Annotated in this window: 95 protein-coding genes, 1 tRNA gene and 4 pseudogenes; 46 read left to right on the top strand and 54 right to left on the bottom strand. The window is 62.9% G+C overall.

Features of this window, described 5'->3' with window-relative positions; genetic code table 11:
- Positions 1–43: 43 nt before the first annotated feature.
- The 4 genes from ASH00_RS11995 to ASH00_RS16455 form a co-directional block, all read right to left on the bottom strand.
- Complete coding sequence (locus ASH00_RS11995) at positions 44–1288, bottom strand: glycosyltransferase (RefSeq protein ID WP_082566085.1); 1245 nt, start codon at positions 1286–1288, stop codon at positions 44–46.
- 1212 nt (positions 1289–2500) lie between these two features.
- A complete protein-coding gene (locus ASH00_RS12005) occupies positions 2501–3577 on the bottom strand; it encodes a hypothetical protein (RefSeq protein WP_157359104.1) in 1077 nt (358 codons plus the stop codon).
- 102 nt (positions 3578–3679) lie between these two features.
- Positions 3680–4795 (bottom strand): glycosyltransferase, encoded by a 1116-nt coding sequence (locus ASH00_RS12010; RefSeq protein WP_056549249.1) that lies wholly within the window; start codon positions 4793–4795, stop codon positions 3680–3682.
- Positions 4792–5349: a WcaF family extracellular polysaccharide biosynthesis acetyltransferase gene (locus ASH00_RS16455; RefSeq protein ID WP_327019692.1), complete on the bottom strand. Its 558-nt coding sequence runs from the start codon at positions 5347–5349 to the stop codon at positions 4792–4794. Before ASH00_RS16455 ends, ASH00_RS12010 begins: the two co-directional genes overlap by 4 nt.
- Positions 5350–5951: 602 nt before the next feature.
- On the opposite strand from ASH00_RS16455, the gene ASH00_RS12015 reads away from it, so the two are divergent.
- The 8 genes from ASH00_RS12015 (at position 5952) to ASH00_RS12050 (ending at position 16542) form a co-directional block, all read left to right on the top strand.
- The gene (locus ASH00_RS12015) at positions 5952–7235 is read left to right on the top strand and encodes a glycosyltransferase family 4 protein (RefSeq protein ID WP_082566086.1); all 1284 of its coding nucleotides are present in this window, start codon (positions 5952–5954) and stop codon (positions 7233–7235) included.
- A 27-nt stretch (positions 7236–7262) separates the two neighbouring features.
- Positions 7263–8291, top strand: coding sequence for a GDP-mannose 4,6-dehydratase (gene gmd, locus ASH00_RS12020; protein WP_056548773.1), 1029 nt, complete (start codon positions 7263–7265; stop codon positions 8289–8291).
- Complete coding sequence (locus tag ASH00_RS12025) at positions 8292–9296, top strand: GDP-L-fucose synthase family protein (protein ID WP_056548775.1); 1005 nt, start codon at positions 8292–8294, stop codon at positions 9294–9296.
- A 103-nt stretch (positions 9297–9399) separates the two neighbouring features.
- Positions 9400–10863 (top strand): polysaccharide biosynthesis tyrosine autokinase, encoded by a 1464-nt coding sequence (locus ASH00_RS12030; RefSeq protein WP_056548777.1) that lies wholly within the window; start codon positions 9400–9402, stop codon positions 10861–10863.
- A gap of 20 nt (positions 10864–10883) precedes the next feature.
- Positions 10884–12356 (top strand): sugar transferase, encoded by a 1473-nt coding sequence (locus ASH00_RS12035; RefSeq protein WP_327019693.1) that lies wholly within the window; start codon positions 10884–10886, stop codon positions 12354–12356.
- 14 nt (positions 12357–12370) lie between these two features.
- Complete coding sequence (locus ASH00_RS17020; protein WP_235563282.1) at positions 12371–14272, top strand: DUF4012 domain-containing protein; 1902 nt, start codon at positions 12371–12373, stop codon at positions 14270–14272.
- Between the two features lie 243 nt (positions 14273–14515).
- Positions 14516–15136, top strand: coding sequence for an LPXTG cell wall anchor domain-containing protein (locus tag ASH00_RS12045; RefSeq protein WP_056548779.1), 621 nt, complete (start codon positions 14516–14518; stop codon positions 15134–15136).
- 185 nt (positions 15137–15321) lie between these two features.
- Entirely contained in the window at positions 15322–16542 is a 1221-nt protein-coding gene (locus tag ASH00_RS12050; protein ID WP_235563283.1) for a transposase, read from the top strand.
- Positions 16543–16715: 173 nt separating this feature from the next.
- Here the strand turns inward: ASH00_RS12050 and ASH00_RS12055 are convergent, their stop codons facing one another.
- The 3 genes from ASH00_RS12055 to ASH00_RS12065 form a co-directional block, all read right to left on the bottom strand.
- The gene (locus tag ASH00_RS12055; protein WP_056548781.1) at positions 16716–17696 is read right to left on the bottom strand and encodes a ribose-phosphate diphosphokinase; all 981 of its coding nucleotides are present in this window, start codon (positions 17694–17696) and stop codon (positions 16716–16718) included.
- Complete coding sequence (gene glmU, locus ASH00_RS12060; protein ID WP_082566087.1) at positions 17693–19183, bottom strand: bifunctional UDP-N-acetylglucosamine diphosphorylase/glucosamine-1-phosphate N-acetyltransferase GlmU; 1491 nt, start codon at positions 19181–19183, stop codon at positions 17693–17695. Before glmU ends, ASH00_RS12055 begins: the two co-directional genes overlap by 4 nt.
- Before the next feature lie 45 nt (positions 19184–19228).
- Positions 19229–19300, bottom strand: a tRNA-Gln gene (locus ASH00_RS12065).
- 201 nt (positions 19301–19501) lie between these two features.
- Here ASH00_RS12065 and ASH00_RS16705 point away from each other — a divergent pair.
- Positions 19502–19666 carry a hypothetical protein gene (locus tag ASH00_RS16705; RefSeq protein ID WP_162252853.1) on the top strand — a complete coding sequence of 55 codons (165 nt, stop codon included), beginning with the start codon at positions 19502–19504 and terminating at the stop codon, positions 19664–19666.
- Between the two features lie 76 nt (positions 19667–19742).
- Here ASH00_RS16705 and ASH00_RS16815 read toward each other — a convergent pair.
- Positions 19743–20486, bottom strand: a pseudogene (locus tag ASH00_RS16815) (ATP-binding cassette domain-containing protein); the annotation flags it as partial.
- 301 nt (positions 20487–20787) lie between these two features.
- Between ASH00_RS16815 and ASH00_RS12075 the strand changes: the two are divergent.
- Positions 20788–21342, top strand: a complete 555-nt coding sequence (locus tag ASH00_RS12075) for a GDSL-type esterase/lipase family protein (protein ID WP_082566088.1) — start codon at positions 20788–20790, stop codon at positions 21340–21342.
- A gap of 10 nt (positions 21343–21352) precedes the next feature.
- Complete coding sequence (locus ASH00_RS12080) at positions 21353–21808, top strand: hypothetical protein (protein WP_056548786.1); 456 nt, start codon at positions 21353–21355, stop codon at positions 21806–21808.
- On the opposite strand, the gene ASH00_RS12085 is transcribed toward ASH00_RS12080, so the two are convergent.
- From ASH00_RS12085 to ASH00_RS12105, 4 genes and pseudogenes are all read right to left on the bottom strand, one after another.
- Positions 21786–23201 (bottom strand): O-antigen ligase family protein, encoded by a 1416-nt coding sequence (locus ASH00_RS12085; protein ID WP_056548788.1) that lies wholly within the window; start codon positions 23199–23201, stop codon positions 21786–21788. The genes ASH00_RS12080 and ASH00_RS12085 overlap by 23 nt on opposite strands.
- 452 nt (positions 23202–23653) lie before the next feature.
- Positions 23654–24437, bottom strand: a pseudogene (locus ASH00_RS16460) (ATP-binding cassette domain-containing protein); the annotation flags it as partial.
- Between the two features lie 108 nt (positions 24438–24545).
- The gene (locus ASH00_RS12100; protein WP_157359106.1) at positions 24546–25490 is read right to left on the bottom strand and encodes an SGNH hydrolase domain-containing protein; all 945 of its coding nucleotides are present in this window, start codon (positions 25488–25490) and stop codon (positions 24546–24548) included.
- Between the two features lie 183 nt (positions 25491–25673).
- Positions 25674–26132: an acyltransferase family protein gene (locus tag ASH00_RS12105; RefSeq protein ID WP_056548797.1), complete on the bottom strand. Its 459-nt coding sequence runs from the start codon at positions 26130–26132 to the stop codon at positions 25674–25676.
- Positions 26133–26262: 130 nt separating this feature from the next.
- Here ASH00_RS12105 and ASH00_RS16715 point away from each other — a divergent pair, with 130 nt between their 5' ends.
- Entirely contained in the window at positions 26263–26430 is a 168-nt protein-coding gene (locus tag ASH00_RS16715) for a hypothetical protein (RefSeq protein WP_157359107.1), read from the top strand.
- 59 nt (positions 26431–26489) lie between these two features.
- Here the strand turns inward: ASH00_RS16715 and ASH00_RS12110 are convergent, their stop codons facing one another.
- Positions 26490–27626 (bottom strand): VanZ family protein, encoded by a 1137-nt coding sequence (locus tag ASH00_RS12110; protein ID WP_056548799.1) that lies wholly within the window; start codon positions 27624–27626, stop codon positions 26490–26492.
- 46 nt (positions 27627–27672) lie between these two features.
- Positions 27673–29499, bottom strand: coding sequence for an ABC-F family ATP-binding cassette domain-containing protein (locus tag ASH00_RS12115; RefSeq protein ID WP_056548800.1), 1827 nt, complete (start codon positions 29497–29499; stop codon positions 27673–27675).
- Positions 29500–29909: 410 nt separating this feature from the next.
- Here ASH00_RS12115 and ASH00_RS12120 point away from each other — a divergent pair, with 410 nt between their 5' ends.
- Complete coding sequence (locus ASH00_RS12120; protein ID WP_056548801.1) at positions 29910–30149, top strand: hypothetical protein; 240 nt, start codon at positions 29910–29912, stop codon at positions 30147–30149.
- Between the two features lie 60 nt (positions 30150–30209).
- Here ASH00_RS12120 and ASH00_RS12125 read toward each other — a convergent pair whose 3' ends face one another.
- From ASH00_RS12125 to ASH00_RS12145, 6 genes are all read right to left on the bottom strand, one after another.
- The gene (locus ASH00_RS12125) at positions 30210–31160 is read right to left on the bottom strand and encodes a 4-(cytidine 5'-diphospho)-2-C-methyl-D-erythritol kinase (RefSeq protein WP_235563284.1); all 951 of its coding nucleotides are present in this window, start codon (positions 31158–31160) and stop codon (positions 30210–30212) included.
- Between the two features lie 85 nt (positions 31161–31245).
- A complete protein-coding gene (locus tag ASH00_RS17115) occupies positions 31246–31374 on the bottom strand; it encodes a hypothetical protein (protein ID WP_268760512.1) in 129 nt (42 codons plus the stop codon).
- A 169-nt stretch (positions 31375–31543) separates the two neighbouring features.
- Complete coding sequence (locus ASH00_RS12130; RefSeq protein WP_056548806.1) at positions 31544–34438, bottom strand: putative bifunctional diguanylate cyclase/phosphodiesterase; 2895 nt, start codon at positions 34436–34438, stop codon at positions 31544–31546.
- Between the two features lie 250 nt (positions 34439–34688).
- Complete coding sequence (locus tag ASH00_RS12135; protein WP_056548807.1) at positions 34689–35399, bottom strand: hypothetical protein; 711 nt, start codon at positions 35397–35399, stop codon at positions 34689–34691.
- 166 nt (positions 35400–35565) lie between these two features.
- On the bottom strand, positions 35566–36306 hold the full coding sequence (locus tag ASH00_RS12140; protein WP_082566089.1) for a GAF and ANTAR domain-containing protein: 741 nt from the start codon (positions 36304–36306) through the stop codon (positions 35566–35568).
- Between the two features lie 164 nt (positions 36307–36470).
- Positions 36471–36938: a hypothetical protein gene (locus ASH00_RS12145; protein ID WP_056548809.1), complete on the bottom strand. Its 468-nt coding sequence runs from the start codon at positions 36936–36938 to the stop codon at positions 36471–36473.
- 411 nt (positions 36939–37349) lie between these two features.
- On the opposite strand from ASH00_RS12145, the gene ASH00_RS12150 reads away from it, so the two are divergent.
- Positions 37350–38243, top strand: coding sequence for an SRPBCC family protein (locus ASH00_RS12150; RefSeq protein ID WP_056548812.1), 894 nt, complete (start codon positions 37350–37352; stop codon positions 38241–38243).
- Between the two features lie 49 nt (positions 38244–38292).
- Here ASH00_RS12150 and ASH00_RS12155 read toward each other — a convergent pair whose 3' ends face one another.
- The 4 genes from ASH00_RS12155 to ASH00_RS17165 all read right to left on the bottom strand — a co-directional run bounded on the left by ASH00_RS12155 (position 38293) and on the right by ASH00_RS17165 (position 41306).
- Positions 38293–38733 (bottom strand): DUF2975 domain-containing protein, encoded by a 441-nt coding sequence (locus ASH00_RS12155; RefSeq protein ID WP_162252855.1) that lies wholly within the window; start codon positions 38731–38733, stop codon positions 38293–38295.
- A gap of 25 nt (positions 38734–38758) precedes the next feature.
- Positions 38759–38968, bottom strand: coding sequence for a hypothetical protein (locus tag ASH00_RS12160; protein ID WP_235563285.1), 210 nt, complete (start codon positions 38966–38968; stop codon positions 38759–38761).
- Between the two features lie 93 nt (positions 38969–39061).
- Positions 39062–39940 (bottom strand): 16S rRNA (adenine(1518)-N(6)/adenine(1519)-N(6))-dimethyltransferase RsmA, encoded by an 879-nt coding sequence (gene rsmA / locus ASH00_RS12165; protein ID WP_082566090.1) that lies wholly within the window; start codon positions 39938–39940, stop codon positions 39062–39064.
- Between the two features lie 109 nt (positions 39941–40049).
- Positions 40050–41306 (bottom strand): transglycosylase family protein, encoded by a 1257-nt coding sequence (locus ASH00_RS17165; protein ID WP_082566091.1) that lies wholly within the window; start codon positions 41304–41306, stop codon positions 40050–40052.
- A gap of 333 nt (positions 41307–41639) precedes the next feature.
- On the opposite strand from ASH00_RS17165, the gene ASH00_RS12175 reads away from it, so the two are divergent.
- Positions 41640–42137 carry a helix-turn-helix domain-containing protein gene (locus ASH00_RS12175; protein ID WP_056548816.1) on the top strand — a complete coding sequence of 166 codons (498 nt, stop codon included), beginning with the start codon at positions 41640–41642 and terminating at the stop codon, positions 42135–42137.
- Positions 42137–42568, top strand: a pseudogene (locus ASH00_RS17245) (RES family NAD+ phosphorylase); the annotation flags it as partial. The gene ASH00_RS12175 and the pseudogene ASH00_RS17245, both read left to right, overlap by 1 nt.
- Positions 42569–42616: 48 nt before the next feature.
- On the opposite strand, the gene ASH00_RS12185 reads toward ASH00_RS17245, so the two are convergent.
- Both ASH00_RS12185 and ASH00_RS12190 read right to left on the bottom strand, forming a co-directional pair.
- A complete protein-coding gene (locus tag ASH00_RS12185) occupies positions 42617–44221 on the bottom strand; it encodes a peptide chain release factor 3 (protein WP_056548821.1) in 1605 nt (534 codons plus the stop codon).
- Between the two features lie 155 nt (positions 44222–44376).
- Positions 44377–45321 (bottom strand): TatD family hydrolase, encoded by a 945-nt coding sequence (locus ASH00_RS12190; protein WP_056548822.1) that lies wholly within the window; start codon positions 45319–45321, stop codon positions 44377–44379.
- 200 nt (positions 45322–45521) lie between these two features.
- Between ASH00_RS12190 and ASH00_RS12195 the strand changes: the two genes are divergently transcribed.
- The 3 genes from ASH00_RS12195 to ASH00_RS12205 are packed head-to-tail and all read left to right on the top strand — an operon-like array spanning position 45522 to position 50456.
- The gene (locus ASH00_RS12195) at positions 45522–46580 is read left to right on the top strand and encodes an AAA family ATPase (RefSeq protein WP_056548824.1); all 1059 of its coding nucleotides are present in this window, start codon (positions 45522–45524) and stop codon (positions 46578–46580) included.
- 4 nt (positions 46581–46584) lie between these two features.
- A complete protein-coding gene (locus tag ASH00_RS12200) occupies positions 46585–48078 on the top strand; it encodes a DUF58 domain-containing protein (RefSeq protein WP_056549264.1) in 1494 nt (497 codons plus the stop codon).
- Positions 48075–50456, top strand: a complete 2382-nt coding sequence (locus ASH00_RS12205; RefSeq protein ID WP_056548826.1) for a transglutaminase family protein — start codon at positions 48075–48077, stop codon at positions 50454–50456. Before ASH00_RS12200 ends, ASH00_RS12205 begins: the two co-directional genes overlap by 4 nt.
- A 208-nt stretch (positions 50457–50664) precedes the next feature.
- On the opposite strand, the gene ASH00_RS12210 is transcribed toward ASH00_RS12205, so the two are convergent.
- Positions 50665–52146 carry an NAD-dependent succinate-semialdehyde dehydrogenase gene (locus tag ASH00_RS12210; RefSeq protein ID WP_056548827.1) on the bottom strand — a complete coding sequence of 494 codons (1482 nt, stop codon included), beginning with the start codon at positions 52144–52146 and terminating at the stop codon, positions 50665–50667.
- A gap of 182 nt (positions 52147–52328) precedes the next feature.
- Positions 52329–53174 (bottom strand): 16S rRNA (cytidine(1402)-2'-O)-methyltransferase, encoded by an 846-nt coding sequence (rsmI, locus tag ASH00_RS12215; RefSeq protein ID WP_056549266.1) that lies wholly within the window; start codon positions 53172–53174, stop codon positions 52329–52331.
- 146 nt (positions 53175–53320) lie between these two features.
- Between rsmI and ASH00_RS12220 the strand changes: the two genes are divergently transcribed.
- Both ASH00_RS12220 and ASH00_RS12225 read left to right on the top strand, forming a co-directional pair.
- Positions 53321–54946 carry a dolichyl-phosphate-mannose--protein mannosyltransferase gene (locus ASH00_RS12220; protein ID WP_442854355.1) on the top strand — a complete coding sequence of 542 codons (1626 nt, stop codon included), beginning with the start codon at positions 53321–53323 and terminating at the stop codon, positions 54944–54946.
- Positions 54947–55020: 74 nt separating this feature from the next.
- On the top strand, positions 55021–56844 hold the full coding sequence (locus ASH00_RS12225; protein WP_056549268.1) for an AMP-dependent synthetase/ligase: 1824 nt from the start codon (positions 55021–55023) through the stop codon (positions 56842–56844).
- A gap of 45 nt (positions 56845–56889) precedes the next feature.
- On the opposite strand, the gene ASH00_RS12230 is transcribed toward ASH00_RS12225, so the two are convergent.
- Positions 56890–58248 carry a TIGR01906 family membrane protein gene (locus ASH00_RS12230; RefSeq protein WP_056548831.1) on the bottom strand — a complete coding sequence of 453 codons (1359 nt, stop codon included), beginning with the start codon at positions 58246–58248 and terminating at the stop codon, positions 56890–56892.
- A gap of 186 nt (positions 58249–58434) precedes the next feature.
- Between ASH00_RS12230 and ASH00_RS12235 the strand changes: the two genes are divergently transcribed.
- Complete coding sequence (locus ASH00_RS12235; protein ID WP_056548833.1) at positions 58435–60186, top strand: HNH endonuclease signature motif containing protein; 1752 nt, start codon at positions 58435–58437, stop codon at positions 60184–60186.
- 143 nt (positions 60187–60329) lie between these two features.
- Here the strand turns inward: ASH00_RS12235 and ASH00_RS12240 are convergent, their stop codons facing one another.
- The gene (locus ASH00_RS12240) at positions 60330–61322 is read right to left on the bottom strand and encodes a stage II sporulation protein M (RefSeq protein ID WP_200954803.1); all 993 of its coding nucleotides are present in this window, start codon (positions 61320–61322) and stop codon (positions 60330–60332) included.
- A gap of 73 nt (positions 61323–61395) precedes the next feature.
- Here ASH00_RS12240 and ASH00_RS12245 point away from each other — a divergent pair, with 73 nt between their 5' ends.
- Positions 61396–62199: an RDD family protein gene (locus tag ASH00_RS12245; RefSeq protein ID WP_056548834.1), complete on the top strand. Its 804-nt coding sequence runs from the start codon at positions 61396–61398 to the stop codon at positions 62197–62199.
- A 45-nt stretch (positions 62200–62244) separates the two neighbouring features.
- Here ASH00_RS12245 and ASH00_RS12250 read toward each other — a convergent pair whose 3' ends face one another.
- The 4 genes from ASH00_RS12250 to ASH00_RS16470 all read right to left on the bottom strand — a co-directional run bounded on the left by ASH00_RS12250 (position 62245) and on the right by ASH00_RS16470 (position 65988).
- A complete protein-coding gene (locus tag ASH00_RS12250; protein ID WP_056548836.1) occupies positions 62245–63528 on the bottom strand; it encodes a L,D-transpeptidase in 1284 nt (427 codons plus the stop codon).
- A 192-nt stretch (positions 63529–63720) separates the two neighbouring features.
- Positions 63721–65199: an adenosylhomocysteinase gene (gene ahcY, locus ASH00_RS12255; RefSeq protein ID WP_056548838.1), complete on the bottom strand. Its 1479-nt coding sequence runs from the start codon at positions 65197–65199 to the stop codon at positions 63721–63723.
- Entirely contained in the window at positions 65196–65390 is a 195-nt protein-coding gene (locus ASH00_RS12260) for a hypothetical protein (protein WP_327019694.1), read from the bottom strand. Before ASH00_RS12260 ends, ahcY begins: the two co-directional genes overlap by 4 nt.
- Before the next feature lie 217 nt (positions 65391–65607).
- A complete protein-coding gene (locus tag ASH00_RS16470) occupies positions 65608–65988 on the bottom strand; it encodes a DUF3499 domain-containing protein (RefSeq protein ID WP_082566093.1) in 381 nt (126 codons plus the stop codon).
- Between the two features lie 67 nt (positions 65989–66055).
- Here ASH00_RS16470 and ASH00_RS12265 point away from each other — a divergent pair, with 67 nt between their 5' ends.
- Positions 66056–66544 (top strand): metallopeptidase family protein, encoded by a 489-nt coding sequence (locus tag ASH00_RS12265; protein WP_082566094.1) that lies wholly within the window; start codon positions 66056–66058, stop codon positions 66542–66544.
- A gap of 37 nt (positions 66545–66581) precedes the next feature.
- On the opposite strand, the gene ASH00_RS12270 is transcribed toward ASH00_RS12265, so the two are convergent.
- Genes ASH00_RS12270 through ASH00_RS17170 form a run of 3 tightly spaced genes read right to left on the bottom strand, consistent with a single transcriptional unit; the run spans position 66582 to position 72306 of the window.
- Complete coding sequence (locus ASH00_RS12270; RefSeq protein WP_056548843.1) at positions 66582–68222, bottom strand: DUF5719 family protein; 1641 nt, start codon at positions 68220–68222, stop codon at positions 66582–66584.
- Positions 68223–68224: 2 nt separating this feature from the next.
- Positions 68225–71761, bottom strand: a complete 3537-nt coding sequence (locus tag ASH00_RS12275) for a glycosyltransferase family 2 protein (RefSeq protein ID WP_327019699.1) — start codon at positions 71759–71761, stop codon at positions 68225–68227.
- On the bottom strand, positions 71758–72306 hold the full coding sequence (locus tag ASH00_RS17170) for a WhiB family transcriptional regulator (RefSeq protein WP_056548845.1): 549 nt from the start codon (positions 72304–72306) through the stop codon (positions 71758–71760). The genes ASH00_RS12275 and ASH00_RS17170 overlap by 4 nt, the downstream gene beginning before the upstream one ends.
- A 266-nt stretch (positions 72307–72572) precedes the next feature.
- On the opposite strand from ASH00_RS17170, the gene ASH00_RS12285 reads away from it, so the two are divergent.
- Complete coding sequence (locus ASH00_RS12285) at positions 72573–73331, top strand: TIGR03089 family protein (protein ID WP_056548847.1); 759 nt, start codon at positions 72573–72575, stop codon at positions 73329–73331.
- 130 nt (positions 73332–73461) lie between these two features.
- Here the strand turns inward: ASH00_RS12285 and ASH00_RS12290 are convergent.
- Positions 73462–74013 (bottom strand): annotated as a pseudogene (locus ASH00_RS12290) (GtrA family protein); the annotation flags it as partial.
- A gap of 276 nt (positions 74014–74289) precedes the next feature.
- Between ASH00_RS12290 and ASH00_RS12295 the strand changes: the two are divergent.
- Genes ASH00_RS12295 through manA form a run of 4 tightly spaced genes read left to right on the top strand, consistent with a single transcriptional unit; the run spans position 74290 to position 78991 of the window.
- On the top strand, positions 74290–75462 hold the full coding sequence (locus ASH00_RS12295) for a 5-(carboxyamino)imidazole ribonucleotide synthase (protein WP_082566099.1): 1173 nt from the start codon (positions 74290–74292) through the stop codon (positions 75460–75462).
- Positions 75463–75497: 35 nt separating this feature from the next.
- Positions 75498–76010 (top strand): 5-(carboxyamino)imidazole ribonucleotide mutase, encoded by a 513-nt coding sequence (gene purE, locus ASH00_RS12300; RefSeq protein WP_056549275.1) that lies wholly within the window; start codon positions 75498–75500, stop codon positions 76008–76010.
- Positions 76007–77617, top strand: coding sequence for an LCP family protein (locus ASH00_RS12305; RefSeq protein ID WP_056548849.1), 1611 nt, complete (start codon positions 76007–76009; stop codon positions 77615–77617). Before purE ends, ASH00_RS12305 begins: the two co-directional genes overlap by 4 nt.
- A 15-nt stretch (positions 77618–77632) precedes the next feature.
- Positions 77633–78991, top strand: a complete 1359-nt coding sequence (gene manA, locus ASH00_RS12310) for a mannose-6-phosphate isomerase, class I (RefSeq protein ID WP_082566100.1) — start codon at positions 77633–77635, stop codon at positions 78989–78991.
- Here the strand turns inward: manA and ASH00_RS12315 are convergent.
- The 3 genes from ASH00_RS12315 to glpX form a co-directional block, all read right to left on the bottom strand.
- Positions 78936–80048: a lipid II:glycine glycyltransferase FemX gene (locus tag ASH00_RS12315; RefSeq protein WP_082566141.1), complete on the bottom strand. Its 1113-nt coding sequence runs from the start codon at positions 80046–80048 to the stop codon at positions 78936–78938. The two genes, manA and ASH00_RS12315, sit on opposite strands and share 56 nt — an antisense overlap.
- 136 nt (positions 80049–80184) lie before the next feature.
- The gene (locus ASH00_RS12320) at positions 80185–81141 is read right to left on the bottom strand and encodes a hypothetical protein (protein WP_056548851.1); all 957 of its coding nucleotides are present in this window, start codon (positions 81139–81141) and stop codon (positions 80185–80187) included.
- Between the two features lie 299 nt (positions 81142–81440).
- Positions 81441–82478, bottom strand: a complete 1038-nt coding sequence (gene glpX / locus ASH00_RS12325) for a class II fructose-bisphosphatase (RefSeq protein ID WP_056548853.1) — start codon at positions 82476–82478, stop codon at positions 81441–81443.
- Between the two features lie 103 nt (positions 82479–82581).
- Between glpX and ASH00_RS12330 the strand changes: the two genes are divergently transcribed.
- Genes ASH00_RS12330 through ASH00_RS12340 form a run of 3 tightly spaced genes read left to right on the top strand, consistent with a single transcriptional unit; the run spans position 82582 to position 85305 of the window.
- Positions 82582–83169 (top strand): DUF4245 domain-containing protein, encoded by a 588-nt coding sequence (locus ASH00_RS12330; protein ID WP_056548855.1) that lies wholly within the window; start codon positions 82582–82584, stop codon positions 83167–83169.
- A gap of 57 nt (positions 83170–83226) precedes the next feature.
- Positions 83227–83841 (top strand): carbonic anhydrase, encoded by a 615-nt coding sequence (locus ASH00_RS12335; protein WP_056548856.1) that lies wholly within the window; start codon positions 83227–83229, stop codon positions 83839–83841.
- Between the two features lie 36 nt (positions 83842–83877).
- Entirely contained in the window at positions 83878–85305 is a 1428-nt protein-coding gene (locus ASH00_RS12340; RefSeq protein WP_082566142.1) for a class II fumarate hydratase, read from the top strand.
- 104 nt (positions 85306–85409) lie between these two features.
- Here ASH00_RS12340 and ASH00_RS17175 read toward each other — a convergent pair whose 3' ends face one another.
- Positions 85410–90884, bottom strand: a complete 5475-nt coding sequence (locus ASH00_RS17175) for a rhamnogalacturonan lyase family protein (protein ID WP_056548858.1) — start codon at positions 90882–90884, stop codon at positions 85410–85412.
- A gap of 236 nt (positions 90885–91120) precedes the next feature.
- Between ASH00_RS17175 and ASH00_RS12350 the strand changes: the two genes are divergently transcribed.
- Together ASH00_RS12350 and ASH00_RS12355 are read left to right on the top strand one after the other, a co-directional pair.
- Positions 91121–91732, top strand: a complete 612-nt coding sequence (locus tag ASH00_RS12350; protein WP_056548860.1) for a TetR/AcrR family transcriptional regulator — start codon at positions 91121–91123, stop codon at positions 91730–91732.
- Between the two features lie 63 nt (positions 91733–91795).
- Positions 91796–93436: an MDR family MFS transporter gene (locus ASH00_RS12355; protein WP_056548861.1), complete on the top strand. Its 1641-nt coding sequence runs from the start codon at positions 91796–91798 to the stop codon at positions 93434–93436.
- 7 nt (positions 93437–93443) lie between these two features.
- Here ASH00_RS12355 and ASH00_RS12360 read toward each other — a convergent pair whose 3' ends face one another.
- Together ASH00_RS12360 and ASH00_RS12365 are read right to left on the bottom strand one after the other, a co-directional pair.
- On the bottom strand, positions 93444–93914 hold the full coding sequence (locus ASH00_RS12360; RefSeq protein ID WP_056548863.1) for an NUDIX hydrolase: 471 nt from the start codon (positions 93912–93914) through the stop codon (positions 93444–93446).
- A 5-nt stretch (positions 93915–93919) separates the two neighbouring features.
- The gene (locus ASH00_RS12365) at positions 93920–94423 is read right to left on the bottom strand and encodes a prepilin peptidase (RefSeq protein ID WP_056548864.1); all 504 of its coding nucleotides are present in this window, start codon (positions 94421–94423) and stop codon (positions 93920–93922) included.
- A 59-nt stretch (positions 94424–94482) separates the two neighbouring features.
- Between ASH00_RS12365 and ASH00_RS12370 the strand changes: the two genes are divergently transcribed.
- Positions 94483–95226: a hypothetical protein gene (locus tag ASH00_RS12370; RefSeq protein WP_056548865.1), complete on the top strand. Its 744-nt coding sequence runs from the start codon at positions 94483–94485 to the stop codon at positions 95224–95226.
- 20 nt (positions 95227–95246) lie between these two features.
- Here ASH00_RS12370 and ASH00_RS12375 read toward each other — a convergent pair whose 3' ends face one another.
- Positions 95247–96659, bottom strand: coding sequence for a PhoH family protein (locus ASH00_RS12375; RefSeq protein ID WP_442854356.1), 1413 nt, complete (start codon positions 96657–96659; stop codon positions 95247–95249).
- A gap of 257 nt (positions 96660–96916) precedes the next feature.
- The gene (locus ASH00_RS12380) at positions 96917–97678 is read right to left on the bottom strand and encodes an isoprenyl transferase (protein ID WP_327019700.1); all 762 of its coding nucleotides are present in this window, start codon (positions 97676–97678) and stop codon (positions 96917–96919) included.
- 133 nt (positions 97679–97811) lie between these two features.
- Here ASH00_RS12380 and trhA point away from each other — a divergent pair, with 133 nt between their 5' ends.
- Positions 97812–98564: a PAQR family membrane homeostasis protein TrhA gene (gene trhA, locus ASH00_RS12385; RefSeq protein ID WP_157359108.1), complete on the top strand. Its 753-nt coding sequence runs from the start codon at positions 97812–97814 to the stop codon at positions 98562–98564.
- Positions 98565–98586: 22 nt separating this feature from the next.
- Here trhA and ASH00_RS16720 read toward each other — a convergent pair whose 3' ends face one another.
- The 3 genes from ASH00_RS16720 to mca form a co-directional block, all read right to left on the bottom strand.
- Positions 98587–98751 carry a hypothetical protein gene (locus ASH00_RS16720; RefSeq protein WP_157359109.1) on the bottom strand — a complete coding sequence of 55 codons (165 nt, stop codon included), beginning with the start codon at positions 98749–98751 and terminating at the stop codon, positions 98587–98589.
- 5 nt (positions 98752–98756) lie between these two features.
- Complete coding sequence (locus ASH00_RS12390) at positions 98757–99110, bottom strand: hypothetical protein (protein WP_056548867.1); 354 nt, start codon at positions 99108–99110, stop codon at positions 98757–98759.
- A gap of 63 nt (positions 99111–99173) precedes the next feature.
- A complete protein-coding gene (gene mca / locus ASH00_RS12395; RefSeq protein WP_056548869.1) occupies positions 99174–100064 on the bottom strand; it encodes a mycothiol conjugate amidase Mca in 891 nt (296 codons plus the stop codon).
- Positions 100065–100219: 155 nt separating this feature from the next.
- Here mca and ASH00_RS12400 point away from each other — a divergent pair, with 155 nt between their 5' ends.
- Both ASH00_RS12400 and greA read left to right on the top strand, forming a co-directional pair.
- Positions 100220–100666: a DUF4307 domain-containing protein gene (locus ASH00_RS12400; protein ID WP_082566103.1), complete on the top strand. Its 447-nt coding sequence runs from the start codon at positions 100220–100222 to the stop codon at positions 100664–100666.
- 216 nt (positions 100667–100882) lie between these two features.
- Positions 100883–101377: a transcription elongation factor GreA gene (gene greA, locus ASH00_RS12405; RefSeq protein ID WP_056548871.1), complete on the top strand. Its 495-nt coding sequence runs from the start codon at positions 100883–100885 to the stop codon at positions 101375–101377.
- A 9-nt stretch (positions 101378–101386) separates the two neighbouring features.
- On the opposite strand, the gene ASH00_RS12410 is transcribed toward greA, so the two are convergent.
- The 3 genes from ASH00_RS12410 to ASH00_RS12420 are packed head-to-tail and all read right to left on the bottom strand — an operon-like array spanning position 101387 to position 104461.
- Positions 101387–101974, bottom strand: coding sequence for a rhomboid family intramembrane serine protease (locus ASH00_RS12410; protein WP_056548873.1), 588 nt, complete (start codon positions 101972–101974; stop codon positions 101387–101389).
- Position 101975: 1 nt separating this feature from the next.
- The gene (gene ilvA / locus ASH00_RS12415; protein WP_056549288.1) at positions 101976–103172 is read right to left on the bottom strand and encodes a threonine ammonia-lyase; all 1197 of its coding nucleotides are present in this window, start codon (positions 103170–103172) and stop codon (positions 101976–101978) included.
- Between the two features lie 56 nt (positions 103173–103228).
- Positions 103229–104461 carry an AI-2E family transporter gene (locus ASH00_RS12420; RefSeq protein ID WP_056548875.1) on the bottom strand — a complete coding sequence of 411 codons (1233 nt, stop codon included), beginning with the start codon at positions 104459–104461 and terminating at the stop codon, positions 103229–103231.
- Positions 104462–104576: 115 nt separating this feature from the next.
- Between ASH00_RS12420 and ASH00_RS12425 the strand changes: the two genes are divergently transcribed.
- From ASH00_RS12425 to galK, 3 genes are read left to right on the top strand one after another with little or no spacing between them, the layout of a single operon-like run.
- Positions 104577–105362: a DeoR/GlpR family DNA-binding transcription regulator gene (locus tag ASH00_RS12425; RefSeq protein ID WP_056548877.1), complete on the top strand. Its 786-nt coding sequence runs from the start codon at positions 104577–104579 to the stop codon at positions 105360–105362.
- A complete protein-coding gene (gene galT / locus ASH00_RS12430; protein WP_056548879.1) occupies positions 105359–106495 on the top strand; it encodes a galactose-1-phosphate uridylyltransferase in 1137 nt (378 codons plus the stop codon). The genes ASH00_RS12425 and galT overlap by 4 nt, the downstream gene beginning before the upstream one ends.
- Positions 106492–107634, top strand: a complete 1143-nt coding sequence (gene galK / locus ASH00_RS12435; RefSeq protein WP_056548881.1) for a galactokinase — start codon at positions 106492–106494, stop codon at positions 107632–107634. The genes galT and galK overlap by 4 nt, the downstream gene beginning before the upstream one ends.
- Positions 107635–107802: 168 nt before the next feature.
- Here the strand turns inward: galK and ASH00_RS12440 are convergent, their stop codons facing one another.
- Positions 107803–108657: a Bax inhibitor-1/YccA family protein gene (locus ASH00_RS12440; protein ID WP_056549290.1), complete on the bottom strand. Its 855-nt coding sequence runs from the start codon at positions 108655–108657 to the stop codon at positions 107803–107805.
- A gap of 189 nt (positions 108658–108846) precedes the next feature.
- Here ASH00_RS12440 and ASH00_RS12445 point away from each other — a divergent pair, with 189 nt between their 5' ends.
- From ASH00_RS12445 to ASH00_RS12465, 5 genes are all read left to right on the top strand, one after another.
- A complete protein-coding gene (locus tag ASH00_RS12445) occupies positions 108847–109143 on the top strand; it encodes a GroES family chaperonin (RefSeq protein ID WP_082566144.1) in 297 nt (98 codons plus the stop codon).
- A gap of 284 nt (positions 109144–109427) precedes the next feature.
- The gene (locus ASH00_RS12450) at positions 109428–110705 is read left to right on the top strand and encodes a branched-chain amino acid ABC transporter permease (protein WP_056548883.1); all 1278 of its coding nucleotides are present in this window, start codon (positions 109428–109430) and stop codon (positions 110703–110705) included.
- Between the two features lie 12 nt (positions 110706–110717).
- Positions 110718–111701, top strand: coding sequence for a branched-chain amino acid ABC transporter permease (locus ASH00_RS12455; protein ID WP_056548885.1), 984 nt, complete (start codon positions 110718–110720; stop codon positions 111699–111701).
- A gap of 134 nt (positions 111702–111835) precedes the next feature.
- A complete protein-coding gene (locus tag ASH00_RS12460) occupies positions 111836–112816 on the top strand; it encodes an ABC transporter ATP-binding protein (RefSeq protein ID WP_056549295.1) in 981 nt (326 codons plus the stop codon).
- Complete coding sequence (locus ASH00_RS12465) at positions 112813–113598, top strand: ABC transporter ATP-binding protein (RefSeq protein ID WP_235563287.1); 786 nt, start codon at positions 112813–112815, stop codon at positions 113596–113598. Before ASH00_RS12460 ends, ASH00_RS12465 begins: the two co-directional genes overlap by 4 nt.
- Before the next feature lie 132 nt (positions 113599–113730).
- Here the strand turns inward: ASH00_RS12465 and ASH00_RS12470 are convergent, their stop codons facing one another.
- Complete coding sequence (locus ASH00_RS12470) at positions 113731–115128, bottom strand: ABC transporter substrate-binding protein (RefSeq protein WP_056548887.1); 1398 nt, start codon at positions 115126–115128, stop codon at positions 113731–113733.
- Between the last annotated feature and the right edge of the window lie 215 nt (positions 115129–115343).

Below are 115343 nucleotides of genomic sequence, written 5' to 3' on the forward strand. Positions count from 1 at the left end.
TAGGCCGCCCAGGCGCCCATCATCCGGATTATCTAACGCCCACTCATGTGTTTCGCTTAGTTCCCGCTCCGAGGGCTGCTTCGAATACCGCTGCGAAAGCCTCTGGAGTGTTAGACATTATTTCCGGAGTGTCAATCGGTCCAGTCCAGGCTTCCCGACTGCTCGCCATGCTGATTGCTAAGCTCTCGATGTCGACGTCGCTGATATAAACTCCCCGCATGCTTTCAACTGAGGCAGCAACACCGCAGCGCTGACCTACGACACAGTGCAGACCCGCTGCCAAAGCCTCGTTGACTACTAACCCCCACACCTCGCTTAGTGATGAAAGCACCAAAGTGTCGTGCTGGACCATGACTTGCGGTAGAGCAGCATAAGCAACTGGGCCTAAGAAGACTACCTGGTTACCTAACCCGAGGGAATCGGCTTGCTCTCGCAAGTTCGCCCGCAACTCTCCCTCTCCAACGATTGTGAGAGTGTCATTCGGTAATCTAATCCGGTGGAAGGCAGAGATTATACTAGCGACATTTTTCAAACCGATTAAACGTCCAACGTAAAGAAACTTATGCCCTTCCCGCTTCTTCTCGCTCCTATGCCATCGTGCCTCGTGAAAAGCGGCGACATCCACAGCATTGAAGCCTTCAAAAATCTTTGTGTCTTTGACGCCCATCTTTCGGACCGCCATTGCGGCAGATGGACCAGGCACTACCACGGCATCTAGCGAACGAAAGAAAAACTTCCTAGCACCGGCTACCAACCCCACTTTGTGGGTTTGCGATTGAGGAGTAGATTCGTAGAATCCAATTGTTCTGATCCCTTTGATCTTTGCGGTCATGAGGGCTTGCCAGTAAGCTGGTTCCTGCCATCCTCCCAGAATCAAGTTCCCCGCTGATGGGAACTGTCTAATAGTCATGGAGGAAGCTAAAAGATACACCGGTCGAGTAATTCTCGAGACCCTGCGCGATCTGAGTACTTTGATGGAGAAGTTGTCGCTATTCCTCTCCTTCGGAGCCCACTCGTCTCCACGATTTTTTCCGTCGAGATGAAAATGTTCGGAACCGACCAACACAGCTACTTCCAACGAATAACGCTCAGCCAGCTGCCTCCAGACCGGCATTCTGTAGGGCGCCGCAAAGTTGGTGATCCAAAGAACTCGGTACTCTTCGGCCGCTTCTCCACCTGTCTTTCTGCTTTGCCAGCCTGTCAACTTATCCTCCATCGTCGAAATGAAATGAAATGAATAGAAAGGCCCATCACTGGCTGTCGACAGCACTACGCTCCTGTGATTCATGCGGACGTTTCAACTCCCGGACCGCAATAAGCAAGAAGGCGGCAAGTTGAGCTGTTTGGCTCGAGAGAACCGCCAGCGCACATGCGACAGCCCCCAAAGAAGGTGCCAGAAGTGCCACAAGAACGAGTTGAAGAACGACCAAGAAGGAGAGTACGAAAGCCGCCGCTCTATCCCGACCTAGGTACTGCAGCGCGACGAAAAGTGGCTGATTCAACACGCCGGGTATTGCTGCCAAAGCGAGGATGGTCAATACTATCCCGGCACTCTCGTATGCTTCGCCTAGGACTGTAACGACCAGCCAGGGAGCAAGTAGAGCTAGGCAGCAGGAACCGCCGACTGCGACCACCGGAATCCAGACCGCTTGACGCAATATCTTCCACGACTCCCGAGCGTGTGTGGTGCGGGCAATGAAGGGCGCTGACGCAGAGGCGAAGGACGCGGCCAAGATAGTTACCGGCTGCACCCATTTGTTCACAGCGCCGTAGATGCCAGCAGCGGATGGAGCCGCCAGAGCACTAAGGATAATGACGTCCATCGTCTGTATTGCAATGAAGGAGGACGAGACGCCGAAGTTGCGTGCGCCCGACCAGGGCCACCGGAATGCAAATGGACGAGCGTGAGGCCGACGGGAACTAGGAGTTAAGTAGCGCGCGAGAACAGCAGAACCGATTGGACCAACGAATAAAGCAACAACCAAAGCCTCAGGAGCTGGGACTCCAAGAGCAGTGCTTATGAAGTAGGCCAGAACTGCTGAACAGCGGTCAAAGATGACGACGATCGAAGCTAGGTGTCCGAGAGCAGCTCCACGAAGGGGAGTCTGGGCGGCTTGTCCGACCAGCGTTGCAAATCCCAGTAACCCTGCAGTCCATAGAAGTGTCCCCGGTACGACAATCGCCAGAGATACCGCTAGACATACAGATGCGACAAGGCCTATCGCGATTTTAGAAATGAGGAGTATCCCAAGCTCACGAGTCTGCATGACGCCGCGCGCGATTCCGCGCACCCAGTACGAGTTGGTGCCGAAATCTGTTAGACCCGCTAACGCAACTCCTAAAGCCATTGCAGACACGACAATGCCCAAAGAAGCTGGATCTGTGGCGCGTGCTGCAAGCGCGAAGATCAAGGCGATGGTGAGCTGAGCGAGGCCAGCAGAGACCGCCAAGAAGAGCGCCTGTCCGCCCACCGTTCTCAGTCGGGCCCGCTTCAACAGTCTCATCTGCCGCCCAATAGGGGGCTAGTGAAAGAATCCGTGCCGAGGGCGCGAGGGTGCCCGGGACCCCGCCTGTCAAGTGCTCGCTTCAAAGCGACGCTCAGGTCTCCTTGGTTGAGTGGCGCCCATTCTCCGAGACCTGGCGAAGCTGCTAACTCACGACGCAAGGTTTTCGCTCCCCCCGCAACGATCCCTGTGCCGGCAGCGACAGCTTTTCCGAACAGTCCGCTTGACCCCTCATTGCTATGTGCCATGACCACCGTATCGACAGCGGCCACCGCCGAATCGAGTTCATTCTCGGTAAGGAACCTATCCAATAAAACAACCTTAGCGCCCGCAGCGCGGAGCTGACCTAAAAATGGTTTCGATTCCTCCAGCACTTCAGGCGCACATTTGCCGGCGATTAACAGTCCGATTCGGCGGCCTGATTTCAACCCGGACAAACTGCGCAGCACCAGAGGTAAATTCTTCCTCTTATCCACAAAACCGAGTACGGAGAACCAATGTTGTGGGGTTGTTAATCCCCACTCATCCCGAAGTTTCCCTACTGATTGAGCTGTTACGCGCAACGTAACCGGGTCGTTCGCCGTCGTCAGGCTGGATCGGCCCTGCCAGAGCGCAGTCTTCAGAAGGACTATATTTGCGTCACTTGCGCGATCCGCCCAGTGATGAATCAACCATTTTGCGATATTCACGACTACGGCTCTGCCTGGGATTCTGTTCGACTGAGCCTTCTCGCGAAGTACGAGCACGTTCAGGGTCCCGGGGCCACGCCATCTGACGGATGTAGCCATTTTGCGCGCCAGACCGTCGCCGTCCGGCACCACCAGCACGTCGGCCACGAGACCGACGGATAGCTCACGCAACTTGATCAGGTCTAGAGGAGTACCCCGCTGCGGCAGGAACCGCAACCTGAATTGCTCAATCAACGGAGCGAGTTGAACTTCGTACTCAGCGCTGTGTATCGCTTCTTCGGTCAGGATAACGAAAACATCGTTCCCGCGCCGCGCGGCTTCTTCGACGAGAAGCCGCACGTAGTACAGGCGATGGCCAGTGAAATTCGGTTCGACAATTACCACTCGGCGCTTTTTCGTAGCTTGATCACACACGTTTATCGTTTCCTACTAGACATTAGTCGCCCCTCATACGGTCGGGCGAAGCTTCCAAGAATAATCGACGAATCAGCCCGGAGCGGTGTAATTTTCTTGCAGCTCATGTACAACAGCATCCATGGAAAAAATTTTTCGCGCTGCCTGACTGGCACGGTGTCCTGTGTCTTCCCGAAGAATGGGATCCCCGAGAAACTCCTCCACTGCAGAAACGAGCCCCTCAAGGGATCCGTCGAAAAGCGCGCCTGAGCGGGTCTCTCTAATGTGGTTGGCGAGTCCGCAGGAACTGCTGATCACCACGGGTAAACCTACGGACATCGCCTCGAGCACTGCCATGGGGAAAGTTTCGTCGACAGAAGGGAGCACATATACGTCCGCTTTGGCCATACGTGCAAGCGTCTCCGAGGGGCCGATTGGACCTTCCCAACGAACGTTGTTCCCCAGATCCGCCTTCATGAGCGCGTCCCGGACCTCATCACCAGAACCCTCATCTGGCCCCACGAGGGTGAATCGAGCATGTGGGAACCTTCCAATCAACCGTTCCGCCATACGAATGAAGTGCATGGGCCGCTTGATGGCATGCAGCCGCGCTAGAAATAGTACTTCCGTGTGCTCATTCCGTTGCCGTTGAATTTCTGTGCCGGGTACTCCATTGGGGAGGAACTTCAAGCGGAGATCTCCACCAGCCACGCTAACTAGATCGTCCGCTTCGCGCTCTGTCAGATAAAAGATCTGCCGAGCTCGTCGTAGTACAGGTTTGGTGAGGAACCGATCCAGAGGCTTGGAAAGAAAATGTTCCGACTCGTTAATCATCCCGTGCGTTTGGAGCACGTACGGGGTGCCCGTAGCCCTGGCTATGGCGGCAGCTGGCAGTGTCACCAAGTCTCTTGCCAGATGAACATGCACGATGTCGGCGGTCCGGATGACTCTGGTAAGCCATGCCCATAACGACGGCGCAGCTATTCCAGCGAAACCGGTGCCTGGAAGTAGGGTACGCGCAGGAAAGAGCGTTACTGGGGATCCAGAAAACTCTTTGGGCAGACAAGGACCGAACCCCCTGGCGGCAGCAACTAGCTGCACATCATGGCCAGCAGCCCGCAACGCGTCAGCCTGATTGATTGCCACCCGAACGGGCCCACCATAAGCCCCATCCGGAGAGATAAGCGTAGCTATCTGGAGAATCTTCAAAGCTCCGAACCTCTCCATTGCTGCTTCGGAAGTGGAGCTAGGGCCCTGCTTCCCGCCGGCACATCCCTAACCACTAGCGCCGTAGCTCCGACGACTGCGTCTTTTCCCACTGTCACGCCTCGGAGTACGGTGGCTCTGGCTGCGATCCAAGCTCCGTCCTCCACCTTGATAGGCGCGTTATCGAACTCGAAGCTGCGAGACTTGGCATCGTGACTGCCCGTGCAAATGAATGCTGATTGGGAAACACATACGTCTTGCCCAATCGCGATCTGTTCCAGGTTCAGCAGCCAGACATCAACTCCAATCCAGGAGTTATCTCCAATGGACAGCTTCCAGGGCCAGTGAACTCGCACGCCTTCACGAATGAGAACCCCATTGCCAATATTGGCTCCGAACGCCCGCAGCACCCTCACTCGCAAACGGGAAGGGCACCAAATGCGTTGAACGATTAGGGATGAGACCATCACCCAAAGGACCTGCACTACTTTGCTTCGACCCTTAACATACCCATTGCCAGTGAAAAGACTGAGGTGGCGAAAATGGCTCATCTGCATACAGACTTGCGTCGTGGAGCAGCGGGCGTCCCCAAATCAGACACTTCACGTCCAGCCCATCGCCTCCAGTCGTTCACGCCGCCGGTACGCCTGCTTAGATGACGAGGTCGTCGCGCTCGAATCTCTCTTGAATCCGCCTCCAGATTCGTTCCGGTCAGGAGTCCCTGCTCGATGCAGCATGGACGTCCCAGTAGAAATGGTGCAGGTCCAAGGAACCGCCGGCCTACTGACGTTGGTAAGACACAGTTGGTTGCGCGGGCCAGCGACATAGCTACACCTTCCGGATACGGCGCTGAAATGCTGACTTTCACAACAAGGTCTCTCTAGTCGTTCATCACCTGAGGAGCGAGGAGGAACTCACCGTCCGGATTCAGGCTACTCGACGGACGCGGGAGCGCGTAGTTTTGGACGGAAGCTACACAATCGCTGAACAGTCTCGCATGCAGGGCTGTGCCGCTACCGGAGCACGTGACTCGCTCCCTAGCTTGTAACAGAACAGGTAGTTCTGCTGCTGGGCGATCACGCAATCTACTCGTGACACTGCTCGTCCACAGTTCTCGTGCCGCGCAAGAAAGCGGTCTCGCGACGTGTGGCTATCATGGATGTCTATTCTTGAGACCGTGAATCCCTCCAAGTTGCGTGTGTCTATCCTCGCCCTCAATTACTCGCCTGAGTCAACAGGCATCGCCCCGTACGTGACCCGGTTGGCCGAAGGACTCGCTGCGGAAGGCCACGATGTACAAGCTATCGTAGGCTTCCCCCACTACCCGGAATGGAAGCCCAGAGAGGGTTACGGAGGATGGCAAAAGCGAGAAGTTCTAAATGGCGTCCGCATAAAGCGCCTCCGTCAATACATCCCCGGAACGCCGACGACGATGAGACGAATGCATCTTGAACTCAGCTTCGGAGCCAGGCTTCTCTTTGCTCGCTGGGGGAACCCGGATGTTGTTCTGATGGTTACTCCGGCGCTCTTCTCGAGCGCCCTCGCGCTCCTGCGCCTTCGACTGAGCCGACGACGACCCGCAATAGGCATTTGGGTGCAGGATATTTACAGTCGCGGCCTCGAAGAGATCCGTCAGGGATCTTCGACCTTGGTTTCAATGATGCGGCGCTTGGAAGGGCTTGTGCTCCGCTCGGCCACTGGCGTATGCGTCATACATGAACGGTTCAGGGATTACGCTGTCACCGGTCTGGGAGTGAGGAACCAAGACGTAGTAGTTATACGCAATTGGACCCACATTGCGGTGGAAAGCTCGATAGACCGATCCGCCGTCCGAGAGAGGCTGGGCTGGGCCGACCACGATGTAGTGGTACTACACGCTGGAAACATGGGGGCGAAACAGGGACTCGAGAATGTCGTGCGGGCAGCGGCCATATCTGATCAATCACGTTCGCGGGTGCGTTTCGCACTTCTTGGAGATGGCAATCAGCGACGGCACATCGAAGACATAGCTCAAGGAATTAATCGCATCCAGTTCATCGATCCACTGCCTGACGACGAGTTCGAAGCAGCCTTAAGTGCTGCGGATATGCTACTAGTGAATGAGCTGCCCGGGCTGAGGGAGACCGCTGTACCAAGCAAGCTAACGTCATACTTCGCTACTGGACTTCCGGTGGTAGCCGCAACCGACGTCAACAGCACGACAGCAGGGGAATTAGCGAAATCCCGGGGCGGCGTTCGAATTGAACCCGACAACCCGTCAGCCCTAGTCCAGATTGCGGAAACTCTCGCTGCCGATCAGGAGCTTTCACAGGCGCTCGGTCACGCGGGTAGGATGTACGCTACGAATTATCTGTCTGAAGACGCCGCTATACTTGCCCATGGCGCCTGGTTACACTCGCTCCGGGCAAGCAAGAACACCGCTTCATCGACTGGCTTGAAGTGAAGCTGAAACGAAACAGGGGGACTCGCGTTGACTAAGCGCGCTTTCATTACCGGCATCACCGGCCAAGACGGCTCCTACCTTGCAGAACTCCTCCTCAAGAAGGGATACGAGGTTCATGGCCTGATCCGGCGAGCGTCTACGTTCAACACAGCGCGGGTAGACCACCTCTATATTGATCCACATGATCCCAGCGCGAAACTTTTTCTCCATTATGGCGACCTCAGCGATGGTGCCCGGCTAGTAACACTCCTCGCCGAAATCAAGCCGGACGAGGTCTACAACTTGGCGGCTCAGTCTCATGTACGTGTCTCGTTTGAGGAACCCGAGCACACTGGCGACACAACTGGTATGGGCTCTATACGTCTGCTTGAAGCCGTACGAATGGCCGGCATAGATACGCGCTTCTATCAAGCATCGAGTTCCGAGATGTTTGGTGCCACCCCACCTCCACAGGATGAAAACACTCCGTTCTACCCTCGCTCTCCGTACGGAGCAGCAAAGGTGTACAGCTACTGGGTTACAAAAAACTATCGCGAAGCGTACGGCATGTTCGCGGTGAACGGCATTCTTTTCAACCACGAATCTCCACGGCGGGGTGAGACCTTCGTAACTCGCAAGATCACCCGCGCAGTAGCCGCGATAAAAGCTGGCAAACAGGGTGTCCTGTACATGGGCAACCTCGACGCGATCCGCGATTGGGGTTATGCCGCTGAGTACGTTGAAGGCATGTGGCGCATGCTCCAAGTTGATGAACCCGACGACTTTGTACTTGCAACCGGCGCCGGCTACTCCGTGCGTGATTTCCTACAAGTCTCTTTCCAGCATGCTGGCTTGAATTGGGAGAATCACGTGAAGTTCGACGAGCGCTACCTTCGTCCCACAGAAGTAGACGCTCTCATCGGAGACGCTTCCAAAGCTCACAGCAAACTTGGCTGGAAGGCAACGATCGAAACCCCAGAACTCGCGCGTATCATGGTCGACGCCGATATCGAAGCACTTAAGCATGCGGGCAATCACTGGATTGATGAAGTCAAGCTGGGAAGCTGGGAGAAATAGGTGTCCGTCAAGAACCTCAGCATCACTAGTGCTGGTGATGATGTCGACTTCACGCCGGCTCCCCTCGATCGGAATTCCAAGTTCTACGTCGCAGGGCATCACGGCCTGGTTGGCTCAGCGATCTGGCGGCGGTTGGAATCAGAGGGCTTTACGAAACTTGTCGGACGGACGTCGTCAGAACTCGATCTGAAGGATCGCGACGCCGTCTTCGCATTTTTCGCGGAAACAAAACCACGCTATGTCATCCTTGCAGCTGCCAAGGTCGGTGGAATCCTTGCCAACAAGACCTACCCTGTTGACTTCCTGAGCGACAACCTTCGGATACAGGTGAACGTGCTGGATGCCGCTCGAGATCACGGTGTGGAGCGCCTGCTCTTTCTAGGATCATCGTGCATTTATCCGAAGTTCGCTGAACAACCGATCAAGGAGGAATACCTTCTCACCGGTCATTTGGAGCAGACCAATGACTCCTATGCCATCGCGAAAATTGCTGGCATCCTGCAGGTTCAGGCCGTTCGGAGACAATACGGGTTGCCGTGGATTTCGGCCATGCCAACGAACCTTTACGGACCGGGAGACAACTTCTCTCCTAAGGGATCGCACGTGCTCCCGGCACTGATCAGACGCTATGACGAGGCTGTTCAAGACGGAACGCGTACCGTAACAAACTGGGGAACGGGTTCGCCAAGACGTGAGTTCCTCCACGTTGACGACATGGCATCGGCCTGTTTGCACCTTCTGGAAAACTACGACGGCCCGGACCAGGTCAACGTAGGCACAGGAAATGACGTCACTATCAAAGAGCTAGCAGGAATCGTTGCAGAAGCTGTTGGCTACGATGGCACGATGGAATGGGATAGCTCTAAACCAGACGGCACACCCCAGAAATTGCTTGACGTATCGAAATTGGCGAAGGCCGGGTGGAAGGCGCAGATCGGTCTCGACAAGGGCGTTCAGCACACGGTCCAGTGGTTCCGGGCGAATGCGAAGGATATTCGCGGATAAGTCACGGCGCCCGACGCTTCCTTGATAATGAGGGATTCTTGGCCATGAAATTGAAGTGCTGTCGTAATGGCAGCCACCTGACTCCTCTAGGAAGGTCTCAACCTTGGAGCTGAAAGATTACCTCAGAGTGCTCCGCCGGAATTGGATTCTGATTACGGCATGCACTGTATTTGGGGTATTAACTGCTGGGGTCCTCTCCCTCAGCGTCGCCCCTACCTATACCGCGCAGACCAGGCTTTTCGCTGCCCTCCAAACCTCTGGGTCTGTCGCAGAGCTTCAACAGGGAAACTCATTCACACAAGCCCGAATTGAATCCTATGCTGAAACGGCCGAGACTCCCCTTGTTCTGCAGCCAGTCATTGATAGCTTGGGTCTTGAGGTGACCCCAGCGGAGCTAGCAGAGAACATTGAGGCCAGTTCGGATGTCAACACTGTACTCCTCACGATCGCTGCATCTCATCCATCCCCCGTCCAGGCGGCAGCGATAGCGCAGGCGGTGGCAGATAGTCTCGTAGAGAGAATCGAAGATCTTGAGACCACCGCCGAAGACGGAGCGTCACCGGTCAAGCTTTCTGTGGTCACGCCAGCAATAGCTCCTACGGCCCCTTCAGCGCCGAACACTCGGTTGAACCTCGCTCTCGGACTAGTGGTGGGCCTTATCATCGGGCTCACCGCAGCGTTGCTTCGAACCACCCTTGACACCCGGCTAAGAGGGGAAGCCGATCTCCGAAGGATAACGGATTCGCCGGTCCTGGGGGGAATAGCATTTGACAGTGACGCAACAAAGAAGCCCTTGCTTACACAGGCTCCAGCTCAGAGCCCTCGGACCGAAGCGTTCCGTCAGATCCGCACCAACCTTCAGTTCTCCCACGTCAGCCACGCTTCCAAAACCGTGCTGGTCACTTCATCCCTGCCCGGAGAAGGAAAGAGCACCACGGCCATCAATCTGGCCATAGCTATGGCACAGTCAGGTCAGTCCGTTGTGCTGATTGATGCGGACCTTCGCCGTCCGAGAGTGGATGAATATCTCGGTCTTGAGCGTAATGCTGGCCTGACCACCGCCCTCGTTGGCCGGGCGGACGTGAGAGATCTACTGCAGCCTTGGGGCGAGCACGAGTTGTACGTTCTAACTTCCGGGCAGATTCCTCCGAACCCGAGCGAGCTTCTGGGATCGAAGACGATGAAGAAGCTCATTGCGGGGCTGGAAGATACTTTCGACGCCGTCATTATCGATGCGCCCCCGCTCCTTCCGGTGACGGATGCCGCGGTGCTGGCCCAACAGGTCGGCGGCGTTGTCATGGTGATTGGATCCTCCAAAGTGAAGCTCCCCGATGTGCAGAAGTCCCTTGCATCGCTGGAAATGGTGGACGCCGACGTCCTAGGCGTCGTACTAAATCTCCTGCCCACCAAGGGACCCGATGCTTACGCCTACAGTTATTACTCCTATGAATCGTCGCCCGCCAAAAACGTTAAGGTACCAGCCGACGGGTCCAAGGCCAGGGGACGCAGCCGTATCGATTCCGACTTTGACGAAAAGGTGCTGCGGGCGCGCCCCAACCAGTCGTGAATCAAAGGGATGAGGTCGCCTTGCTGCATCAAGATGACAATGGTTCCTCGTCGGGGAGGAAGGGCCGAAGGAGCTGGGGCTCTCGCTATTCCAGACACCTCGCTATCGCCGACGCGTGCGTCGTCCTGTGGGCGACGATCGGGGCGCTGATCGTTCGATTTGGCGTACCCGAGTCGGAGAACGTTACTTCGGCCAGCCAGCCTTATCTGATCCTTTCCCTGGCGCTTGCAGCAGCCTGGTGGTTCATGCTCTACCTGTTGGGGTCCCGGGAGGCAGTTGTACTGGGCCATGGAACCGAGGAATACAAGCGTGTTCTTGAAGCTTCCCTATGGCTTTTCGGCTTAGTAGCTATCGTTTCCTATGCGCTGCAACTCGACACCGCACGTGGCTACGTTGGAGTCGCCCTGCCAGCTGGCCTTATTTTCCTCCTCCTTTCTCGGGTAATTCTTCGGAAGTTCCTGCATCTCGAGCGTGAGTTGGGCAGGAGTAGTCAAAGGGTTCTCATCATCGGTGGGCCTAGTAGTGCCGAACACCTCGCCCGCTCCTTGAGGGGACAGCCGATGGCTGGGTATAAACCGGTGGGTGTTTACCTCCCTGGAACACCTTCGACCACCAATCTTGCCGCTGATCTGGACCTGCCGACCATCGGGCGTGCAACTGAGGCGCAAACCATTATTGATACGGTGCGAAATTTTGAGCCCGACGCCGTGGCTCTGTCAGGCGGTGTCCAACTGTCTCCAAAAACTATCCGAGCGCTGGGATGGGCACTCGCTGACCTAAACATCCGGCTCATCATGGTTCCAGCTTTAACCGACATTGCGGGGCCTCGTATTCATACCCAACCAGTAGCGGGCCTCCCCCTTATTCACGTGTCCACTCCCAACCTCGAAAAAGGCCAGCAGTTCCTGAAGAGGCTGTTCGACATGGTCGGTTCAGGACTAATCGTCGTACTATTCGCACCGGTATTGATCACTGTAGGTCTTGCGGTACGTCATGACAGCAAGGGTCCGATTCTATTTCGTCAGGAAAGGGTGGGCGCAGAGGGCAACAGCTTCACAATGTTGAAGTTCAGGTCGATGGTGGTGGACGCCGAGCATCAGCTGGAAAGACTGCAGGCAAACAGCGAAGGCAACCAGGTCTTGTTCAAGATGAGAAACGATCCGCGTGTTACCCGCGTTGGTGCTTTCATCCGCCGGTTCAGCCTCGACGAACTTCCGCAGTTGTTCAACGTGCTTGGTGGCTCGATGAGTTTGGTGGGTCCACGGCCTCCACTTCCCTCAGAAGTAGAGAAATACGACACGCACGCCCACCGACGTCTGTTGGTGCGTCCGGGAATGACAGGGCTATGGCAGGTCAGCGGACGCTCGTTGCTCTCCTGGGATGACACAGTTCGGCTAGATCTGTACTACGTGGAGAACTGGTCTTTCACTGGGGATCTAACCATCCTCCTGCGCACTTTCCGCGCCGTCGTCCGCCGCCACGGTGCCTACTAGGGAGTACACCTATCATGACCGAAAGTGCTAGCCACGGCATGTCACCGGCGCAGCCGCTCGACGGACACGCGCCTGCGCCTGCGCAACGACGCCGCAGGACCAAGCGACACAATCGCGGCATGCGCATTGTGCTTAGCGTGTCCGCGGTGCTCTTAGTCGCCGCGCTTAGTGCTGCCTGGCTCGCGTTTCGCGGACAACAGATTCAGAGCAGCCTCCTCGCGACTATGGAGCTCCTGCCTCAGCTGCAGAGTGAGCTGATCGCAGGGAATGGTGACGCTGCGCAAAGCACGCTTTCAAGGTTGCAGGACCATACGGCTCAGGCCCGAAACGCAGGAACAGACCCCCTGTGGAAGGCAGCCGGGATGATACCGTTCATCGGCGCGAACTTCTCAGCAGTAACCGAAGTGTCGGTATCAGCGGATGATGTGGTCAACCGTGCGGTTGCGCCTATGCTCGATCACTTCGACTCTCTTGACTGGAGCTCGCTCACGCCCGTGGATGGCCAAATCAACGTGACTCCTCTGCGCGAGGTCGCCCCCAGCATCTCGGCGGCTGCGACAACCGTTCAGCTCTCTTATGACCGCTTGGCCGGCATAGATTCCTCCCGGTTGATGCCCGCAGTTGCCAGGCCGCTTGCACAGGCTATTGACGCACTAGATCAGGCGCGTGAAACCTTCAACGCAGCGTCGTCCGCGGCGGAGGTCCTACCTTCCATGCTCGGAGCCGATGGCGCGCGCAACTACCTGATACTGATCCAAAACAACGCTGAGGTCCGGGCTACGGGCGGAATTCCTGGCGCCCTTGCACTCGTATCTGTGACGAGTGGCGAGATTGAGCTGAGCGCGCAGGGAAGCGGCGCAGACTTGGGCAAGTTCAGTCCGCCGATCCCGGTGGATCCGGTACAGGTACAGATCTATTCCGCGCGCCTTGGCACGTTCATGCAGAGCGTCAACCTCACACCGGACTTCCCGACTGCAGCGCAAACGGCAAAAGCCATGTGGGAAGACCGCAATGATGGTGTCACCATCGATGGGGTTATTGCGCTCGATCCAGTAGTCCTCGCCAACATCCTGAGTGCTACAGGACCTGTCGAACTTGGAGATTTTGAGAACCCTGCCATCGGGGAACAGTTGTCCCGGACAGATCTTCCAACAGCACTCACCGCAGAGAACGTTGTATCAACGCTATTGTCTGACGTCTACGCAGAGATTGAGGAGCCCACTCTTCAAGACGAGTACTTCGCCGCCGTCGCAGGGAAGGTCTTCGACGCGCTTGCTGATGGTGCAGGCGAGAGCGATCGGCTGATCCAGGCGCTTATTGAAAGCTCGAACGAAGACCGCGTGTATGTATGGTCCAATATCTCGGACGAGCAAAACGTCATTGAAGGAACATCTCTAGCCGGTGCCGCCACGGGATCGACGGTCGGAGGAGCAGCTTTCGGTGCCTACTTCAATGACGGCACGGGAGCGAAGATGGACTACTACGTGCGACGCACCGTGCAGCTAGAGAAGAACTGCACCGCGGGCGGCTACCTCCAGTACACCTTGACGGCGACCCTTACAAATACTGCACCAATCGATGCTGCGAACGCTCTTCCCACTTACGTCACCGGTGGAGGAGCGTCTGGCGTGCCACCTGGTCATGTACAAACGAACTTTGTGGCGTACGGTCCCGACCGGTCACGGCTCCAGACAGCCCGGATAAACGGGGAAGCGGTTCCACTAGGTTCTTACCGCCACGGTGAACGCCCTGTTGGCGTACTGACCACCAATCTCGAACCAGGGGAAACTGCGTCTGTTGAAGTGGACTTCACGAATGTCGTTCAGACATCGGAACCAACCTTAGACATCACGCCCACCATCCAACCTTTGAGCGAGGTCAAGTTGCCTTTGCAAGGCGACGTTTCCTGTAGCTGAATTGGACAAAAAGTTTAGTGTTGGTTAAATATCCATTTCTGAGACGAATTTTTTTCGACTTGGTCCGGTTATGCGGTAAGGTTAGATGCGGAAACCCTGAGGAAGACCTGAAGGTTCGCTGACGATCAGCGAACCTTCTCATTGCTAGACTTTATCTCAGGGTAGTTGAGGCTGGGGGAAATACATCTTCAGGTCGATCACCGCTAGAAGTCTGCCGCAAAACACCTTTACTGGGGAGTCTCTATGAAAAAAACTATCGCAGCCGTCGCAATCGCCGGCTCACTCACCTTCGTTGGAGCCGGCGCTGCTCAGGCTCTTACATACAATCCGACGCCTTCTCAGGGCACAGTCAGTGACGGTACCGTTGCACCGGGCGAGGCTGTTGTCTTCAGTAGCAACCAGGGTCTCTTCACGCCCGGAGAAATCATCGACATCACCGTTGACTTCGTTGCTGGCGAGCCTGCTGCTTCGGGTGCTGCTGCTGGAGCTGGCCGCGTTGGCGCAGCCCTCGGCGGTCCAATCCTGCCAATGGCAGTCGTGCTCACTGACACTGTGACCGCTGATGCTGAAGGCAACTTCTCCTACTCCGTAACGCTTGAGGAAGAGGGCACCTACACTCTCACAGCCACGGGGCGTGAGTCGGGAGTTACTGTTTCTTCAACTGTGGTAGTCGACGCTCCTGAAGCAACTGTCGGTGGCGGCACCACGGGCTCGACCGGTGCCACCGGCACCACCAGCGGTGGCCTTGCGAACACCGGCATCGACTCGGCAATGCTCCTCTGGGGTGCAGCTGGCATCGGCGCTCTGGGTCTCGGCGCAGGAAGCATCTTTGTTGCTCGTCGTCGCGCAGGCGCCGAAGCATAAGCAGTTTAGCAAGCGAAAAGACCCGGTCGGAGCCTCGCTCCGATCGGGTCTTTTCGTCTGCCGGTTATCCGGCTCTCCGTGGTTCCGTGGTGAAAGCTGGGTTCGTGTCGTAAGCGCAGAAGGGCTCGTGGCCCTCTTGGGAAGAATGTTCTTGACGCATTCATCACTGACAGGAATCACGAGCCTTGAACGAGCCTACTGACCAGCGCTCTGACGCTGCTACCAATGTTTTCAACCTTCCCCGCTACCGCGTCACCGCTGCGGAGGTGCTTGCTTTCGGGCAGCGCAGGATCCGGGTTGAATCAGTGCTGGAGGCCGGTTGCAGGAGCTGCGGGGTGATCAGCTCCCGCCGGCACTCCAAACGCTTCCAACGCATCCGCTACATCCTCATCGCCGGCCCGGTCGAGGCGATCTGGACCAAACTTCGGTTCTTCTGCGGCGAACCGCAATGCGGGCGGAAGACCTTCGCGGAGGCGACACCACAGGTGCCTGCGTTCTCCCGGTCCACCTCCCGGCTGCGCGAGTCACTGGTGGATGCTGTGATCGGATCCGGCCGCGCCGCCACGGAGACAGCGACGGCGTTCGGTATGTCGTGGTGGCTGGTGCAGCGTGCCCTGGACGCCGCCGCGCTGAAGCTTCCCTGCGTGGATCTACTGGCCCGGCGCGGTTGGGCATTGATGAGCACCGGTTCCGCTCCGTACGTTTCTTCCAGGACCCGCAGACCAAGGCGAGGAAGCGGTTCGAGCCCTGGATGTCCACGATCGTGGATCTGGATACCCGGACGGGTCCTTGGTGTGGTTGACGGGGGTAGACAGTACCGGTCGGGGACTAGCTCAAAGCCAGGCCACTTCAGTGGCGCCTCGGGGTGCAGGTGGTGGCGATCGACCCATCGGCGGCGCTGCGGATGTGGCTGCCACGGACCGCTGTCAGCGTCGATGCGTTCATTTGGTGATGCGTGGAAATGCGATGGTGACCGCGGTCCTTCAGCCCAGCGTCTGACGCAGGAAACGAAGGGCAGCCGCGGCCGGGCCGCGGACCCGGTCTGGGCGAACCGGCGGCTGCTGCTCAAGGGCGAAGATCGGCTCTCGGATCGTGCCAGGAACAGGTTGGAGGTGGTGTTCGCGGTCGATGCCCCCACCGGCAGGCTCCAAGCCGACTGGGAGGTCAAGGAACAGTTGCGCACGCTGCTGGGCGGCGGCTCCATCGAAGCCGCCGCCGCGGCGAAACCAAGGCTGCAGGAACTGGTTGAGCGGACCGAACAATCCGAGGCTCGCAGGCTCTACCGCACAGTCTGCCGGTGGTGGAACGAGATCGAAGTCCTCATCATCACCAGGGCCACCACCGCGAAGGTCGAAGCGAACAACATGTCCATCGAAACATCAAGAGGACCGGCCGGGGATTCGTGAACAGCGCCAACTACAAAATCCGTATCATGTTGCGAAGTGCCGCTAGAACAGCAGGCCGAACTTCCTCCCGACAGTGGAATTCACCACGAAACGCGGAGAGCCGGTTATCCCCCCGCTGGACAAAGGGAGCCGGTCAGGTTCTGCTGCCGACCGGCTTCCCACACCCGCTCTGCTCAAGTGTTGCCGTCGAAAAGGCTCGTTACCGAACCATCATCAAACACCTCACGAATAGCGCGCGCGATCAGAGGTGCAATAGACAATACGGTCAGCTGCGGGAATCGCTTCTCGGGTCCGATAGGCAGCGTGTTGGTCACCACTACCTCTCGCGCACCTGACTCCGCCAGACGGCGAGCAGCGGGGTCCGAGAAGACTGCGTGCGTCGCAGCAATGATGACGTCTTTCGCGCCTGAGTTTTTCAGCACCGCTACCGCGCCCGAGATGGTTCCGCCGGTGTCGATCATATCGTCGATGAGCACACAGGTGCGGCCTTCGACCTGACCCACGACTGTTTTCGATATCGCTTGGTTCGGGACGGTAAGGTCACGGCTCTTATGCACGAATGCCAGTGGCGCTCCGCCCAGCCTCTCTGCCCACTGCTCAGCGACCCGAACACGACCGGTGTCCGGAGACACAACGGTGATGTTGTCAGCGTCCACGCGACCTCTGATGTAGTCAGCGAGCAGCGGAATAGCCATGAGGTGATCTACCGGACCATCAAAGAAGCCCTGGATCTGGGCGGTGTGAAGGTCAACCGACATCAATCGATCAGCGCCCGCCGTCCTGTAAAGGTCCGCAACGAGGCGAGCCGAGATAGGTTCGCGCCCACGCCCCTTCTTGTCCTGGCGGGCATAGGGGTAGAAAGGAGAGACGACGGTGATGCGCTTGGCAGAAGCACGCTTCAGAGAGTCCACCATAATCAGCTGCTCCATGAGCCAATTGTTCAGCGGAGCGGGGTGAGCCTGAATAACGAACACATCAGTACCGCGGACGCTCTCTCCCGATCGGACGTAGATCTCACCGTTCGCAAAGTCGTAGGCCGAGATCGGCAGGAGCTCCGTGTCCAGAACCCGCGCGATCTCTTCCGCCAGCTCCGGGTGGGCGCGCCCCGAGGCGAGGACCAGTTTCTTTTCCCCGCGTGCCGTGATCTCGCTCATGAAGGATCGCCTTCTTCCGTGGATGAATGTGAAGAGGAAGCCTTAGCGGCCGACTCAGCGGCTCCGATGCCGGCACGGTTCTGCTCGACCCAACCATCCAGATTACGCTGCGGTGCGGCGACAATGGTCAGCGCGCCGGCAGGCACGTCCTTTCGGACTATCGCACCGGCGCCCGTGTAAGCACCGTCGCCGATCGACACCGGAGCTACGAAGACGGTGTTAGAACCAGTCCGGACGTCACTGCCGATGATGGTGCGGTGCTTGTCGACGCCGTCGTAGTTTGCGGTGATGTTGCCACAGCCGATATTGGTGTTTTCGCCAATCTCCGCATCGCCGGCGTAGCCGAGGTGGGAGAGCTTGGACCCACGGCCGATCGTCACGTTCTTCGTCTCGTAGAAAGCGCCGATCTTGCCGAACTCGCCCAGCACGGTTCCTGGGCGCAGATAGGTGAACGGGCCCACTGAAGCACCGGCCCCGATCCGCGCACCGCTGGCGTGCGTCCGGGTGACCGTCGCACCCTCTTCAATCACCACGTCAGTCAAGGTGCAATCTGGACCAACGATTGCATCGCGTGCAACCTGAGTCGCTCCGTGAAGGAGTGTTCCCGGGAGGATAGTGACGTCCTCGTCAAGCTGGACGTCTACGTCAATCCAGGTGCTGTTGGTGTCAACGATTGTTACGCCTGCTCGCATCCACCGCTCAAGTGTGCGCCGGTTGAGTTCCGCGCCAAGCGCGGCAAGCTGCACGCGGTCGTTCGCACCTTCGACCTGCCAGCGATCAGATGAAACGACTGCGGCTATGCGGCCGCCTGCCTTTCGTGCGATCGATGGAACGTCCGTCAGGTACATCTCTCCCTGAGCATTGTTCGAGTCAACACTGGTGAGGCTCTCACGAAGCACTGAGGCATCAAACGCGTAGATGCCCGAGTTGATCTCCTTGATGGCGCGCTGCTCTTCGGTGGCGTCTTTGTGTTCCACGATTCCGGTGACAGTACCGTCAACGGCTCGCACAATGCGTCCGTACCCGGCGGCGTCGTCCAGAACTGACGTGAGGATCGTTACCGAGTTAGATTCCTGTTCGTGCGTACGCACGAGCTCCTGCAGTGTTGCTGTGTCGAGCAGTGGGACGTCACCGTAGGTGACGACGACGGTCCCCTCGACAATCGATTGCGCGTCCAGAGCGTCAAGCGCAACCTGAACGGCGCGCCCGGTGCCGGGCACGTCATCTTGATCCACGATGAGCGCTCCGGCATCGAGTTCGGCGATATGTGCGGCGACACGGTCCCGTTCGTGGCGGACAACCACAGCCAGTTCGCGAGGGGAAAGACCGCGAGCCGCAGCAAGCGCGTGGCCCACCATGGACGTGCCGCCGATACGGTGAAGGATTTTAGGTGTGCGGGACTTCATCCGGGTTCCGGCTCCGGCTGCCAGTACTATCACTGCCGCCGGCGTTGACTCCGCCTGATTGGACTGGTTCTCGTGGCTCACTAAGAGGCCGCTCCTTGCCTGTCTCGGACGCCTGCTGGCCTGCCGTTCCGCCCATAGGATTCGAACCTATACTCCACAGCTCCAAAGGCTGGGGTGCTGCCGTTACACCAGGGCGGACCGCGCCATCACCGAGGGATGGAGTTTCCACGGTGCTGGCGCACGGTTACTTAGTTTGCCACGAGGCAGCGCCTTCATGCGACTTGACGCGACGCCGATCATCGTCAACCTCCAGCAGGCTTTTCAGGATGCGACTTCTTGCCGACACTATTTCTAGGCAAATTCCAACCCGTTTGATGAAAACTGACGAACATCAACCTGATGGCGCTCGAAGAGGAGTTGGACATGGGACATCTGAAGGAAAGCATCCACCACTTCGTGGAGCAGCACATTATCGCTGACGACCCTAGCCCTGAGCCCTCGTGGCTCGACAGGCAATCAGGAATACTGGAACCTGCCGCAGAGGATGTTCCCGAAACCGCATAAGAAGCGCCTGGCTTTTATTCCCCCCCAGTACCTCGGCACCCGCCAGCCGCGGCTCCTCGAGTGACTCCTGCTCGGCCTATAGCTCGCGGAGTTTTGCGTCGAGCCCGCTCATCTTTTCGAAGTCGACCGTGGCTTTGCTGCCGGCGTCGCTCACCGACTGGTTGATCTTCTCGATCTGCGAGCTGGTCTTGGTCATCTCCCGCTCAATGCGGGTCAGATCTTTCTTCGCCTGGCGGGTCCCCTCCGGTGCCGGAACCGGCGGACCCGGCTGTCCCCGTCGTCGTACCGTTGCGGCTGTCCGATCCCACTGGTGTGCCGCGTCGTGTCCCGCTGGAGGCTGCTCCGCGGCGCAGTTGCAGGTACTGGTCCATGCCGCCTGGAAGGTTGCGGATCTTCCCGCCGCCCAGCAGCGCCAACTGGGTGTCGGTAACGCGTTCGAGCAGGCACCTGTCGTGCGAGACCACCATAAGCGTGCCCGGCCAACCGTCCAGCACATCCTCAACGGCCGCGAGCGTATCAGTATCCAGATCGTTGGTGGGCTCATCGAGCATCAGCACATTCGGCTTCCGCACCAGCAGACGCAGTTGGAGACGCCGCCGCTCACCACCCGAGGGGTCACCCATCGGCGTCCACTGCCGCTCTTTGGTGAAGCCAAGCTGCTTCACGAGCCGGCTCGCCGACACTTCCTTCCCATCAACCGAAACCACACGCTTTCCTTCTCGATCTCCTCAGTGACGCGGAGAAGGTTAACGTCGTCGAACTCGCTCACGTCCTGTGACAAGTTCGCCGTCGACACGGTCTTGCCGCGCTTCAACCAGCCGATGGACAGAGTGGGTCTTTCGACCGTTCCTGTGTAGCGGTTAGGTCCCCTGCGGATGAATCGGCTGGGCAGGCAAAGGAGCGTACTGCACTAAGCATCACATTTGCCAGCAAGACGAGAACCTCGCGGCAACGCCCAGCGAACACCACCGTCTCGTTGGCGACTCGATCAGCGCATAGTGCCGGCGTGAGCATCGCCACGCCCAGCCGGTGGGCAGGGTACTCAGAGCTAGACGGTAAGCGCATTCACAACTGGGCCAACGTCTACCTGATGCATAACCTCGAAGTTTCGGTAACGCGCAATCGGGGGTCAGGAAAGCAGTCAGATAGTCGCCCGGTTCGCTGCCGATGTGCTGGCGCACAACCCAGCCATTGTGTCGCTGCTCGCCGGAACGAACGACGAACCGGACGACAATACCACCACGCACCTCGAAGCCATGTACGAGGCGGCACTTGACGCCGGAGTCCTCGTCTTCGCACACACCATCCCACCATCGACCACCTACAGCGCAGGACAGGACACTTACCGGATTGCGGGCAACAACTGGATTCGGGAGTATGCCCGGTCAACCCCAGGCATAATCGTCGCTGACTCGCTACGGCGGGGCAGAACCCGGCAGGCTGGATTCAAGCCCCTTGCTACCCATGTTCATGATGGCATCCACCCCAGCCTCGCTGGAGCCACGTCGGGCGGACGTGTGATTGCGGAGGCGCTCCGACCGTTCGTGCCCGTCAACCGGGTCCGGGCGTCCGCCACTGGGACACCGTTGAACCTGCTCACGACGCCCCACTTCACCGGGGCAATCGGGAACGTGAACACGACCACCAAGACCCTCGGCGGCTGGAACAACCAGTGAAGGATCAGTATTGAATGCCGCCAACCCCGCCCGGACGCACGGCATCGGCGGGAACGTCCTCAAAGTTGTTGTACCCGCTGCCGGGTACTGCACCCTCACCAGCAACATCACCATCGACGGGACCGCGCTGGCCGTGGGCGACGTGATCGACTTCGGCGTGGAACTGGAAGTCTCCAACATCGAGACCGGGGCTGTCACCCGCTACGCCTACGCCTACGCCTATCTGCAGCAGTACGACGGTGCCGCATTTGGTGATCGGGCCTACGACGTATACCGCGATGGCGGCGCGAGCTATGGTTCGGAGCTCCCTATTCCCAATGGGCAGGTCGGATTCCGAACTCAGCGGCTCACAGTCAAGGCAGGCAAGACGCTTATCCAGTGCGTCAAATTGGTACCCGATGGCGAAACCTACCGCTTCAAGGACGCATGGGCAGGAAACATCACTAAGACCGCCGCCCTGATCTAAACCCGGCACTAGTTCTCCTACGCTCGATCGCGATCGGAGAGACTGGGGAAACCGTACCGAATCCATCACGGGGAGGACTAGTTATCGTCGATGCGATTCCGGTGAATATCAAGAGGAGGGTGAAGCCGAACCCACGATCTTCAATGGGCGTCCCAAATGGGATGTTCGCCAAGATGATTACACCTAGCCCTAGCGAGGCGGTATGCATCGGGCTCCCACCTATTGCTCGACCGGACCGCATGATCCCCACGAACGTCATGATAAGGAACCCAACCAGGAACATCGTCCCGATCGCGCCCAGTTTTACGATGGTTACGAGCGGCGTATCCATGCTCATCGGTGCGACGAATCCTGCACCCCAACCCAACCACGGTGATTCAGCGATCATAGAGGCGGCGTAATCGTACTGTTCACTACGGCTAGCTAGTGACTGATCGGCGCCTGTCCCCGTTAGGACACCATTCATTGCTTCAACCCGGGATTCAAGGAACTCAGGACTATTCAGCACGTACTTCCCCAAGATAGGTATCAGCATTGCCGCAGCAGCGACACACGAACCTACGATCACGACAGCACGGATCAGGGGAACCCGGAACTTCTGAGCCGACCCTATGACCGCGAGGACAGCGAGGAAAATGACGAGGTTAGTTCGAGTTCCGGTGATCAGCATTGCGACAGGAATGACGACAACCGAGATAGCCCAAGAAAATCTGGCAGACCCCTTAGCCAGGGCGACGTGGACGAAGGCTAGAGAAAACGCCAGCGCAGGAAGAATAAGGCTAGAGAGCATGATCTTGCCTACCGAAAGGCTCGATACGCCACGCCGTTCGAGCCAGTCGGTAGCAAAACCGATTGCGGCGGCGGTGCCTATAACCCCAATCCAACGCATGACGACCTTCGGTTTCAAATCACGTCCGACGTCGAGCCCGATGATCGGAGCAATCGGCACCATGAAGTAGAAAACACTTTGCCGGATGGCTGTTATGTAGTCGGCACTTCCTGCGAACGTTGACAGCACCATGAAGGTAATGAAGCAGAGTCCGAGAGCTGGCAGGAATCTGAAGTGTCTGAGATATGCGGGTGGGTCCTTGACTAGGCGGACAAAGGAAACGGCAGCACATAGCAATAGCACGGCGAAGTAGAGAACTTTCGCTGGGCCAACGTCCGAACTTGAGCCGAATACGAAAAGCCCTCCGACCACGACCAGGAGCATTCGAAACCAAGATTTCTGCACGATGAGCACCAAGATGATCGGCATAAGCCCCGCTGCGAGCCCCAAGAAAGGCCCCAGCATGACGATCATGCCCGCCGCGATCAACACCCACCCGAGCGCCCCGGGCACCCAAATGAAATCTCGTAGGTCTACGCTTCTCTGGTTCCGCAAGAGCGTCATCAGTGGTTCTCCTGGCTAATCGCGGGTTTGGGAAGGGCTTCTCACTGGCCGATTATTTGCCCATCGACGTATGAGCCGCCGACCGGGCGTCTCGTAGAACTTGAACACGACGACGCTCAGGCCGATCGTCGCCGCCATCAGCATCCAACCGAAGCGCGACACCAACACAGCAAGCGCCGCAAAAAAAGGATGCCAGTCAGAGACGGCAGCGCAGGTAACCGAACGGACAATGATCCTCCCCAAGAAAGAATTCCGTGCACCAGAATGAAGTGGCCGCGGAATCCCATGCGCCCCGGCGTGCTCTATTTTACAGGGCCTGTTCGCACGCAGCGTCATACCGCAGTTTCACCGCCCGCCATAATCTGGCTTAGCGCAGTTGTAATCCCGTGCAACAGAACACCCGCTGGACGAGCGGAGTAAGCCCCTGGCTCGCCTCGCGGTCTGCTGCGCTATTACTCCCCCAGCACCTCGGCGGCCTCCAACCACTGCCCCTCGAGGGACTCCTGCTCGGCCTGAAGCTCCCGGAGCTTGGCGTCGAGGCCTGCCACCTTCTCGAAGTCGACCGTTGCCTTGCTACCGGCGTCGCTCATCTGCTGGTTGATCTTCTCGATCTGCGAGCTCGTCTTCGTCATCTGCCGCTCAATGCGGGTCAGGTCCTTCTTCGCCTGGCGGGCTTCTTCCGGTGACGGGCCCGCGGACCCGGCTGCCGCCGTCGTCGTACCGTTGCCACTGTCCGACCCCATCGGGGTGCCGGCAAGCTTGTCGCCGGATATCGCCGCTCCGCGGCGCAGTTGCAGGTATTGGTCCACGCCGCCGGGCAGGTCGCGGATCTTCCCGTCGCCCAGCAACGCCAGCTGGGTGTCCGTGACGCGCTCGAGCATGTACCTGTCGTTCGAGACCACAATGAGCGTCCCCGGGCCACCCGTCGAGCACGTCCTCAACGGCCGCAAGAGTGCCAGTGTCCAGGTCGTTGGTGGGCTCATCGAGCATCAGCACATTCGGCTCCCCCACCAGCAGACGCAGCAGTTGGAGACGGCGCCGCTCACCACCTGACAGGTGACCGGCCGGCGTCCACTGCCGCTCGTTGGTGAAGCCGGGCTGTTCGACCAGTTGGCTCGCCGATACTTCCTTCCCGCCGACCGACAGAACCCGCTTCTCCTGCTCAATCAGCTCGGTGACGCGGAGGTGATTGGCTTCTTCAAGCTCGCGCACGTCCTGCGAAAGGATCGCCGTCAGAAAGACCGGCCAAGGCGATCAGGCACCGAGGAACTTTCGTTCCGAGGAGGTTCCCTCTTGCGGCCTCCGCAAGAAAAGACGGCGCACGGCACTTCCTAGGACCCGCCGCTACGAAGCGGACACGTCTAGGGCTTGCTGCAGCCGGCCCGACAATGCACCTGCCATCTCATTGGTCAGGTGGTGCGTGTCCCGGTACACCAGCAGGTTCCACGCGATAGGCGAGCAGGTCTCCTGGCAGACCCATTCAATCGGCGAAACGTAGCGACCGCCGGCCGATTGGACCGCCTCCTGCTCGATGCTGGCCACTTCAGCATCGACTACATCCTCCGTGGGCGACTCGCATTCGCCGACGTCCTGCAGGTTCGTGGAAAGGCAGACGCTGGGGGCAATCTCCCAGCCCGGAGTATCTCCCAGGACTACGACGTCAGTGCCCTCCGGGAGCTCCTTAATGGTCCTTTCCAGGCCCTCGCGCCACGCCTGATCAAAATCACCAAGGTCGCGGCCCAATTCCCGATAGACGCTGCCGTAGTTGGACACCACAACGAGGTCAGGTGCCAGCGTCTTGATGCGCTCGAGGCTGTCCTGCCTCCACTCATCGCACTGTGGATAGGCCTCAGAGACCTTACCCCGAACGGGGATATCCACCGAGCGGCAGGAGGACTTGGTCAGGCTGATCAGTTTCTTGCCTTCTTCCTTTGCCACCTCGTCCAGGGGCGTGAACCACTGCGCAGCGTGAGAGTCACCGAATAAAACGGTTGACTCCGTCCCTGCCCTATCCCCGTAGGTGCAATCCGGGGACGCCGTCGTTTCGTAGGCCCCATGGCATCCATCCGCGTACACCTTGGGAGTGCTATCGGCCGCGCGTTCCAGCGCCGGTGTCAGATTTGATGGCACAAACTCGGAGGTGGTCGGGGCGGACAGCACTTGCTGGTCAACGGGCGCCGCAACTGTTTTCCCGGCATCCAGGTCTGGAAGCTTTGTCGCACTGAAGCTGACGTCAAGGGCAAGGACAGTGACGCCGGCGCCCAATGCGTACGACCTGACCGCCCTCATCTTAAATACACGGCTGTGCTGGAACCGCAGTTCAACGTGCCTGTAGGTGAGGTCCGCCAACACCACCGACAGCATCACCAGGCCAGGGCTACCCAACCGTTGAAATCCCCGCCGAGCCGAATTTTTTGCCAGGGTCAGTAGGGACCAATGCCACAGGTAGATGGAGTAGGAGATGTTGCCAAATTATTGAAGCAACGAGTTCTGCAGTAACCGAAGTTCGTAGGCGTGCCCGCCGCCAATCATCAAGGCAGCACCGAGCACCGGAACGAGGGCATACCACCCCGGGAAGGGCAAGTCATGGGTAAATACGAAAATCGACGTCACCACGGTAATCAAACCGAGCCACCCGGCCACGCGGCCCAGCTTCGTACCCATGCGCGTCAGCAACGGTGCGGCCAACGCCACCAAGCCGCCCAGGCCCAATTCCCATGCGCGGGTGGGCAGGGAGAAGAACGCCCAGGGCTGGCTGATCCCCGTGAGGACCACGCCTCCTAGCAGCGACACCACCGACAGGCACCCGAGTACGATTACCAACCACTTCCGCCTATGCGCTGCGGCAAGTACCGCCACGAGCACCATGATCAACGGCCAGACAAAATAGAACTGCCTCAACGTCGGCGAGGGGTGAAGTGTCGTAGCCAAGTTCTAACGTTTCCTCATGCACCTCCATCATTCCGCACCGCCACCGCATCGAGATGACTGCATTCCGCCGACGCAACAGGCGGATCCTGCAGCGGGCATTACGCGACCGCCGAAAGGTGTTCCCTGCTGGGTGGCGCTGAATTGGCCCTCCGGTCGGCGCGAAACCTACCCTGCCTTCGCTCAGGCCTGGACCAGCGAACTGGTGTACGTGCAATGGGTTGAGCAGTCCGAGGGGCGGCGCGCCTGGGTAACGGCTAACCAGTGCAGCAGGCGCCAGCTCGCGCAGTCTTGCCGGTGATTACAGGCGCAATGACAAACTCCCGTGACCCATCACTCGTCCGTACGAACTCTTCTTCGTTACGACCGTTCCGGCGCGCCCGATTGAAGCGCCGGTATGTTAGCCAGGCGTTCGTCCTGCATCCGCGCACCGGTGAGAACTCCAGACAATCCGCGCTGTGCGGTCAGCGGAATTGCTACAAACACAGCTAGCAACAGGATCCACGCAAGTACTCCGGCGGCGTCCGTCCAGGGTGCAGCGCCCGGCAAGTGGGAGCAGAACAACAACAGCGCATACGTGCCGCCTACCGATGCCGCCCGCCCTGTTCTGCGACCACATGAAGCCTTTACCTTCCAGACAGGGATGAGCCGCATCGCGTGTTGACCGATCGACGCTCCGGTACCCCGCCAGGCGGGAAGGAAGAAAACGACAAGCGCGGGCACCAGCGTAAGCAGGATCGCTTCGATGAGAGTGGGCTCGTCCGGTAGCACCGGCCCTTGCGGCAGCAACAGCCGATACATGACCACCAGCGCGAAACCCACCAGGTGGAAGGCCGCCACGTCCACCGCCATGCCCACCCAGCGCCGCAGGTTGGTCACCGGTCTTGGCAACTGTTGGCTGGCGCGGAACGTCTGCGGGCGGGGCATCCACCACAGCACCACCGGAGCCACCAAGGCACCGAGCAACGCCCCGGAAGTATTCAGGATCAGGTCATCGACGTCACCTAACCGATAAGGACACTCGTAGAAGCCCCACATCCCGGTAGCCTGCGTCGCCTCGATCACGAGGGACGCAGCAAGCCCGGTCAGCGTGGCCACCAGGACGGACCGCCCAGCGAAGCCGCGCAGGATGACTCCCCACGGGACAAACAGGAGCACGTTGAAGAACACTTGCAGAACGGTACGGCTGGTGAGCAGGCCCAGTGTGCCAGATGCCGACGCCACCTCAGCGATGTCCGATACGAACGAGAACGGCTGCCATTGCGGGCTCAAACCCGGCGTCGGGCACCGGCTCCCACGGCTGTCAGGCAGCGGTAGCTGCGTGTATGCCACCACGGCAGCTCCATACACACTCACCGCCGCCACTCCGAGCACACGGCGTGCAGTGAACCGTCCGTACCGCCGGTACTGATACGCCAGCACCGGCACCAGGATCACGAGGAAAGCGGCCGTACCGAACAGAACACCGACGATGGCCGGCCACGTCCACACGCCCATGACTCCTCCGTTCGGTAGTTAGTCCGCTGGTAGTACTCCCGCAGCGCTACTCCCCCAGAACCTCGGCTGCCTCGAGCCATTGCTCCTCAAGTGCCTCCTGCTCAGCCTGGAGCTCCCGCAGCTTCGCGTCGAGGCCTGCCACCTTCTCGAAGTCGACCGTCGTCTTGCTGCCGGCGTCACTCATCTGCTGATTGATCTTCTCGATCTGCGAGCTCGTCTTCGTCATCTGCCGCTCAATGCGGGTCAGATCCTTCTTCGCCTGGCGAGTCTCCTCCGGTGACGGGCCCGCGGACCCGGCAGCCGCCGTCGTACCGTTGCCGCTGTCCGAGCCCATCGGGGTGCCGGCAAGCTTGTCGCCCGATACTGCCGCGCCCCGCCGGAGCTGCAGGTACTGGTCCACACCTCCCGGAAGATCGCGGATCTTCCCGTCGCCCAGCAGCGCCAGCTGGGTATCGGTCACGCGTTCGAGCAGGTACCTGTCGTGAGAGACCACAATCAGCGTGCCCGGCCAGCCGTCCAGCACATCCTCAACGGCCGCGAGGGTATCGGTATCCAGGTCGTTGGTGGGCTCATCGAGCATCAGCACGTTCGGCTCCCCCACCAGCAGACGCAGCAGCTGCAGACGCCGCCGCTCCCCGCCCGACAGGTCACCAACCGGCGTCCACTGCCGCTCGTTGGTGAAGCCGAGCTGCTCGACGAGCTGACTCGCCGACACTTCCTTCCCACCGACGGAGACAACCCGCTTCTCCTGCTCAATCACTTCGGTGACGCGGAGGTGGTTCACGTCGTCGAGTTCGCGGACGTCCTGCGAGAGGATGGCCGTCTGCACGGTCTTGCCGCGCTTCAACCGACCGGACGTCGGCTGCATCTCACCGTTGAGTAGTCGCAGCAGCGTGGTCTTGCCGGCACCGTTGACCCCGACAATCCCGAGCCGCTGCCCCGGCGCCAACCGCAAAGTGATGCCCTTGAACAGGGGATTGTCCCCCAGCTCCAGTGACACGTTCTCGAGGTCCAGGACGTCCTTGCCCAACCGGGCGGTGGCGAGCTTGCTGAGCGCGAGCGAATCGCGCGGCTCCGGAACGTCCGCGATCAGCGCGTTAGCCGCCTCAATGCGGAACTTCGGCTTGGCGGTCCGCGCCGGGGCACCGCGGCGCAGCCAGGCGAGTTCCTTCTTCACCAACTGCTGGCGCTTGCCCTCAATAACGTTGGCCATCCGGTCACGTTCGGCGCGGGCAAGGACGTAGGCCGCGTACCCGCCATCGAACCCGTCCACAATGCCGTTATGGACCTCCCAGGTGCGGGTGGAGATTTCATCGAGGAACCAGCGGTCGTGGGTGACCACCAGGAGCCCACCCTCGGTGGGACGCCAGCGCTGCTTGAGGTGCTCCGCGAGCCAGGCCACGCCCTCCACGTCGAGGTGGTTGGTGGGCTCGTCGAGCATGATGACGTCGTCGTCCCCTATTAACAGCTTCGCCAGCGCCACGCGGCGCTTCTGCCCGCCGGAGAGGGAGTCCACGCGGGCGTGCCAGTCCACCTCGGCCACGAGGCCGCCCATGACGTCACGGATCTTCGGGTTGGACGCCCACTCGTGGTCGGCCTGGTCGCCGACGATCGCGGCGCCGACGTCGAGGTCGCCGTCGAGCACGTCGTTCTGGTTAAGGTAACCGACCGTGACATCACGGCGTTTGGTGACGCGGCCGTCGTCGGGCGTGGTGCGCTGGGCGAGCAGGCGCATCAGGGTCGACTTGCCGTCACCGTTGCGGCCGACCATACCGATACGGTCGCCCTCCTCCAGTCCGAGGGTGACGCCGTCCAGGATAGTCCGGGTGGCAAAGGTGACGCTGATGTTCTCAGCACCGAGCAGATGAGCCAACGTGAATACTGCTTTCGTTATGGGGATCAGTGTCCAACTTAGAACACTCCGGGGCGCACGGAGAAACACCCGTGCAGTAAGTGGCTGAGATAGTGCCCTCCAGAAGCACCGTTCCCCCTGCGCATGCTGTACGGTGAGGGAGGAGTCATTGATACACGTCCCCTCGACGGATCTTGAGTACACAGGATCGGTTACCGCCCGCACCGCGTTCCCGCGATGCCTGGCTGTGGTTACACATCACCACCCGGAAGCCACACAGCCGCTTCCTTCCCTGGAGCAGCGCTCCAGACCTTATCCTCCACCCCACCGGCACCCGGCTGGAGCGCCTGACCCGTATTTCTCGCGGATCACCCCTCCTGCCAGCTGCCCGTTCCCGTGACAGCTCCCGGGTCACGTAAGGAGAACCAACCATGAGTTTCAACAGCAAAATCACCTCCACGCAGCCTTTTCCTGAAAGCCTGCGCACTCTGCCTGACCGTGCCCTGCACGTGCTGAACAGCAAGATTCACCGCGCCCAGGATGCGGAATATCTGCTCGGTACCCCGGAGATGGAGACCGAATTCCGGAAGGAAGAACTCCGCGAGGAAATTTCTCGGCGGGAGGAATCGACAACTGCCGGCCCCTACCCGGCGCTGCGGATCGCAAACTAGTACGGACTCCGGCGGATTCTTCGGAGAGCTTGTTTCCGGGAGCTGCTTGGTGAAAGCGGGCTATGCGATGTAGTCGCTGACAACCCTCGCACCGTGCGCCGGCCCATGCACCAGTTCGGTGGTGAGCCCGGCTGCGGCCAGGAGGGCGTCCAGGGTGGCGGCGTGGTCCTCGGACTCGGCAAGGAATGCGACCGTTGGCCCGGACCCGGAGACAATACCGGCGAGCGCACCCGCTTCCCTACCGGCCGCGAGTACGTCCTTCAGTTCCGGCGCCAATTCCAAAGCCGCAGCCTGCAGGTCATTGTGGAGCAGGTCGGCGAGGGTGTGCGCGTCGCCGGAACGCATGGCACTGAGGATCTGCGGGTCGATCTCGGGAATTTCCGGAGGCTGCTCGCCGCCGGCGAGGCGGAGGTCATCGAGCGTCCGGTACACCTCCGGCGTGGACAACCCGAACGCCGAAGGCACCAGCACCCAGTGCAGCGGCGTCTTCGAGATGGCGGGTGTGAGCTGCTCCCCCACCCCGACTCCGACGGCGGTGCCTCCGATGAGCGCGAATGGTACGTCCGCGCCGAGGTCGATGGCGATCTTGGCGAGCTCGTCCCGGGAGAAGCCGCTGTTCCAGAGAGCGTCGCAGGCGAGAAGGGCCGCTGCGGCGTCAGCTGAGCCGCCGCCCATACCGCCGGCAATGGGAACCCGTTTGGTGATGTTGAGGTGAACGCCGGTGGACTTCTCGCTCAGCTCAGCCAGCTGTGCGGCCGCGCGGGCGGCGAGGTTGCTGGCGTCGAGGGGAATTTCCTCCATCGGGAGGTTGAGGCTGCCCTGGCCGTCCACCGTAACGGTGATGGCGCCGTCGTCCGTAGCTGTAGCGGTGATCTCCTCATACAGGGAGACGGCGAGGTAGACGCTAGCGACGCTGTGGTAGCCGTCCTCGCGGGGAGGACCCACCCGGAGGGAGACGTTGATCTTGCCCGGCGCCTTCACCCGTACTGCGCGCGGACCCGCTGCGCGCATCCCTGCCGTTCTCCCAGCCACCATGCTGTCCAACTTAGATCACGTCAGGGCTGAGGAGAAACTGCCAGGTGCTGTGCCTGCGGGTTTAGCGGCGCTGGTTGTCAGCCGTTACTTCGACCGGAATGGGCTGCAGGCGCTGTGCGCTGGCCCGGCGATCAAGGATTACCTTGGCGGCCAAAGCGAGGAACAGGACGGGGGCGGTGAGAATAGCCATACCAATAAACAGGTCGATGAGTTCCAAACCGATTGCACCATGCTTTCGTTTTCTACGGACGCCTCATCCAGTAACAACGTATGCGTTAGGGGGCCGGTTCCCAAATCGGGTGCCGGTGAGTCGCTTGTGAAGGTGCATTCCCGAGATGCTCGGGGCGTGTCAGCGAAGATCAGAGGCTGCTGACCAGCAGGTCCTGCAGGCCGCGGGCGTCGGCCGGGTGGCCAAGGAAATAGCCCTGCGCGCGTTCGCACCCCAGTGCGTGGAGGGCGGCAAGCTGTTGGGTGTTCTCTACACCTTCGGCGACTACCCGGAGGCCCAGGCCGCGCGCCAGCCCCACGATGCCTGCCACGAAGGCATCGGAGCCGTCCGGGCCGAGCGTACTGATGAAGGACTTGTCGATCTTGATCTCGCTCACGGGGAGACGGTGAAGTTGAGTCATGGACGAGTACCCGGTGCCGAAGTCATCGATCGAGATACCGACGCCCAGGTCCTTCAGATTCCAGAGGCTGCTAACGTCCGCGTTTTCCGAAATTACCTGGGTTTCAGTGATTTCGAGGATGAGGGCTGTGGCCGGGAATCCTGACTGATCCAGGGTTTGTGTGACCGAATTGGCAAAGCAGGCAGTGTTGAGCTGCGCTGCGGAGATGTTGACGGCCACTTCGATGGGGTGGCCGAGGCTGTGCCAGGCGGCTCCCGCCCGGCAGGCTTCGGCAAGGACAAATGTGCCGATTTCACCCATGAGGTTGCTCTCCTCGGCGAGCGGGATGAACTCGGTAGGCGAAATCAGGCCCAGCTCCGGGTGCCGCCATCGCAACAGGGCCTCGGCTGCGGCGACCTTGCGGGTTTCCACATTGACCTGCGGCTGGAAAAGTACCTGCAACTCACCCCTGGCGGCTGCCCCACGAAGATCTGTTTCGAGTTGGAGCCGGTACGGAGAGTGCATTCTGCCGAGGGCATGCCCGCGGGTCCGTGCCTTCGACCGGTACATGGCGAGGTCCGCCTGTTCAATCAGTTTCCGAGCGGCCAGGGTGACGTTATCCGGTGAGCCGGCTGTCAGCGTGTCGCTGAGCGCGGTGCCGATTGCGGCGTCAAGGAACAGCTTCCTTCCGTTCACCTCGAACGGTTCACCGAGGATGAGCCGGATCCTGGCCGCGATGCCCTCAACCTCGGCCTGCACTTCCGCTTCAGTATCGGCGTGAAGGTTCTCGAGGAGAACGATGAACTCGTCTCCGCTGTAGCGGGACACCAGATCACCCTCGCGTACTGCATTGGTGATCCGGGCCGCTACCTGTTGGAGGACGAGATCCCCCGCGCTATGCCCGAGACTGTCATTGATGCGCTTGAACCGGTTGAGGTCACAGAAGAGCAGTCCCACCCGCCCTTCCGTCCAGGCAGCCCTCACCAATGCGGCTTCGATGCTGCTCTCCAGCTTCACCCGGTTGGGCAGCCCGGTGAGGGGATCGTGAAGGGCCTGCCGTTGGGTCTCCTCCAGGAGCCGTGCATTGTCCAGCGCGACGCCGGCCAGACCGGCAAGCCCCGCCAGCCGCTCCGTCATCACACCTTCGATGCTTGTTGGCGCCGGCCCGTCAGCCCAGTGAGCCAGGATGATTCCCACCAGTTTTCCGTCGGTGGTGATGGGTGTGCCGGCGAAGGCCTGAACTTCGAATTCCTCGACAGTGCGCTGTGCCCACGCCGATCCGTTCCGGTCCGCCAGTTGCGGGAGGTTAGTGGCGAGCATTTCGGCCAGTTCGGGGCTTTCTGCTGCCGTGGTGATGTAATTGGCGAGCTTGTCCGCCAGGGCGCCCGTCCAACCCATTATCGCGCCGATCCGCACCTCACCGGCGTCGTCATCCCACAGGGCCACAGCGGAGCGGTCCGCGCCGGAGAGGGCGGGAACGGCGTCGGCGACTGTCTGGGCAACCGCTTCGACGGTGGACCGCTGGTTCAGCGAGCGCGCCACCTCCAGGAGCAGTTGGGCGGTTTCGCCCTGTTCCCGGGTCTCGATAAACATCCGCGCAATATCGAGGCCGACGGCGGCGTGGTGGGCGTAGGCGCTCAGCGTGGCCTCGTCCTCGGGAAAGAATTCCTGGCCCGGATACGCAACGGCTGCCAGTACCCCGTAGGAGTTGTCTGCGGAGATGACCGGGGAGGTGACGATCGGCAGACCGGCAATGCTGGGATGTTTCAGGTTGAGCTCCGTACCGGAGCCCAACGCCCCGGTCAGCAGGGTGCCTGTGCCGCGGCAGCTGATATGGCGGCTGCCATCAGGAAGGGTTACTGCCAGGAGATGGCCGGGTGCATGCACTGCGACGTTCGCCCTGCTGGCGATTCGTTCGAGGACCTCTGCCAGCGACTCTCCACTGGTCAAGTCGTTGGCTGCTCCCTGCAGCGCGTTGAGCCGGCGTTCGGCTGATTCCAGCTCAACCGGTGCGCTCTTCTTCCGGCGGTCCGCTCGGCCCCTGCGGAAGCGTCGGAACGGTTTCTCCTTCCACGTCACCTCATAGCGGCATTCGTCTGCGCCATCCAACTGGCACAGATCGTGGGAGACCTGGCCCGGCGACAGACCAAACAAGGCGGGGGCCTGGGCCAACAGGCTGAAGGTGTAGTCGCAGTCGACCTGGTGGAGAGTGTGCGGAGGCAGCACCCACCACCTGAGCACCGCCTTTCCGTCCGTCACCTCATCAGCGCGGATGACGGAGCCCGTGTCCAGGCGGGTCGAGAGCCGGGATGCGCTGCCCAGCAGTACCGAGGTGGAGCCGTGCGCTCTGGCAAGGGTTCGTAGCGGCGCGAGGCCGCGGTCCTTCAGGGCGGCGGGGCCGAGCAGCAAACCGATGCGGGGGTTGGAGGTTTCAGCGGTGGCGGCGTCAAACAGCCGCACGGTAGTGGCATGGGGAATCCTCCCGGTCACGCCGCTCAGCTTTGCTTTTTGAGCCTGCAGGCCGGCCCGCCGCAAGACGCGCTCCGTGCCTGATGGCCCGAGTTGGTCCGCGACCACCTGTAGTAAGAGCCGTGTGGTCGCTGTAGAGGTTTCTCCTCCTGTAGCGGCGCCGCCCAGTTCTTCCACAGCACTTCTTCCTGCCTATAACGGAACTCCCGCGGGCACAACGCAGTGCCCGCACAACCCTTGAACGGTACCAAGGAGCTTCATCCGTTTCGCTCGCGTTAGGGAAATCCTGCGGCAAAGCCGCCTGGAACGGTGTCATTCCTGCGCTGGATCGGGTGGTTGTCGACCGTCCGTCGTCGCTGCGGTTGGCCGTGCGGGAGGCGGGCGCCGTCGTCGTCCGTTACGGCGTCATCGGCTTTCGCGTCTGCCCCTACGGTGCGACGACTTCGATGGTGGCCCAGCGCCGGGTCTCGTCAATCGTCTGTCCGCTGGGCAATCCGTCCGGAGTGGCCGTCAGCACGCCGTAGGTTCCGGGCGCGATGTCCGGTGACAGGGTGATGGTGAAGCTGTAGTTTCCGGAAGGGCCTGCGTACGCGGACTGCTCGCCGATGATCGAGTAGTCCGTGCGTGAAGGCCCGAAAAAGACGGTGATCCGCTGGCCCGGCTGGTAGCCGCTGCCGGTGATGGTGAACGCTGTTCCAGCCTGGACGACGGTCTGCACAGAACCCCAGACGGGGCCAGGCGTCACCGTGTTGGGGGTTCCCGCGAAGGGGTTGGGCTCACCGTGGGGTGGCGGCACGAACGGCGTGCCCGGGTTTGGCTCGCCGTGCGGCGGCGGAACGAAGGGATCGCCCGGAGCAGTGGGGAGCGGCTCGAGGGGCGGTGCAGGTTCCGCGGGAGCTTCTGTGGCGGGCGGAGTGCTTGGCTCGTCGCTGGGCTCCGGAGACGGCTCGGTGCTCGGCTCAGGGGTCTCTGCGGGTTCCTCTGTGGCGGTCTCCTCCGGGGTGGGAGTTGCGGACGGCGATGGAGAGGCGGAAGCGGTGGTGGTGCGGGCTTCGGGTTCACCGGTTGCGTTTGTGCAGCCCACAAGAAGGAGCGTGGTGGTGACAGTGAGGGCGAGGACTGCTGGGAGCTTGGACAAGAGACCGTACTTTCGGAACGAAGTAAATAAGAGGTGGCATGGAATCGCCAGGCAAGAAACCCTGCAGTGCTGCATCCCCACTGACGGACTTTACTGCCCCGGATGCCTGCCCAACAGCACGGAATCATCACGTGAGCAAACCGTTATGCGGCGGCTGGTGTCGCGTTCATGCACCCGACGGGAAATCTCCGGTGGCGGCCAGCCGTTCAGCCACCGTGGTCAACCTGACGTTGGTGGTAGAGCTGACCTTCGACAGCACAATGAACGCCTGCTGCGCTGTGATCTTGTAGCGCTCCATCAGTATTCCCTTGGCCTGTCCGATCAGATCCCGTGACGCGAGGGCGTCATGCAGTTGGTCGATTTTCTGGGTATCGGAGAACGCCATGGCTGCATGGGCCGCGACGAGAAGACCAATATGTTCGGATTCCTCATCGAACACGTCGGGGCTGCGGCTCAGCAGATTGAGTGCACCCAGATTGTCGCCTTCTACGAACAGTTGAAATGACAGCATGCTTGCCGCTCCGAGGTCCGCGGCCCCCCGGCTGAATTCCGGCCAGCGCTTCTCCTTCCGAAGGTCCGTCACGAGCACGGTGGTGTGGTCGAAAGCGGACTCAATACACGGCCCCTGCTGCAGTGACTCCTGCAGGGCATCAATCAGGCGGGGCAAGTCGTCCGAAGCGGCATGCGACTCAATCTTCGACCGCCCGGTGACCACGCTGATCGACGCTTCTTCGGCTCCCGGGATCATCTCGATAGCAGCGCGGACCATGTGCGCAAGAACAGCTTCCTGGCCGTCCTTGGTGTGTAGCGAACGGGCAAGGTCTCGCATCTGTTCGGCCAAATCACCGTGCACCGAACCTGGTGTATCTTCGAACTCCCGGTCCCGGTTCTCGTGCGAAATACTCATCACCTCATTATTGTCCTCGTGAGCGCGGCACGGTCTTTTCCCGGCGCTCATTACGGGGCACACGTGGGTTGTGCTCTTCTCGGAGCGGTCAAGCAGCGCACTGTCCCGGGGAGGGTCACGAGGTCAACCGCGGGGGAATGTTTCTCCGGACCCTCACGCCGTCCTCATTCCGTGGATTCCTCGGCCCCAAGGGCCTTCAGCTGCAGCCGGATCAGGCTCGGCGCGCCGGCTTCAAGGCTGTCCACGCTCAGCTGGATCTGGTGGCCTTCGTAGCTCGCGAGCGCAGAACAGACGCTGCTCAGGCCGATGGATTCGGGGCCTCTCTCGCAGGTTCCTTTGAGCTCGAACTCCCAGCCGGAAGCCTCCGCCAAGCGCAGTACGTCTTCGGCTTCCAGCACCCGGTCAGCCTGCCACGTGCGGCTGAGGGTGGGGCAGGACTTGTTGTTGAAACAGATGAACCGTTCCCGCTCGACGTGCTGGGACACCACGGTCCAGCCATGAGGGATTTTCAACTGATCGGCCACGGCTCCCAGCTGCACAGCTACCGAATCGTGGTGCGCCTTGACGAAGAAAAAGGCGCCGGCCCAGACGAGCATCATGATGAGACACAGCCGAATGGCCAGTTTCCGCATGATTTCCCCCGAGACCGATCGAAGTTTTGTCGAGCATATAGAGGGCGCGGGTGGTGCGGGAAGCGTCGTGACCTAAACGATAGGTTTGCACTTGGACCCGTTCACCCGCCGTTGGGCGCCGGACGCGCAGGCTTCACGTTCAACACGAGCATGCTGTCCGCACCTTCATCACCAGGAACGCGCCCGCCCAGGCGAGGATGATGCCGATACACAGCCAACCCGCTACTTTTCTCACGCAATCCCCCAAGGACGTCCCGTATGGTCGCCAACCTACCGGCGAAGTCTACGCACCCGCGTCCGCCGCCGTCGTCGTTCTTGTGCCCAGCCATGGTCAGATGTACCGTCGATGGGTATGGTAAGCATACTGATGAATTGATCGTTCATCTGATGTTCCAATCCTAAGGAGACGCTATGAGCACGAGGATCGAGAAGCAGATTATGGTCAACGTTCCAGTGAGCGTGGCCTACAACCAGTGGACACAATTCGAAGAATTTCCCCACTTCATGAGCGGGGTGAAGAAGGTTGAGCAGCTGACCGACGACCGCCTGCAGTGGGTTGCCGAAATCGGTGGCGTGAAGCGCGAGTGGGAAGCGAAGATCGTTGCTCAGGAGCCTGACCGCCGCGTCGCCTGGGCAGCCACCGAGGGCGCCACCAACGCCGGAGCCGTCACGTTTGAGGACGTCGGCGGAGGCCAGACCACCATCCGCCTCGAGCTTGAGTACGAGCCCGAAGGCATGATCGAGAAGATCGGTGACAAGCTCAACGTCGTCGAGAAGGAAGCCGAGGGTGACCTCAAGCGCTTCAAGGAATTCATCGAGGACGAGGGCTATGCCACGGGCGCCTGGCGCGGGTCCGTCGCCGGTGACACCATGGGTTCCCCAACCGTCACCGACGCCGCCGCCTCACGCGGGGATAGCGGCAAGGCCGGTATCTCGGGCAAGGCAGCAGCCGCAGGTGTTGGCGTGGCCGCCGCAGCCGCCGCCGGTGTCGCGGCAGCAGCGGGAAGCAAGAAGAGCACCGATACGGAGGCGACCACTGTTGATGTACCGGTGGTTCCGGTTGAGGACACCACTCCCCCGGATGTCACCCCTGTTGTCGGCGGCGCTCCTGTGGACGTGGCACCCGAGACCGCATCCGAGCGGCCCCTCGGTGAGCCCTTCGACCAGACCAACGGACTTACCGACACAACCGGCGACTCCGACGGTCTCGCTGCCAGCGACACCCGCAGTGCAGTCGAGCGTGACGAGGATGATCGGACGGCCGACGGCTACATGCCTCCGGGCAGCCGCCCCGGCGCACCGTAACTCTCACACCCATCACGGCGGCTTCCTTCGGGAGGCCGCCGTGTGGCGTTTAAGGTGCCTGTATTCGAGGTGCTTTGCTTCTCAGAACAACCACGGCGGCTATCAGGGCGAGGGCGGCGACCAGTCCCAATAACATCGCGGGCCCGCCAATGTTTTCGATGGACCCCGCGTGCACGCAGATGCCAGCGACCGTCAATGCCGACAGACACAGCGACGCTGTCATCACATCGATCCACCGCTGTGAGCCATTGGTTAGACTCTGTCGCCTTCTCCTGGCCGTAAGTCGCCATGCTGCCAGCAAGGCAAGCTCGAAGAAAGCGAGCGCAACCACAACTGCAGTGAGATACGGAATCTCCAGGTACGCAACCTCGGGGTAGCGCTCAGCAGCGTCAGCGGCAATCTGCGGAACAACCACGAACTGAGCCAGCAAGGAGCCAACTGCCAGAGCGCCGATGAGGATTCGGGCGAGTGCAATGTGGTGTCTGGTCATGCTTCGATCATCGTCCCAGCCAGCTTCACTGTCCCTCATCAGGGTCCTTCCACCCGCCGCGGTGGGACATTGACGGCACCGCAGGCTCGGGTGCCCTCCAGATGACGATCAGGGCCGTGGCCAGTGGACCCACCACAAGCGAGACCAGGAACCACACGCCCCGCGAACGATTCTTCTGTTCCGCAAGACCCGCGTTGATCAGGGCCAGTGTGAACCAGAAGAAACTCGAGCTCACGTACTCATCCATCGCTCCACCCCCATGAGAGACCATCAGGCATAACGCCTCGAGCCTAGCGGAGGGTCTGGACCGGGACCCGCAGGACCGTCGCTAGACGAGCGGAGGCTTCTTCGCTTCAGCGATGCGGGCAAAAGCATGAATGTCGAGCACTTCACCGCGGGCGGAGGGGTCCACGCCGGCCCGGGCCAACGCCTCACCCGCAAGCACGCCGCTTCCGGCCCAACCGGCCAGGGCGGCACGGAGGGTTTTTCGTCGCTGTGCGAAAGCGGCGTCGATGACGGCGAACACCTCTTCGCGGGAGGCCGTTGTGCGGGGCTGTTCATGCCGTTCGAACGCAACCAGCCCGGAGGCGATCTTCGGCGCCGGCCAGAAGACGTTCATGCCGATCACTCCGGCTTTGCGCATCTTGCCGTACCACTGGGCCTTCACCGACGGCACGCCGTAGACCTTGGAGCCGGGCGGGGCGGCGAGTCGGTCCGCAACCTCGTCCTGAACCATCACCAGTCCATGGCGCAGCGACGGGAAATGTGCCAGCAGATGCAGCACCACGGGGACGGCCACGTTGTAGGGAAGGTTGGCCACCAGGGCGGTGGGTTCGGCGGGAAGTTCGGTGATGCGCATGGCGTCGCCCTCCACCACGTCGCAGAACGCGGCCCGTTCCGGGCGCCACCGCGCAATGGTCTGCGGCAGGCGTGCAGCCAGGACCGGATCGATTTCCACGGCCACCACGCGCTGCGCGGCGTCCAGCAGGCCAAGGGTCAGTGACCCGAGCCCGGGGCCAACCTCGAGCACCGTTTCCGCGGGATCAACGGCGGCAACCGAAACGATCCTGCGGATGGTGTTGCCGTCAATGACAAAGTTCTGGCCGAGCGTCTTGGTGGGACGGATCCCCAGTTCCTCGGCCAGTCGGCGGATTTCGCTCGCGCCCAGCAGGGCCTGTGCCGGGGATGAGCTCGCCTTGTCATTCACCTAGACATCGTAACGGGACCTGCGCCGGAGGCCGGCAGCCGAGGCCGGAACGCAGCAGCGCCCCTGCCGGAATCGGCAGGGGCGCTGGGAAAGCCGCGGAAGGAGTCGCTTACCGCAGGCCGAGCTTCGAAGAGCAGGAAGGCCAGTGGCCCCAGCCGCCGTTCTGCTTGAGCACCTCGGCAGTAGCGATCTGCTCGGCGCGCGATGCCTGGTGCGGCAGCGGTGCGTACTGGCCGCCGCCGGCACCAAGCCAGCTGGACTGGCTGAACTGCAGGCCGCCGTAGTAACCGTTGCCGGTGTTGATGGACCAGTTGCCACCGGACTCGCACTCGGCGAGGGCATCCCAGGCGGCGCCGCCGGATACCACTGCTGCCGGAGCGTGTGCGGGCGTTTCGATCTCCGCCGGAGCGGCGGCCTCGGCTGCAGCCTCAACTTCGGCCTCAGGCGCCTTATCCTCTTCCGGCTCGGGCGTCGGCTCCGGCTCTTCCTCCCGGGTGCCGACGGCGATAATTTCCTCGACGGGCTCGCGGGTGACCTTATCGCTCACGTTCTCCCTCTTACTCTCCTTGCCGTCAATGACGGTCACGGTGAAGACGCGGGTGCGCTCGCCTGCAACCCCGGCCTGGACCACTTCGCGTTCGCCGACGAGCAGCTCCTCGGTTTCCTTTTCGGTGGAGGTGAAGTCGATCGTCTCGGTCTCGGTGATCTTCTTGCCGGTCTCAACTCGGGTGACCTTGAGCCCCATGCCGGTGACCAGCGAGCTGTTCACCGGAACCGAGACGCGGTCTTCCTTGCCGAGCGTGACCTTCGCTTCTTCGAGAAGGTCCGCCACGGTGTTCATGGTGGTTTCGATGCGGGTGCTCTTGCCGTCAACAGCGAGGGTGACGTTCTTCGGCGTCGAAATGCTGAGGGTGGAGCTGAGGGTGACCAGCCTGGTTTCGGCCGGTGCGGAGATGTCCGAGTCGCTGGCCACGCCGAGATCATTGACGAGCTCGCCCACGGTCTCTCCCGTGGTGTGGACAATTGTTTCGGCTCCGTTGAGCCGGACGTCCACGGCGGTGGCCTTGTTGACCTGGATGGCAGCGCCGTCGTCAACCGGGGTTGCAAGAGCCGGGTACACGTCGTCGTTCGCGGTGACCGTCACCTCTGCGGTCCGCAGGACCTCGGCCACGGTGCCGCCGAAGGTCTGGACGGTCTGTGCCTGCCCGTCAACCACCACCTGCACGCTCTTGCCGTTGCCCACGAAGGCCACCAGTCCAACCACCAGAGACAGCATGACCACGCCCTGTCCGGTCAGGACAGCCCAGGCCTTTGCATTCCGCCTGGCTACTCGCTTCGCCACTCTTTTTGCCACAACGTCCCACATTCCCCGCAGTATCCGGGCACGGGGAGAGCGCGCTCTGGAGCCGGCCCGTTTGAAGGGGCAGCAGAGAGTGCACAGGCAAATGAACGACGGCGGAGGGCACCTCAAGCGCACCTCTGACGTTGAGCTGAGCACACCTGACATGCCTCATTCAGGCGCGGCTCAACGCCAGCGGTAATACACAAGGAACCCGTCCACAGCGGACGGCATCAGTCCGAAAGCCTTCCCCGACCCCGGCTAATAAGAGTTCACCGTAATCCAACCGTGATAATAGGGCAAGCTCCGGGCCTGGACTTCTACCGGTCCTGTTGGCCGTCCTTCAGTGAAGAAGATTTGGTGGCCGCCCTTGAACTGATGCAGCGACCCGCGGCAACGGTCGATCTACCCGCCCACGACAGGGCCTTCTGGGAGAGGCACTCGGGAATTGCGAACCGTACGGCATCAGCGGAGGCATCGGTCGGGAATGTCGTTGCGCAGGTGCGCCTTGAGGCTGATGCTCTGACAGCCGAGGAGGTGGCGCAGCGCCTCCAGATCGACGCATCCACGGTTCGGCACTATCGGCGTGAGAAGAAGCTGCACGCCTTCACCATGGGTGGCAGGCTGCGGTTTCCGCTCTGGCAGTTCACCAACCATGCGGCGCTGCCGTCCATTGGCCGGGTACTGGCAGTCCTGCCGGAAGATATGCATCCGCAATCTGTGGCCGGGTTCTTCACCACACCGCAACCAGACCTAATGCTGGACGGCGCAGCCGTGTCCCCCCGTGAATGGCTTCTCGGAGGCGGATCAGTCGATCATGTGGTCGGACTGGCGGAGGACCTGGCGGCCGGGCGCTAATGCCGGGTCAGTACCCGCCAAGTGTTGCCGAACTTCGCCGCATCGGCTGTGACACCCACCTGCTCAGTCAAGGGTCGGTGCTCTGGAGAGTCCACTTCACAAGCTCCCCACACCCCACAGCGTGGAATGGCCTTCGCACGTGGGGGCCCGTACGCAGCTCACGCTGGGACCCGCATCCCGAGCCCGCTCAGGATCACGCACCTCTCGGCGCCGCGTATCTGGGCGAAAGTGTGGACACCTGCCTCGGCGAGGTATTCCAACTCACCCGCTTCGTCGATGTCGATCGGCACGCCCCCTATGTCACGGCAATCCGCACCACGGTCGATGTTAGCTTGGCCGACCTCACCGGCCCATGGCTGACACGCGCCGGCGCCTCCGCACAGGTTGCCCTCCAGGAGAAGGAGCGCACCCGTGCCTGGGCTCGGGCCATCCACGCGGCATGGCCGGATCTCGACGGCGTGCTGGCTCCCTCGGCTCAGCTAAGCCCCAATCAGCTCAAGAGTGACATCAGGAAAGGCATCGGCGAAGTGGCCCAGTTTCCACCGGTCGCCGAAGATCGCGATGCATTCGCCGTCCGACCGCCGCAGTATCTCCCCGCCCCGGAAGGAATCGGGAAGGGAACTCGGTGCAGCCGGGATGCGGCGGGCAAGGGTATAGGACAGCTGCTCCAGGGCAACCGGCGCGTTGAACTCGGTCCGCATGCGCTGTTCCGCCACCTCGAACTGGAGCTGCCCGACGGCGGCCAGCACCGGTGCCTGGTCACCCCGCAGCTCGGAGCGCAGCACCTGGATGACGCCCTCATGATCGAGCTGCTCAATGCCGCGCCGGAACTGTTTGTACCGTCCGGGGTCTTTGGCGCGCACGGTGACAAACAGTTCGGGCGAGAAGTGCGGGATCTCCGGGAAGGTCACCGGCTCATCCTGGTAGAGGCTGTCCCCTACCCGGAGGCTCGTCGCGTTCACCAGCCCGACGACGTCTCCTGGCCAGGCCTGCTCCACGGCTTCCCGCTCCCGCCCCAGAACGCGGTGCGCATACTTCGTGGCGAAGGGCCTGCCGGTCCGGGAATTGGTGATGACCATCCCCCGCTCGAATACGCCGGAGCAGATTCTGAGATAGGCGATGTGGTCACGGTGGGCGGTGTTTGCGCCGGCCTGGACCTTGAACACGAAGCCGGAAAACCCCGCTTCCAGGGGGCGATGGGCACCATCCGCCGTCACCCGGGGCGTTGGCGCTGACCCCACGTCCACCAGCAGGTCCACCAGCTGGCGTACGCCGAAGTTCCGGGCGGCCGCAGCGAACAGGACCGGAGTCTGCTGAGCTGCGGCAAACGCTTCAGTGTCGAAGTCTCCATTGGAGGACGCCACCAGGCCCAACTCTTCGCTCGCGACGTCCCACACCTGTGCGGAGTGTGGATCGAGGTCGGCGGGATCGATGGTTGTTTCCCGTGCCGGCTGTGCGCCTCCCTCGACTGCTTCCAGCGCGATCGAGCTGGCGGTGCGCACGTCGAGCAGTCCCTCAAATTCGCCAGCAATGCCTGCGGGCCAGGTCAACGGGACCGGAACCATGTCGGTGCGCTCGCCGATCTGGTCAATCAGCCCCAGCGCGTCCAGGCCGGGCCGGTCCCACTTGTTAACCACAGTCACAATGGGAAGCCCACGCTGCTTGCAGACCTCGAGCAGCTTCACGGTCTGCGGCTCGAAGCCCTTGGCGGCGTCGATCAGCATCACGGCGCAATCGACCGCGGCGAGGACGCGGTACGTATCCTCGGAGAAATCCGCGTGACCGGGAGTGTCCACCAGGTTCAGCACGGTATCGCGATACTCGAGCTGAAGTGCCGCCGAGCTGATGGAGATGCCGCGCTCGCGCTCCATGCCCATCCAGTCCGATACCGTGCCATGACGGCTGGACTTGCCGTGGGTGACCCCAGCGTCCTGGATGGCGCTCGCGTACAGAGCCAGCGCCTCGGTGAGCGTGGATTTTCCCGCATCCGGGTGGGAGATGACAGCGAAGGTGCGCCGCCTGCGCGCCTGCTCAGCGATGGTGGCAGGGCGTATCGCCTCCGAGATGGTGGATGTGCTTGTCATGGGTTCCTCTTTCTACCTCTGAGGACTCCAACAGACCCCGAAATACCTCGACTTAGTGCTTCTTCGGCCGTGCAATGGACGTGCCCGTGCGAAGAAGGTTCTCAACCATCATCTCGCGTTCAGCGGGCATCGACATCATCGATCGGTTTGGGATCTCACTCCCACTCACCGTACGCACGGCGGCTGTTCGCGTTGATGGTCCGACACAGCTCCTCGAGGTCGGTACCCAGATGGTCGGCCATGAACCGCACCGTGTAGGCAACGGCGTAGCTCGCGTTCGGCTGGCCACGGAACGGATGCGGGGTGAGAAACGGTGCATCGGTTTCGGTCAGGATCAGCGAGGGATCCGCCACGTCCAGCGCTTCGCGCAATCCGCGGGAGTTCTTGAAGGTGACCGTGCCGGAAAAGGACATGAACCAGCCGTTGTCATTGCAGATCCGCGCCAGGTCGGCGTCACCGGAGAAGCAGTGGAAGACGACCCGCGCGGGAGGTTCCTCCGAGCGCAGGACCTTCACGACGTCGTCGTGCGCGTCCCGGTCATGGATCTGCAGCGCGAGATCAAGCCGGCGGGCAATGTCCAGGTGCCGCCGGAAGGAGTACTCCTGCCGTTCGCGGCCGTCCTCACCGGTGCGGAAGTAGTCCAGTCCGGTCTCGCCGATCGCCCGGATGCGGGGGTGCTCCGCGAGGTGCTCGATCTCGGCGAGCGCATCCTCAAGCGTGCCCGCCTCTGCAAGGACGGGTGCTTCATTGGGGTGGATCGCCACGGCGCCCAGCAGGCGGGAATCACGGTTAACGGCGTCGACGGTGAAGCGGGAAGACTCCACATCCGTGCCCACCTGCACCGCGAAACCGACGCCGACGGCCTCCGCCGCGTCCATCGCGTCCGTCGCGCTGACGGCAACCTGCCCGTCACGGAAATCAAGGTGCGTGTGGTTGTCCATCACCGGGAACGGAAGCGGCTCCGGTGCCGGCGGATAGTCGAGTTTCCGGCTGCGGCCGCCGGCCTCGGGAGCACGTGACCTGCTGGAAGAACCTTCCGCTGAGGTCTCAACGGGCGTCTCAACAGGGCGGTACTGAACGGGGATCGAACTGGTGCACATGGTCCAACCCTAGACTTTCCTTGCAAAACCCAGCGGAGCTCCGGTGCTCCCTCCTGATCAAAGGAACTTTCCGCCACGAACCCCAGTTGTCCTAGTAGTCTTGAGCTAGTTAGCAACCGTTGCCCCGCGCGTGTTTCACTGACGTATCTCCACACCGAGGTGGTGCCTACGTTCCCGGCAGCGTCTGACGGAAGGTATCGATGGACGCCCACAACCAGTACGCCACTCCGAACGGCACGGCGCCCAGCGCTTCCACAGGAACAAGTGCGGAGGCCGCCCGCCCGCCGATGACGGGCGAGACGTTCCACACCACCAGCACGCGCATCCTGCAGTCCATCAACACGGTGATTGACGGCAAGCCCGACGCCGCCCGGTTGGCTTTGACGGTGCTGCTCGCGGAGGGGCACCTGCTGCTGGAGGATGTGCCGGGCGTCGGCAAGACCATGCTGGCCAAGACCCTGGCGCGCACCATCGACTGCAGCGTCAACCGCATCCAGTTCACGCCGGACCTGCTGCCCTCGGACGTGACCGGCGTATCCATCTACAACCAGGATTCCCACCGGTTCGAGTTCCGGCGTGGGCCGGTGTTCGCGAACATCGTGATCGGTGACGAGATCAACCGCGCGTCCGCCAAGACGCAGTCCTCGCTGCTCGAGTGCATGGAGGAACACCAGGTCACGGTGGACGGCTCCACCCACCGCCTGGCCGAGCCGTTCATGGTCATCGCCACGCAGAACCCGATCGAGATGGAGGGCACCTACCCCCTGCCCGAAGCCCAGCGCGATCGCTTCATGGCCCGCATCTCCATGGGCTACCCGGACATGAGCTCCGAGATGGAGATGCTGGAAACCCACCAGTCCGTCTCGCCGCTGCGTTCCATTCAGCCGGTTGCCGGTGTTGAGGACGTTGCGGCGATGATCCGCCAGGTCCGGCAGGTGTACGTCTCCCCCGCGGTGAAGGAATACACGGTCGGGATTGGCCATGCCACCCGGCAACACGCCCAGCTCCGGCTCGGCGCCAGTCCGCGCGGCCTGCTGCAGCTGCTGCGGGCGGCGAAGGCCGGCGCAGCACTGGAGGGCAGGGACTTCGTTCTTCCGGACGACGTCGCAGCCGTCGCCGAAGCCGTTCTGGCACACCGGCTCATCCTGGACCGCAAGGCACTCAGCTCCGGTGAGACGCCGTCGTCAATCATTGCCGGCATCCTCGCCCGCGTGCCGGTGGCACGTGACGCCGCGAGCGCCTCCTCCCGAAACGGCTGACACCATGGCCCTGGTCGAGCGGCTGCCCCGGGTCCTGACGGCCCGCGGGTGGGGCCTGGCTGCGGCCGGCGTGCTGTCGCTCCTCTTTGCCCAGTTCCTCGGCCGGCGGGACCTGCTGTATTTGGGCATCCTCCTGGTTCTCCTGCCGCTGGCGTCCGTGCTGGTGCTTCACCTCGTCAAGCCGCGGTTCACCGTGCACCGGACCTTTGCACCGCAGAGTATGGAAACGGGGTTCACCACCACGGTGACGCTGTCGGTTGCCTCCGACGGTCCGCTGGGCGGTTCTGTGGTGATGCGCGAGCAGCTGCCGCAGCGCTTCGGCGACGCCCCCGAATTCCACTTCCCCGCCCGCCACCCCACTCCCAGCGGGGTGAGCCTGTATGAGTACCGGCTGCGCTCGGCAGCGCGTGGAGTGTACGACGTCGGCCCTGTCACCGCCGGCTTCACCGACCCCTTTGGTCTGGGCATCTCCCGCCACACCCTCGGTGGAACCGACCGGCTGGTGGTCACGCCCAGCCCGCTCGATCTGCCCTATTCTCCGCTGACGGGTGTCCGTGGGACGGACGGCAATGCCGTGACCCGCCGCAACGCCAACCCCAGCGACGATGACGTCATGACCCGCGAATACCGCCACGGCGATCCCATGCGCCGGGTGCACTGGGCGGCGACGGCCCGGCACAACGAGCTCATGGTGCGGCAGGAAGAATCCGTCACCACGCCCGAGGCCACCCTGATCCTCGATCAGCGGCAAGCCAGTTACGGGTCGGGGTTCCTGTCCGCGTTCGGTGGGGATCCGGACACCGACTCAAGCATGCTGTCCTCGCCCACGTTCGAGTGGGCGGTGGTTGCTGCTGTCTCCATTTCGGCGCACCTGCTGGAGCGCAGCTACGCGCTGCGGTTCGTCGACGAGACGGGTGCGCCGGCCCTGCAGCGATCGGTGTCTGCGCCATGGCCCGGGGATGAGGAGTTCTCCGGGCCGGCCGGGCTACACGGAATAGCGCAAGGGCTGGCCGCGCTGGAGTTATTGCCGGATCCTGCGAAGCGGTCCACGTCGTCGCAGAAGCGGCGGTCTGTTTCTGCGCGGTCTGTGCCTGACCGGTCTGTCTCTGACCGGGCCGTGTCTGGCCGGTCCGTGTCTGCGCGGTCGGTTGCTGACCGGTCCTCTGCTGTGCCGTTTGGCGATCCGATGCTGGATAAGCTCGCGGGGCTGAAGAACCGGGGGCCGCTGATTGCCCTGCTCGGTGCAATTACCGAGGATGAGGCACGTGATCTGGGACAGGCAGCCGAGTACGGCTCGCAGTCCCTCGCCATCCTGGTCAGCGAGCGCCCACGGGACCTCCACTCGGTCATGGACATCCTCCGCAGTGCCGGCTGGCACGTGGTGGCTGTGACTCCGAACGCGTCTGTCGCGACCGCCTGGGCGCATCTGGACACACCGCCCGCCACCGTGACCTCCTCCACAGCGAAAACTACTCTCCGCTCAGGAGCTTCCTCATGACCGCCACTCTCTTCCGGCCTCCAGCCGACGGACAGGCACAACGTGTTCTTCCCAACCGGCCGGCCGCTACCCGCCGGAGCCATTGGCACCTGCTGGTTACGGCGGCGTCGTTCGGGGCTGTGATGTTGACGTCCATGAGCCTGTCCGGAGTAATCTTCGGCTGGACCTGGTTCACGCCCGTCCTGGTGACGGTGGGAACGGTGCTGTTCTTCATGGCGCTGACCCGTGTTTCGCGTCTTCCCTCCTACTTAGCTCCCCTGGTGGGCATCCTTGCGCTGGCGGGTTCGTTGATCTGGCAGTTCTTCCCGTCACAGAGCACCTTTGGCTTTTTTCCGGGAGACGGATTCGTTGGCCGGCTGACCATCCTGCTGGGGCACGCCGAGAACACCGTGGTGTCCCAGGTGGCGCCGGTGTTGCCAACGGCCGGGCTCTTCCTGGTGGTCTGTGCCGGCATGGGGCTCATTGCCGTCCTCGTGGACACCCTCGCCACATCGTTGCGTATGCCGGCCACCGCCGGACTGGCGCTGCTGGCAGTGCTGGTGGTTCCCGCCGTCGTACGTATCAACAGCGTTGGCGTGCCGGCGTTCGTTGCTGCGGTGGCGGGTTTCCTGCTGCTGCTGGGCTGTGCGCACTGGCGTGAATCGCGGTGGGAATCGGCGTCGTCGGGCGAGTTGTCCGGTGCCCACCTGACCAGGGGACTGACAATCGGGGCGCTGGCGCTGGGCATCGCCGTCGTGCTTCCGCTGGCCATTCCCGGCTTCAACTCGGGGGCGTTTCCGCAGGGTGCGCGGGTGAACCTGTGGGGTGCAGCGACGGGGCTGAATCCGATTGTCACGCTCGGCAATGACCTGCGCAATCCCAACGGGTTCGGACGGATCGAGTACTCCACCACGTCCGATGACCCGCTGTATCTGAGGTCTGTCACGCTGGAGGACTTCAGCGGTCAGCGGTGGGAGCCTGACCAGCGACTGGGCCAGCGGGTGGCCGGTGTGGAGGAGCTGTTCTCCGAGAATCAGCCGTTTGCGGCGACCACGCTCACGCGGGTCAGTACGGACAGCTTCACCAGCCCGTGGCTGCTCGCGCCGTATGCCCCGGTGTCCGTCGAGGGCCTCAACGGGCGGTGGGCCTATGATCCGGCGAACCTCAGCATCCTTGCAATTGACGGCGGCTCAACGGCGCAGCAGGAATACCTGATCCGCAGTGCCGAGCCGGTGCTGACTCGCGAGCGGCTCCAGGCCATCCCGCCGGCTGATCCCGAGTCCGTACCCGAGCAGTTCCTCGCGCTTCCCGATTCGGTGCCCGGCATCATCGGCGAGACCACGGCAGCGGTAGTGGATGGAATCAGCAACCCGTATGACCAGGCGATCGCCATCCAGCAGTTCCTGCGCGGACCGTCCTTTGTGTATTCGGTGGATGCGCCCGTAGACGGCGGGTATGACGGCAACAGCCTGGACGTAATGGCGCGTTTCCTCGAATCGAAATCCGGGTACTGCGTGCACTATGCCGGAACCATGGCAGTGATGGCCCGGCAGGCAGGGATCCCGAGCCGGGTGGCCGTGGGCTACTCGCCCGGAACGCCGACCGGTGACGTTTCGCGTGGACCCAACGACGAACGGTTCGTCGAGTTTTCGGTCAACTCCAAGGATGCGCATGCCTGGCCGGAGCTGTACTTCGAAGGTGTCGGCTGGGTGCGGTTTGAGCCCACTCCGTCACGCGGTTCGGTGCCCGAGTACGCGTTCTCAACCGTGGTGCCTACCGGTCCCGTACCGAACGAAGGCAATCTGAATCCGAATGCCCTGCCGGGGACGCCGTCCACCGCGACGCCCTCCCCACCGGCTGTGGAGGAGGAGTCGCCGCAGGCGGTGCGGGAGAGTGCCGAGCGCAGTTCCGCGCTCGGGGTGATCCTCGGTGGAGTGCTCGTACTGCTGGCGTTGACGCCGATGGCCTTGCGGCGGATGCGGACCCGGCGCCGTCGTCGTTCTGTCACTGCCAATACTGAAGGAGTGGGGTCAGCAACAGTGGCGTGGGCGGAAACCGTGGAGCTGGCCGCCGACTACGGATTCCCTACCATGCCCACCGACACACCGCGGACGTTCGAGCAACGGTTGCGGGCCGGATTCGATGAAGCTCCGGCTGCGGCGCTGGCCCGGCTGCGGCGCGCCTATGAGGAAGAAGAGTATGCGGAATTCGCCGCCTCAGGTGCGCAGCCACGGACGGCGAACAGTTGGGATGACGTCCAGGCCGTCACCGACGCGCTGCATGAATCTGCGACTCCTGCGGCACGGCTGCGGGCCCGGTTCTGGCCCCGCTCGCTGTCGCAGCCGTTCGGGGCGCAGCGGAGCGAAGAGGTTGTTGCCGCTGCTGCCGCTTCGCGCTGAGTCGCGGGCCATCCTGCCCACCTTCTGAACGCACCGACGGCGTGTCGGGATCAACACGCCGTCGTTCTGCGGCTTCACAGGCCAGAAGGCGGGCAATCCGGGCCGGGCCTGAACCTGAAAGTGGGGAATCCGGGCCGGGCCTGAACCTGAACGTGGGGAATCCGGGCCGGGCCTGAAACGGAAACCGTAGCGGCTTAGCCCGCGGGGTTCAGCTCGCGGTCGGGTCCGCGATGCCCACGTACTGGGTGTAGAGGTATTCTTCGATGCCCTCGTAGCCGCCCTCGCGTCCCAGGCCCGACTGCTTCACCCCGCCGAACGGAGCCGCCGCGTTGGAGATGACGCCGGCGTTGAGGCCGAGCATGCCGGTGTCCAGCCGCTCGCCCATCCGCAGCCCACGGTTCAGGTCGCGGGTGAAAACGTACGCCACGAGTCCGTATTCGGTGTTGTTGGCCAGCCGGACGGCGTCGTCTTCAGTGGAGAAGGTGACAATCGGCGCAACGGGACCGAAGATCTCCTCCTGCAGGATGCGGGAGCCGGACTGTACATCCGTGAGCACCGTCGCAGGGTAGAAGTAGCCGGGACCGTCCATCGGTGAACCGCCGGAGAGGACCTGTGCGCCGTCGTCGACCGCGTCCTGCACCAGGGAGTGCACGTTGTCGCGGCTCTTGCCGTCGATCAGCGGGCCAAGCTTCGAGCTGTCTTCGGTTCCGCGGCCCGGCGTGACGTCCTTCATGCGGGCGGCGAGCCTGTCAGCGAATTCGGCGGCGACGGACTCGTGCACAATGAACCGGTTGGCTGCGGTGCAGGCCTCGCCCATGTTGCGCAGCTTGGCGGCCATGGCGCCCTCGACTGCCTTGTCCAGGTCAGCATCCTCAAAGACCAGGAACGGTGCGTTTCCGCCGAGCTCCATCGAGGTGCGCAGGACGTTCTCGGAGGCGTCGGCCAGCAGCCGGCGGCCAACCGGCGTCGAACCGGTGAAGGAAAGCTTGCGGAGGCGGCTGTCCTTGATGAGGGGTCCGGTGACGCCGCCGGCGTCGGAGGTGTGGACGATGTTGAGCACGCCGGCGGGCAGGCCGGCCTCTTCGAGGACCTTGGCAAACAACGACGACGTCAGCGGGGTCAGGTTCGCAGGCTTCAGCACCATGGTGCAGCCGGCGGCGACTGCGGGTGCGATCTTGCGCGTTGCCATGGCCAGCGGGAAGTTCCAGGGCGTGATGAGCAGGCATGGGCCCACGGGCTTCTTGTTGACCAGGATGCGGGATTTGCCGTCCGGGGCTGTGGAGTAGCGGCCGGACATCCGCACGGCTTCCTCGGAGAACCAGCGGAGGAACTCGGCGCCGTAGGTCACTTCACCGCGTGCTTCGGCGAGAGGCTTGCCCATTTCCAGGGTCATGAGGAGCGCAAAGTCCTCAGCGCGTTCGGTGACGAGCTCGAACGCGCGGCGCAGGATCTCACCGCGTTCGCGGGGAGCTGTTGCGGCCCAGCTGTCCTGTGCTTCAACGGCGGCATCCAATGCCGCCTTGCCGTCTTCGGGGCTGGCGTCGGCGATGGTGAGGAGGGTCTTGCCGGTGGCGGGATCTTCGACGTCGAACGTCTTGCCGTTCGAGGCGTCACGCCATTCGCCGCCGATCAGCAGGCCGGTGGGGACCGAGGACAGAAGTTCTTGTTCGCGCTGGGCGGTGATAGTCATCCGGAAGCCTTTACGATCGACGATGGGGAGTGCAGGAGTTCTTGAATCTGGCCTTCACGCTAGCCCTGCGTTTTGGGCCCTGTCCATACAAATCTGCACCACGCGATCCCGGATCTGCTGTTGCAGTGCACAGCTGCTGGTTTCCCGCTGTTGGTTTCCCGCTGTTGATCTCTCGCTGTTGGTTATGTCCGCGAGGCCACCACCGCGGCATACAGCTCCCGCTTGCTGACGCGCCGGTCTTCGGCAACGGCGGCAACGGCCTCCTTGAGCCGAAGCCCTTGGCTCATCAACTCGTTGACGGCATGGACGTGGTCTTCCGGTTCGGTCGGCGCATCTGCCGGAGCACCGCCGACGACGACGGCGATCTCACCCCTGATCTCGTTGCCTTCCACCCACTCGAGCAGGTGCTGCAGCGGTCCTCGGATCACCTCTTCATAGCGTTTGGTGAGTTCACGGGTGACGCAGGCCTGCCGGTCCGGCCCGAATTCGGAGTGCAGAGCGCGGATCATCGCTTCGAGCCGGTGAGGTGCTTCAAAGAACACCATGGTGCGGCGTTCGGTGCGCAGGTCGGCAAGCCTGGCGGCGCGTTCGCCGGTCTTGCGGGGCAGGAACCCCTCGAAGCAGAAGCGGTCGGTGGGAAGGCCGGAGAGGGCGAGTGCCGTGAGCACGGCGGAGGGTCCGGGGGCGACGGTGACCGCAATATTCCGTTCGGCTGCGGCTTCGACGAGGCGGAAACCGGGGTCGGAGACCGAGGGCATACCGGCGTCGGTCACGAGCAGGAGGGTTGCACCGGCGTCAACGAGGTCCAGCAGTTCGGGGGTGCGTGAGGCTTCGTTGTGCTCGTGGTAGCTCAGGGTCCTGCCGCGTGGGGTCACCTCGAGGGAGCGGATGAGCCGCTGCAGGCGCCGGGTATCTTCGGCGGCGATGACGTCGGCGGATTCGAGGAGCGACACCAGCCGGAACGTGGCGTCGCCCATATTTCCGATCGGTGTGGCAGCCAGGACAATGCTGCCGTTTCCGGGGATCAGCGTCCGGGCACCGGCATCTGGGGAGGTGAGGTTTTCCGGAAGGAGCGGGGCGTCGTCGCCGGAATGTTCCGTCTTGTCCGTAGGTTCTGTCACTGGTTCAGCCTAGCTGTCCCGGAACTGTCAGAGCCGCTCGGTACGATGATTCCGTGAGCCAAACCACCACTGCCGCAGCCCTCCCCGAGGGGTCTGGGCGGCAGTGGGTCGTTTCGGCGCGTACGGCGTTTGCCGAGCCGGTGCTGCGGCGCCGTCTGCTGGGAGATCAGCTTCCGTTCGGTGTGTGGGGCTGGCTCATTCCGGTGGTGGTGGCGCTGATCGGCGGGGTGCTGCGGTTTGTCCGGTTAGGTGAGCCCGGCACTCTGGTCTTCGACGAGACCTACTACGTCAAAGACGCCTACTCCTACCTGCAGTCCGGGTATGAGCGCGAGTGGCCGGAGGAGGCGGACGAGTCCTTCAACGCCGGCAATCCCGGGGTAATCCTGGAGACGGCGGACTATGTGGTGCATCCGCCGGTCGGCAAGTGGATGATCGCGTTCGGCATGCTGCTGTTCGGGCCGACCAATCCGTTTGGCTGGCGGTTTACGGCGGCGGTGGTCGGTACGCTGTCCATCCTCGTCCTGGCTCTGGTGGCGCAGCGGTTATTCGGGTCGGTGGTGTTGGGCGGTATTGCCGGGTTGCTGTTGGCGGTCGACGGGCATCATCTGGTCCATTCACGGACGTCCCTACTGGATGTTTTCCTCATGTTCTGGGTACTGGTTGCGTTTGCGCTGCTGGTGCTTGACCGGAACTGGGCGCGGCGCCGGTTGGCGGTGCTGATGGCCTCTCTGGCGCGTGAGCGTGGCCAACCCACGCGGGAGCAGTTGCTGTATGGGCCGTGGCTGGGATTGCGTCCGTGGCGGATTGCCGCTGGTGTGGCGCTCGGGTTGGCGCTGGGTACCAAGTGGTCGGCGCTGCCCTACGTTGCGGTGTTCGGCCTGATGACCGTGCTGTGGGATATGGCCGCCAGGCGCACGGTGGGGGTTCGGCGTTGGGTGCGTGGCGCCGTCGTCCGTGATGGTCTGCAGGCGTTTGTCTCAATTGTGCCGGTGGCGCTGCTGACCTATCTGGCAACGTGGACCGGCTGGTTCCTCTCCTCCGATGCGTATGACCGGCAGTGGGCGGCGGACAATCCCGACCCGCTGTGGGACTGGGTTCCCGCTCCCCTGCGCTCGCTGGCCGAGTACCACCGCAGTGCGTACACATTCCATGAGGGGCTCAGTTCTGAGCATCCGTATGAGGCAACGGCGTGGTCGTGGCTGGTGATGGGGCGGCCGACGTCCTTTCATTACCAGTCGGACGGGCTGACGTGTGGGGCTTCGGACTGTTCACAGGCCGTCAGTGTGGTGGGAAACCCGCTGATCTGGTGGGGCGCTGCGCTGTCGCTGCTGGTGGTGCTCTTCCTTTGGGTTGGCCGGCGTGATTGGCGGGCAGGTGCCATCCTCGCCGGTGTCGCTGCCGGGTATCTACCGTGGTTCCTGTTTCCGGACCGCACCATGTTTTTCTTCTATGCGATCGTGTTTGAGCCGTTCCTCGTCCTGGCACTGGTCTATGTGCTGGGGCTGATTCTGGGCCGTCCCAGCGATCCGCCGTGGCGGCGCCGGAACGGTATTCTGCTCGTGGGGGGATTCGTTGTGCTGGCAGTGCTGGTATCCGCGTTCTTCCTGCCCATCTGGACGGCTGAAACCATCCCCTACAACCAGTGGCGTCTGCGCATGTGGATGCCGAGTTGGATCTGACCCGGCATAGGTTGTCAGTCCAGGCGCCAGTTGTCCGTTCGCACGTCACCACCGAGGGAAGCGAGTTGCACGTCATGCGGGAATCCTCCACCGAACTCATGGTCGATCTGCCGGCCGAGTCCAACGTCACCGACCTCCTCCTCACCCAGCACAAACGCGCTCCGAAGGCCCCGCTGTATGCGGTGAAGACGGATGACATCTGGAAGGACGTCAGTGCCGATTCCTTCCTGGAACAGGTGCGTTCGCTTGCAAAGGGGCTTCTGGCGCGCGGCGTTCAACCGGGTGATTCGGTGGCGGTCATGTCGAAGACACGCTATGAATGGACCCTCGCTGATCTTGCCATCTGGTTTACCGGAGCCGTCACGGTGCCCATTTACGAAACATCCTCGGCACACCAGGTGAGTTTCATTCTGAAGGACTCTGCCGCCGTCGTCGTGCTCGTTGAGAACGAGGAAAAAGCGGCAGTGGTACGCCAGGCTGCGCCGGAAGCGCAGCTCGTGCTGATGAATTACGACGACGGCGCTGCCTCCTTTGCATCGTTGGCGTCTGACGGGGAGTCCGTCAGCGACGAGGTGCTCGAGTCTGCGCGGAGCAGCCGGGTGCTCGAGGATGTGGCGTCGCTGGTCTATACGTCGGGGACTACCGGGCATCCCAAGGGGTGCGAGATCACGCACGGCAACTTTGCACTGTTTGCTGTGAACACCATCGAGTTCCTGCCGGAGCTGCTCAAGCAGGAAAATGCACGGACCCTGATGTTCCTGCCGTTGGCCCATGTGCTGGCGCGTGCGGTTCAGCTGGTCTGTCTTGGTGCCGGGGTGAAGCTTGGCCACACGTCCAATGCGGTTGAGTTGCTTGACGATCTCGCTGCGTACAAGCCAACGTTCCTGCTGGTGGTGCCGCGCATCTTCGAAAAGATCTACAGCACCGCTTCGCAGAAGGCTGAGGCGGCCGGGAAGGGCAGGATTTTCCGTGCGGCGGATGCCACTGCGGTTGCGTACTCAAAGGCCCTGGATGCTGCGGCGCGGGGTGGAAGCGGTCCGTCGCTGCTGTTGCGGGCCCGTCATACCCTGTTTGACCGGGTGCTGTATCCGAAGCTGCGGGGAGTTTTCGGTGGTGAGGTGGTGCATACGGTGTCGGGCGCTTCGCCGCTCAGCGAGCACCTGACGCACTTCTTCCGTGGCGCCGGGATCAACGTGTTGGAGGGCTACGGTCTGACCGAGAGTACTGCTCCCTGTACCGCGAACACGGTGTCGTTGACGCGGGTCGGTTCGGTAGGCATTCCGATGCCCGGGACCACCATCCGTGTCGATGACGAGGGCGAAATTCAGGTCAACGGCGTTGGCGTCTTCAAGGGGTACCACAACAATGATGTGGCCAATGAAGAGTCATTCACTGAGGACGGGTTTTTCCGTACCGGTGACCTTGGATCACTGGACGAGGACGGTTTCCTGCGGATCACCGGCCGGAAAAAGGACCTTCTGGTGACCGCTGGCGGCAAGAACGTTGCGCCGGCGCCGCTGGAAGAGAAACTCCGGGAACACCCGCTGGTGGCGCACGCGCTGGTGGTGGGCGACAATCGTCCGTTCGTTGCTGCTTTGGTGACGCTCGATGCTGAAGCTCTAGAGAGCTGGACGAAGGCGAACGGGGCCGATGCTAGTGGGGCGTCGTCGGCAGGGTCGTCGGGTGGGGTTTTGTCGTCTGCTGCCTTGCGAGCGGAACTGCAGACGGCTGTCGATGCTGCAAACGAACTGGTGTCACGTGCCGAACAGATCCGGAAGTTCGACATTCTCGATACCGAGTTCACCGTCGATTCCGGCTACCTCACGCCCACCCTGAAACTGAAGAAAGCGGCAGTGTTGACCGACTATCGAGAGGCTGTGGAGAAGCTCTACTCCTGATTCAATCCTGCTGCCGTCGTCGGGTCTTGCCGTCGTCGTCGTGCTTTAGATGCCGTTGTTGGCCCGCCGTGCTGCGTAGGCGTCGGCGGACTTTTCCCGGCGGGCTTTCGTGGGCCAGGTGAGGACGAGCGTGAGTACGGCACCGATCAGTACGATGGCGCCGACGGTTGCCGCAGCGTCGATCCAGAACTGGGCTGGGAAAAGTCGGATGAGGGTGTCGTCGAGGCGGAACGTCCAGGTGCCGTCGGCGAAGAAAAGTGCGTGGACCTGTGTGAAGAAGGTTTCCCAGGCCAGCACTCCCGCTACGGCAAGGCCTATTGCGAGAACGAGCGTTGCAACCGCCCCTGCGAACAGGCCGCGACGGATGCCGCCGGGGTAACGGCGTGCCAGATAGATGCAGGCAATGATCGTGAGGATAGCGAGGACGGTTGCAACGACGAAGCCGGTCGACAGGACACCCTTGACGTCAGCCATGTGGCCGACTTCGCTGTCGAGGAAGAGCTGGTCGCTGTCGGTGTTGACGAGGTCGCCCAGGTACCGGGCGGGAGCCCAGTTGAGGATGTAATCCATGGCGTATGAGCCATAGGTCATCCGGTCCTCGGTGCTGAATCCGTAGCTGTCGGCAGGGAAGCCTGGGCGGTGGTATTCGACCCAGAGGAACAGCGGCGTGGTGACAGCCCGGACCGCAGCGGCGAGAAGAATGATCGGAAAGAACAGGGCGACTGCGACCTGCAGGATGCGGGGCAGCAACGGTTTGGCGGCGGCCGCCTCGTCACGCTGAATTGCCCGCCGGTTGACCTCCTCTTCGGGAGGTCGGATGGCGAGCGATGAAGTGTCGGGGGTGGCGTCGTCGTTGGTTGCGTCTCTGGTTGCGTTGTCGCGGGTTGCGTCCTCGGCAGTTGCTGCACCGGTGGACCCGCCTGAGGTTCTTCCCACCGGGATTGCGGCGATTTGTTGTGTCGCGGGCGATGACGGATCGGCTGTGGGGTGGTCCGGTGGCGAGTAGACCCCTCCCCCGTAGCCGGACCCGATGGTGATGGGATTTTCTTGTCCGGTCGATGTGATTTCGGGTTCGGCAACTCCATGAGAATCACCGCTTCCAGGCGACGTTGTTGAAACGTGGGTTCCAACCGGGGCCGGAGTAACGGAAGTGTCGGTCTCGTTCTTGTCTTCGGTCTCGGCTTCGACCTTGGCCTCGGCCTCGGTCCCGTTCTTGTTTTCGGTCCCGCTCTGGGAAGCCGGCGTGTAAGCCGAAACGTTGGGAAGGGTACTGGCCTTCCGCATGGGGAAGCCGCTCTCACGAAGGCGGGTTGAACCACCGCCGGGCTGGTCCGAGCGCAGTGCTGCGCGGCGCTCGCTGCCTGCGGACCCGCTCTGATTTTCGTTCTCAGCTTTGTCAGCCACGACTATCTCCTTGCATGGAATTCCTACTTAAGACAGTACCCGGGTGGACTGACAGCGCTGATGTCGGCCACGCCGCCAGGCAGTTCTCCGCGATCCGGAACGCGATTCCAACCGTTCGCTCTGGGCATAATCGAGCGGCTGCCCGGACGATCCGGTTTTGTCAGTGGCGGGTGATGAAGTGGGTTTATGAGGTTTTCCGAGGAGTTCACGCGAGGAGCGTTTTCCGAGGAGTTCACGCGAGGAGCTGCGAGTAGTGCTGCCGGCACTGCCGGTGCCTCCCGCGCAGGCTCCGCTGGCGACGGCGCCTCCCGTGTAGGCTCCGCCGGCACTTCCGGTGCCTCCCGTGCAGGCTACGCCTGCACTGCCGGTGCGTCCGGTGCAGGCTCCGCTGGCGACGGCGCCTCCTGGTCAGGACCATCGGAGCCCGGTTCCAGCCGCACAGGCTCCTCCCAGAAGGAGCCTTCCTGGACTGAACCTCAGGATTGGACCGACGTTCCGTTCAGCGGGGCGTTCGAAGGCCAGATATGGGAAGGAACAGACGAACCCGCACCATCGGGTCCGTGGGGTGTTGTTGAGCTGTCCCCTATGAGGGCGTTGGAAACGTTGACCGACGCAGTGGACACTTTGGAACGGTTGAATCAGCTGCAGTGCTGGGCCGATGCCCAGAAAGCCCGGCTGGTGGACCGTATCCGTGAGCTTTATGAAGGCGATGTGCAACCGGCCAACGAGGGGCAGGCCCGCGCTCAAGCGCAAGCCGATCAGGACGAGTTCGTGTTGTCGCTCGCGGCCGAAGAAGTCGGCGCGCTGCTACGGATGCCGTCCGGATCTGCCAAGAATCTCGTGGCCCAAAGCCGCTTGCTGGTCAACCACCACAAACGCACGCTGACCAGCATGGAAGCGGGCAGGCTGTCGTGGCGGCATGCGAGCACCATCGTGGAGGAATGCATCGGTGTCCCGGCTGATTCGGTGGCCCGGTTTGAGCAGCACCTTGTCGAGGTGGCTGAGCAGTCCACGGTCGCGAAGCTGACTCGGCGAGCCCGTGGACTGCGGGAGATCCTGCACCCCGAAGCTGCACCGGTCCGAAAAACCCGTGCCGCTGCCGAACGCCGGGTCATCCTCGAGCCCGGCACTGACGGAATGGCCTGGTTAAGCGCCCACCTGCCGGCGGAACAGGCGTCTGGGATCTACGGCCGGATCGACGCCGGAGCCCGGGGACTCCAGGCACCGGATGAGGGGCGCACTCTCTCTCAACTCCGTGCCGATGTCTTTACCGACCTACTCACCCACACCTGTGCTGGAGACATCAGCACGGGAACCGGGTTCCGTGGAATCAGAGCCACCGTCCACATCACCGTGCCCGCCCTCACCCTGCTGGACCAGATGCCAGGGTGCGGTGGTGGACGAGACGACGCGGACGCAGATGCAGATGCAGATGCAGATGCAGATGCAGATCGCACCCCGGGCGGTTACGGTCTGCCAAACGGTCATATCAACATCGGTTCCGGTACAAGGCGAAGCCAGACTGGCTACGCCGTCCTGGAAGGCTACGGTCCGATCGACGCGGAGACGGCAGCACGTCTCGCAGGACACGCACCCTCATTCACCCGGATCCTGACGCACCCCGAAACCGGGGCGGCGCTCTCCATCGGCCGGGCCTCCTATCGGCCACCGAAACACCTCCAGGACTGGGTCCGAGCCCGGGACAAGACCTGCAGACATCCCGGCTGCAACCGGACAGCAAAGGCAACAGAAATCGATCACACCGTCCCTTGGCAAAAGGGCGGGCGCACGGACCACGACAACCTTTCCTGCCTGTGCGCCAAGCACCACATGTTCAAGACACAAGAACAGTGGGACTACAGCCAGCCCGAACCGGGGACCATCATCGCCATCTCACCGGCGGGCAAAACCTACACCACCAGACCACCGCCCTTTTAGACACCCGCCGGGGGTGCGGGGAACCGGAACGCACTGCACAGTCGGCACGGCACGGCACGGCACGGCACGGCACGGCACGGCACGGTCGGCGCGGCACGGCACGGCACGGTCGGCGCGGCACCGCACCCAAACCTCGCTCACGTTCAGGCAGTCAGCACCGAAGCCCCACGGTCCTCATCCGCAAGATCGCCGGTGTAGCCAGCCCGAACGGCACGCCTGCCAAGAACCAGCGTGTACACCCAATAGAGCGCAAATACCAGCAAACCGATTCCGATCCGCAGCCACACCGGAAGCGGACTCGGCGTCACAAACCCTTCGACGAGCCCGGACACAAACAGCACGAGCACCAACCCAAGCGCGACCGTAATGAGTGACCGTCCCTCCTCAGCCAGCGCCTGCGACCGCGTTCGTGCTCCAGGCGAAACCCACGCCCAAAAGATCCGCAGCCCAGCCGCCGTCGCAATGAAGATTGCCGTCAGCTCCATGAAACCGTGCGGAAGGATATAGATGAAAAACACGTCAAGTTTGTCGTAGGAGGCCATCATTCCCCCGGCCATCCCCACGCCCTGGGCATTTTGATAGAGGATGAACGGACCCCAGATGCCGGTAATCCCAAAAGCGACCGCCTGAACCGCAATCCACGCATTGTTGGTCCATACAAGACCGGCAAAGGACGCAGCAGGGTTCTCCGAGTAGTAGTTGACGAAGTCCTCTTCGACATACCGCCGAATCTCCTCGTCACTGCCAAGAGCCGCAATGACTCCGGGCGTATTCACAACCCAGGCACCGAACAGCCAGGCAACACCCACAAAAACCACACCCACCACCACAGTGAGCCAGCGGATCCGGTAGAACGCAGCCGGCAGCGAGATCACAAAGAACCTCGCAATATCTTCGAGTACATTCGAGCGTGCACCGGTGAACTTGGTCCGGGCCCGTGACAAGCGCATCGACAGTTCGTTGGACAGCGCACTCTCGGGCGCAACGGAACGGATCATCGACAGGTGGGTGGAGGTGCGCTGATACAGGCTGAGCAACTCATCGGCTTCACGGCCACGCAACCGGCGCTGCCGCGTGAGCGAATCCAGCCGGTTCCAGTCACCGCGGTTAACTTCCTCGAATGCGTCCAGATCCACCCGATCAGCTTAGCCGCCGAAGCCCACACGCCAACGGCAGCTAAGCTGATTTCATCCAAGGGGAGGACATCCAATGAGCTCGGTCATCACAGGCGAAGCAGTCGTTCTTGAACTGCGCCCGGCATCCTTCGGCGCCCGTGCCGTAAGCCTGATGATCGACGTGCTCGCACAAATTCTGGTGATCATCGGGGTCATCGTCGCCGTCGGAAACACCGTTGGCGGTTCGTTCGACCCTGCACTGACCCAGGCACTCGTTCTGGTGCTCGTGGTTCTTGTCCTGGTGATCATTCCGGTGACAATCGAAACGGTGACCAGAGGAAAGTCACTCGGCCGCCTGGTGATGGGACTGCGCATCGTGCGCGACGACGGCGGTTCCATCCGCTTCCGGCATGCCTTCATCCGCGGAATGCTTGCCGTCCTGGAAATCTACCTTCTGGTCGGCTCGCTCGCTTTCCTCGTTGCAGTGTTCAACGAACGCTCCAAACGGCTGGGCGATCTGCTTGCGGGCACCTATTCAATGCACGAGCGCGTCGTGGTCAAGTCCCGCACACGCGCCGTGTTGCCGCCGCAGTTACAGGAGTGGATTGCAACGGCCGACGTCGCCCAGTTACCTGACGCGCTAACCCGCCGGATTTCGCAGTTCATCGGCCAGGCAAACCGGCTCACCCCGCCTGCACGCGCTGCCCTCGCAATTGAACTGGCCACAGAAGCATCAGCTTTCGTGTTCCCGACACCACCCGCAGGAACACCACCGGAAGACTTCCTGAACGCAGTCGTATCCGAACGGCGCGACCGCGACTACGCCCGGCTCATGAAACAGCGCGAACGAACCTCACGCACCGCCGAACAGCTTCACAAGCTGCCGTTCAGTTCCTGAGCCGGAAAGCTCAAGGGCAAGGAACACGGCAGATCAAGCAGACAATCACGCCTGCTGCGAGGTCCACTCTGCCCAGGTCAGGTTCCAGTCGCCAAAGCCGTCCCAGACCTGCACGGGACCGGTGTCCGTATTGCGGATCTCAAGCATGTCGCCCGGGCCGAACATGTCATAGAAGTACTTGGCACCTTCTGGACTCATGCCCACACAACCGTGCGAAACGTTCAGCTCACCCAGAATCGGTAGAGCGGCCGGAAGCGCCTCATGAACAAACGCGCCACCGTTTGAGATGCGGCTTGCGTAGTTCACTTCGGTCGGCTCGTAGTAGGCAGGATCCCCCGGCTTCAAACCAATGGACTCCGCAGTGAACTTGGTCCGCTCGTACTGTTCCATCACGGTGTAGAACCCGAAGAAGGATGGCCATTCCTCAGTGCCGAGCGTCACGGGGAAGGTTTTCTCCAGCTTGCCGTCGATGAAGACCTGCATCTGCTTGGTGGCATTGTCCACCACAGCCAGGCGGTCATTGTGGGTGGAGAAAGACCACGTGTCGTTGAAGTTGCCGATCATCCCGTTGCCGAAATCAACACCGAACAACTGCACATCAACGGTGATGGTGCTGTTCGGATCCCAGTACTCCTGAGCCCGGTAGCGCACCTCTGAATCGTTCAGCCAATAGAACGCACCCTCCTGGCCGGACGTGCTGGTGATCGTGATGGCCTTTTCGACCGCATCCTTGTTGATCACCGGCTCGCTGAACGTGATCTCGATCGTCTGGCCGGTCCCAACAGTGGACCCTGGAGCCGGATACATCCATGCATTGGCCTCATTCTCCGGCTGAACGGTGGTGAACGTCTGCTCCTGCTGGTGCTCTCCGCCGGCCGTATCGACAAGAACGAACTCGAACGCATACTCCGTGGCAAACGAGAGCGGCCCGTCGGCCTTCCAGGAGGAGCCATCCTCCGACACCGTTCCTGCAACCGGCTCGCCGCCGTCCACGGGTTCAAGCGACACATCCTGAATGGTCGCCTCCTCCACCCGGATCTCCGGAAGCGTGACCGGGTTCACCGCTACCGCACCGTCCGTCGGCGTCACACCGAACGTGAATTCCTCAGCAACCGCCGTTTGCTCAGCTTCTGGTTCCCCGGAAGAGGAAGCGGCGGAAGACGGAGCGGACGACGGCGCTGCCGCCTGCTCATTGCCGAAGTTAGCCCAACTCGGCGCAGTAATGGCACCCACAGCACCGCCACCGACAACCAGCAGCCCACCGACAATCAGCGCACCGATTTTCCAGCCGCGCCGCCGCGACTGGTTCCCGTCGGAGAGATTCGACATGCTCTATACCCTGCCTGCTAGTTGCTGTCCAGTTGCCATTTTACGCGCGAGTACCCGGCAGCTCCGGCTGGACACACTTCGGTCCGGTTACGATTCCCGGCCGTACGCCACTGTGCCTGGTTGCCGGCAACGTCCGTAACCTGTTGCTCGCCGTAGCGTCAGTAAGACGCCGCAACGTCAGTAAGACTGCGCTCAGTAGCGGTAGTGATCCGATTTGTACGGCCCGGCCACATCAACATCGAGGTACTCGGCCTGACCCTTGGACAGCTCAGTCAGCTCAACACCCAAGGCGTCAAGGTGCAGCCTGGCAACCTTCTCATCAAGAATTTTGGGCAGCACGTACACCTGCTTGTCGTACTCCGGCGATCCGTCTTCCCGCACCTGACCGTGCTTGCTGAAAAGCTCGATCTGCGCGATGGTCTGATTCGCAAACGAGTTGCTCATGACAAACGACGGGTGACCGGTAGCGTTGCCCAGGTTGAGCAGGCGCCCCTCCGACAGCATGATGATGCTGCGCTGCTTGTCAGTCCCCTGATCGAATACCCACTCGTGAACCTGAGGCTTGATTTCCACCTTGGCGACGCCCGGCACGCGAGCCAGGCCCGCAATGTCGATCTCATTGTCGAAGTGACCGATGTTTCCCACGATCGCCTGATGCCTCATGGCCTGCATGTGGTGCGCCATGATGACGTCCTTGTTGCCTGTGGTGGTGATGAAGATGTCACCCACCGAAAGCACCGATTCAAGCTTGGCCACCTGGTAGCCGTCCATCACTGCCTGCAGTGCACAGATCGGATCGATTTCGGTCACGATCACACGCGCACCCTGGCCGCGAAGTGCCTCAGCCGCACCCTTGCCGACATCGCCATAACCACAGACGACGGCGACCTTCCCACCAATGAGGACATCGGTGGCACGGTTCAGGCCGTCCGGCAGCGAGTGGCGAATACCGTACTTGTTGTCGAACTTCGACTTTGTCACGGAGTCATTGACGTTGATCGCCGGAAACAGGAGCTTGCCCTGCTCGGCCAGCTGGTACAGGCGGTGAACGCCGGTGGTAGTTTCCTCGGTGACACCCTGGATGGATGCGCCAATGCGCGTCCAGCGCTGGGGATCCTCGGCCAGGGAGGAACGCAGAACATCGAGGAAGACGACGTACTCGTGCGAGTAATCGACGTCATCTTCGGCCGGCGCAGCGGGTACCGCTCCGGCTGCCTCAAAATCCACACCCTTGTGCACGAGCATCGTGGCGTCGCCGCCGTCGTCGAGAATCATGTTGGGCTCGGCGTCAGGCCACTGCAGGATCTGCGTGGTTGCCCACCAGTACTCCTCCAGAGACTCGTTCTTCCAGGCGAAGACCGGCACACCGGCCGGCTCTTCAACCGTTCCACGCCCGACGACGATGGCCGCTGCCGCTTCATCCTGCGTTGAGAAGATGTTGCAGGACGCCCACCGGACTTCCGCACCGAGAGCCGTCAGCGTCTCGATCAGGACCGCCGTCTGGACTGTCATGTGCAGGGAACCGGCAATGCGGGCCCCCTTGAGCGGCTGGCTCTCGCCGAACTCACGCCGCAGTGCCATCAGCCCGGGCATCTCGTGCTCTGCAAGCCGGATCTGGTGACGACCGGCTTCTGCTAGGGAGAGGTCGGCTACCTTGAAGTCAAACGTCATAGTGATGGGGATTCCTCTGCTGGAGAAGCGGGCGTCGGAGTAGGTGCGGAAACGTTCTCCGCTGCCCTGAGTTCGGGACGAAGCAGCACGGGGATGGATTCGTCGATGGGGTATTCCACATAGTTGCCTGCTGCATCCGGAGCTGACGAGCGCAGCGCCTCCCCCTCCTGCACCAGTGCGGATCCGGTCACGGGGCACCGAAGGATAGCCAACAGATCAGAAGAGATATTGGGCAACGGGATGCAGCCTTTCGAAGATTCCGGATGGCGTGCGGGGCAGCAACAGCTGTGACACGTGGTGCGGTACTACAAGGGTATCGCGCAGTGCATCAGCACCGGGAATCCGTGTGGATAGTGCTCACAACTGACAGTGCCCCGTGCCCAGTGCTCAGTGCTCAGTGCTCAGTGCTCAGCGGTCGCGTAAGACTCTCAGATGGCCGCGACGTGCACCTGGCTCGCCGGGCGGCGGCGTCAGCGGAGACTTCGATCCGGGAGCAGCCGGTTCAGGAACGCTGCGGTCAACCGCAGCTTCACGAACAGCATTCACCAAAGCCAACAGGTCATCCGGGCTGGGTTCCGGCGGTCCGGATGGGAGTGCAAGCCGAAGTACTTCCCACCCACGCGGAACCGTGAGGTTCTCGGCATGGGGTGCGCACAAATCATAGGAGTGCGGCTCCGCGTAGGTGGCTAGCGGACCTAGCACAGCAGTGGAATCGGCATACACGTAGGTAAGCGTTGCCACAGCAGCACGCTGGCACGCTGAACGCGAACATTGCCGGATCGATCCCACGACTGATCAGCCTACCGTGTCCCGTGCCAGTGATGCAGCAGGAACGGGTTCGGACTAGAGTTTCAGCATGCGGGATAGCTCCTTTTCCATTCGTCCGGCAGTACCGGAAGGGCCTGTCGGCGAACAGTCCCGGTACGCCCGCCGGCGGCGTGATCGCCACGGCAGAGGCCTGCGCGGTGAGCTCATCCCGTCACACCTGCCCGGGTCCCGCACCCGCTCCGAACGGTTCGAGGACTGGGTCCTGGAATCCGCACAGCGTCTGGAACGGTTGTGGGGCGGCAGGATCCAGGACGTCCAGATCCTCGTCCTCGAAATCCCTGACGGCCTGGAGCAGATGGCCCCTGAAACCGTCCGCGGGCTACTGGGCACCTCCACTCCCGCCGCTGACAGGCAGCCTGCCACCATTACGGTGTTCCGCCACCCCATCGAAATGACCGCGAAGGGCTACGTCCCCGCCAACGAACTGGTGCATGACGTGGTGGTCGAGCAGATGGCCGAACTGTTGGGCATGGCACCCGAAGCGGTAGACCCCGCCTACGGCCGCTCCCGGGCCTGAAAGGCGAGCTGCACAACCCAGCGGCGAAAGAATCCGGCTAGAATCCGATATTCACCGAAACGCTCTGCTGGCCTGCACTGCCCGCAGGAATGGGAGCTACGGAAATTCCGGGAGTATCGCCGTCGAGCGTTGTCACCTGCGCACCATAGGCAGGGTCACCGGAGACGCCGATCAGCACAGCAACCGTCTCCTTGCCGAGATCAGCAGCAGGCACCGTCAGGGTGGTGCCGCCTGCGACGTCGAACACTTGCTCTTCGCCGAGGACACCCTCCGCCGTGACCGGAAGAAGGCGAACCTCCGCCCGGCCGGTGGGCGCACTGAAGACATAGGCTGCGTCCGCTCCGGTAGGTAACGTCGACACGTGCTGGCTTCCGAGGCGCACGGCGGACGGGACCTGCGCCAGGTCGATCGGTTCTTCCGGTTCAGTACCGCGGACAACCCTGGCCGATGCGGAAATCAGTACGTCGGAACTGATGACAGCCGAATAGTTCCCCTCGGGCAGCGACTCCAGCGGGATCGAGGTGACCGAACCGGCCGCCGCCGTAACAACGCCGCCGCCGGGCAACTCCACCTCACCGTTTGGTCCGAACACACGGACATCCAACACAGCATCCGTTCCACCCGGCACCGCAACCTGCAGCGACGGCCCGGCACCGGCGTAGCCCTCCTGCGCGATGATCGGATCCATCACATCCGGCGCCTGAATCTGGATGCCCGGAACAAACTGCGATGAAGCGCTCGGCGCCGAGGCCTGGATCAGTTCCACCCCGCCGGGAGTCAGTCCGCGCAACATGCTCTGCTGGATGAATCCGCTGATCCGCCCGCCATCGCTGCGTACGCGAATGGCCACGTTCTCCTCATTCGCCGCAAGGCCGGCAACCACTATCGACTCCGACTCACCGGGAGCAATGAGAATCCCCCGGCCGCCCGGAGCGTCAACCACGCCCTCGGACCCGTACAGGTCCAGGTTGACGGTTGCAGGCGACTGCGACGGATTGTGCAGGTTCAGCACCGCCGTTGCACCCACCGTGGTCACTGCGCCGACCAGCCAGAAATCGTTCGACGGAACCTGACAGTGCGCTACCGCCAGGCCCGAAAGATCTCCATCCGTCGCGGTATAGGTAAACCCGGCCCCGGCAGTAGCACGCTGCTCCCCCAGAGCCTGGGCACGCAACACGGCCGCACCCTCGACTGCCTGCCCGGAGACAACCCCCGCTACGCGATTGGTCAGGCCGTCCTCATTGCTGACCTGCGGGTCCTCCTGCTCGGACTCGGGCACCTGATCGGCAAGAACCGCCAGCGGATCGCCACCGCCCAACGGAGTGATCGACGAGCCCGGAACAGTTCCGCCCAAATCGCTCAAAGTCATGGCGCTGACTCGGTTACGGGCGGTCTCAGACACCGGACTGAACTCCGGATCGCCGCCGTCCACAGTGCCCTCAAGCAGCCGCAACGATTCCGGGCATACGGCCGAATACTCCCCCGCCGGCACCGCCGCCGTCGGCACCGGGAACGTTACTGCCGCGCCCTCAATGTTCTGCACAATGCTCGCCCCGGCCAGCACGCCCGTTGCAGAAACCAGTACGACGCCGGCAGCAACCCCCGCTGCACCGCGCACCCAAGTGCCGTTTCGTTTGGCAGGCACGGCCGTCTCGCTAACCTTCTTGGTTGCGCTCATTGTCAGCTGCCGGCCCTTCCGCTGCTCAGGGCAGATTCGCGTTCAGGCGGGTCGATCGGGTCGGACAAGTCAGCCGCGCCGGACGCGCCAGTCGCGCCGGACGAGTCAGCAGTCACAGGCACAGCCGCAGAAGTCACGGGCGCATCAGGTTCCGCCGCCCGCCGCCCGCTCGACGACACCGGAACCGCTGCCGTACGGTTACGGCCCTGCGGCACGTGGACAAAGCGGGGGCGCGCAGGAATCGGAACGGCCAGCAGAACAGTCAAGCTGAACACAATTGCTTGCGCAATGCCGGCCCACGGTTCCCATGCCGTGACGTAGTGCACTTCAAGATCGCCTCCGGCAGCAGGCAATGCAAACGCCTGATTCCACCCGGTAGACGCCGGTTCCAGCCGTTCACCGTTGAGGGTCGCTTCCCAGCCGGGCTCGGACCGCTCATTCAGGACCAGCATTCTGCCCTCAGGGCCTGCCGGAATTGTGCCCGAAGCGGTCGTGGCGCCGGAGTCGAGCACGCTCAGGGTTGAGCCCGATTCATCAACAATGCGAAGTCTGCCCACCTGTGCCTCGGCTGCCGAATTACCGGAAGCGGACATCTCTACCCGCCACAACCAGCCGGCCTCCGTGTTGCCCACCGACACAAGTCCGGGAACAGAATCGATCTGGCTAGCGAGGACTTCAGCCGCTGAACCCGACTGCTGCAGCACAACAAAACCCACCCCAAGCCGCTCCAGTTCCTCGCGCGGGTCCACACCGGTGCCGGCCACCAGGGTGGCCACGGTACGCCGCACGTCGGCTGCGGCGTCGTCGTCCTCACGCAGTTTGGCGTTCAGCAGTGAACCGTGAAGCTGACGGGCAGAGTAGATCTGGGAGAGAGCATCGAGCGTGGTGCCGCCGCCCCGCATGAGCGCGGCGCTGACATTACTGTCGCCGTCGACATTCATCACCAGCGTGGTGCTGCGCTGCCCGCTGGTACCGCGGTCAGCGGCGGTCGCCGGAAGTGTACGGGGTGCACTCGGCACCACTGCCTGCTCGGTTCCGAAACTGGTCGCTTCCACCGCAGGATCCGGGGTACGCAGCTGCGGAACCAGCCAGACGGTCAGGCTAGTTGCCGGGCCCAGCGCCAGCACCAGGGCAGCGGCGGTCAACCAGGCCCGGGCACCTCGAACCGGCCTGCCGGAACGCCCGGACCTACCGGCACGCAGACGCTGCTGCAGCCATTCGCCGCCCAGCAGCGCAGCTGCCAGAAGCGCCAGCGAGACAATCGAGACCCACGGTCCGGTGAACGGTGTGATCAGGGATGATGAGCCGACGCCGGTCACCACCAGAGAACTCACTACGCTGCCGAGCAGTGCCAGCAACGCCAGCAGCCACAGCACGCGCGCAGCGGCCTTGGCCTTGCCGGGCAGGAAAAGCGCCGTTGCGGCAAGCAGCAGCACCGGCAGCCCAACGATCAGCGAAACAACAAGCGGCCACGGTCCCTCGAACAGGTCCGGAAACGCAGCAAGCCCGCCGAATGAGGGAAAAGCTACCGGATAGCCCAACAGTTGCTGCCACAGGGGCGCAGCGTTGAACGGCATCGGAAGGCCGGGGTCCCCAAAGACCGCCCAGGGACGGTCGAGTGTGGACGCCGCAAACGGAATGAACAGGGCCAGCGGCGGCAGCAGCGCCCACCAGAGTGTCTTGGCACGGCGTCGCGCAACCAGGGTGATCAGCACAACAGCGAGCACAAAAAACAGCAGCAGCGACGGAGCAGACGCAGTCACCACGGCAAGCATCAGGCCCGCCGCAGCAGCCGCCGTCCAGCTTGGAACACCGTTGATGCCCGGCTTGAGCATCAGCTGTAGTGAACGCTGGCGCCTGGAGGAGTCAACGGCGTCGTTGGTCTGTGATCCGGGCCTACCGGGAGCCTGCCCCACTGCGCGGATGAGCGCCAGCGCAACCAGCGGCAACAGGAGGTGCACCAGGAGTGCGCCGAGCCTTCCGCTACCGGTTGCAACCTCAAGGACCGGCAGCGATCCCCAGAAGAACGCAGCCCACAGCCGAAGCGAACGGCTGCGCACAAAAGCACCCGATCCAAACCAGGCACTCAATCCAGCCAACGGCGCAGCACACAGCATCAGCACGACGACGGCCACGTTGCCGTTGCCGAATCCCAGTACCGATAGCAGCCACAACACATAGCTGAATGGATCTCCGTGCCCGGCGAATCCTGCACCGAGATCAATCCACCAGCGCGATCCATTGGCCCAGATCTCGGCAAGATCTGTTGACAGCGGCAGGAGGGAACCGCCCGCCAGCGCTGAGGCACCGATGAAACGGTGCAGCGCGACCAGTGAAACACCGAGCAGCACTATCGCCGCGGCAATGGCACCCCAACCCGCCCAGATCCGGGAGGGGCCTTCCAGTGCTGCGAAGTCGTCGTTCGCATCGCCCGAGGGTACGTCCACAGCAGTGCTCTGGGCGTAGGACTCGTCTTCGAGTCCGCGTGCTGAAAACGCCTCCACCACTGACTTCCGGTGTGACCACACCTCCCTGCGATCGGTCCGCAACGCACGCACCACTGACCGCGGCAGCCGCCTGGTCCGGGCGGCTGATCGACGGGACCGGTACAAATCGAAGGGCTTCAGCACGGCAGCAATGCTGGCGCTGAGCTGGCCCACGCCGTACCCCGGGTCCTTTGCCAGCAAACCGAGAATCAGGCGGGCGAACCCGCCCAACACGGCACCGGCCGCCAGGAAGGGCACCTTCCACAGCGTTGCGTGCTTGAGGCGCAGATACACTTCGGCACGCCGCGCAGCGCCGAGGGTTGCCGCATGGTTGTCCCGTGAGCCGGCATGACGCAAAACCGCACCCGGAGCCACCACTACACGGTGACCGGCCAGGCGGTTGCGCCAGCAGAAGTCGACGTCGTCTCCGGTACCGGGAAGGGCTGGGTCAAAACCACCCAGCTTGTCCCACACATCACGGCGGATCAGCATGCCTGCCGAGTTGACGGCAAACATGTCACTGCGGACGTCATACTGGCCCTGGTCCAGTTCGTCGACGTCGATCAGGGTGAGCCGCTCAGCCCACCGGCTGATGGACAGCCCAACATCCACCAGCTTGCGCCGATGCTCCCACTCAACCTGCTTGGCACCGGCAACGGTCACGGAGGGCGCCAGCTCGACTGCTCGAAGGAGCTGCTCAAGCGCCGTCGGTTCGGGAGCTGAATCATCATGCAGAAGCCAGATCCAGTCGTGAACCCCGCTAACGGGATCGGAACTGTCAGGTTCCGACCGGCGGCTGGAAGGAATCTCGGCAAGCCCTGTACGGACGGCAGCACCGAAGCCGCCGCGCCCGGAGGCGCCTACTACGGGCGAACCCACCGGAAGCTGCAGTTGCAGAAGAGACGCCGATTCATCAGATGAACCGGCGTCGACTCCTACGTGAAAGTCCGGGGGTCGGGTCTGCTGACCGAGTGCCTTGAGTGTGTCCGGAAGGTACTCGGCGCCGTTGTGGGCTACGACAACAGCTGTGACCCTTTGTTGCGGATGAATCAGACCGCTCGCTTTCGTAAACGGCGGCGCTCACGCTCGGACAGTCCGCCCCAGATACCAAACCGCTCATCATTTTCCAGCGCATACTCCAGGCACTGCGACTTGACGTTGCAGGAGCCGCAGACCTTCTTGGCATCCCGTGTGGAACCGCCCTTTTCAGGGAAGAACGCCTCCGGGTCCGTTTGAGCGCACAGTGCGTCAGCCTGCCAGCCCAGCTCGCCTTCATCATTGAAGTCGGAGCCGATGCCCGGAAGGCCAATCCATACCGCCTGGTCAACCCGCTCCGGGACAGCCTGACGGCGTGGTGCCGCTGCGGGCTCGGCATCGAGGAAATTCTCGACGCCGTCACCCTCGGTCAATGCCTCATGGGCCGCCAGGAAGGCGGTTGCCTCATTTTCAAGCGACGAAGTCTGTTGCCTGTACCGCTCAGCAGCGTCCGGATCTGCCGGATCGACGTACCAGTCCTGCGGAACGCCGCGCGATCCGTAGCGCGCAGACGCCTGGGCCGCGATGGACGTGCGGTCCTGAATGTGCTCTGCTTGCCCCATACCAGCCTCCCGGTGTAGCAGCTTCGGACAGAAACTAGTGTGGGAGATGTGCCTCCAGCAAGCCGCTGAGAAACCCCGAAATCCCGTCTGCCGAAGCAAATCCGATGACCTAATTACACGCGTGTAAGTAGCATCGAGTCAAGCGGCGAAGGGAATCTTATAGAGTGAATTTCCCAAATGGCGGGCACGCCACGCGAAGCGCACCTCACAATTGTGCAACTGAACCCGCAGGTCAGCACGCTTACCCAATGAAAGGCAGGCACCCAGTGGCACCACTGAAGTCCGTTGCAGAATTATGTGAGTCCCTCCGGTCCGCGTCCGGAGCACCCCGGCTCATTTGGTACGGGCCCGGCTCCGAACGGGTGGAACTCTCCGGCAGGGTGCTCGAAAACTGGGTTGCGAAGACATCCAACATGCTGGTGGAGGAGCTCGACGCGGTCGCGGGCACCGTCGTCGCGGTTGGAATGCCGCCGCACTGGAAGAGCCTTGTGTGGGCGCTGGCAAGCTGGCAGGTCGGTGCGGTGACAGTGCTCCGCGACGAGACGGTGCGCAACGAAGGGACAGCGCCCGGCGACGGTGCCCCGGTAGATGTTCGGCTCACCATGGATGCCGCGCCGGAAGCGCCCGTTGGGCGGGGAGGGGGCCGCGAGGATGAGCTGCTCGTGCTGGTGGCGCCGGGCGCACTGGACATGCGCTGGCCCGGAACGCTTCCCAGCGGTGCCGTGGACTACGCAGCGACCGTCCGCGCGTTCGGCGATGTGTATCTCGAGGATCCCGCTGACAGCAGCGCCGAACTGATCCGGGCCGGCGGAAAGAGTTTCACGTTCAACGACCTGCTGGACGGAGCGGACCAGCCCGCAGAAGGCATCTGGCTGGTCCCGGCCTCCCTGCCCCTGCTGACCGTCCTGCCGGCTGCCGTCCGTATCTGGGCGGCCGGTGGAACCGTGGTGCTGGTGCACCCGGAGGTCGAGGTGACCGACCGCCTGATGGAGGGTGAACGCGTTACTGCTCGGTTGGCTGTTTAGCTGACGGATGCACCACTGACTGGTTCGCCGGAGGGTATGCCACCGACTGGGGTGACTGGTGTGACTGGTGCGCCGGAGGGTGCGCCATCGGCTGGGGCGACGGGTGGGCTGATGCGGCGTCGGCCGGAACCGGACCGGTGGCTACCGGCACGGATGATCCGGCGCCGGCACCTGCACCGGCAGTTGCACGGGAGCGGGGGTGGATCAGCTCATGGTCATGAGCGAACGCAGGCTCCGCATCGAGTTCCTCGTTGAAGACCCAGAAGCGGTAGGCAACAAAACGAACGGCCGTTGCCAGCACCGTACCCACAATTCCTGCGACAAACAGCCCCGTGCGGTCGGAGATGTCGAGCGGGTACTTGGCGAGCCACACAAAGCCGGCCGCGATGCCCAGGCCAATCGCATTGATCAGCAGGAACATCATCAGTTCGCGCAGGACGTTGGCCTGGCGGCGGTGGCGGAAGGTCCAGTATCGGTTGGCAATCCAGGCGAACACCGTGGCAATAGCTGCGGACACCACTTGGGCCTTGACCTCGCTGTCCTCCATCGGACCGTGGATCAGGATCCAGAACAGTCCCTTGTCTATGACAAACGCCACACCGCCCACGGCACCGAACTTGGCCAGCTCACGCCAGAAGAGAGACGCGAGGGCCCGGGTCCGGTCGACAACTGTGGTGATCATGACCCTCCGGTCTCTAGGACATTTCGCCGTAGCAGGACCGCGCCGAAGCGAAGTCATTCAGCTGAGGCGCCGCAGGCGCAGCACCGAAGCTGTCCGCGTACGACGTTCCGGAGAACCCTACGCCTGCCTGGCGGACAAACTGAAAATCAGCAACTGATGATCAGCACAACAACTGAGCGTCCATTTTACCGTTCAGGATTGGGACTTTCCTAGGAAGCGGCGGTTGCGAACTGGTCACATCCAAGGGACCCCGCCGGCAATAGGTACCCTGAAGGGGTGACTTTTCCCGTAATCGGCGTCGTGGGCGGCGGCCAGCTGGCGCGCATGATGGCTCCTCCCGCCGTCGAACTTGGCTTTGAACTTCGAGTGCTGGCGGAGGGTCCCGACGTTTCAGCGGTGGCCGCCGTGGCACATTCAGCAGTGGGAAACTACACGGACCTGGAGGATCTGACCGCCTTCGCCAAGGGCGTGGACGTTCTCACCTTCGACCATGAGCACGTGCCGGAACGGCACCTCCGCGCCCTGGTGGATTCCGGAGTCAATGTCCAACCCCACCCCGACGCGCTGCGCCATGCCCAGGACAAGCTGGTCATGCGGGCGGCCGTGGACCGGCTGGGGCTGCCCAATCCCCGCTGGAGTGCGGTCTCTTCGGTAGAGGAACTGCGGAAATTCGGTGACGAAACAGGCTGGCCTGTGGTGTTGAAGACCCCGCGCGGCGGCTACGACGGCAAGGGCGTCCGGATCATAAATTCTTACGACGACGCCGCACAGGCAGCCGACTGGTTCACCGGTTCCGAACTGCTCGCCGAAGAAAAGGTGCCCTTCACTCGTGAGCTGTCAGCCCTGGTTGCCCGCTCGCCCCGTGGCGAGGCCCGCGCGTGGCCGGTGGTCCATTCAATCCAGGTCAACGGCGTCTGCGATGAAGTCATTGCTCCCGCACAGGACCTACCGGCAGGGCTGGCCCGCGCCGCCGCGGAAGCCGCCCTCCGCATCGCCGAGGAGCTCGGTGTCACCGGTGTCATGGCCGTGGAGATGTTCGAAGTTCCCGGCAGCAGCACCGGATTCCTCATCAATGAACTCGCCATGCGGCCCCACAACTCGGGTCATTGGACCATGGACGGAGCGGTGACCGGCCAGTTTGAACAGCATCTGCGCGCCGTTCTCAACCTTCCCCTCGGGGACACATCCCTTGCCTCGGGCGTTGTGGTGATGAAGAACATCCTCGGCGGAGACAACGCAGAGCTGTATAGTGCCTATCCGATGGCGTTGCAGGCAGAGCCCGCCGCCAAGATCCACACCTACGGCAAAAGCGTACGGCCGGGCCGGAAGATCGGCCATGTCAACGCCATTGCCCTACCCGGTGACACAACGGCACAGGTCAGGGAGCGCGCCGAGCGTGCCGCGGCAATCCTGCGGGACGGCCGCGATCCCCGGAAGGAAACATCGTGAACAACTCCCCCGCCGGCGCCCTCGTGGGCCTGGTTATGGGCTCCGACTCGGACTGGCCGGTCATGGAGGCTGCCGCTCTGGCGCTTGAGGAATTCGGCATCCCCTATGAGGCTGACGTCGTTTCCGCACACCGCATGCCAGAAGACATGGTCGCGTACGGGCGGGAGGCCGCAGGCCGCGGACTGCGGGTCATCATCGCCGGTGCCGGCGGCGCCGCCCACCTGCCCGGAATGCTGGCATCGCTCACCTCGCTGCCCGTCATCGGCGTTCCGGTGCCCCTCAAACACCTCGATGGAATGGATTCCCTTCTCTCCATCGTCCAGATGCCTGCAGGCATTCCGGTGGCTACCGTCTCCGTCGGCGGCGCGCGCAACGCAGGGCTCCTCGCCGTCCGTATCCTGGCCTCCGGTGAGGGGCAGCATGCTCAGGAGCTCTCCGGCAAGCTCACGAAGTTCGCGCAGGAGCTGCGGCAGACCGCCCTCGACAAGGGCGCGAAACTGCGCGAACGCACGGGGATGCGTACTGCCGGCAGCGAAGGCGGCGCATGAGCCGGGCGGTTCACGCCGGCCGGCCTTCCGAACGGACCATGCTCACCGATCCAGTGCGCTACCCGGAGTCGGCTCCGTCCGGCATCCGCACCAGGCGCGCGTTCCTGCTCCTGGCGCTCACGCTGCTGATCCCGGGCGCCGCCCAGGTGGTTGCCGGAGACCGCAGGCTCGGCCGACGGGCGCTCCGCGTCACTTTCACCGTGTGGCTCCTGGTGATTGCCGCCGTCGTTCTTGCGCTGGTTAACCGGCAGCTGGTGGTGAGCCTGCTCGCCAACGAGGTGTTCTCCCTGCTGCTGATTGCGGTGCTCGTGGCGCTGGCAGTCGGCTGGGCAGTGCTGTTCATCAACACCCTGCGGATCATCCGCCCGCCGCTGCTGGACCGAGGGATGCGCCCGGCCGTTGCGGCAACGCTCGCCGTGCTGATGATCGTGACCAGCGGCGGGCTCGGCTACGGCGCGTACCTGCTCAACGTCGGCCGCAACACGTTTGGAAATATTTTCCAGGCCGGCCCCGCCTTTGACCCGGTGGACGGACGCTACAACTTCCTCCTCATGGGCGGCGATGCCGGTGAGGACAGGCTGGGACGCCGCCCGGACAGCATTTCCGTGGTGAGCGTCGATGCTGACACCGGAGCCACCGTCACCTTCAGCATCCCCCGCGACTTCCAAAACGCGCCGTTCTCCGAGGACTCTCCGCTCTGGGAAGTCTGGCCGGACGGCTACAACTGCGGTAACGAGTGCATTATCAACAGTCTCTACCCGGTGGTTGCCCAGAACTACGCCGACCTGTATCCGGAGTCCCAGGACCCCGGCGCCGAAGCCATGATGGACGCGGCAAGCGGAATTCTCGGCATCGAGGTCCAGGCCTACATCCTCGTCGATATGGCAGGGTTTGAGCAGCTCATCGACGCGATGGGCGGTATCACGATCAACGCCGGCGGCTGGGTTCCCATCACATCCGAAGAGATCCCGGGCACCAGCCCCAAGCGGTACTACCCGCCGTCGGCCTGGATCGAGCCAGGCATCCAGACCCTCAACGGTTATGAAGCATTGTGGTATGCCCGCTCCCGCGAGTACGCCACCGACTACGCGCGAATCCAGCGCCAACAGTGTGTCCAGGCGGCGATGATCGCCCAGCTTGATCCCGCAACCGTGCTGACCCGTTTCCAGGACATCGCCGCCGCCGGTACGCAAATTGTCGAGACCGACCTCCCGCGTGACCAGCTGGGCAGCTTCATAGACCTGGCGATCAAGGCGAAGAATCACGACGTCGGCCGCCTCACCATCGGCGCGCCGGACTTCGGTGACGCGGGCGACCTGTTCTCGACCTACCCGGATATCCCGCTGGTTCATGAGCGGGTGCAGGAGACGCTGGAGGCTGCGTCCGGAGAGGCTTCCGCCGCAGCGCTCGGGGAACTCACGGTGGATCGCGCTGGGCTGGTTGAGGCTCTGCCGGTGCATGCGTCCACGACTCTGCCGGGGCAGCTGCCGGCTCAGAACGTCACCGGCGAGATCACCGTCGACTACCTTCATCAGCTCGCGGTGAATCAGGATTGGACCACGCTCGAATCTCTCTTGGCCGATAACGGGGAATGCACCCCCGCCTAAGGAACGGATATCCCGATGTACCAGCTGGACAACCCGTTGCGTCCCTACACCTGGGGATCCACCACGGCCATTGCGGAACTACTCGGTCGCACACCATCCGGCGGCCCTGAGGCCGAGCTGTGGATCGGCGCCCACCCTGACTCGCCCTCCACAGTGCTGGGACATGGGGACACTGGTACCTCGCTGGACGCGCTGATCGATTCCGACCCTGACCGCACCCTCGGCGCTCCGACGCGTAAGGCGTTCGGTGACCGGCTGCCGTTCCTGATGAAGGTGCTCGCCGCGGCGGCGCCGCTCTCGCTGCAGGTTCACCCCAGTCCGGAGCAGGCGCAGGAGGGGTTCACCCGGGAGAACGCCGCCGCGGTTCCGCAGGACGCGCCGCACCGGAACTACCGCGACGCGTTCTCCAAGCCCGAACTGATCTTCGCGCTCACCGACTTCGATGCGCTGTGCGGATTCCGTGCGCCGTCCGAAGCTGCGCGGATCTTCACGGGTCTCGTGGACCTGCTCGAGCAGCAGCAGGGCTCGGCGCCTGCCATTCTGGGCTCCGTCGTCGCCGACCTCGGCATCCCGGATGAATCGGCAGCACTGCTCGAAGCCTTCACACGGCTCCTGACCGGCGGTGCGGAGACACGGACGGCCGTTGAGCGAGTGGTCGAGGCGTTGGACAAGGGACTTCCGGACTCCGCGGACCCGCTTGTGGCTGCAGCGGCCGCAACCGTCCTGCAGCTCAACGGACACCACGAGAGCGATCCGGGCGTGTTGGTTGCACTCCTCCTCAACAGGGTTACCCTGCAGCCCGGTCAGGCGCTCTACCTACCGGCGGGAAACGTGCACGCGTACCTGGAAGGCCTCGGTATTGAAGTGATGGCGTCCTCGGACAACGTCCTGCGCGGCGGATTGACCACCAAACACGTTGATACCGGCGAGCTGCTGAAGACCGTCGAGTTTGCGCCGCTCGCGCTGCCACTGCTTGACCCGGAATCCACCCCGCTGGGACAGGAGCTGTACTGCCCACCGTTTGACGAGTTTCAGCTACAGCGCCTTGAACTTCCCGTTTCCTTCGGGGATGACGCCGCATCAGCCGACATCCCGATCGCTCAGAACGGACCCACGGTGGTGCTGGTGGTGTCCGGAACGGTTGTGCTCGACTCCCCCAAGGGCGACCTCATCCTGCACCGCGGACAGAGCGCCTTCATCCCTGCCAACGAGTCGCCGGTGATGGCACGCCTCGCGTCGGACAACACGGATACTACAGACGACGACGGCGACAGCACCGCCGTCGCCTTCGCCGTCACCGTGGGTGCCGCCGGAGATTCTAACCCTGGCGGGTTGGGGCCTGTCCGCGGCGGCCGCGAAGAGACTCAGCCTTAGCCCTGAGGGCCGGCAGGACTTTCGTCTTCAGTGCGGGCAGGGCTTTGTCCCTCAGTGCGCCCACGGCGCCGCGTGATGCGGAGATTCCCCTGCGCGCCAGCGGCATTGCCGTCGCGTATGCCGGGTAAAGCGGCGACAGCGGCTTGTCCCAGGTGCCCAGCAGCAGGTTCTCGTGCTTGGCCCAGCCCATCTTGAACTTCGACACGCCGTCATTCAGGAGGCCATTGAAGTCGTAGCGCTCAACGCCGCGCTCCTTCATCTCCCGGATAGCGAGCCATTTGAGGGCGTAGTTGGCGCGGAGCCGCTCGCCCTCCTCCGTCATGCCGCCATACAGTTCAAAGGCCGTGTGTTCGCTGACGGAGAGCCAGAGGAACGCCACCATGGTGCTCCCCTGGAAGGCTGCATACACGGGAGAAGCCGACCCGAGGTTTTTGTGGATGTCGAGGTAGTAGCGGTCCTCGTGGATGCCAAAACCGGCACGCTCCGCCGTTTCCCTGTAGACCTTGAGGCAGTCGGCGATCTCCTCCCGGGTGACCTCGCGAAATTCCAGTTCTTCCCGAGCGGACTTGCGGATGTACTGGCGGTGCTTTTTCGACATCTCGGCCAGCAGTTCGTCCTCGGTGCGCAACAGGTCGAGGATGAGCGTACGCGGGATGAGGATGGTGTTCTCGGTGGCACGGAAGCCTGCAGCCCGAACTGCTTCGGCAAAGCCCGATTCCGCATCCCAGTCAGGCTCGATGCTGAGTACGGTCCCGGCGTAAGCGTCCCTGGCGTAGTTACCGAGCGCTTCGAGGACTTCCTGTGCGTCCCCGGCCTGGCACACCGGCCCTCGCGGAATGTAGACGAGGGCGCGGAACGGCAGGGGCAGCCGTCGGATCAGCACCTGGGCACACGCGATGGTCTCACCGTCCCTGTTCAGCAGGAGCCGATCGGTCCGCCAGCCGTGGTCGGCCTTCGTCTGCCCCCACCCCCAAAGCTGCTGCGGGTGACCATTCAGGCGGTTGACCGCTGCGTCCCATTCGGGCGCGTTCCAACACGGAGCAATGACGAGGTTCATGATGCCAAGCCTATCGGCAGGGTCCCAATGCGAGCGCAGCGAGCCGACGATCTCCACCCGCGATAGCTTTCTCGTCTCGGGATAGCACTTGAGCCACCGGATAGCGGTTAACCCCTCTCGTATGGCAAGTCTGCTATCAGAAGTCGAGCGGCGTCGCGTTCTGCGGCACGCCGGCCGCCCGCAGGCACCTCTCCAACGCCGCTGGGGAGACCGCAGTCTTCCAGAGCCAGCGCACTACGTGACGGCCTGTGCTGCGGATGCGGTCTTCCCGGATCTTCTCGTCGATGACCACCTGAGACGCGGTTCGGCCCTGGAGGTACTCGGGTTTGAGGTACTTGGTAAGGCCGTCGAACTCCCCGACGATACCGGCAGCCTTCCAATAGAAGTCCACAGTTGCGGCATGGCCATCGGAATCGTGAACCTCGTATTGCAGTTCAGGCGCCTCGAAACCGCGGGCCGCCATGTGAACCCTGCTCAGAGACTCACCGGGCAGCATCGCGAGGCCGTCGGCGAAATCGAGCACCTGCGTGGCTTTTCGTCGGGCACGAGCAGTGGGCAAGGCCTCTATATAGGTTGCGACTTCGGGCTTGCCGACGCGGTTGGCACGGCGCTCGACCGGAAGCCGCACCGCATTCAACGCCCTGTCCATCACTGCGACGCCCCAGGGAAGGTCATAACGCAAGGCCAGCTCGACCGCCGTCTGGATCTTTCCCGTCACAGTGAAGCCGCCAATCTGTATGCAGGGACCAACCGCAGGCCGGACGATGCGGCGAACACCGTTGCCGGTCCGCCTGCCGGAGCCCTGCGGGACAAGGGTGTCCACCATGGTCGGCGTTTCGGGTAGCGGCAAGCCCCACAGGAACGCGGCCGATTCCTCGGCGAAGAGCGGCGCGGTGTTTGACGTTCGAAGCACCGCCTGAAGAGTCAGCCGGTATTGCTGGTTGGCGTCCAAGGCCTTCCACTGAACGGCATCGACGTAGCAGCCCTGGCGGATGCGGACCAGGCTTCCGCGCCGAGCACCCCTGGCCAGCCGGCGCGGCCAGTCCTCATCAAGGGGACGGTCTGCTGCACTCTGGATTGCTGGAAGGTTCACACCCCTTACCCTGCCGGGTGGGGCATGAGCCGCGCCACGGCAGAGGCGGCACATGTGGATAACTGGCAGCCACAGAAAAGGCCACGCGACGAGCATAGGCCGGTCCAACGCCGTCAAGCTTTGTACGTGACCACCGCGAGCGGACGGCGATAGCGTTCTTGCCGTCGGATAGCAGACCGGCCAGGCGATACGGGTTAACCGCTATCGCCTGGCCGAATCGCTATCGCGAGCGGGACGCGAAGACTGTGCGGCAACGCCCGGCACCCCCGGGAGGAAAGTGCCAACCGGCTAACCGGAACTTAGCTCAGGCGGGCGTAGCTCTCCCACTTGTGGGCCTGGTGCTCGCCGTCAACCACACGGATGGTGCCCGACTTCGAGCGCATCACGATCGACTGGGTAAGCACCTTGCCGCCGGAGTAGCGGACGCCGCGCACCAGGTCGCCGTCGGTGATGCCGGTCGCTGCGAAGTAGCAGTTGTCGCTGGTGACCAGGTCATTGGTGGAGAGAACGCGCTCAAGGTCGTGGCCGGCGTCGAGCGCTTTCTGCTTCTCTTCATCGCTGGTGGGCCACAACCGGCCCTGGATCACACCGCCAAGGGACTTGATGGCACACGCAGCAACGATGCCCTCCGGTGTGCCGCCAATGCCCATGAGCGCGTCGATGTCAGTGCCTTCACGGGCAGCCGCGATTGCTCCAGCGACGTCGCCGTCCATCAGGAACCGGGTGCGGGCACCGGCGTCGCGGATCTCCTGTACCAGCGGACGGTGACGGTCGCGGTCAAGGATCATGACGTTGATCTGGTTGACCTTTTTGCCCTTGGCCTTGGCAATCAGGTGCAGGTTCTGCTTCACGGGTAGGCGAAGGTCAACCATGTCCGCAGCTTCGGGACCGGTGACCAGCTTCTCCATGTAGAAGACGGCTGACGGATCAAACATGGTGCCGCGCTCAGCTACAGCCAGAACGGCGAGCGCATTGTTGATGCCCAGCGCCGTCAGGCGGGTGCCGTCGATCGGGTCCACCGCGACATCGCACTCGGGGCCACTGCCGTCGCCGACCCGCTCACCGTTGTAGAGCATCGGCGCTTCGTCCTTTTCGCCCTCACCGATGACCACAACGCCGTTGAAGTGGACGGTCGAGAGGAGCGAGCGCATGGCGTCAACGGCAGCGCCGTCAGCCTTGTTCTTGTCGCCGAAACCGACCCAGTGTCCGCCGGCAATGGCTGCGGCTTCGGTAACACGCACCAACTCCAGGGCGAGGTTGCGGTCCGGCTCGTCATCCCCCACTGCGAGAGCCGGGGAAAGGGTGGAATACTGCGCGTTCTTTGCGGTGTCGGACACGTTTACCTCATCGTTGAATTAGCGGTTCCTCTTCGGCAATCATAGTGCGGCTCTGCGCTGCGGCCATTTTCGTGACGGATGCGGCGTGAGGGACAATGGAGGAGTGAGCAATACCCAGGAAAACCAGCAGGAGGCACCGGCAACCCCGGTACTCACGGCCAAGCAGGCAAAGCGCGCCAACGCGTCATCCATCGGCATGTTCATCGCCACCGCCGTCACCCTTGCACTGGTGCTCTTCGTGGTCCTGCTCAACCCAACGCACACGGCCGAGACCTACACGCGGGACATCGACGTCGCTACCGTAGCCTCCCAGGCGGAAGACGCCGCCGGTTACGAGCCGGCCGCCGCTGTTCTCCCGGACGGTTGGACCTCCAACTACGCACGTTGGACGGGATCCGCATCCGACGGCGTCGCTTTCTGGGAAGTGGGCTATCTCACCCCCGACCGCGAGTTCATCCAGGTCACACAGACCAACAACTCCAACCCCACCTGGTTCTCCCAGCGCCTTGAGGACGCGCAGCCTTCGGGACAACGCGTGATCGACGGCGTCACGTGGGAACTGCTGGACAGCACCTCCGGCGATGTCTTCCTCACTACCGAACAGGACGGCTTCACGCTCATCCTGAACGGGACCGCGGATCTGGCGCAGTTCGACGTTCTCGGCAGCGCAGTGCTTGAGGACCTGAGCTAGCCCTCAACGTAAAGTCACCAACCAGGTTCCGAAGCGCAATAGCAGTAGAGTAAAGCCGTGACCAAGCAACTGACTCCCGCTGAAGCCTGGCAGAAACTGCGTGATGGAAATGCACGGTTCATTTCCTCGTCGTCGTCCCACCCCAACCAGGATGCGTCCCGCCGCACGTCGCTGGTGAACACCCAGGATCCCTTTGCCGTCATCTTCGGCTGCTCGGATTCCCGCCTGGCTGCCGAGATCATTTTCGACGTCGGACTCGGAGATATTTTTGTGGTCCGGACGGCAGGACAGGTGATCGACGACGCCGTCCTCGGCTCGCTTGAATACGGTGTGGGCGTCCTCAATGTGCCGCTGATTGTTGTCCTTGGACATGACTCCTGCGGCGCTGTCACCGCAACGGCGAACGCCATTGACTCCGGCACCATGCCCGTAGGCTTCCTCCGCGACCTCGTTGAACGCATCACTCCCTCGGTGCTCACCTCACGGCGCAACGGAGATCACGAGATCAACGACGCCGTGGAAGAACATATCCGGCAAACCGCACAGCGCCTGGTTGACTCGTCGCGCGTCATCGCGAGCGCCGTCGAAAAGGGGTCCACCGCCGTCGTCGGCGTCACCTATCATCTGGATGAAGGCAAGGCCGACCTCGTTTCGGAACTGGGCGCCCTCTGATTTGTGGGGCTCAGCGCCACAGGCGAGAATTGGCGCATGACAATTGATTCCCAGGACAACGTCGATTACCGCATTGAACACGACACCATGGGCGAGGTTCGGGTTCCTGCCAACGCCCTCTACCGCGCGCAGACGCAGCGTGCCGTAGAGAACTTCCCGATCTCCGGCAAGACGCTGGAGCGGACGCACATCGAAGCCCTGGCACGGATCAAGAAAGCGGCAGCAACTGCCAATGCCGAGCTGGGTGTGCTCGATGACGAGCTCGCACGCGCCATCGAAGCCGCAGCGGACCAGGTTGCGTCAGGAAAGTACGACGGCGACTTCCCCATCGATGTGTTCCAGACCGGATCCGGCACCTCGTCGAACATGAACACCAACGAGGTACTGGCCGAACTCGCAACCCGCGCATTGAAGGACGGCGGAAGCGACAAGGTGGTGCACCCCAATGACCACGTGAACGCGTCACAGTCCTCCAACGACGTCTTCCCGACCTCCGTCCACGTCGCCGCAACCTCGGCACTGATCAATGACCTGATCCCGGCGCTTGAGTACCTGGCGGAGTCGCTTGAGCGGAAGGCGGAGGAGTTCAAGGGCGTCGTGAAGTCGGGCCGCACACACCTCATGGACGCCACCCCGGTCACGCTCGGACAGGAATTCGGCGGCTACGCCGCGCAGGTCCGCTACGGCGTCGAACGCATCAACGCTTCGCTCCCCCGGGTTGCCGAGGTGCCACTGGGAGGCACTGCCGTCGGAACCGGCATCAATACCCCGGCCGGTTTCTCTGCCCGTGTGATCGAACTGCTCGCCCAGGACACCGGCTTGCCGCTCACCGAAGCCCGCAACCACTTCGAGGCGCAGGCCAACCGGGACGGGCTCGTGGAGGCGTCCGGTCAACTGCGGAACATCGCTTACTCGTTCATGAAGATCAACAATGATCTGCGCTGGATGGGCTCAGGACCGAACACCGGGCTCGGCGAGATCGCCATCCCCGACCTGCAGCCGGGCTCCTCCATCATGCCGGGCAAGGTCAACCCGGTGATCTGCGAGGCAGCCATCATGGTCGCAGCCCAGGTGATCGGCAATGACACCACCATTGCGCTGTCCTCGACCAACGGTGCATTCGAGCTCAACGTCGGTATTCCCGTGATGGCCGCCAACCTGCTCGAGTCCACCCGCCTGCTCGCCAACACCAGCCGGGTGATGGCAGACAAGATGATCGACGGACTCACCGCCAATGAAGAACGTGCACGCTTCCTCGCGGAAGCATCGCCGTCGATCGTGACGCCGCTGAACAAGTACATCGGCTATGAGAACGCGGCGAAAATTGCCAAGAAGGCCGTGGCCGAGGGGCTCACAGTCCGGGAGGCCGTCGTCGCGCTCGGGTATGTGGATCGCGGTGAGCTGACGGAAGCGCAGCTGGACGAGGCACTCGACGTGCTGTCCATGACGCGCCCGCCGCAGTAAGCACGCGCACACCAAAGTAACCAGCATAAAAAAGCGAGGGTCCCTCATGGATGGAAATCCATGAGGGACCCTCGCTTTTCAGGTTCCCGAACGCCCGTGAGGGGTTAGCGGGGCGGGCCCACCACCTTGAGGCGATCCCAACCCAGCAGCTCATCCCCCGAGGTGTGCACCACCAGACGGTTGTCTCCCGGCCGGGTGTTCTCCGGCGTCGTCACGGTGACTGCGCCGTCGTTGACCAGGTGCCACCCAAGCGAAATCTCACCGAGGTAGACGTGCACCCATCCCTCTGCAGCCAGGTTCGAAATCACAACCTCTGAAGCTCCACGGGGGAACTTCTGTTTCGCCAGGCCCAGATCCAGCTGGTTTTCGTCGGTCAGCGAGTCCTTCACCGGAGCGTCCGGCGTGAAGGACGGCTTGACGAACTCGCCGGGAGCCGGCTCCTCACCGGTGTACGCGATGCTCGGCGCCTTCGGCTGCTCCATACCCTCGCCCAGGAAGTACGAGGTGTGCGGAGGCTGGTTGTAGGCGGTGTTCTGCCAGGCAACCCCAAGGCGGTAGACCGGATCGGACTGCAGGGTGCGCAGCCGGTGGTTCGTGACGTTCACCGTGGTGGCGATGCGCAGGGCGGTCGAATCGTCGGTACGGGTGACGATCTCCTCGCGCCAGTCACCGAACAGGTCCGCCTGGAGAGCCGGCGTGCCCTTGGTGTCGTTGTTCGTCAGCGTTCCCTCAGCACGGTAGAGCACGTCCTCGGAACTGGTTTCGACGTTCCACTTCGAGATGGTAGGCACGCCGGTCCGGGTTTCTTCGGTCCAGTCGTGGTCGGTGATTTCCCGCAGGAGGTCTCCGTCCCACCAGGTGAGGAAGTTCGCTGCCGGAATCTGCTCGGAAATCAGTTCGCCGTCGCTTGCGCGCAGCTGACCCACCGGTGAGTTCCAGGCGGCGTCGCCGCCGACAGCCCAACCTTCAGCACCTGGGTGCCGCGGGTCAATGTCCGCCATGGCCGCTCGTCCGGTGTCCCGGGTTGCCGGAATGGACCAAAGCACTTCACCGGTCGCGGCGTCACGGAAGGTAGCACCCTTGTTGCCGGAAGCACCCATGTCCTCGTGTGCCGCGAAGACCTCGAGTCCTTCCCGCGCCGGATCGAAGTCCGAAACGTGGAGTGAATCGCCGTGGCCGAGGCCGGTGTTGTAGAGCGCCCTGCCGTCGTCGTCTATGGTCATGGACCCGAAGATGATCTCGTCCTTCTGGTCATTGTCGACGTCCGCCACCGAGAACTGGTGGTTGCCCTGACCCCTGTACTCGTCGCCAGACTCGTTCGAGTCGAAGGTCCACCGTGAGGTGAGTGATGTGCCGTCGAAGTCATAGGCTGCAATCACCGTGCGCGTGTAGTAGCCGCGGCTGAAGACCAGGCTCGGCTTCTCGCCGTCCAGGTAGGCCACTCCGGCCAGGAACCGGTCAACGCGGTTGCCGTAGCCGTCGCCCCACGCACCAACATCTCCACGGGCCGGGATGTAGTCGGCGGTGTCTACCGCCGCACCCGTTGCTCCGGAGAAGACCGTCAAGAATTCGGGACCATCCAGCACATACCCGCCGGAGTTACGGTAGTCGGCACGGGCATCGCCAATGACTGCACCCGTGCCGTCGACCGTTCCGTCAGCCGTCTTCAGCGTGACTTCGGCTGTGCCGTCGCCGTCGAGGTCAAAGACCTGGAACTGCGTGTAGTGGGCGCCGGCACGGATGTTCTTGCCGAGGTCGATGCGCCAGAGGCGGGTACCGTCCAGCTCATAGGCATCCACATAGACATTGCCCGTGTAGCCGCCCTTCGAGTTGTCCTGGGAGTTGGTCGGATCCCACTTGAGCACGATCTCGTACTGGCCGTCACCGTCCAGGTCACCGATCGATGCGTCGTTGGCACGGTAGCTGTAGGGCTGGCCGTCCTTGGTGTAGGCATCGGCCGGCTTGTCCAGCGGAATGTCCAGGGTCTGGGAATCCCACACCGTGAAGTCCTCCGTGGCCCAGCGCTCGGTGCCGTTCACCACGGTGCTGATGCGGTAGGTCGCATCAGCAGCACCCTCGGCGTCGAGCAGGTTGGTGCTGGAGACGACCGGTTCGGTGGTGATCCGCTCACCGTCGCGGTAGACGTGGAATCCGATTTCCTCGGGATCCAGGCCGAGCATGCGCCACCCAACGTAGACCCCCTCTTCGGAAGCAACGGCTACCGGCGATCGGTCAAGGCGCTCTGCCTGCCGTACCAGCGTGGTCACGGCCGGGGAGGTGACGGTCTCGGACTTTTCCGACACGCCGCCGGCATTGACGGCTGCCACTGCATAGACGTACTCAACAGTGGTCAGAACGTCGGTGTCCGTGTAGGTGGGCTTATCGGCCCGGCCGATGAGTTCGAACTCACCGACAGAACCGTCAGCCAGCGGATCGGCCCGGAACACCTGGTAGAAGAGAGCACCTTCCGAGGGCTTCCAATTGAGCGTTACGTCGTTCTTGTTCACGTCACCGAGCGCCAGTCCGGTGGGAACCGGCGCCTTTGCTACGTCCGGGTCCACCGTAGTGAGCTCGAGCGCGTTCGACGGAACCGATTCTGCTCCCGCAGCATCCAGCGCAACAACGGTGTAGGTGTACTCAAGGCCGATATCAGCGGTGGTGTCCACGAAGGACGTTCCATCGACATCGCCGAGCGCCTCCGCTTCAGTAGCTCCAGCGGACTGGCGGTATACACGGTAGCCAGCGGCGTCGTCGTTCCCTGTCCAGCTCAGCGAAACGGCAACGTCGCTGCCATCGATTTGAACGTCGTCGGCCGCCAGCTCATTCGGCGCCAGCAGCAACGGAGTGATTTCCAGACCGTTGAACCAGCCTCCGGCCTTGATGTTGATCTGGCCGTCCGTCACCAGTACGGGCTGCAGAATCCTGTCCGCAATGGTGCCGCGACCGGCGTTGGAGGAACCATAGTCCTTGCCCTCCGACTGAAGTGCCAACCGCCCGCTACCGAGCGGGTCACCGTAGTACGCCTTGAGCGCATAGGAGCCGTTGGGAACATCGATGACGAGCTCGTGCTTTGCCGCGTCCGGCAGCAGGAAGTCCCGCTGGAGCGCGGTGGGTACGGGATCGAACCCGGTACCGCGATCACGACCGCTGAGACCCTCAGTAGACAGGAAGCCGTAGCCGATTTCCGGTGTGTAGAGGCTCGTATTGTCCAGCGCGGTATAGCCGTCCATGACGGGGTTGCCGGCAAGCTGCAGATCGAACTTGTACAGCGGCGCCTTGGTGGTGATGCGGACAGCGTCCGACGGCGCCGAGTCACCTCGCCCGTTCACTGCGGCAACACGGAGGTCGTAGGACACCCCTTCCTTAAGACCCGTTACGTTGGCAAGCGGGACTGTGGAGGTGGTGACCAGAGCGTACGCATCATCTCCGGCGTCGGCCTTCTTCGCAAAGACCTTATAGATGTCAGCGCCCTCGACCGCATCCCAGGTGAGCTGTGCACCGGCGTTCGAGATACTGCCGGCAACCAGCCCCGCCGGCGCTGCAGGCACTTCGGCGGGCGGCTCTGCCGCTTCAACCTCGGCGGCGAGCGGGATGTCCAGCTTGGCGACGTCGGACGCAACCAGCCGGGCCATCTGGATGGCCCCGTACTCCTGGAAGTGCGTGTCATCAGTGGTTCCGTTCGGCCGGCCCGGGTAGACACCGGCCGGAACGTGCAGGAACACCGACTTCGCCGCTTCCGGACCGATCTCGGTCAAGTAGGCCCGGCTCGAGGCGGAGAGGTCAACCAGCGGGGTTCCCGTGTCCGCCGCGATACGCGTTGCTGCGTCCACGTACTCCGGAAAGGACACGTTGGCCTCGCCCGTCTCGGTGTTGTAGGAACGGCGGGAGACCGGCGTCACGATGACCGGCGTTGCACCGCGCTGGGTGGCTCCGTCCACGAAAGTACGCAGGTACTCGTAGTAGTCGCCCGGAGCGGCCCAGCGGTCATCCACGCCGTAGCTGTTGTCGTTATGGCCAAACTGGACGAAGAGGTAGTCGCCCGGCTTGATGTTGAGCAGCACCTCGTCGAGGCGGCCCTGGCTGATGAAGTTCTTGGAACTGCGCCCGCCGATGGCCTTGTTCTCGACCGTCACCTCATCCGAGAGGAAGCGGTCGATCATCTGGCCCCAACCGGCCTGCGGCGCGTAACCGGAGGTGTAGGTCTGGACGGTGGAGTCGCCGGTGATCCAGGCGGTCGGCTGCGGGCCGGCCTCCAGTGGAGTCTGCCGGGTCAGCACCAGCGAATTCAGGTTCGCTGCGGTCCCTGCGAACTCGAGGTTCAGCTGGCCATCCACCACTGCGATGTCGAAGGCCATTTCGAGGTACTCACCGGCCGCCTTCGCGGTCGGCTGCACCTTGGCCATCTGCTCGGCCGTGATCGCGATATCGGTTGCGCCCTCGGTGTCACCGGCAATCAGGTTGGCCGTGTAGTTGCCATTCGGCAGGTCAACCACAAGTTCGGTGTCGCCGACGGTGACGAAGTCGGAGCGCGTGGCGTCCTCCGTACCGCGGTCGGTGGCGGAAACCTGGGACACGTCTACGAAGCCTGCGCGTTTCTCTGCGGTGTAGGCCGTCGTTTCATCGATCCGGACGGCGCCCGGCGCGGTTTCTCCGTTGCCCAGATCCAGCGACAGCACGCCGTCCCCGGGAAGCGCCGGTGCGTCGGTGCTCAGACTGGAGGCAGCCGCGGCCGACGACGGCGAGAGACCGTCAGCGCCGCGCGCCTGCACCTTGTAGTAGTGAACCTTCGTCGTGTCGACGGGGTCGGTCAGGTAAACAGTCCGCTCACCGGTTTCCGCAACCTTCGTGTAGGGACCGTCGACTGCGTCAGCCCGGGAGACAACGTAGGCCGTGGCTCCGCTGACTTCATTCCAGCGCAGGGTCACCGCCTCGGATGTTACATGGGACATACGCACGGACTGCGGCGCGGCCAGGGTTGAGACCGGCTCTTCCGGCTCGGGTTCAGGTTCAGGTGCTGGTGTTGCTTCAACCTCCGTGATGACGACGCCGTTGACGTAGGCGCCGGCTCCTTCGCCGGTGAAATCCATGGTGAGCTGACCATCTTCAACGGTGGTCTGCCACGTTTGCTCAGCTACGGAGCGGCGCGCCTGGATGGTTCCGGCTGCCGTGCCTTCGAGCGCGACAGTTGTATTGGTGGTGCCACCGTTGACGAGCTGATCGCCTGAGATGACCCGAACACTGTAGGAGCCGTTCGGGACATCGGCGACGAAGCCCCAGGCGGTTGCGAGCACAAAGTCATTCGCGACCGGGTCCGGGACAGTTGGGGTCCGAAGCCGTGAGATGGGATTAACTCCGTTGACCGGAACGATGCCGTAGCCGGCTTCCGCCGAGTAGCGGTTACTTTCAGCGACTCCGATCCAGCCCTCCCCGACGGGGCTGTCGCTGGTACCGAAGTCGAATGAGCGGGTCAGCGGCTCCTCTGCCGCCAGGGCAGGCGTCGTCGCTGTACAGAGACCGACAATGGCGGCCCCTGCTATCAGGGCGCGCGCAGAATGCGGACGCGAATTTTCGAGGGTCATGGCATCACACCTTTTAGTTCGACAGTGAAATATCGGTGGTTCTCGGGCCGCCCGAGAGATGCCCTGCGCACTACAGAGGCACGGGCAATGAAACGATTCACGGAGACCAATGAAAATCAGCCTAACCGTGAGAGCGGTCACATTCAAGAGTTCAGGCAATATTCAGGAAAGCGTTTCCCCAATGTGACCTGCGAACTTAGTTGCACTTAGGTGTTGATAGTGCAAAAATACACTTCGTGAGTAATAGTGCAGAAAACGACGACGGCGGCCTCCGCGAGCGCAAACGGCGCGCCACCCGCGCGTCCATCTGCAGCGTCGCCCGCGAGCTGACGGCTTCGTCGGGTCTCTCCGGCTTCACCGTTGAGGAGCTGTGCGAGCGAGTTGGAATCTCACGCCGGACCTTCTTCAACTACTTCCCCTCCAAAGAGGATGCGGTGCTCGGCCATGACGAGGACGCGCACTTCCCCGAGGATCTCGTCGCCGAGTTCCTCGCCAGCGCCAAGAAGGAACCGCTGCTCGAGGCACTGCGGACGTATGCACGGCGCTCCGGCGAGAGCCTCGCCCTCACCCGTGAGGAGTTCGCCCAACTGCACGCGGTTATGCAGCGAGAACCTGAGATCCTTGCCCGGTTCTTCGGCGAATCCATCGAACGCGAACGCGAGTTCGCCGCACTGATCGCCCGCCGCGAAGGGATGGCGCCGAACGATCCCCGGGCAGTTCTCTCAGCCCATGTGGTGCGCCACATCGCGTGGGTCTCGATGCACGAGTTCCTCTCCGCCGAATCGCCTCAGAACTACCGGGACATCCTCGACACCAACATCGACGCCGCCGGTTACCTGTTCCGGTAGCCGCAGCCCTCCAGCACTAAGCCCCCCAGCACTAAGCACCACCCAAGCCTCCGAAGGACAACCATGAGTTCGGCTACCGCCACCACCGGGCCCCTGCTGCTGACGCAGCGGCGGATCTGGATCATCTTCTCCGCCCTGATTGCGGGGATGCTGCTATCCAGCCTCGACCAGACAATCGTCTCCACCGCCATGCCGACCATCGTCGGCGAGCTCGGCGGCGTTGAGCACCAGACCTGGATCACCACGGCGTACCTGCTCGCCACCACCATCGTCATGCCCATCTACGGCAAGTTCGGCGACGTGCTCGGGCGCAGGAACCTCTTCCTCTTCGCAATCGCGCTGTTCACGATCGCCTCCATCGGCTGCGCCTTCGCCACCGACTTCTGGGCGTTCGTCATCTTCCGCGCCATCCAGGGCCTGGGCGGCGGCGGCCTTATGATCCTCTCGCAGGCAATCATCGCGGACATCGTTCCCGCCAACGAGCGAGGAAAGTACATGGGCCCGCTCGGCGGCATCTTCGGCCTCTCCGCTGTGGCCGGACCGCTCCTCGGCGGCTACTTCGTTGACCACCTGACCTGGCAATGGGCGTTCTACATCAATATCCCGATCGGTATCGCCGCGTTCCTCGTCGCGTGGTTCACCCTCACTCTGCCCAGCAGGAAGTCCAGCCGGAAGATCGATCTGCCCGGCGTCCTACTCCTCTCCATCGCCACCACCTGCCTCATCTTCTTCACCGACTTCGGAGCAGATTCAGAGCACGGCTGGGGCTCCTCCCTCACCTGGGCCTTCGGGATCGGCATGGTGCTCGCGGCGGCCGGCTTCATTATGGCCGAACGCCGCGCCGAGGATCCGATCATCCCGCTCGGACTCTTCCGCAACCGGGTCTTCGTCAACAGCACCGCCATCGGCCTGACCCTTGGCCTCGGCATGTTCGCCGCACTGGCCTTCGTGCCGACGTTCCTGCAGATGTCTTCCGGCACGTCCGCCGCGGCATCGGGCCTGCTGATGCTGCCCATGATGGTGGGCCTGATGGGCACGTCCATCTACTCCGGTATTGCCATCTCCCGCACCGGAAAGTACAAGCTGTACCCAATTCTGGGCACCTCGCTCACCATCGCCGCCCTGGTCTGGATGACCACCCTCACCGCCGCCACCCCGGTCTGGGTCATCTGCGTGCAGCTGTTCTTCTTCGGCGCAGGACTGGGCCTGATCATGCAGGTGATCGTCCTCGTCGTCCAGAACGCCGTTCCCGCCACAATGATCGGCACCGCTACGAGCACCAACAACTACTTCCGTGAAGTAGGTGCCTCCCTCGGGGTTGCGGTCTTCGGTGCGATCTTCACGAGCCGGCTCACTGAATCACTGACGACGGCGTTTGCCGGCTTCGGTGCCTCCGCGGAGCAGGCCGATCAGTCGGCTGCGACCCTAAGCCCTGCCGCGCTGGCCCAGCTGCCCGAACCGTTGCAGGATGCCGTCGTCGAGGCCTATGCCCAGTCGCTCGCGCCGGTGTTCTGGTACCTTGTGCCGTTCCTGGTGATCGCATTGATTCTCGCGATCACGCTGAAGGAGATCCCGCTGTCCGAGACCTCCGGCATGGTCGCCCGCGGTGAAGCCGTCGGCGGGGAGGAAGCCGAGCGGATGGAACGCGAACTCGCCGCAGCCCGGAACGGTGCAGCCAAGAGCAACGGGACCCCCGAGCAGTAGCGCGCAATCAGCGCACGAAGTCGGGAACACCCGTCGAGTAGCGTGCATTCTCGGCGTGCTTGCGGTGAAGCGGGTTCAGCTCCGGAAGGTCATCGAGTGAGAACCACCGCACGTCCATGGACTCGTCGTCATTCACGCGCGCCTCACCGGAAAGGTACCGGCATCGGAACACCAGGCTCAGGAACCTGCAGACGTCGGAATTCGGGAAAATCACCGGCCCGACGACGTCGACACTCACCAGGTGCTCAACCTCCACTGACACGCCGGTCTCCTCCTCCACCTCACGGACAATGGCCGGGGCGGGCTCTTCGCCCGGCTCAATCATCCCGGTGATGAGGGTCCACTGGCCGGTGTCGGCTCGGCGTCCGAGCAGGACGCGGCCGTCGTCGTCATACACCACCGCCGCTGCTCCGGGAAGCCACAGCGGATCATGGCCGATCTTGGAACGCAGGTCCTGGACGAACTCGGGGATAGGCATATTCCTCAGCCTAGTGCGAGGACCAGCCCTGCCCCGACGATCATGAACGGCCCGAACGGGATGGCCGTCTTGGCGTTACCTCTCCGGCTGATGATGAGGAGAACACCCCACAGTCCGCCGAGGAGGAAGGCCGCGAAGGTACCCCACAGCAGGAAGGACCAACCCACAAAGCCGAGATACAGGCCCAGCACCCCGGCAAGCTTCACATCACCGAAGCCCATACCGGCCGGGTAGATCAGGCGCAGGATGAAGTAGAACACCCACAGCACAGCCGCCCCGCCGGCAAGGGACACCAGCCGGCCCCAGTCCTGTGCCGCGAGCGCCGCAGCTATGAGCAGTACACCGGCCGCCGGGTAGGAGGGAAAGATGATCCGGTTGGGAAGCCGGTGGGTTTGGATATCGATGACGCTGAGCCAGATCCCGATCACCGCGAGCAGCGCCAGCGCAAGGGCGCACAGCCAGAACGCCACGGGTGCGGTGTCCCAGTACTCCCCCATCAGCGCCAGCATCTGCCTACCGTAACCGAATCCGGCGCCGGGAACTCAAACGCCTGGCTTACACTGTGGATATGTCCGCCTCAAGCGGTTTAAACCCGGCGAGCCTCTTCCGATCCCTCTGCCGTTCCTCGCCGTGGCGCTGGGAAACGGTTCGGTTCTCCGTGTCCTGGATCAGCACCGACGGGGAGTCGGATCCGCTGCGCGCCTGGGTACGCCGGCCGCAGGCGCTAAGGGTTGAAACGGCTGCGGGAGCCCTCCTCCACAGCAGCACCGGCAACGAGCATTCCCGAGACTCCTTCTACGTCAGTGGGAGCAAGAGTTCCTGGCTCGTTGCCCCGAACCTCGTCAGCCCGGTCTACAACGAAACCGGGTACGTCCACCGCCGCCCCAAAGCCGCCTACGGAGAACCGGCGTTCGGTGACCCGCGGTGGTCTGCCATGCTTGACCCCGTGGAACTTGCGGGGGACGCTCCGGTGCCGTATGAGACGCCGTTCGCCAACCGGGTTGAACTCGAGGACATCAGCGAAGACGTCCACGAGGGCCGCCGTGTTCTCGCCGCCACCGCCACCCCGAACATCTCCTACCAGCCATTCACGCCGGGCCGCCCGCTCATTGGAACAGGCCGAACCCGCGTGCTGGTGGACGTCGCCACAGCAATCTGCGTCTCAACAACAGCACTCGACGGCGACCTCGCAGGCTGCGGCCACCGGCTGGCCATCAGCGGAGTGGATGAGTACATGGTTGATGATTTGTTCACCGACGCCCCACCCACGCTCACCGACGTGCGCGACCACATTCCGTGGCAGGTCGGCTGACCCGCCACGGAACGCAAGCCCTAGATTTCGGCACCCTCCAGCAGGTCCGTCACCAGTGCGGCGATCGGCGAGCGCTCGGAACGCGTCAGCGTGATGTGACCGAACAACGGGTGCCCCTTGAGCGTCTCGACGACGGCGGCAATGCCGTCATGCCGGCCCACCCGCAGATTGTCCCGCTGCGCCACGTCATGGGTGAGCACGATTTTGGAGTTCTGCCCGATCCTGCTCATCACCGTAAGGAGCACGTTCTTCTCGAGCGACTGCGCCTCGTCCACGATCACAAAGGAATCATGGAGGGACCGGCCGCGGATATGGGTGAGCGGCAGGACCTCCAGCATCCCGCGGTCCATGACTTCCTCCACTACCTCCTGCGAGACCAGCGCCCCGAGGGTATCGAAGACCGCCTGCGCCCAGGGGTTCATTTTCTCGCTCTCGCCGCCCGGCAGGTAGCCGAGTTCCTGGCCGCCCACCGCGTACAGCGGCCGGAACACCACTACCTTGCGGTGCTCCTGCCGCTCAAGGACAGCTTCGAGTCCGGCACACAGCGCCAGTGCCGACTTTCCGGTGCCGGCACGCCCGCCGAGGGATACGATGCCTACCTCTGGATCCATCAGCAGGTCAATTGCGAGCCGCTGTTCGGCGGACCGGCCATGCAGCCCGAAGACGTCGCGGTCCCCCCGGACCAGCCGCACCTGCTTGTCGGCGCCCACCCGGCCAAGGGCTGAACCCTTCCCGGAGTGGAGGATGACCCCGGTGTTTGCGGGCAGTTCCGCGGCGTCCGGCAGGAAGACGGGCTCATGCGCATAGAGGGTGTCGACGTCGTCGTCCAGGGTGTCCAGCTCCGCAACTCCCGTCCAGCCGGAATCCTTGACGAGCTCATTGCGGTACTCATCCGCCTGCAGCCCCATCGCGGAGGCCTTCACGCGCATCGGCAGGTCCTTGGACACCACCGTGACGTTGCGGCCCTCGTCCGAGAGGTTCTTGGCCACGGCCAGGATCCGGGAGTCATTGTCGCCGCTGCGGAAGCCGACCGGCAGCACCTCGGTGGACACGTGATTGAGTTCCACCCGGAGCGTACCGCCATCGGTTCCCAGCGGAATAGCCTGGTTCAGCCCGTTGTGCTGCACCCTCAGCTCATCCAGGAGCCGCAGGGCCTTGCGTGCGAAGAAGCCCAGCTCGGGATCGTGGCGTTTGCCTTCGAGTTCGGTGATCACCACGATCGGCAGGATCACCTCATGTTCCGCGAAGCGTGTGATCGCCCGCGGATCCGACAGCAGTACCGAGGTATCCAGGACGTAGCTGCGGCTGCCGAGACTCTCGACAGCAGAAAGGCCCGCCGCTGCGAGGAGTTGTTCGTCCTGCGCCGCCGGGCGGGCCTTGGTGTTGCTGGGCGTATCGGTTGCGGATCGCTGGGTTGTGCGAGATGTGGCCACTTCAACTCCACTTCCCCGGGCGAGGAACGCCCGAGAATAATCTAGGGCTTGGGTGAGGCGGGCCGGCCAGAAGGCCGCGCGCGGCCTCCCCTTTTCAGAACCGGTGCTGGTGAGCACGGTGCCTGCATAGGTGGCCTCCCCGAACAGCCGGCGGGTGCCTGCTGTTGCAACAGACATTACGCCCGCGAACGACGACGGCGGCACCGGCAATGCGTGCGTGTCGCGTGAATTTTGGGTGACGGAATGCGAAAGGAACACTACCCGCCGAAGCGGCGTTGCCGGCGTCCGTAATCACGCAGCGCGCGAAGGAAATCGACCCGCCGGAAGTCCGGCCAGAGCGCCTCGCAGAAGTAGAACTCGCTGTACGCGCTCTGCCACATGAGGAAGCCGGAAAGCCGCAGCTCGCCCGAGGTGCGGATCACGAGGTCCGGATCCGGCTGGCCGCGCGTGTACAGGTACTCGGAAATCTGTCCTACTGACAGGTTGCCGGCAACATCGGCCAGCGATGCGCCCTCGGAGTCCGCATGCATCAGCAGTTCCTTGACGGCGTCGACAATCTCACGGCGCCCGCCGTAACCGACGGCCACATTGACGTGTAACCCTTCAATGCACGCGGTGCGTTCGGCGAGTTCGGTGACCTTGACCGCGAGGTGCTCCGGAAGGAGATCGAGAGCGCCGACCGGCTGGACGCGAACTGCCCGCGTTTCACCCAGGCGGTCCAGGGTGTTCCCGATGATGTCCAGAAGCTGCTCGATTTCCTCCGCCGAGCGGCTCATGTTGTCCGTGGACAGCATGTAGAGCGTGACCATTTCGACGCCGAGCTCCCGGCACCAGCCGAGGAACTCGAGGATCTTGTCTGCGCCGGCCTGATGGCCGTGCTGCGTCGGTGCGCCGGCAAGCTTCGCCCAGCGTCGGTTGCCGTCCACCATGACGCCGATGTGGTGGGGGATGCGGTCGGCTGCCAGTGACCGCTGGAGTTTGCGCTCGTAGAAGTTGTAGGCAAACGAGGGAAACATCACGGCAGCGCCCACCCGTCCTTCCGATCAGCTAGTGAGATTCAGTTCCTACCGTACCGGCACGAGCCCCGCAGTGTGGGCTGCGGCGCTTGTTACCCGTTAGTAACTTATGGGCCGGTCAGATAGAATTCCGGTCATGAGCCGACGCGTTTCTCCTCCAGCCGGTGCACCCAATCCCCGCCGGCAACCGGACGAATCGGCACCCGTTGACGGTCCTGTGGAATCCGCCGTCGAACGCGCTGCAGACGCCCTGAACATCAAGCCGAGGTGGCGGGGATGGATCCACCTCGGAGCCACTCCCCTGGCTATCGCCGCCGGGATTGTGCTTGTTGTCCTGGCACCCACTCCGGCCGGAAAAGTCACCTCGGCGATCTACGCGTTCACGGGAGTCCTGCTCTTCGGCGTGAGCGCCGTCTACCACCGCGGCAACTGGCAGCCCCGCACCAAGACGGTGCTCAAACGTTTGGACCACACCAACATCATGCTGGTGATCGCGGGCAGCTATACGCCGCTTTCCTGGGCGCTGCTGCCCCAGGATAAAGCCACCTTCCTGCTCTGGCTGATCTGGTGCGGAGCCATCGCGGGCGTGCTCTTCCGCGTGCTGTGGGTCAATGCGCCGCGCTGGCTCTACGTGCCCATCTACATCGCGCTCGGCCTCGCGGCCCTACTGTTCCTGCCGGACTTCCTCGCCGCCAGCGTGCCGGCCACCGTACTCATCCTGGTCGGCGGAGTGTTCTACATTGCCGGTGCGGTGATCTACGGGCTCAAGCGGCCCAACCCCAGTCCGCACTGGTTCGGCTTCCACGAACTATTCCACGCGTTCACCGTCGCAGCGTTCGCCGCCCACTTCATCGCCATCCTGATCGCGGTCCTCAACCCGCTGCGCTGAGCCCGGATTGCCACTGCAAGCCCTAGCTCCGGGCGACGAGCGCAGGCTTACAGGGAGAGCCGAGACCTCCGGCGAAAACCCAATGACCATCCGCCCGGAGCTTGTCGTTGAAAGCGTCGATGGCAGCCATCTCATCCGAGGTGGCGAGACCGGGCGCGTCATGAAGCACTGACAACAGATACCGCATCTGATCTATGGTGCTTCCGGTCCGTGTGCACCGCCGGCGGTGTGCCGTTTTTCCGGCTCTCCAGGAGTGTAGTCAGAGTCCTCCACTACACCTTCCGGTTCCCCGGGACCGCGTCGGGCCTCTTCCGGACGTTGCCGGGCTTCCTCTTCCTCAAGGAGTGCCATCTCCCGGTAGCGCACACGGCGGATCCTGCGTGTCATGTCACGGATCAGGAAGATCACTGCGATCACCAGGAAGAGAGTTGCCAGGAACCCGAGCAATCCGGGGGTTACATCGGCCGGATCAAGCCCGGGGCGCAGTGAGGGGTCATCACCGGGCGCCGGGGTCACGGTTGCGGCCAGATTCAGCAGGGAGAGCACTCCAGAGCACCACTTTCACGAGGAGACATGGCATCGATGCCAACGGCAGGAATAGCCACGGAATTATTCTATGCCCGCAAAGAAGTCCGTTTCAGGCAACTCCTGCGGTACACGGGAGGAGATCAGCGAGTAGTCCTCCCACGGCCAGACCTTGCGCTGCAGATCAGCGGAAACCGCAAAGAAGAAGCCGCCCGGTTCCACCTGCGTGCGGTGAGCCAGCAGTGCCCGCTCCCGGTGTTCGAAGAAGTCGCCGCAGTCGATCTGCGTTGTGGTGGGATGGGTTGGCCGCGCGGGCTGGTGGCCCTCGGCGTCCGCTTCCAGCCAGGCTGCAATCCGCTCTGCGTAGGGCGACTGCAGTCCGGCCTCCTCCAGTGCAAAGTGCAGGGCACGGAACCGCTCCGGATTGAACGCGCGGTCATAGTAGAGCTTCAGCGGATTCCACGGCTCGCCAATACCGGCATAGCGGGACGGGTCCCCCGCGGCCTCGTACGCCTCAACCGCTACCCGGTGCGCCATGATGTGGTCCGGGTGCGGGTACCCGCCGTTCTCGTCATAACTCAGGATCACGTGCGGCCGGTACTCCCGGACCAGCTGCACCAGCGGCGCGGCTGCCCGCTCGAGAGGCTGCAGCGCGAAGCAACCGGGCGGCAGCGGCGGAAGCGGGTCCCCCTCCGGCAGTCCCGAGTCAACGAATCCGAGCCAGCGGTGTTCCACTCCGAGCGCCGCTGCTGCCTCAGCCATCTCCAGGCGCCGCAGACCCGCGAGGTCGCGGGCCGCGTGCGGCACGTCGGCCATCTGCGCATTCAGGATGTCGCCGCGCTCGCCGCCGGTGCAGGTGGCCACCATCACGGAGACGCCGGCTGCGACGTAGCTGGCCATGGTGGCCGCGCCCTTGCTCGACTCGTCATCGGGGTGCGCATGCACCGCGAGAAGGCGGTAGCCGCCGTCGTTCACTGGATTTCCTGAAGGAGTAGCTGGAATTTGCTCCGGGCTGGGCACTGAATGCTCCTGAATCTTTCCTGGTGTGACAAGGCAAGCGGCCCCGGTCAGGGCGCCGGCTGGAAAATGACGGAAATTCACCAACGCACCGGTTGGTAAACTTGGAACCGATGAGCACCGACCACGCGCCAGTACCAAGAGTAGCCAATCGCTACGGCGCCCCCAAGCCGCAGCGGCCCGCCACCGGGCATGCTCGCCGGCACAAGCGCTGGCTGGTCTGGGCCGCCCTGACTTCAGCGGTGGTTGCCACGGGTGTTTTCAGTATCTTCGCCGGTACACCGGAGGTTTCATCAAAGGACGTAGGTTTCAGCATTGATGGCCCCGCCGTGGCCCGCGTGGACTATGAGGTCACCAAGGATCCGGGCGCCACGGCGCAGTGCGCTGTGCAGGTACTGAACCAGTCCTACGCCATCGTGGGCTGGACCGTGGTGACCATCCCGCCCACCAACTCCCAATCCGTTGACGGTGGCACCTCGTCCCACAGCACCACGGTCCGCACCGAGTCCCAGGGGGTCAGCGGCGGCATCAACGCCTGCTGGATCCTTGAGGAATCCTGACTGTCACTGATCCAGAATCCGCCCGGTTATTGGGTATTTGAAGCTTGCTGTCTATAATGGACTGATACGTTCCGCCCCGCCCCGCGGTTGGTTCCTACTGAAGTACTTCAGGAGAAGAGGCCATCACGCAGGCGGGGTCTTTGCTTGTAGATGCGCGCATCACGGCAAAGACCGCAGCCGAATCCCGCTTGAGGGCTTCGACGTACCTAAGGAGATATCGTGTCCACCAACAGCGCATCCGTCGCCTGGCTCACCAAGGAGTCCTACGACCGCCTCAAGGCTGAGCTGGACCACCTGTCCGGCCCAGGCCGCACCGAGATCGTTTCCCGCATTGAGCAGGCCCGCTCTGAGGGTGACCTCAAGGAGAACGGCGGCTACCACGCAGCCAAGGAAGAGCAGGGCAAGGCCGAGGCCCGCATCCGGCAGCTGACCGAACTGCTGAACAACGCACACGTGGGCGAGTCCCCGGCAGATGACGGCATTGTTGAGCCGGGCATGCTGGTCGAGGCGAACATCGCCGGAGACAAGGAGACCTTCCTCCTGGGCAGCCGGGAAGTAGCCGGGGACACGGATCTCAACGTCTACAGCGAGAGGTCCCCGCTGGGCGCAGCGATCCAGGGTCACAAGGCCGGAGACACCGTGAAGTACACCGCGCCCAACGGCAAGGAAATCACCGTCGAGGTCCTGTCGGCTAAGCCCTACGCGGGCTAGCTGTACTTCTCAACTAGCGCTGAGGCGGTCGGTCCCTGACGGGGCCGGCCGCCTCTTCAGTATCAGCGCAGCCAGTACTCCGCCGAGCGCCCCGAAGAGGTGGGCCTGCCAGGAGATATTCGAGCCGAACTGCGGCAGCACGCCCCAGAGCAGCGAGCCGTACATGAGGAAGAGCAGCCCGGCGAGCAGGATCTGCTTCCAGTCCCGGTTGTAGAAGCCGCGGACCAGCAGGTAGGCAAACAGGCCGAAAACCAGCCCGGACGCACCGATGGTCACCCCGCCGCCGAAGATCCACACGCCCAGCCCGGAGGCCAGCCAGCTTGCGCCGACTGCCACGGCGAAACGCCGGGCGCCCTCCAGGAACGCCAGAAACCCCAGGACCAGCAGCGGCAGAGTGTTGCTGAACAGGTGTCCAGCATCCGCGTGCAGCAGCGGCGCAAACAGCACGCCGTCGAGCCCTTCCACTTCACGCGGCACAATGCCCAGCAGCCGGATCAGGAAGAAGCCGGTGGCCGTGTTGACCAGGTGGACGATCCACAGCAGGGCAGCGAAGCCGACGACAGTCGATAACGCACCCCGCGCCCGCGCTGCCAGCATGTCAGCCCTGGATGACGACGGGTTGGAAGCCCTCTGCGCGCAGGTTGTTCAGCACCTGCTCGCAGTGTTCCTCGCCCTTCGTCTCCATGTTGATGGTGATTGCCACGTCCCCCATGCTGATCGAGCCGCCCACCCGCGTGTGATCTACACCGGTCACGTTGGCGTCAGACTCCGCAATGATGCGGGAAATGGTGGCCAGCGAACCGGGCCGGTCATCGAGCAGCATCCGCACCACCAGATACCTGCCTGCAGCAGCGAGGCCGCGCTGGATGACCTTGAGCATCAGCATGGGGTCGATGTTGCCGCCGGAAAGTACGACGACGGTGTTCCCCGGGTTGGCCCCGTTTTCCGTCAGCTTTCCGTCCAGCAGTGCCGCGACGCCCACCGCGCCGGCCGGCTCCACCACCATCTTGGACCGCTCCAGCAGGAAGATCAGCGCGCGGGCAAGGGAATCCTCGCTCACCGTGACAACGTCGTCGACGAGTTCGCGGATAATCGAGAACGGAAGCTGCCCCGGCCGGCCCACGGCAATGCCGTCCGCAATTGTGGAAACCTTCTGCAGCGGCACGAGGGCGTCCGCTGCGAGCGACGGCGGATAGGCGGCTGCGTTCTCCGCCTGCACGCCGATCACGCGGATTTCCCGGCCCAGCTCCCTGGCACGGGCCTTGACGGCAACTGAGACGCCTGCCAGCAGCCCGCCGCCGCCAACCCCCATGAGGATGGTGTCAACGTCCGGAACCTGCTCGAGGATTTCGAGGCCGATGGTCCCCTGGCCGGCCACCACGTCCACGTTGTCGAACGGGTGCACAAAGACAGCACCATGCTCATCCGCGTACCGTTTGGCCTCGGTCAGGGCTTCATCCACGTTGTGCCCGTGGAGCACCACTTCAGCACCATGCCCGCGGGTTGCCGCGAGCTTCGGCAGCGCCACACCGAGCGGCATGTAGATGCGTGCCTTGATGCCGAGCCGGGCGGCCGCTACTGCTACGCCCTGGGCGTGGTTGCCGGCCGAGGCTGCGACGACGCCGCGTGCCCGCTCCTCCGCGGAAAGCCTGGCCATCCGCGTGTAGGCGCCGCGCACCTTGAAGGAGCCGGCGCGCTGCAGGTTCTCGCATTTGAGCGAAACCTTGGCACCGGTCAGCCTGCCAAGTGCGCGGGAGTCTTCGATCGGCGTGTACGCAATGACGCCGTCGAGCATTTTCTGAGCTTCGAGGACGTCCTCGAGGGTCACTGCCAGCTGGGCGAGATCGGTGGTCACGTTGAGGCTTCTTTCGGAGAGGGTTCCGGCCCAAGTGATTCACCGGATGAGTAGGGTGCAGGGACAGAGCCCGGGCCGGGATGTCCCGCGGGCGCACCGAGGGCAGGATCCGTCTCCCAGGTGCGGCCCGCTATGTAACGAACAACCGTGTTGAGGATCGCCAACAGCGGTACGGAAAACAAGGCGCCGGCAACGCCGGCAATGAGGGAACCGCCCGCAACCGCCAGCACCACTGCGAGGGGGTGCAGCGAGACGGCGCGGCCCATGACGAACGGCTGCAGGATATGCCCTTCCACCTGCTGCACCAGCAGCACGATGGCGAGCATCACCAGTGCGTTGACCCATCCATTGGCCACCAGGGCCAGCAGGACAGCCACCATGCCGGTGAAGAGCGCACCGAGAATGGGTATGAACGAGCCCAGGAAGACTAAAACCGTCAACGGAAGAACGAGCGGCACGCCAATGATGGCGGCTCCCAGACCGATTCCGACAGCGTCGATGAAAGCAACGAGGATCTGCACCCGGACGTAGTTGGCCATCGAGGTCCAGCCCTGGCGGCCGGCGCCCGCGATCGCCGCCCGGGCCCGCCGCGGTGCGAGGCCGGCGATGAAGCGCCAGATGCTGTCGCCGTCGTGCAGGAAGAAGATCAGCGCAAACACCGTGAGCAGCAGTCCGGCCAGGAAGTAGCCGGCACCGGATCCGAAGGAGAGCGCTCCGCTGACAATCACCCCGCTGTTGTTGTCCACGGCATTGGCGACTTCGTCGATGAAGCCGTCAATCTGTGACGAGGTGAGGTCCAGTGGACCGTCGGAAAGCCACTCCTGCACCTGCTCGATACCCGCCAGCGCCTCGTCCCAGAGTGAAGCGAACCCGACGGCGAGCTGCTGCCCGACCAGTGAAAGGGTTGCGGCCACGGCGAGCAGGAATCCGAGAACGATGACGGAAACGGCGATTCCGCCCGGCACTTTGCGTGCGCGCAGGAAGGTTACCGCCGGCAGCAGGAGACTCGAAAGGAGGCCCGCGATCATCAGGGGAATGACCAGCAGTGAAATCTGGCTCATCAGCCACAGCACCGCAGCGGATACCACAAGAATCAGGCCGACGCGCCACGCCCACGCCGCTCCGATCCTCAGCGCGTAGGGCACATCCTCGCCGGCGGACCGGCCCGAGGGCGCAACAAAGCCGTTCGAGAGGGACTGCTGCGTTTTCCGCCGCGAAGGACGCGTCATGCCTCAATCTTTTCACAACCGCCTGACAGAACCGTTTTCGCTCAACTGTTTGAATGTGTTCGAAACCGTTGTATTTTGTTAAGTGCCATCTTCCGCCAACGCTTGGAGTCCGCTGATGCTCGCTGCCGACCGGCATGCTGCCATTCTTGCGAGGCTCGGCGTGCGGCGGACGGTCCGCGTCGGCGAGCTGGCCGAGGCCTTGGGGGTCTCGGAGATGACCATCCGGCGGGACATCGATGTGCTCGATTCCGCCGGCGCACTGCGCAAGGTCCACGGCGGCGCAGCATCCCGGACCGCACTCAGTGCAATCGAACCCGGATTCGGTGTCAACGCAGACCAGCGCATCGAGGCCAAGGAGTCCATTGCGGCAGCGGCGGCAGCCCTCATCCAACCGGGCATGACCGTGGCGCTCACCGGCGGAACCACCACCTACCGCCTGGTCGAGCACCTCTCCGGGCCTCTGACCATCCTTACCAATTCCCTGCCCGCCGCCGAGAAGCTGCACCGGGCTGCAACACCTGGCGTGACCGTCCTGCTGACCGGCGGTGAGCGCTCCCCTTCCGAAGCGCTGGTAGGGCCCATTGCCGCAGCCACCGTCCGGTCCTTCAACGTGGACCTGTGCTTCATGGGTGCTCACGGCGTGGACGCCCAGGCCGGGATCACCACCCCCAATCTTGCCGAGGCGGACACAAACCGTGCGTTTGCCGAGCAGTGCGGCCGGCTGGTCGTTCTGGCTGACTCCACCAAGTTCGGCACGGTGAGCCTTGCCCGCATCACCGGGATCGAGCGGGTGCACTGCATTGTGACCGACTCCGAGCCGGATGACCCGCGCTATGCCCGGACAACGAGCATCCTCACTCCCCCAACCGGCCCATCCCCCAAACCCCAGGACACACCATGACCCAGGTAACCCCCACCCGCTTATCCGACGGACGCGAGCTGATCTATTTCGACGCCGGCGAGGAGGCGGCGTCGCTGCACCGCGATCCTGCCGCCGTCGTCGATTCCCGTGGTCTCCCTCCCCGCGGCGGCACGGGAGACGTACGCTACGATCCCCTGACCGGCGAATGGACAGCCGTGGCCGCACACCGGCAAACGCGCACCCACCTGCCCCCCGCGGACCAGTGTCCGCTGTGCCCCTCCACAGCCGGCAATCTGTCCGAAGTTCCCGCCTCCGACTATGAGGTCGTGGTGTTTGAGAACCGCTTCTCCTCCTTTGGACCCTCTCTCGGTGAGCTGCCGGACCTCCAGCCCGCCAGCACAGGTTGGGGCACGACGACGACGGCCTTCGGACGGTGCGAAGTGGTCGCGTTCGATTCCTCCCACGAGGGCTCCTTCGGGTCCTTGCCGCCGGAGCGGGCTCGCACCGTCGTCGAAGCGTGGGCACACCGGACCGAAGCGTTGTCCGCAATGGAAGGCATCCGGCAGGTTTTCCCGTTCGAGAATCGCGGCGCGGACATCGGGGTGACCCTGCTGCATCCGCATGGGCAGATCTACGCCTATCCGTTCGTTCCGCCTCGCGCGGCGCTGATGGGCCAGGCTGCCCGGCGCTATTTTGACGCCGTCGACGGGCGCGGCACCCTGATGGGCTCCGTGCTGAAGTCCGAGCGTGAATCCGGCGAGCGCATGGTGCTTGAAGGCGAACACTTCAGCGCCTACGTGCCGTTCGCTGCACGCTGGCCGCTGGAAGTGCACCTGGTGCCGCACCGTCACGTTCCCGATATTGCCGCACTGACCGGCGAGGAAAAGGACGAGCTGACCACGCTGTACCTCGACCTGCTGGCCCGCGTGGACGGCATCTACAGCACCCCCACCCCCTACATTGCCGCGTGGCACCAGGCGCCCCTGGTTCCTGACCTGCGCGAGGCCGGCTACCTTCACCTGCAGCTGACTTCTCCCCGCAGGGCTGAGGATAAGCTGAAGTTCCTCGCCGGCTCGGAATCAGCAATGGGCGCTTTCATCAACGACACCACTCCGGAGCAGGTTGCCGCCACCCTGCGCGCCGCAACACCAGCAGGGAAGGCAACAGCATGACTCTCGTTCACCAGTTTGAGGATCGCTTCGGACACTCACCCCTCGGCGTTTGGGCAGCTCCCGGCCGCGTCAACGTGATCGGTGAGCACACCGACTACAACGACGGGTTTGTGCTGCCGTTCGCGATCGACCGGGCCACGCAGGTGGCAGCTTCCATCCGGGAAGACTCCACCGTCCGGGTCAGTTCGACCTTCTCCGGCTCCGGCGAGGTAATCATCAGCGATCTGGATGAACTGGCTGCCGGCGACGTCGAAGGCTGGGCTGCCTACCCGGTGGGCGTTTTGTGGGCCCTGCGGCAGGCGGGCCATTCGGTCATGGGCATGGACCTGCTGATTGACTCGCAGGTTCCGGTTGGAGCCGGCCTGTCGTCCTCCGCAGCCATCGAGTGCGCGGTGGCGGTCGCCGCCAATGAGCTGTACGGGCTCGGTCTCAGCGGCTCGGAGCTCGCGCTCATCGGCCAACGCGCCGAAAACGAGATGGTCGGCGCGCCCACCGGCCTGATGGACCAGTCCGCGTCGCTGCTGGGCAAGCTCGGACACGCGGTGTTTTTGGACTGCCGTACGCAGCACGCCGAGCTAGTTCCCCTGCCGTTGCAGGAGAACGGTTTGGCCCTCCTAGTCATCGACACCCGGGTCAGTCATTCCCATGCAACCGGCGGCTACGCATCACGCCGTCGTGCCTGTGAGGTCGGTGCCGATGTCATGGGCGTTCCGGCGCTGCGCGACCTCAGCGAAGAGGACCTCGAGGAGGCATCCGGCCTGCTGGACGAGGAGACGTTCCGGCGGGTACGGCACGTCGTCACGGAGAACGCCCGGGTGCAGGCCGCCGTCGAGCTTCTCCGTAACGAAGGACCACGGGCGATTGCGCCGTTGCTGGATGCGAGCCACGTCTCCATGCGGGACGATTTTGAGATCTCCTGTGCTGAACTGGACCTCGCCGTTGAATCGTCCCGAGAGGCCGGTGCACTGGGTTCCCGCATGACGGGCGGGGGCTTCGGCGGCTCGGCCATTGCGCTGGTTCAACTGGCGGATCTGGACCGCGTCGGTGCAGCAGTGACGGCGGCCTTTGCCGCAGCGGGCTTCACCGAACCGGCCATCTTCGCGGTGTCCCCGGCGGACGGTGCCGGCCGAGTTTCCTGAGGTTTCTCCGCCACCCAGCCACCCCCGCCACCCAGCCACCGCGGGAACTTTTGTGCAGGTCCGGTGAGTTCAGCGCCTCTCCAGCTCACCGGATCTGCACAAAAGTTCCCCTTAACAGCAGAAGACCCCCGGCGGTTGCCGGGGGTCTTCTGTTCAGCGCTGTGTCGTTTACTCGCTGCCACGCAGGATTGCGATGAGGCGGAGGAACTCGATGTACAGCCACACGAGAGTGACCGTCAGACCGAATGCTGCCGTCCAGGAGTACTTGCGCGGCGCACCGTTGCGGACGCCTTCGCTGATCATGGTGAAGTCGATGACCAGGGAGAAAGCTGCGAGGCCGATGGCAAACACGCCGATGACCAAGCCGAATGGGATGTTGGTGCCCGGGATGTCCGCACTGCGCAGACCCCACGGGTCATCGCTGACGCCGAAGACCATCAGGCCGAGGTTCACGAGGCTGAACAACGCGTACCCGATCAGCATGATCATGAAGATCTTCATGGCCTTGGGCGTTGCACGGACCTTGCCGTTCTTGAAGAGCAGCAGCGTCACCGCGAACACGGAGAGCGTACCGATCAGCGCCTGCATGGCGATGTTCGGGAATTGCGCTTCGAGGAACATGGTGATGCCACCGAGGAACAGGCCCTCAAGGAACCCGTAGCCAAGGATCAACGCAGGCACCGGCTCGCGCTTGAAGGAGTTGACCAGACCCAGCACGAAGCCGCCGATCAGACCGACAATCATCAGCAGCGGCGCCAGTGAGGGGAACAGGAACACCGGAACAGCGGCGCCGACCAACACCATGCCGATCGTGGCAACAGTCTTGACGATGACGTCGTCGAACGTCATGCGCCCCGTATCCGCAGGACCTGCCGAAGGCTGGTTGTAGAGGTGCTCCAGCTGCTGCTGGTTCATAGCCGTTTGACCGGCCAAAGCTGTGGAACCGTACGCTGCCGAATTGTTGCCGCGGGCAGCGGTACGGAAGTTCTTACCGTTGAAAACCGGGTTTCCGCCGATTGCCATTGTGATGTAGTCCTCCATCTGGGGGCTGAGATTGTTCAACCCTACCAATATCAACGGATCCGACGCCGTTTTGTTCCTGATTCCGCCCAGCCGGCTCTACCCGTGGCTGGGAAGCGCCAACGGTAGACTGTCGGCGTGCCAAACCTCCCTGCAGCGAAAGCTCCCCTTCCCGACGCACTGCCGCTGAAAATGCTGCACGACCGCCTCCTGGTCATCCTGGACAAGGACAGCAGCGAGCGGCGCTCGTCGTCGGGCATTGTCATTCCCGCAACAGCGGTGATGGGCAAGCGGCTCGCCTGGGCAGATGTGGCCGCAGCCGGACCCAGCGTCCGGCAGGTTTCGCGCGGTGACCGCGTGCTGTTCGACCCGGAAGAGAAATCCGAGGTCGATGTCGGCGGCACCGACTACATCCTCCTGCGCGAACGGGACGTCCATGCGGTGGCGCAACCAGAGACCGACGACGCCGGCACCGGCCTCTACCTCTAGCCACGCCCTGGCGCCGGCCCAGTTTCCTCGCTCGAAGGCGTTCGCGCTACCCGACGGTAGCCTCCGCCGAACAGTTGTTATGCAATTGCTATCTGGCAGGCCCCGTATGGCAAAAAGTGGTAACACAGCGCAGGTAACATAATCTCCACACTGAGTGACTTCGATCACAGGCTGTAAGGCCGTCGTACCTCGACGGACAAGCCACCATCGTGGAGGTTCATAACTTGATAACCAAGCCGACGCCGGCATGGCGCAGGAGGCTACTGATCCTGATTGCCGGCCTCATGGCCGCATGCTTCATGAGCGCACCCGCTGCAGGAGCATCAGTCTCCGTTGCCGCACCTGTCATGAACATGCAGACCCCCGCCTCCGTCCAGGCCGGGGAATTCCAGAACAGGATCAGCGGCGTGCTGCGCAACGCCGAGGGTCCGCTTGCAGACGTCCGCATCACGGTCACCGGTGAGGGTTTCGAAGGCGAAACCACCTCCGATGAAAACGGCCGCTGGGTTGTTGAGGTCGAGGAGCAGGGTGCCTACGAGGTGGAACTCGATGAGTCCACCCTCCCCGAGGGAGCCGCTCTGGCCGAAGGCCAGGAGAACCCCCGCACCGTTACCTTTGCTGGAACCACAAACATCACCACGCTCTTCCTCTTCGGTGAGGGCATTGTGCTGGAAACCACGAGCTTCTGGAACGTCTTCGCCGACCGCGCTGTGGCCGGCCTCAGCTTCGGCCTTCTCCTGGCACTGAGCGCGGTAGGGCTCTCACTGATCTTCGGCACCACCGGACTCACCAACTTCGCCCACGGAGAGATGGTCACGGCGGGGGCGGTACTGACCTTCGCCTTCGCGGCCATCGGGCTCCCGGCGTTCCTCGCAATCGTCCTCGCCGTCATCGCAGGAGGTGCGCTGGGCTATGTCCAGGACGCCGGCCTCTGGAAGCCGCTGAGGAAGCGGGGCTCCGGGCTCATCCCGATGATGATCGTCAGCATCGGTCTCGCCCTGGCCCTGCGCTACATCATCCAGTTTTTCTTCGGCGGTGCCACGCAGCAGCTTCCAGGCGCACAGGGCCGCATCCTCGACTTCGGGCCGGTATCCATCTCGCAGAACAACCTGACGTCGCTGATCACCAGCCTCGTTGTCATCATGCTCATCGCGTTCCTGCTCCTGCGTACGCGCATCGGCAAGGCAACCCGGGCGGTCGCTGACAACCCGGCGCTGGCCGCTGCATCAGGAATCGACGTCGACCGCGTTATCCGGCTGGTCTGGGTGATCGGCGGAGCACTCGCGGCCCTCGGCGGCATCCTCTGGGCCTACTACCGCCCGGGTGTCTCCTTCAATATGGGCCAGCAGATCCTGCTGCTGATCTTCGCGGGCGTGGTCCTCGGCGGGCTGGGTACAGTCTTCGGCGCCCTTGTCGGCTCGCTTATCGTTGGCCTCTTCGTCGAAGTGTCCACCATCTGGCTGGAGGCTGACCTGAAGTACGTCGGCGCTCTGCTCATCATGATCATTGTTCTTCTCTTCAAGCCAGAGGGCATCCTCGGCCGTCGAGAGCGCGTAGGTTAGGGGCCACCTGAAATGGACTTCGGAAATATTCTTGCCCTCGCCTTCGGCGAGATCATCAGCCCGACGACGGCGGCCTACGCGCTGGCGGCGCTCGGCCTCGCAGTGCACTTCGGCTATACCGGCCTGCTCAACTTCGGCCAGGCAGGTTTCATGGCGGTCGGCGCGTACGGCTTCGCTATCCCGACCCTCAGTTTCGGTGCGCCGCTTCCGATCGCCGTACTGATAGCGCTGCTGGGTTCAGTGGTCTTCGCGATCCTGCTCGGCATTCCCACCCTGCGCCTGCGCGCAGATTACCTTGCCATCGTGACCATCGCCGCAGCGGAAATCATCCGCTATGTGGTGACGACCAACAGCCTCACGAACGTCACCGGCTCAGCCAACGGCCTCGCCGGCGGTTTCGAGAACGGGTTCTTCGCGCTGAACCCGTTCCCGGACGGCGCCTACAACATCGGTCCGGTCGGCATGAACGCGGACGGGCTCTTCATCCGGGTGGTGGGCTGGACGATCGTTGCCCTGGCCTGCCTGTCCGTGTGGCTGCTCATGCGCAGCCCGTGGGGACGGGTGCTGAAGGGTATCCGCGAAGACGAGAACGCGGTGCGTTCCCTCGGCAAGAACGTCTACGCGTACAAGATGCAGGCGCTGATCATCGGTGGTCTTATGGGCACGGTTGCGGGGATGATCTTCACCATCCCCCGCGGCGCCGTGCAGCCGGCGAACTACGCGACGGAGCTCACGTTCTTCCTCTACACCGTGCTGCTGCTCGGCGGCATGGCCACCGTGCTTGGCCCGGTCATCGGCGCAATGATCTTCTGGGTGGTCCTCTCCCTCACCCAGAGCCTGCTCTTCGGCGCCATCGAGACCGGCGCCATCACATTCCTCACCAACGTCCAGGCCGGTCAGCTCCGGTACATCCTGGTGGGTGTTGCGCTCATGCTGCTCATGATCTTCAGGCCGCAGGGCGTACTCGGTAACAAGAAGGAGTTGGCGTTCGCATGAGTGAACCCACGGCGGAACCGACACCGCAATCCCCAGCAAAGCCAGGCGGACGGCGCGCAGCACATGCCGTTTCCGGCTCAGCCCAATCGCCAGCCGGGTCCACGCCCGGGTCCACGGCGGATGGCATTGACTACATGACTGATTCACGGCCCATCACCGACGACACCCCCGGCCCGGGCTGCCGCAAGCGCGATCCGATTGTCACGGCGAAGAACGTCACCCGGAGCTTCGGAGGCGTCAACGCCGTCGATGTTGAGTACCTCGAGATCCCGCGGAACAAGATCACCGCGCTCATCGGCCCGAACGGCGCAGGCAAGACGACACTGTTCAATCTGCTCACCGGGTTTGATTCGCCGCAGAGCGGGGAATGGACGTTCGACGGCAAGCCGCTGGCCGGCGTCGCGCCCTACAAAGTGGCGCGTCTCGGCATGGTCCGCACGTTTCAGCTGACCAAGATCATGGGCAAGCTCACCGTTATGGAGAACATGCGCCTCGGTGCTACGGACCAGCCGGGTGAGAGCCTCGCGCGAGCCCTCTTCAAGGGCCTGTGGGGCGGCCGCGAGAAGGAGATCACCGGCCAGGCCGAGGTCCTGCTGAAGAAATTCAAGCTGGATGCCAAGAGTGACGACTACGCCGCCTCCCTCTCCGGCGGGCAGCGCAAGCTGCTGGAGATGGCACGGGCCCTGATGGTCAAGCCGCGCCTGGTGATGCTCGACGAGCCGATGGCCGGCGTGAACCCGGCGCTCACCCAGTCCCTGCTTGACCACATCAAGAACCTGAAGGCAGAGGGCATGAGTGTCCTGTTCGTCGAACATGACATGCACATGGTCCGGCACGTTGCGGACTGGGTGGTGGTCATGGCGGAAGGCCGCGTGGTCGCGGAGGGAACTCCCGACGTCGTCATGAAGGATCCGGCGGTCATCGACGCCTATCTCGGTGCTCACCACGATGTTGACCTGGGCGACTCCCACGGCGTGGAAAAGCTCGAAGCCGAGCTTTCCCACGACGAGGAGTCTGTGGTGGGAACAGAGAATGCGGGGCTCCTGAACCACGCCAGAATCACCGAGCTTGAGGGCACCGCCCGAGACACTGGAACAGAGGAGAAGCGGCCATGAGCGAAGCAGCGGGAACCGCAGGATCACAGCGCGCCCCCGGAGCGGAGTCAGTGCCCGGCAAGTCCGTCGTGAAGGTCACCGATCTGGTGGCCGGCTACCTGCCCGGCGTCAACATCCTGAACGGTTGCTCGATCGAAGCGCGGTCGGGTGAACTGATTGGGATTATCGGTCCCAACGGCGCAGGTAAGTCGACTCTCCTGAAGGCAATGTTCGGCCTCGTGAAAGTGCACTCCGGCACCGTAGTGGTGCGTGACCAGGACCTCACCGGCCTGAAAGCCAACAAGCTGGTCAGCAAGGGTGTGGGATTTGTTCCGCAGAACAATAACGTTTTCGCCACCCTGACCATCGAAGAGAACCTTCAGATGGGCATGTACCAGCGGCCCAAGGACTTCAAGGAACGCTTCGACTTTGTCACCGGCCTCTTCCCGGAACTCGGCAAGCGGCGCGCCCAGCGCGCCGGGTCACTCTCGGGTGGTGAACGGCAGATGGTGGCCATGGGCAGGGCGCTCATGATGGAACCGGCCGTGCTACTCCTTGACGAGCCGTCCGCCGGCCTCTCCCCCGTCAAACAGGATGAGACGTTCCTCCGTGTCCATGAAATCAACCGGGCCGGCGTCTCGGTCATCATGGTGGAACAGAACGCCCGGCGGTGCCTGCAGATCTGCGACCGCGCCTACGTCCTCGACCAGGGCAAGGACGCCTACACCGGCACCGGACGCGAGCTCATGAAGGACCCGAAGGTCATCCAGCTCTACCTCGGAACGCTCGCCGACACCGCGTAGCTCACACCAGCTGAGGCCCTCTCCGTCCAGGAGGGGGCCTCAGCTGCGTTAAGGGCTCGCCCACACGCAGAAGAACCCCTCCCAGGCTGGGAGGGGTTCTTCCGTACTGTGCGAGTGAATCAGGTGGTGCGGTTAGAGCTGTCCGGCCTCGGAACGGTAAGGCTGCGGAACATTGTCCGCGTCGAACTCGTAGATACCGATGAAGGCTTCGGTCGGATCACCGTTCTCGTCGAACGTGATCGGGCCGGAGATGCCCTGGTAATCGATGTCCTCGCCGTTGCGCTGGAGGGTGATGCAGCCTGCGTAGTCGAAGCACTCAGTGCCCTCCTTGGAGACTGCCTCAAGTTCAGCTGCGATTGCTGCTCCGTCAATGCTTCCCGCTGCATCTGCGGCGAGGGCGATGAGGTTCACGGCGTCGTAGCTTTCACCTGCGTAGTTCCAGACGTTCAGGTTAGGGTCGATACCGGCCAACGCCTCCTTGAACTGGTCGCCTGCGAAGGAACCGGGCTGGGTGCCCTGTGCGCCTTCGAGAGTGCCGGGATCAAGATCCTCGCTGTAGTCGGCGGTGTTGCCGTCCACGAAGAACATCGATCCTGGGTCAACACCCTGACCGGTCATCAGCGGGATGATGCTGTTGGCCTGGTCGAAGCTGATAACCACGTAGGCGTCAGGCTCGGCTGCCACGAGCGCGTCCACCTGGCTGCTGAACTGCGAGTCACCCTCATTGAACATTTCCTCGGCGACGACCTGGCCGCCGGCGCTCTCAACTGTTTCCTTGATACTGGCCTGGAGACCGGTGCCGTACGCATCGTTGAGTACGATCATGCCCACGGTCTGCGCACCACAGGCCATGATGTAGTTGCCGAGCACGCGGCCCTGCAGGACGTCGGAGGGAGCGGTACGCCAGTAGAGCCCGTTGTCATCCCAGTCGGTGAAGTCCGGCGAGGTGTTGGCTGGCGACATCTGGACTACGCCCGCACCGGTGATCTGGTTGATCACTGTCTGCGATACGCCGGACGACGCCGCACCGACAATCGCGCTGACATCCTGGGACAGGAGGTCGGTCACGGACTGCGTTGCAATGTCAGTGGTCGTGTCACCGGAATCGCGGTGGATGATCTCGATGTCCTGGCCGAGCACGCCGCCGGACTCGTTGATCTCCTGTGCCGCGAGGTTAACGCCTGCAATTTCGGGAGGACCGAGGAATGCGAGCGCGCCCGTTGTGGGCAGGAGGGATCCAAGCACCAAGGGAGATTCGGAAGTGGTTTCCGCCTCAGGTACTGCACTCGGATCGCCCTTTTCGCCGGGCTCGGGGGCTGCGCCGCCCTGACTCTCGGGACAGGTGAGTCCCGACGCTGCCGCTGCCGAGGCTGTCTCGTCCGAAGGTGAGGCGCCGTCACCTTCGGGGGTGGGATTTCCACCGCAGGCAGATGCGAAAAGTGCGACTCCCAGACTCAGGGCCGCAATCTTCGCTGCGCGCGGAGCATTCTCCCCGATGCTGAACCGCGCGGAGTTACGTGTTGCTGTCATGAAATTTATCTCCTCGATCGAAAGACTCGATCAGCCTTTGATGCGATCTCCAGGTGTTCCTGGTATGTGAAAAAGCTAGTGCAAAAACGTGTCCAAGATAAGCAAATCTGGTTACATCCTTGTAACGCTCGTCACAGGGGTCTTGACTAGCCTTCCAGCGGCATCGATCGAACGTGTGCGGCTCGCGTATTCTTGATGGGATGCTCTGGTGGACT

The organism is Arthrobacter sp. Soil782, from assembly GCF_001428435.1.
GTDB classification, from domain to species: Bacteria; Actinomycetota; Actinomycetes; order Actinomycetales; family Micrococcaceae; genus Arthrobacter_D; species Arthrobacter_D parietis.

Coding starts and splice junctions, on each gene's coding strand:
- ASH00_RS11995 (WP_082566085.1), bottom strand. CDS start 1,288: ATGAATCACAGGAGCGTAGTGCTGTCGACAGCCAGTGATGGGCCTTTC.
- ASH00_RS16455 (WP_327019692.1), bottom strand. CDS start 5,349: ATGCAGATGAGCCATTTTCGCCACCTCAGTCTTTTCACTGGCAATGGG.
- ASH00_RS12015 (WP_082566086.1), top strand. CDS start 5,952: ATGTCTATTCTTGAGACCGTGAATCCCTCCAAGTTGCGTGTGTCTATC.
- ASH00_RS17020 (WP_235563282.1), top strand. CDS start 12,371: ATGACCGAAAGTGCTAGCCACGGCATGTCACCGGCGCAGCCGCTCGAC.
- ASH00_RS12045 (WP_056548779.1), top strand. CDS start 14,516: ATGAAAAAAACTATCGCAGCCGTCGCAATCGCCGGCTCACTCACCTTC.
- ASH00_RS12055 (WP_056548781.1), bottom strand. CDS start 17,696: ATGAGCGAGATCACGGCACGCGGGGAAAAGAAACTGGTCCTCGCCTCG.
- ASH00_RS16705 (WP_162252853.1), top strand. CDS start 19,502: ATGGCGCTCGAAGAGGAGTTGGACATGGGACATCTGAAGGAAAGCATC.
- ASH00_RS12085 (WP_056548788.1), bottom strand. CDS start 23,201: ATGACGCTCTTGCGGAACCAGAGAAGCGTAGACCTACGAGATTTCATT.
- ASH00_RS12100 (WP_157359106.1), bottom strand. CDS start 25,490: ATGAGGGCGGTCAGGTCGTACGCATTGGGCGCCGGCGTCACTGTCCTT.
- ASH00_RS12110 (WP_056548799.1), bottom strand. CDS start 27,626: ATGGGCGTGTGGACGTGGCCGGCCATCGTCGGTGTTCTGTTCGGTACG.
- ASH00_RS12120 (WP_056548801.1), top strand. CDS start 29,910: ATGAGTTTCAACAGCAAAATCACCTCCACGCAGCCTTTTCCTGAAAGC.
- ASH00_RS12125 (WP_235563284.1), bottom strand. CDS start 31,160: ATGCGCGCAGCGGGTCCGCGCGCAGTACGGGTGAAGGCGCCGGGCAAG.
- ASH00_RS17115 (WP_268760512.1), bottom strand. CDS start 31,374: ATGGCTATTCTCACCGCCCCCGTCCTGTTCCTCGCTTTGGCCGCCAAG.
- ASH00_RS12140 (WP_082566089.1), bottom strand. CDS start 36,306: ATGAGTATTTCGCACGAGAACCGGGACCGGGAGTTCGAAGATACACCA.
- ASH00_RS12145 (WP_056548809.1), bottom strand. CDS start 36,938: ATGCGGAAACTGGCCATTCGGCTGTGTCTCATCATGATGCTCGTCTGG.
- ASH00_RS12150 (WP_056548812.1), top strand. CDS start 37,350: ATGAGCACGAGGATCGAGAAGCAGATTATGGTCAACGTTCCAGTGAGC.
- ASH00_RS12155 (WP_162252855.1), bottom strand. CDS start 38,733: ATGACCAGACACCACATTGCACTCGCCCGAATCCTCATCGGCGCTCTG.
- ASH00_RS17165 (WP_082566091.1), bottom strand. CDS start 41,306: ATGTGGGACGTTGTGGCAAAAAGAGTGGCGAAGCGAGTAGCCAGGCGG.
- ASH00_RS12185 (WP_056548821.1), bottom strand. CDS start 44,221: ATGACAAGCACATCCACCATCTCGGAGGCGATACGCCCTGCCACCATC.
- ASH00_RS12190 (WP_056548822.1), bottom strand. CDS start 45,321: ATGTGCACCAGTTCGATCCCCGTTCAGTACCGCCCTGTTGAGACGCCC.
- ASH00_RS12195 (WP_056548824.1), top strand. CDS start 45,522: ATGGACGCCCACAACCAGTACGCCACTCCGAACGGCACGGCGCCCAGC.
- ASH00_RS12200 (WP_056549264.1), top strand. CDS start 46,585: ATGGCCCTGGTCGAGCGGCTGCCCCGGGTCCTGACGGCCCGCGGGTGG.
- ASH00_RS12205 (WP_056548826.1), top strand. CDS start 48,075: ATGACCGCCACTCTCTTCCGGCCTCCAGCCGACGGACAGGCACAACGT.
- ASH00_RS12210 (WP_056548827.1), bottom strand. CDS start 52,146: ATGACTATCACCGCCCAGCGCGAACAAGAACTTCTGTCCTCGGTCCCC.
- ASH00_RS12225 (WP_056549268.1), top strand. CDS start 55,021: ATGCGGGAATCCTCCACCGAACTCATGGTCGATCTGCCGGCCGAGTCC.
- ASH00_RS12235 (WP_056548833.1), top strand. CDS start 58,435: ATGAGGTTTTCCGAGGAGTTCACGCGAGGAGCGTTTTCCGAGGAGTTC.
- ASH00_RS12245 (WP_056548834.1), top strand. CDS start 61,396: ATGAGCTCGGTCATCACAGGCGAAGCAGTCGTTCTTGAACTGCGCCCG.
- ASH00_RS12250 (WP_056548836.1), bottom strand. CDS start 63,528: ATGTCGAATCTCTCCGACGGGAACCAGTCGCGGCGGCGCGGCTGGAAA.
- ahcY (WP_056548838.1), bottom strand. CDS start 65,199: ATGACGTTTGACTTCAAGGTAGCCGACCTCTCCCTAGCAGAAGCCGGT.
- ASH00_RS12265 (WP_082566094.1), top strand. CDS start 66,056: ATGCGGGATAGCTCCTTTTCCATTCGTCCGGCAGTACCGGAAGGGCCT.
- ASH00_RS12270 (WP_056548843.1), bottom strand. CDS start 68,222: ATGAGCGCAACCAAGAAGGTTAGCGAGACGGCCGTGCCTGCCAAACGA.
- ASH00_RS17170 (WP_056548845.1), bottom strand. CDS start 72,306: ATGGGGCAAGCAGAGCACATTCAGGACCGCACGTCCATCGCGGCCCAG.
- purE (WP_056549275.1), top strand. CDS start 75,498: ATGGGCTCCGACTCGGACTGGCCGGTCATGGAGGCTGCCGCTCTGGCG.
- ASH00_RS12305 (WP_056548849.1), top strand. CDS start 76,007: ATGAGCCGGGCGGTTCACGCCGGCCGGCCTTCCGAACGGACCATGCTC.
- manA (WP_082566100.1), top strand. CDS start 77,633: ATGTACCAGCTGGACAACCCGTTGCGTCCCTACACCTGGGGATCCACC.
- ASH00_RS12315 (WP_082566141.1), bottom strand. CDS start 80,048: ATGAACCTCGTCATTGCTCCGTGTTGGAACGCGCCCGAATGGGACGCA.
- ASH00_RS12340 (WP_082566142.1), top strand. CDS start 83,878: ATGACAATTGATTCCCAGGACAACGTCGATTACCGCATTGAACACGAC.
- ASH00_RS17175 (WP_056548858.1), bottom strand. CDS start 90,884: ATGACCCTCGAAAATTCGCGTCCGCATTCTGCGCGCGCCCTGATAGCA.
- ASH00_RS12355 (WP_056548861.1), top strand. CDS start 91,796: ATGAGTTCGGCTACCGCCACCACCGGGCCCCTGCTGCTGACGCAGCGG.
- ASH00_RS12360 (WP_056548863.1), bottom strand. CDS start 93,914: ATGCCTATCCCCGAGTTCGTCCAGGACCTGCGTTCCAAGATCGGCCAT.
- ASH00_RS12365 (WP_056548864.1), bottom strand. CDS start 94,423: ATGCTGGCGCTGATGGGGGAGTACTGGGACACCGCACCCGTGGCGTTC.
- ASH00_RS12370 (WP_056548865.1), top strand. CDS start 94,483: ATGTCCGCCTCAAGCGGTTTAAACCCGGCGAGCCTCTTCCGATCCCTC.
- trhA (WP_157359108.1), top strand. CDS start 97,812: ATGAGCCGACGCGTTTCTCCTCCAGCCGGTGCACCCAATCCCCGCCGG.
- ASH00_RS16720 (WP_157359109.1), bottom strand. CDS start 98,751: ATGCGGTATCTGTTGTCAGTGCTTCATGACGCGCCCGGTCTCGCCACC.
- ASH00_RS12400 (WP_082566103.1), top strand. CDS start 100,220: ATGAGCACCGACCACGCGCCAGTACCAAGAGTAGCCAATCGCTACGGC.
- ASH00_RS12410 (WP_056548873.1), bottom strand. CDS start 101,974: ATGCTGGCAGCGCGGGCGCGGGGTGCGTTATCGACTGTCGTCGGCTTC.
- ilvA (WP_056549288.1), bottom strand. CDS start 103,172: ATGCTCGACGGCGTCATTGCGTACACGCCGATCGAAGACTCCCGCGCA.
- ASH00_RS12420 (WP_056548875.1), bottom strand. CDS start 104,461: ATGACGCGTCCTTCGCGGCGGAAAACGCAGCAGTCCCTCTCGAACGGC.
- ASH00_RS12425 (WP_056548877.1), top strand. CDS start 104,577: ATGCTCGCTGCCGACCGGCATGCTGCCATTCTTGCGAGGCTCGGCGTG.
- galT (WP_056548879.1), top strand. CDS start 105,359: ATGACCCAGGTAACCCCCACCCGCTTATCCGACGGACGCGAGCTGATC.
- galK (WP_056548881.1), top strand. CDS start 106,492: ATGACTCTCGTTCACCAGTTTGAGGATCGCTTCGGACACTCACCCCTC.
- ASH00_RS12440 (WP_056549290.1), bottom strand. CDS start 108,657: ATGGCAATCGGCGGAAACCCGGTTTTCAACGGTAAGAACTTCCGTACC.
- ASH00_RS12445 (WP_082566144.1), top strand. CDS start 108,847: ATGCTGCACGACCGCCTCCTGGTCATCCTGGACAAGGACAGCAGCGAG.
- ASH00_RS12450 (WP_056548883.1), top strand. CDS start 109,428: ATGGCCGCATGCTTCATGAGCGCACCCGCTGCAGGAGCATCAGTCTCC.
- ASH00_RS12455 (WP_056548885.1), top strand. CDS start 110,718: ATGGACTTCGGAAATATTCTTGCCCTCGCCTTCGGCGAGATCATCAGC.
- ASH00_RS12460 (WP_056549295.1), top strand. CDS start 111,836: ATGACTGATTCACGGCCCATCACCGACGACACCCCCGGCCCGGGCTGC.
- ASH00_RS12465 (WP_235563287.1), top strand. CDS start 112,813: ATGAGCGAAGCAGCGGGAACCGCAGGATCACAGCGCGCCCCCGGAGCG.
- ASH00_RS12470 (WP_056548887.1), bottom strand. CDS start 115,128: ATGACAGCAACACGTAACTCCGCGCGGTTCAGCATCGGGGAGAATGCT.